A 113,433-nucleotide genomic window follows, 5' to 3' on the forward strand; every position below is an offset into this window, starting at 1 on the left:
GCCTGCTGATGCTCGACGAGCCGGCCGCGGGCCTGAATCCCCAGGAAAAGCGCGACCTGCAGGCGCTGATCGACCAGTTGCGGCGCGAATTCGGCGTAGCCGTGCTGCTGATCGAGCACGATATGAGTCTGGTGATGGGCGTGTCCGACCGCATCCTGGTCATGGAACACGGCAAGCCTATCACCACCGGCCTGCCCGACGAAGTCCGCGCGGATCCCCGCGTCATCAAAGCCTATCTGGGGGAGTGACCGTGCTCAAGCTCGAAAACGTCAGCACGTTCTACGGGGCCATCCAGGCCCTGAACGAAGTGTCCGTGGAAGTCAACCAGGGTGAAATCGTCACATTGATCGGCGCCAACGGCGCCGGCAAGACCACATTGCTCATGTCGGTCTGCGGCAATCCGCGCGCCCGTTCGGGCAGGATCACCTTCCTGGACCAGGACATCACCCAGGAACCCACGCACGTCATCATGCAGCGCGGGATCGCCATCTCGCCGGAAGGCCGGCGCGTGTTCCCTGATCTGACGGTGGCGGAAAACCTGAACATGGGGGCGTTCTTCCTGAACCGCGCCCAGACCGAAGAAGGCATGGAGCACGTCTTCGACTTGTTCCCGCGCCTGCGTGAACGCGCCAACCAGCGCGCCGGCACCATGTCCGGAGGCGAGCAGCAGATGCTCGCCATCGGCCGGGCGCTGATGACGCGGCCCAAGCTGCTGCTGCTCGACGAGCCGACCCTGGGGCTGGCGCCGCTGATCATCGCGCAGATCTTCGACATCATCCGCACCATCCGCGAGGAGGGCGTGACGGTGTTCCTGGTCGAGCAGAACGCCAACAAGGCCCTGCAGGTGGCGGACCGGGGATACGTCCTGGAAACCGGCAAGGTCGTGCTGGCCGACACAGGCGCCAACCTGCTCAGCAACGACGAGGTCCGCAAGGCGTATCTCGGAGCCTGATCGTCGTTCGGGTCGGTCCCTGTCGAATCAAAAATTGCCCGGCCAAAGCCGGGCAATTTTTGGGGCGGGGGGACTGTGACTGTTGGGAGATCCCCCCAAACTCGCGGCTCGTATGCCGCTCGGATGGGCCTGTACCCAGGGCGGCCCGCAGGGGATGTTCCGGGTCAGGCCAATCCTTCCGCTTTCAGCGCGGCCTGCACGCCGGCGTCGGCACGCATGCGGGCCTGGAATTCGCGCAACTCGTCCAGGCCCGTCAGAGGGATCTTCTTCGCGTCCGCCCACATCAGCAGCACGAACAGATAGGCATCGGCCGCCGAACGTCCGCCGGTCAGCCAGTCGCGGCCGCGCAGATGGGCGTTGACGATAGCGAACAGACTTTTCAGTTTCTCGGCCGCCTTGCCGGCCACGATCTTGTCCAGGCTCTCGTCGCCGCCGGTGTAATAGGTTGGGGCGAAGACCAGGGAAAAGGTCTTGTGCAGGTCGGAATTGCACAGACCCAGCCAACGGCGGGTCTCCGCCCGTTCACGGGGAGTGTCGCCCAGCAGGCCGGCCTCGGGATTGAGTTCAGCCAGGTAATCCAGGATGGCCGTGCTCTGGGTCAGGACGAAGTCGCCGTCCACCAGGGTGGGGACGGCTCCCGTCGGATTGAGCGCCAGGTAGTCGGCTTCCTTGGTCTGCTCGCGGGTCAGGCGGACGGTTTCATAGGGCTTGCCGATCCATTCGAGGGCAATGTGGGTGGCCAGGGGGCAGGCGCCGGGGAAATAGTAGAGTTTCATGAGTTCAAAATCTTACGTTGAGACTGGCCTTGATGGCATGATCGGCGACGCCGGAGCCGAATTGCCCGCCATAGGAGAGGCTCAGCGTGGTATTGGACTTCGCGACATAGTCCAGGCCGGCCTCGATCAGCGCCGCGTTGCGCGCGATGGGTGTGCCGCCGATCAGGAAGGCATCGCCGCCGCCGGCGAATCGCTGCGTCGAATGCGGTTCGACATCGCCGAAGGCGTGACGCCAGCCGAGCAGGCCCTTGACGGTGAGCTCGGCGCCGCCGAGCGTGATGCCCGTGGCGGCGCGCACGCCGAGCGTGGCGAAGGAGACATTCGATTTTTTCTGGCCGATGATCAATGCCGCCGCGTCTCCTTGTTCGGTGTAGCGGTCGGAGCGCAGGCGCGTGTGGGCCAGGTTGATGAAGGGCTCGATGCGCGAGCCGCCCACCGCCATGTCGTAGCCCAGTTCGCCGAACGCCTGCCAGGCTTCGGCCTGGTAGGCGCCCGAGAGGTGGTCGGTCAAGCCGGGAAAGGACGCGTCGCGTCGGGTTTTCACGTAGTGCCGGGTGTAGGCCGCGCCCGTGCGCAGGGCGAGCCCGCCCCAGGCGGCGCCGCCGTAGACGCCCAGGTGGTAGTTGTGGCTCGAGCCCGACGAGGCGCGCTCCGCGGCCTTCGCATTCGAGTCGCTGTAGCCGGCCATCACGCCCACGCGTCCGCGGCCGAGCGGCCAGTCGACGCCGGCGATCAGGCCGTCGCTGTCGCGCTCCAGGCGCGCGGCGTTGCCGTTGCCGTGTGTCGCCCCCCATGAGCCAAAGCCTTGCGTCCAGAAGGCCGGGCCGGCGGGGTTGGCGGCCACGGGCGGCAGGAGGCCCGGGACGTCGCCCTGGGCGGCCAGCAGCACGCCGCCGGAGGCCGAGCCGGGCGCCGCTTGCGCGGCGCGCAGGCGATGATTGGCCGCATCGCGGATGAAGTGGCTGTCCTCGAGCAGCGCCGTGCGCATCGACGCATGGATTTCACCCGACAGCCGATCGAAGGCGGCGCGCGCCTGATCGGCCGACAGATTCAGTACCGCGTCGAATATCGGGCCCGTTCCGAGGCTTTCCACGCCCCCGCCGGTGGCGATCTGGTTCCGGGTGAGGCCGACGCTGGCGAAGGAGGCGTCGTTGCGGGTCATCGTCAGCAGGACCTGATTGGCGCCGTAGCCGAGCGAGGGGTCGAGGAAGGCGAGGTTGGAGGTTGCGCCGGAGAACGTTCCGTTGAGCCCGCCTGCGGCGCTCAGGATGGTGTATTGAGTGTGTGCCGCATAGTGGCCCGCGCCGGCCAGGACGCGCACCGAGGCGCCGTGGTCGATGGTGGCCGTGCCGGTGGCGATGATCCGGTCGCTGTTTCCGGCGGCATCCACTTCCACTTCGTAGACCGAGCCTGGCTCGAAGGCGAAGTCGCCGGCCACGTGCAGCGTGCCGATCGAATTGCCGGGCGCGACGGTGCCGTGGACGATGGTGTCGCCCACGGTGCCGCTGCCCTGCAGGCGGCCCGCCGCCTGGACGAGCAGCGTGCCGCCGAGCTGGCTGTTGACCGTCAGGATGCCGTGCCCGACTTCGGTGATGCCGGTGTAGGCGGTGTTGTTGCCCGTCAGGGACAGGGTGCCCGTGCCATTCTGGACGATTATGCCGGCGCCCGAGATGTCGCCGCCGAAGATCACGGCGTCGCTGCGGTTGAAGGCGAGGGTGCCGTTGTTCGTCACATTGCCGGTGATCTTGCCGGCCGTGCCGCCATTGCCGATTTGCAGCGTGCCGTCGCTGATCGTCGTGCCGCCGGTGTAGGTGTTGGCGCCAGTCAGGGTCAGGGTGCCCGCGCCGTATTTGATGACATCGCCGGAGCCGGCGATGTCGCCGTTGAAGACCACGGCATCGCTGCGGTCGAAAGCGAGGGTGCCGTTGTTCGTCACGTTGCCAGCGATCGAGCCGGCGGTGCCGCCGTTGCCGATTTGCAGCGTGCCGTCGCTGATCGTCGTGCCGCCGGTGTAGGTGTTGGCGCCGGTCAGGGTCAGGGTGTCCGCGCCGTATTTGATGACATCGCCGGAGCCGGCGATGTCGCCGTTGAAGACCGCGGCATCGCCGCGGTCGAAAGCGAGGGTGCCGTTGTTCGTCACGTTGCCAGCGATCGAGCCGGAGGAGCCGCCATTGCCGATTTGCAGCGTGCCGTCGCTGATCGTCGTGCCACCGGCGTAGGTGTTGGTACCGGTCAGGGTCAGGGTGCCCGTGCCGTTCTGGGCGACGGTGCCGGAGCCCGAGATTACGCCACCAAAGCTCGTGGCGTCGCCGCGGTTGAAGGCAAGGATGCTGTCGTTCGTCACGTTGCCGGTGATCGAGCCGGAGGAGCCGCCATTGCCGATTTGCAGCGTGCCGTCGTTGATCGTCGTGCCGCCGGCGTAGGTGTTGGTACCGGTCAGGGTCAGAACGCCCGTGCCCGCCTTGGTGAGCGAGCCTTCGCCGACGATCTCGCCGCCGAATGTGGTCGTGTTGCTGTGGTTGAAGGCGAGGGCGCCGCTTGCGTCGGCGAAGGTGATTTTGCTGGTGTCGAGGCTGGCTGCGCCGCCGTTGCCGATTTGCAGTGTGCCGGCGTTGATCGTCGTCTCGCCGGTGTAGGTGTTGGCGCCGGTCAGGGTCAGGGTGTCCGCGCCGTATTTGATGACATCGCCGGAGCCGGCGATGTCGCCGTTGAAGACCGCGGCATCGCCGCGGTCGAAAGCGAGGGTGCCGTTGTTCGTCACGTTGCCAGCGATCGAGCCGGCGGTGCCGCCGTTGCCGATTTGCAGCGTGCCGTCGCTGATCGTCGTGCCGCCGGTGTAGGTGTTGGCGCCGGTCAGGGTCAGGGTGTCCGCGCCGTATTTGATGACATCGCCGGAGCCGGCGATGTCGCCGTTGAAGACCGCGGCATCGCTGCGGTTGAAGGCAAGGATGCTGTCGTTCGTCACGTTGCCGGTGATCGAGCCGGAGGCGCCGCCATTGCCGATTTGCAGCGTGCCGTCGTTGATCGTCGTGCCGCCGGCGTAGGTGTTGGTGCCGGTCAGGGTCAGAGTGCCCGTGCCGTTCTGGGCGACGGTGCCGATGCCGGAGATCACATTGCCGAAGGTCACAGCGTCGCTGCGGTTGAAGGCGAGGGTGCTGTTGTTCGTCACGTCGCCGGTGATCGAGCCGGCGGTGCCGCCGTTGCCGATTTGCAGCGTGCCGTCGCTGATCGTCGTGCCGCCGGTGTAGGTGTTGGTGCCGGTCAGAGTCAGGGTGCCTGTGCCCTGCTTGGTGACAGCGCCGTTGCCGATGGTCTGATTGGTGACAGTGAAATCGGTTGGCTGATCGAAAATCAGGCTGCTATTCGTGATGGCGATATTGCCGATGAGTGTAGCATCGTCCTGCAGGGTGAGTGTGTTCGTGCCGCCGAGGAAAAACAGCGCGTTGCCATTCCCCTCGATCATGCCATGACCCGTGACGGTGATGGTGAGATCGCTGCCCGAGATGCCCGCGCCGTTGTTCGCGCCATCGCCTCCTGATATGGAGCCGCTGTTGATGATAATCAGATTGTCGCCTGTGATGCCGTCGCCGCCATTGCCGCGGTAGAGGCCATCGCCGCCGTCGCCGCCTGATACGGTGCCGCTATTGACGATCGTGCTCGCGAGATTGTTGCCCGTGATGCCGTTGCCACCGTTGCCGCCGTTGCCGCTATTGTTACCTGTAATGCTGCCGCCACCTTCACCGCCATTGCCACCTTGAATCTTGCCATAATTGGTGATGTCGCCGACACCGCCGCTGATGCCGTTACCGCCGTTACCGCCGTTACCGCCGTTACCGCCGTTACCGCCGTTACCGCCGTTACCGCCGCTTACGATATCGTTCTCGTCAACGGAAACCCCGTCTCCGTTGACGACCGTGCCACCGCCGCCACCGCCGCCACCGCCGCCACCGCCGCCAGATAATGCTATGCCGCCGTTGCCGCCGTTGCCGCCGCCGCCAGAGCCGCCGGTGCCGCCGATGCCGTCGCGAGGGTCGGCTATGCCGTCGCTACGGCCGTAGCCGTCGCTGCCAGGGCCGCCTCCGCCGCCTCCGCCGCCAAAGCCGTGGTAGGGGATATCATTGGGTTCAGGCGGCAGAGGGTTGTCGGGATCGGGAATGTAGACGGAGCCGCCGCCGGCGCCGGCGGCGGCTCCATTGCTCCCGGTGCCGCTGATGCCATTGCCCCCGCCGCCTCCGCCGCCCCCGCCCCCGGCTCCGTAGAAATTGAGTTGGCCTGCGCCGCCGTTTCCCCCGCTACCGCCGCTCACTGTATTGGCTGAGACGGAAATGGATGCTGCGAGGAGCGTCGTGACGGCTATTGTTGAAGCTACGTTCGAACCCTTGATCCGGCCCGCGGTTCTTGTTCCATGATTCCGAATACGAGAAAACGCGTTGCTAAAATCGACGCCGAGTTTCATGGGGTTCACCTTCTGGGACTCATGCCGGTTTCAAAATGTCTACGGCTGACACTTTCTTGAAGTAACCCGGCGTGATCAGAAGTTCCATTCTTGAGCAGGTTCGGAGAGGGACATCGCACTCGCCGCCCAGCCATGCAGTAGACTAACCGGTTGACGCTGTCTTTCAACGAGGCCTGTGCCATGAATCCTTTGCGCATTGTTTTTCTGGACCGGGATTCCCTGCCGGCGACGGAGGATTTCACCGGTCCGCAGGCGCCCCACGAATTAGTCACGTATCCGCGCACGGCGCCCGGCCAGGTCGTCGAGCGCATCCGCGACGCCGACATCGTGATCGTGAACAAGGTCGTGCTGGCCGCCGACGCGATCGCCCAGGCGCCGCGCCTGCGCATGATCGCGGTCGCCGCGACGGGCACCGACAACATCGACCTGGACGCCTGCGACCGGCGCGGCATCATTGTCTCCAACGTGCGCGATTACGCCGTGCATGCCGTCCCGGAGCACACCTTCGCCCTGATGCTGGCTCTGCGACGCAACCTGCTGGCCTATCGCCAGTCGGTGCGCGACGGCCGTTGGCAGGCCAGCGGCCAGTTCTGCTATTTCGATTTTCCCGTGCGTGACCTGGCCGGATCGACCCTGGGCATCATCGGCCGGGGCGCCCTGGGCGAAGCCGTGGCCGAGATCGCCCGCGCCTTCGGCATGAAGGTCCAGTTCGCCGCGCGGCGGAACGCGGGCGAACCGACCAACGACTACACCGATTTCAACCATGTCCTGCGCACCAGCGACGTGATCAGCCTGCATTGTCCGCTCAACGCTCAGACCCGGGGCATGATCGGAGCCCCGGAATTCGCCCTGATGGAGCGCAAGCCACTGCTCGTGAACACCGCGCGCGGCGGGCTGGTGGACGAATACGCGCTGGAGCATGCGCTGCGCGCCGGACAGATCAGCGGCGCGGGTTTCGATGTCTCGTCCCAGGAACCGCCCGCTCAGGACCACCCCCTGATGCGCCTGCTGGATCATCCGAATTTCATCCTGACCCCGCACGTGGCCTGGACCAGCGACGCCGCCATCCGGACGATGATCCGTCAGGTACGTGACAACATCGATGCGTTCCTGCGGGATGACCCGCGCAACGTCATCGCCGGCTACCGCGCCGCGCGCTGAGCCTCGAAACCTTCCCATGCCCGCCGACCGCCCCGAACCCGCTGTGTCCCGTCCCCTGCGCATCGCCATCAACGGCTATGGCCGGATCGGACGCTGCGTGCTGCGTGCCTTGGCCGAATCCCCGCATCGCCGCGACCTGCGCATCGTGGCGATCAACGAGCCGGCGGATCTGGAGTCCATGGCCTACCTGACCCGCTTCGACTCGACCCACGGGATCTTTCCCGGCGAGATCCGGGTGCTCGACGGCGGCCTGGCCGTCGACGGGCAGGTGATTCCCGTGTTCCACGCGCGGGATCCCGCCGACGGTCCCTGGGGCGGGCTGGACTTCGACCTGTTGCTGGAATGCTCCGGCGCCTTTTCCACGCGCGAGCGCCTGCAGTCCTTCCTGGACGCGGGCTGCCCGCGGGTGCTGGTCTCGCAACCGGGCAAGAGCGCGGCGGACGTGGATTGCACCATCGTCCACGGCATCAACGACGACGAGCTGCGGGCCGGCCAGCGCATCGTATCGGCGGCCTCGTGCACGACCAACGCCGCCGTCCCGATCCTGGACCTGCTGGAGCGCCGCCTGGGTGTGGAAGGCGCCTTCCTGACCACGCTGCATTCGGTGATGAACGATCAGCCCATGATCGACGGCTATCATCACGCCGACCTGCGCCGCACCCGTTCCGCCATGCAGTCCATCGTGCCGGTGGCCACGGGCCTGGCCCAGGGCATCGAGCGCATGCTGCCCGGCCTCGCCGGCCGCATTCAGGCCAAGGCCGTGCGGGTGCCCATCCTCAATGTCTCGGCCATCGACCTGGCCGTGAACCTGCGTCGGGACACGTCCCCGGAAGCTCTGAACACGCTGTTCTCCGAGGCCGCCCGGACCCGTCCCGACCTGATCGCCTGCACCGGCCAGCCCCATGCCTCGGTGGACTTCAACCATGATCCGCATTCGGCCGTCATCGACCTGGGCCAGACCCGCGTCAACCAGGGTCGCTTCGCCAACCTGCTGATCTGGTTCGACAACGAATGGGGCTTCGCCAACCGGATGCTCGACGTGGCGTGGACCTGGGCGGACCGCTTTTTGCCGCCGGGCCGCCCCGAGGCGAAAAACGCCCCCTTTTTTTCCTCATCTCCCGGAGTTTGACATCATGGCCGATATTCGGACCGAAACCGATTCCATGGGCGCCATCGAGGTGCCTGCCGCCCATTACTGGGGCGCGCAGACGCAGCGTTCCATCCAGAACTTCCCGATCGGCGTGGACCGGTTCCGCTGGCAGCCTCCGGTGATCCGCGCCCTGGGCGTGCTGAAGAAGGCCGCCGCCCAAGCCAACGCCGAACTCGGCGAGCTGCCCGCGGACATCGGCAATCTGATCGTGCGCGCCGCCGATGAAGTGATCGAGGGCAAGCTCGACGGCGAATTCCCGCTGGTGGTGTTCCAGACCGGTTCGGGCACCCAGTCGAACATGAACGCCAATGAAGTCATCTCCAATCGGGCCATTGCGCTGGCCGGCGGGCAGGTGGGCTCCAAGACCCCGGTGCATCCGAACGACCATGTCAATCGCGGCCAGTCGTCCAACGACACCTTCCCCACGGCCATGCATATCGCGGTGGCGGAGGAACTGTCGCGCCGTTTCTTCCCGTCCGTCGGGCGCTTGCGCGCCACGCTGGACGCCAAGGCCAAGTCCTTCCAGGACGTCGTCAAGACCGGACGGACCCACCTGCAGGACGCCACGCCGATCACGCTGGGCCAGGAAATCAGCGCCTGGGTGGCGCAGATCGACTTCGCCCTGGACGCCGTGCAGGCGGCGCTGCCGGGCATCTACGACCTGGCGATCGGCGGCACGGCCGTGGGCACGGGCCTGAACGCCCACCCGCGCTTCGGCGAACTGGCCGCCGCCCGCATTGCAGACATCACCGGCCTGCCGTTCCGCAGTGCGGAAAACAAGTTCTTCGCCCTGTCGGCCCACGATGCGCTGGTGAACCTGTCGGCGGCGCTGCGCACCCTGGCCGGCGCGCTGATGAAGATCGCCAACGACGTACGCTGGCTGGCCAGCGGCCCGCGCTGTGGTATCGGCGAACTGTTGATCCCGGAAAACGAGCCGGGCTCGTCCATCATGCCGGGCAAGGTCAACCCGACCCAATGCGAGGCCATGACCATGGTCTGCGCCCAGGTCTATGGCAATGATGCCACCGTGGCTTTCGCCGGGTCCCAGGGCAACTTCCAGTTGAATGTCTACAAACCCGTCATGGTGCACAATGTCCTGGAGAGCATCGGCCTGCTGGCCGACGCCTGCCTGTCCTTCGACGAGCACTGCGCCGCGGGCATCGAACCCAACCGGCCGAAGATCGCGGAAAACCTGGAAAAGAACCTGATGCTGGTCACCGCGCTGAATCGCCACATCGGCTACGACAAGGCCGCCGCAATCGCCAAGAAGGCTCACAAGGAGCACAGCACTTTGCGGGAAGCCGCCCTGGCGCTGGGCTTTCTGACCGATGCGCAGTACGATGAGTGGATCGTCCCCCTGGATATGACGCGTCCATCATGACATGAAATCGGCTGTACAGATCAAGCGCGTATACGCAGAGCCCGAGGACACCGACGGCCTGCGCGTGTTCATCGACCGGCTTTGGCCGCGCGGCCTGTCCAAGGCCGCGCTTCAGTACGACCTCTGGTGCAAGGACCTGGCGCCCAGTCCGGCGCTGCGCACCTGGTTTTGCCACAAGCTCGAACACTGGGACGGCTTTCGCCGCGAATATGCCGCCGAATTGCGGGACGAACAGGCGCAGGCCCGCATGGGTGAGGTCTTTGCGGCGGCCGGCGGCCGGCGCATCACCCTGGTGTTCGGCGCCAAGGATCCGGAACATAATCACGCCCTGATCCTGGCGGACGCGATGAACGATTACGCCAGACGCCATCGCCTCGCCTGAACGAATCCCCGGCGCCGCCGCGCCGGCCCGCGATTCCGCAATCTCCTCGGGGAAGGAAATGCTGCTGGTCTATTTCGGTTCGCAGTCGGTCTGGGCACTGTCGCTGCTCGGGCTGATCCTGCTGCTGGCCGCGATCATCGCCATCCAGGCGCATCGCCTGCGAGCCCGGGGCGGCAACGAAGAGCTGCCCGGCATGGTCGGCGAAGTCACCCAGGCTTCCGACATGCGGGGCCGCGCCCGCGCCCTGGTGCGCGGAGAGATCTGGCAGGTGCATGCGGAAACGCCCCTGCGGCCCGGCCAGGCGGTGCGGGTCCGGGCCGAGAGCGGCCTGATGCTGGAAGTCGAACCCGTCCCCGAAGGGGATGTCTCATTGGGAGAACCCTCATGATGTTCCTGGAACTGGATTCGGGCCTCGGCCTGCTGGTGCTCGTCTTCCTGGTGTTCCTGTTGTTCAAGCTGTTCCGCATCCTGCGCGAATACGAGCGCGCCGTGATCTTCACGCTGGGCCGCTATACCAGCACCAAGGGGCCGGGGCTGATCATCGTGATTCCCTTCCTGCAGCAGGCGGTGCGTGTGGACATGCGCGTGGTGACGCTGGACATCCCGCCCCAGGACGTGATTTCCCGCGACAACGTGTCGGTGCAGGTGAACGCGGTGCTGTATTTCCGGGTGGTGGATCCGGGAAGGGCCATCATCCAGGTCGAGCGTTACCTGGAAGCCACCAGCCAGCTGGCGCAGACGACGTTGCGGGCGGTGCTGGGCAAGCACGAACTGGACGAGATGCTGGCCGAGCGCGAAAAGCTGAACCTGGACATCCAGACCATCCTGGACGCCCAGACCGATGGCTGGGGCATCAAGGTCACCAACGTCGAGATCAAGGACATCGGCCTGAACGAGACCATGGTGCGGGCCATGGCGCGCCAGGCCGAGGCCGAGCGCGACCGCCGCGCCAAGGTCATCCACGCCGAGGGCGAGCGCCAGGCGGCCCAGGCGCTGGCCGATGCGGCCAATACCCTGGCCCAGGAGCCGTCGGCGATGCAGTTGCGCTACCTGGAGACCCTGTCCCAGGTGGCGGGCGACAAGTCGTCCACCCTGGTGTTCCCGATTCCGATCGACCTCCTGGCCGGGTTCATGGGGCCGTCGCATCCGCCTCGGCCAGGAGCTGACCGATGACGGCGCCCGCCCGCAGGTCGTCCAGCCGGCCGAAATGATGCAGGCGGACGCCGCCCCGGGCGTCCAGGATCACCAGGGATGGCGTGCCTTGCAATCCCCAGGCCTGCATGGTCAGGGGAATCGGGTTGCCGGACGGGGCGGGGCGGTCGATACCCACGGGGAATCGGATCCGGTATTCGTGCAGGAATGCCCGCAGCGCGATTTCGCCCATGGCGGCATGATGCTCGAAGACCGTGTGCAGGCCGATCACCTGGACGCGTCCCGGCGGAAAGGATTCGTGGATCGCCTTGGCCTGAGGCAGGCCGTGGGACACGCAGCCCGGGCACAGCATCTGGAAGGCGTGCACGACCACGACGGAGCCGCGCAGCGACTCCAGCGTGGGCGGGGTGTCGCGGACGTTCAGCCAGGTCTCGATCTCCCAGGGTGGAGGCAGCGCACCGTTGATCATGATCAGGCTCCGCGGTGAGGTCGGTCGATTTCATGATAGGACGGACGTACAATCCAGGGAAGGCACCGACGTCGGAAAACCTACAATTGATAATGGTAATCTTACGCGTACTCGCCGACCATGGTGTAATGATCGCCTTCGCCGCACGACATATTGTGGCGGAACGATTTCGGGCGCTCGTGGGGCGCCCTTCTGAAACTTCCCTATCTGACGGAGATTCACACATGAAATTGTCCTCTCTCGCCCTGAGCCTCTCCCTGCTGGCCATAGGCCAGGCCGCCCACGCCGCGCCGGATTTCGCCCAGGTCAAGGACATCCTGACCAAGAACGCCTGTCTGGCTTGCCACGCGGTCGACAAGAAGGTCGTCGGACCCGCTTACCAGGAAGTCGCAGCCAAGCACAAGGGCCAGGCGGACGCCGCCACGGTCCTGGCCCAGCATATCAAGGGCGGCAGTTCCGGCGTCTACGGTCCGATCCCGATGCCGCCCAACGTCGGCATTTCCGACGCCGACATCAAGACGGTGGTCGAGTGGCTGGTAGCCGGCGCTCCGCAATGATCTCCCGATGCCCGGGGACGTCCCGGACTGGCGGCCAGTAGCCAGGCGGACCGCCCCAGAGCGTTTCTGGAGACCCTGCGCGTGGCCCGGTCGGCCGCCGCAGGGTTTTTTTACCATCAGGCCGTCCCGGGGCGCGGCGTGGGGCATTCCCAATTTCGGGGTCCGGATGGCGGACCCGTCTTCATCATCACAGGAGCCGACATGAACCGAGTCGACGTTTTCTCGGGCCTGGAGACCCAGTCCATTTCCGTTGAAGTCCTGCGGGAGAAATATGCCAAGGGCGCGGAAACCTCGATCGTCGAAATCCAGCGGCGCGTGGCGCGTGCGCTGGCCTCGGTCGAGAAGCCCAGGCAGCGCGCACGCTACCGGGCCCTGTTCCTGGATGCCCAGCAGCGTGGGTTCATTCCCGCTGGCCGCATCAATTCGGCCGCGGGCACGGATCTGGCCGCCACGCTCATCAACTGCTTCGTCCAGCCGGTCGGGGATTCCGTGTCCGATCCCGTGGATGGCCGACCGGGCATCTACGACGCTCTGCAGAAAGCCGCCGAGACGATGCGGCGCGGCGGCGGAGTGGGGTACAACTTCAGCCATATCCGTCCCGCGGGCGCCATCGTCAAGGGTACGGCCTCGAAGGCGTCCGGGCCCGTGTCCTACATGCGCGTGTTCGATCGCTCCTGCGAAACCGTGGAATCGGCCGGCTCGCGGCGCGGCGCGCAGATGGGGGTGCTCGACGTCGGCCATCCCGACATCGAGACCTTCATCGAGGCCAAGCAGACGGCCGGCGAACTGACTAATTTCAATGTATCGGTCAGTGTCACCGACGAATTCATGCGCGCCGTCGAGAACGACACCTCGTTCCCCCTGACCCACACGGCGGAGCCTTCGGACGATCTGAAGGCCGCCGGAGCCCATCGCCGCGAGGACGGCCTGTGGGTCTATCGCGAGGTCCGGGCACGTGACCTATGGGACCGGATCATGCGGTCCACGTATGATTATGCCGAGCCCGGCGTGCTGTTCCACGACCGGATCAACGGCGAGAACAACCTGCACTACCTGGAAACGCTGGACGCCACCAACCCCTGCGGCGAACAGCCCCTGCCGGGCTACGGCTGCTGCTGCCTGGGCTCCATCGACCTGACGCGCTTCGTGCGCAATCCATTCGGCCTGCAGGGCAACCCCTCCGTGGACTGGGACGGACTGGCCGAGGTTGTGGCCGTGGCCGTGCGCATGCTGGACAATGTGCTGGACGCCACCGTCTGGCCGCTGCCCGAGCAGGCGGCGGAAGCCGCTCGCAAGCGTCGCGTCGGCCTGGGCGTCACCGGCCTGGGCGATGCCCTGATCATGCTGAAACTGGCCTATGACAGCGAGCCCGCGCGCGCGATGGCCGCCCGTTTCGCCCGCGAGGTGGCCCATGCCGCCTATCGCGCTTCGGTGGAACTGGCCCGCGAACGCGGCCCATTCCCGGGCTTCCAGGCCAAGCCCTACCTGGCCAGCGGCTTCGCCCGGCGCCTGCCGGAGGACATCCGCGCCTCCATCGCGGAACACGGCATCCGCAACAGCCACCTCACCTCGATCGCCCCGACGGGGACGATTTCCCTGGCCTTCGCCGACAACGCCTCCAACGGCATCGAACCGCCGTTTTCCTGGACCTATACGCGCACCAAGCGCATGGCGGACGGCGGCAAGCAGGACTACGTGGTCGAGGACCACGCCTACCGCCTCTATCGCCTGATGGGAGGCGACGTGTCCGGCGCGCTGCCGCCGTATTTCCGCACCGCGCTGGAGATCTCAGCCCGTGACCACGCACTGATGGTCGCCGCCGTCAAGGACCACGTCGACGCCGCGATCTCCAAGACCGTGAATGTGGCCGCGGACTACCCTTACGAGGACTTCAAGGACCTGTACATGCAGGCCTGGAAGCTCGGTCTGAAGGGCATCACCACCTACCGCCCCAGCGGCAAGCGCGGTGCCGTGCTGTCGGTCGCGCCCGCGGCCGACGCGCCCGCCCAGCCCGAGGCCATCTCCTTGTCCGAGGCCGACCGCCGCCTAGTGCTCAAGCGCGTCATCGAGCCGGTGCTCAACAGCTTGCGCTGGCCCAATCGCCCGCGACTGCCGCGCGGGGCGTCCTGCTGGGCGTCGGACGCCATCGAATCCCCGGAAGGCAGTTTCGTGGTCTTCGTGTCCGACCTGCAGAGCCGGCCCTTCGAAGTCTGGGTCAACGGCGCCCGTCCGCCGCGCGGCCTGGGTTCCGTGGCCAAGATGCTCAGCCTGGACATGTACACGGACGACTTTCCCTGGCTCAACCGCAAGCTGGAGGTCTTGGCCGGCACCAATGGGGGCGCTCCTTTCCAGATCCAGGACCCGGAGGCCGGCGAACCGATCTGGGTGCCTTCGACGGTGGCCGCCCTGGCGCGCCTGGTGGCGTTTCGCCACCGCACCCTGGGCATCGACGCCGCGGCCCATTCCAAGTCCGCCATGATGGAGGCCCTGATCGCGCCGCGAGAACCCAAGACCGGCCCGGACGGGACGATGGGCTGGATCTGCGATGTCCTCAACCCGGTCACAGGCGACGATTTCGTGCTGATGGTCAAGGAACTGCGCATGCCCGATGGCTCCACCCGGCCGTACTCCGTATGGGGCGCCGGGAAGTTCCCCCGCGCGTTCGAGGGCCTGTTCAAGCTCCTGAGCCTGGACATGCGTATCGTCGATCCGGCATGGATCGCCATGAAATTGCGCAAGCTGATGAACTATGCCGAGCCTCAGGGGGATTTCCTGGCCCGGGTGCCCGGCGCCGACAAGTCCAGTTCCTTCCCTTCGACGGAGGCCTACATCGCCCGCCTGCTGATCCACCGCTACGCGATGCTCGGTATCCTGGACGAGCAGGGCGAGCCTGTCGAGCAGATGGGTGTGGTGCAGGCCGAGTCCGCCGCGGCGCCCGCCCATCCGGCGGCTCGTCCAGCGCCTGTCGTCAACGGGACCGAATGCCCCGAATGCCACTTGCATAGCGTCATCCGGAAGGACGGCTGCCAGTTCTGCACCCACTGCGGATATACGGGCGCTTGTGGATGAGACCGGACGCAGGACAGTCCCTTGCGGACTGTCCTGCGCCTGTCGAATCGGAGCGCCTTGCAAGGCGCGACGTGGAGGGATACCACTCTTTGAGAGAGTCCCGCCTGTCGAATCGGAGCGCCTTGCAAGGCGCGACGTGGAGGGATACCACTCTTTGAGAGAGTCCCGCCTGTCGAATCGGAGCGCCTTGCAAGGCGCGACGTGGAAGAAACGGATATAGAATGATTCCCCCGGACCGGGAAGCCCGGCGACACGCAACCAGTCAACCAAGAAGTGTCATGAATCATCAATACGACGTCCTGATCATCGGCAGCGGCCTGTCCGGCCTGACGGTGGCACTGCACCTGGCGGCCGACAAGAAGGTCGCCGTGCTGTCGAAGAAAGCCCTGCTGGACGGAGCCAGCAACTGGGCCCAGGGCGGCATTGCCGCCGTCCTGGATTCCCAGGACAGCCACGATGAGCACATCGCCGACACACTGGTGGCGGGCGCCGGGCTGTGCGATCCAGACGCCACGCGCCGCATCATCGAGCAGGGCCGTTCAGCCATCGACTGGCTGATCGAGCTGGGCGTACCCTTCACACCGGATCAGGGCGCCGAACTGGGCTTCCACCTCACCCGCGAGGGCGGCCACAGCCAGCGGCGCATCATCCATGCCGCCGACGCCACCGGCCATCTGGTTCAGCTCACCCTGGAACAGCAGGTCCGGGCCCATCGCAACATCACCTTGCTGGAATATCATTCCGGAGTCGAACTCATCACCAGCCGCATCCTGGCCGACGGGGCACCGATCCCGGCCGACCAGCCGGCCCGCTGCCTGGGGGCCTACGTCTACGACGAACGCGCCGACCGCGTGCACACCATCCTCGCGTCCCGCGTCGTGCTGGCTACGGGCGGCGCGGGCAAGGTCTATCTGCACACCAGCAATCCCGACACCTCCACCGGCGACGGCATCGCCATGGCCTGGCGGGCGGGCTGCCGCGTGGCCAATATGGAATTCATGCAGTTCCACCCGACCTGCATGTACCACCCGCAGGCCAAATCCTTCCTGATCTCCGAGGCCGTGCGGGGGGAGGGCGGGGTGCTGCGCCTGCCGGCCTCGGCCGGTGCCCGGGCGGGCGAGCGCTTCATGCAGTGGCATGACGAACGGCTGGAGCTGGCCCCGCGCGACGTGGTGGCCCGCGCCATCGACTTCGAAATCAAGAAGCGCGGCTTGACCCACGTGGACCTGGACATCAGCCACCGTTCGGCCGAATTCATCCGCGAACATTTCCCGACCATCCACGCCCGCTGTCTGGAGTTCGGCATCGACATGACCCGCGAGCCGATCCCGGTGGTGCCAGCGATGCACTTCACCTGCGGCGGAGTGGTGGTCGACATGAACGGCCGCACCGATATTCCGGGCCTCTACGCGGTGGGCGAAACCGCCTATACCGGCCTGCACGGCGCCAACCGCCTGGCCAGCAATTCGCTGCTGGAATGCCTGGTGATCGGCCGCAATGCGGCGCACGACATCGACGCCCAGCCCGATCCGGATCCACTGCCGGACCGGGTGCCAGACTGGGACGACAGCCGGGCGCGAGACAGTTCCGAGGCCGTGCTGGTCACGCACGCCTGGGACGAGGTCCGCCGCCTGATGTCCAATTACGTCGGCATCGTGCGCACGCAGAAGCGCCTGGGCCGCGCGCGCCAGCGCATCAGCCTGCTGGACCAGGAAATCGAATCGTATTACCAGGAACACCGGGTCACCAGCGATCTGCTGGAATGCCGCAACCTGATCCAGGTCGCGGCCCTGGTGGTGGCCGCCGCGCAGTCGCGCAAGGAAAGCCGCGGCCTGCATTATTGCCAGGATTTCCCCTGGACGCTGCCTCGGGCCCTGCCCACGGTGATGACGCCGGAAGACGGTTTCCGCTGAGGCGGCCGGGAACACGGGCACGGCGAAGCCGGCGCGCGCCCGGCCAGCCGCCCTAGTGTCCTGTCTGGTTAATTCCGATCCTTGCCTTCGGCGCCTGGGCTGGCCATGCTGCGTTGCTTGTCCACCTCACCGCTTGCAAGCGGTTCGGATTCGTCAGGCACGGAGCAGTCCGCAGGGACTGCTCCGTGTCCAGACTCATCCTCGCGATAGCACCGGCTATCGCTGCGGTTTGCGCCTTGCCTGACAAGCCCATGCATCCGAATTCAAGTGACCAAACTCGCCAGACAGGACACTAGACGACCCGCAGAGAATAATCGACGGCGCGGACGTCCTTGGTCAGGCTGCCGATCGAGATCCGGTCCACGCCCGTCTGGGCGATCGCGCGCACAGTGTCGTGACGGATGCCGCCGGAGGCTTCGAGCAGGGCCCTGCCGGCATTCAGCGCGACCGCGGCAACCAGGTCGTCCAGGCCGAAGTTGTCCAGCAGCACGGATTCGGCCCCCGCGTCCAGCGCCTGTCGCAATTCGTCCAGCGATTCGACCTCGATCTGGATCGGAACGCCGCCCGAGACATCCCGCGCGGCCCGCAGGGCGGCGGCGATGCCGCCCGCCGCCAGGATGTGGTTTTCCTTGATCAGGATGCCATCGTACAAGGCCAGGCGCTGATTCTTGCCGCCACCCACGCGCACGGCGTATTTTTCGGCCAGGCGCAGGCCGGGCAGTGTCTTGCGGGTGTCCAGAATGGCGGCGCGCGTGCCGGCCGTCAGGTCCACGTAGCGGCGGGTGGCCGTAGCCACGCCGGAGAGTAGCTGTAGGAAGTTCAGGGCGGTGCGCTCGGCGGTCAGCAGGGCGCGCGCCGGACCATGCAGGCGGCAGACCACGGAATCCGCTTCCATCAGGTCGCCTTCGGCGTAGGCCCAGTCGAGCAGGATGCGTTCGTCCACCCGGTGCATGACGGCCTCGAACCAGGGCGCGCCACACAGGACGGCGGGTTCGCGCACGATGACACGGGCGGACTCGACCTGTTCTTCCGGGATCAGCAGGCCAGTGACGTCGCCCGCGCCGACGTCCTCGAGCAGGGCGCGCTCGATGTCGGCCTCGAAGGACGACCGCAGGGCGGGCGGGAAGGGGGCGTGCGGATTGCGCAGCGTCGAGGAAGTCAGGCTCATGCCGGGCCGACTCCGGAAAACAGGGCCTGTTCCTGCGCCAGGTCGGGGCCGGGACGGGTGTTGCGGCGGCGCGCGGCGGCGAAGTCCAGCATGCGGTCGATGCAGACCTTGGCCTGGCGGCCCAGCGCCGGATCCAAATGGATCTCGTTGGTGCCGAATTCCAGCGCGTCGGCCACGCCTTTGAGGGAATTCATGGCCATCCAGGGGCAGTGGGCACAGCTCTTGCAGGTGGCCGATTCGCCGGCCGTCGGCGCGGCGATGAAGGTCTTGCCGGGCGCGGCCAGGCGCATCTTGTGCAGCAGGCCCTGGTCGGTGGCGACGATGAAAGTCGTGGCCGGGGATTCGGTCACGGCCGCCAGCAGACGCGAAGTCGAACCCACGACATCGGCCTGGGCCACGACGGCGGCGGGTGACTCCGGGTGCACCAGCACCAGGGCATCCGGGTGTTCCTTGCGCATCAGGTCCAGCTCGATACCCTTGAATTCGTCATGCACGGTGCAAGACCCCTGCCACAGCACCATGTCCGCGCCGGTTTCGCGCTGGATGTAGGAGCCCAGGTGGCGGTCGGGCGCCCAGAGGATCTTCTTGCCCTGGCGGTGCAGTTCGGAGACGATGTCCAGGCCGATGGAGGAAGTCACCATCCAGTCGGCCTGGGCCTTCACGGCGGCGCTGGTGTTGGCGTACACCACCACCGTGCGGTCGGGATGCAGCGCCCGGAACGTGGCGAAGGCCACCGGATCGCAGCCCAGGTCGAGGGAACAGGTGGCGTCCAGATCGGGCATCAGGATGCGTTTTTCGGGGGACAGGATCTTGGCCGTCTCGCCCATGAAGCGCACGCCCGAGACCACGAGCGTGTCGGCCGCGTGATCGCGCCCGAAGCGCGCCATTTCCAGGGAATCGGAGACGCAGCCGCCGGTTTCCTCGGCCAGGTCCTGGATGTCGGCGTCCACGTAGTAGTGCGCGACCAGAACGGCGTTGCGGGACTTCAGCAGGCGCCGGACGCGGCCCTTCTGGAGTTCGCGTTCCTGGGGGGACAGCGGCGGATTCACCCGGGCCCAGGCTTCGGCCACGGTGCGGGTGCCGACAGCCATGTCCGGGCGGTCGAATTCGACGATTCGGGTACCTGAGGGCATGATGATACGGAGAGGGGAGAAATGGGTAGAAGACCATCATACGACAAAGCCGTCCGCATCGCCCGGCGCGCCCTTGCGCGCGTAGCGGGAATGACACCGAAACAGACCGGAGCCCGCGCCGCGGTCGGCGCTCCCTTGCTCGCGACGGGGCAACCGGCGCCGCGCTGATCGGGACGGCCGGCCCGCGGAGAAGAAAATCCCCGTTATAATTCGCGCCACCCGTCATCGGGGAGTAGCCGGCTCGCGCGCAGGCCCGTCCGTCCAGGACGGCGCGCCGCGCGCGGTGCGCGCGTCAACACACTTGGCCATCCGGCCATGGCGCGCGCGGCTCGCGGTATTTCATACCCGGGCCTGGCAAGACCGCTGACTGCGTTTCTCGTCGCAAGGGGCCGGCGGGAGCGTAGTCGCGTCAGCCCCGGATGTTCCCCTCATGGATGCTTTCCTCGTTTCCACCGGTGTGGTCGCCCTGGGTGAAATCGGCGACAAGACCCAGTTGCTGGCCATGGTGCTGGCGGCTCGCTACCACCGGCCAGGCCTGATCTGTCTGGGGGTGCTGATCGCCACCCTGGCCAATCACGTTCTGGCGGGCCTGGCCGGCCAGATGGCCGCCCGGCTGCTCGATCCCGTCGTCCTGCAATGGCTGCTGGGGATTTCCTTTCTGTTCATGGCCGGCTGGCTGCTGATCCCCGACAAGCTCGATGAGGTGCCCAAGCCGATGCGTGGTCTGGGCGTGCTGACTGCCACTATCTCGCTGTTCTTTCTGGCGGAAATGGGAGACAAGACCCAGATCGCCACCGTGGCTCTGGCTGCGCGCTACGACAGTCTCGCCGCGGTCGTCGGCGGCAGTACCCTGGGCATGATGCTGGCCAACGTCCCTGCCGTATATTTCGGCGATCGCGCCGCCGGCCGTCTGCCCGCCCGCCTGGTTCATGGCATCGCCGCCGTGCTATTCGCGAGCCTGGGCGGCCTGACGCTGCTGCACGCGGCCGGCGGACTGGGGGCCTGATGCTCGCCCTGGCCCTGTTCGTCCTGACGCTGGCGCTGGTCATCTGGCAGCCGCGTGGCCTGGGCATCGGCTGGAGCGCCGGCCTGGGAGCCGGACTGGCGCTGCTGACCGGCGTCATCCGGCCGGAGGACATTCCGGTCGTCTGGGGCATCGTCTGGAACGCCACGGGCACCTTCGTCGCGATCGTGATCATCAGCCTGCTGCTGGAAGCCGCGGGTTTCTTCGAGTGGGCCGCCCTGCACGTGGCGCGCTGGGGCGGCGGCCGGGGCGGGCGCCTGTTCGTCCTGATGATCCTGTTGGGCGCCGGCGTCAGCGCGCTGTTCAACAATGACGGCGCGGCGCTGATCCTGACTCCGATCGTCGTCGCCATGCTGGCGGCGCTGCGGTTCTCCCCCCGGGCGACACTGGCCTTCGTCATGGCGGCGGGCTTCATCGCCGATACCGCCAGCCTGCCGCTGGTGGTGTCCAACCTCGTCAATATCGTCACGGCGGATTACTTCGGTGTCGGCTTCGCCCGCTACGCGGCCGTCATGATGCCCGTCGATCTCGCCGCCATCCTCGCCTCGTTGGCGGTCCTGGGCCTGGTGTTCCGCCGCGCCATCCCGCCGCGCTACGACGCGCAAAGGCTGCCCGTGCCGGCGACCGTCGTCCACGACCGGCCGACGTTCCTGGCGGGGTGGGGGGTACTGGCCTGGCTGCTGCTGGGCTTCTTCGTGCTGGAGCCCCTGGGCATTCCCGTCAGCGCGACGGCGGCGGCCGGCGCTCTGGCCCTGGCCGGCGTCGCCGCCCGGGGCGGGCGCATCCCGGTCCTGCGCCGGGTGCGCGGCGCTCCCTGGCAGATCATCATGTTCGCCCTGGGGATGTATCTGGTGGTCTACGGATTGCGCCACGCGGGCCTGACGGGGTTCCTGACTCAGGCGCTGGACTGGCTGGCGGGGCAGGGGATCTGGACAGCCACCCTGGGCACGGGTCTGTTGAGCGCGATTCTGTCGTCCCTGATGAACAACCTGCCCACGGTCCTGATCGGCGCACTGTCGATCGAGGCGTCCCAGGCGCAGGGCGTCGTGCGCGAAGCCATGATCTACGCGCACGTGATCGGCTGCGACCTGGGCCCCAAGTTGACGCCCATCGGCAGCCTGGCCACGCTGCTGTGGCTGCACGTGCTGCGCGGCCGGGACATCCGCATCGGCTGGGGACAGTACTGCCGGATCGGACTGGTGCTGACGTTGCCGGTGCTGACCGCGGCGCTGGTTACACTGGCGTGGCGGCTCGGTTGAGCGAAGTTATCCCAGCACCAGCCGGTCATCGACGCTGGCCACCCCCGGCGCCGCCCATGCCGCGCGTTCGATGGCCTTCCGTTCTCCCCAGCTGCGGACTTTGCCTTCAAGGGTCACCTTGCTATTGCTGACGGACACGGTGACACCGCTGGCCTCGACCTCGGCGCTTCGTTTGAGCGCGTCTTCAATACGACGCTTCACGTCGTCCGCCACGATCGCCGGCGCAACGACTATCTGATTGATGACACCGAGCACGCCGGAGAGTTTTCGAACGGCGTGTTCGGCGGCCGATCGTTGAAAATACCAATCAACCTTGCCAGAGAGCGTTATCCAGCCCTTTTGGACTTTCACCTGGATCTTGTCGCTCGGAACAGTCACGTTCCAGGCAATGATCTTGAGCGCGCGGCTGGCGATCTCGTCATCCGCCATATGCTTGCCGTAGCCATCGCGCACCTCGATTTCCTGCGCGATGCCACGGACTCCGCCGACGCCCTGAACCACCCGTTCCGCCACGAGCTTCTGCGCATAGGTCGCCACATGTCCCGTCAGCGTCACCACGCCATTATTCACGGCAATGCCGATATTGGCCGCGTCGATGCTCGGCTCATAATCCAGCGCCCTTTCCACAGCATCTCGTAATTCCGTATCTTTCATGATGATCTCCGAAGTTCATTCAATTCATGCCGTTCCATCAGCCATCATGCCGACAAATCATTGTGCGGCACCGGTCCCAGGGAATATTGACGACCGTCAACAATGTGTTCCGACTGTCGGCAGGGTCGGATGCCATGGCGATGCGGCGACGGGTCCGGGAGGTCGCGCCGTCACTGACTGGCGCCCAGTCTGCCCAGGGCTTCCGGATCGCGTATGCTGAGGTGCCGTCTGTTTACATCCAGAATATGCGCCAGTTGAAGGCGGGTGAACGCGCGGCTGACCGTCTCGAGCTTCATGCCCAGATGAAGGGCAATATCTTCGCGGGTCATCTTCAGGACGAACTCGCGCGGAGAGTAGCCGCTGGCGGCCATCCGCTCCGAAATGTCCAAGAGAAAATTGGCGATGCGTTCCTCACTATTCATGCTTGCCAGAACTATCAGCAGGCGCCTGTAGTGATTCGTTTCTTGCGCGATCGCCCTGTTCAACTGCAGTACCGCCATCGCATCGGTTCTGGAATAAGCCACCAGATCGGAAAAGGGCAGGACGCATACCAGGGAGTCTTCCAGGGCAATCGCAGTGCACATGTATTTTCCGGTTTCTATGCCGTCCAGACCCAGCAATGCGCCGGCCATGGGAAATGATGCGATCTGCTCCATGCCGACGCAGTTTGTGATGCGCAATTTCATCGACCCGGCATACAGTTGGTAAAGATTGACACAGGTATCGCCAGCGCGATAAAGAGACTGGCCCCGATGTATGGCGCGGCGGTCGATGCTGCTGATCGGAAACGACCGGTGGCCGCCATTCTTGAAGTTGCGGCATAGATCGGGAACCGGGCATGCTCCTGTAGCGGCCATTCTGCAAGGGGAGCGTGGGATGAGCGGCTGGGGGCGGGGGGCCGGGTCTCGCAGGCTGCCGCTCCCGACTGGTACTGGTATATGGGCGGTGTTCATTGCATGCCTCGTGTGGCTTGACGAGCCACGGTTCGAGTGGGTAATGGTGAGGCTAGTGTCCTGTCTGGTGAGTTTGGTCACTTGAATTCGGATGCATGGGCTTGTCAGGCAAGGCGCAAACCGCAGCGATGGCCGGTGCTATCGCGAGGATGAGTCTGGACACGGAGCAGTCCCTGCGGACTGCTCCGTGCCTGACGAATCCGAACCGCTTGCAAGCGGTGAGGTGGACAAGCAACGCAGCATGGCCAGCCCGGGCGCCGAAGGCAAGGATCGGAATTAGCGTGAAAGACAGGCATTTCTGACCGAGCGCCCCCCCAGCCATCGAAGGCTGTAAGGGCTAGGGCGGTGCGGCTCAGGCGCTGGCAGGTTGGATAAATCCGAACTTGGTCAGAGCCTTGATCCAGCGTGGAGCGTTGCGTTGAACGGATAGGGCCTCATAGTCGGTGGCGCTGTCCCGGTAGTGTTCGCCACGCTGGAGTATGAAGAAGATCGTTCGCAGTATTTTGTGGCCGATGGCGATGATGGCCCGTTTATAGCCACGGCGCACCATCAAGGCCTGGAATTTCGATTTGAAGACGGATTGAGTACGGCTAGCGGCGTGAGCGAACTCGCACAACAGGCGCCGGACATACAGATTGCCCTTGCGAACACGACCGGATTTACGCTTGCCGGCTGATTCGTTGTTGCCGGGGCAGATGCCGACCCAGGAGGCAAGACGATCGGCACTACCAAAGACATCCATGTCGGAGCCGATTTCGACCAACAGCATGGCAGCCCCGATCTGATCGACGCCGGGAATGGTTTGCAGCAGGGCCAAGGCGTTGTGTTCGGATTTCAGTTCGGCGAGCAGCCGGGTATCGAAGCGAACGATACGGGCCTCGATTTCCTCGACATGCTGCATCAGTTCATCCAGGACGAAGTGATGGCTGGCCGTCAGGTCGCCTTGCAGGGCGTCGAAGATTTCCTCGCGGCTGGCCTTCAGGCGGCGACTGGCAAGCTTGAGCACCTCCTGCGGCGCTTGTCCGGCGATGATCGCCTTGACCATGGCGCGTGCCGACTGGCCGTGCAGATCACTGACCACCACCCCCAGGCGCACGCCGCTATCGGTGAGCACCTTGTGCAGACGGTTCTTCTCGCTGGCCAGTTGCCCGACAAGTTTCTGTCGTTGGCGGGCGATCAGGCGCAGTTCCCGCAGCTTGGCCGGCGGTACAAACGAGCCGCGCAGTAATCCCGCTCGCGCCAGCGTCGCTAACCAGTGGGCATCACCCACATCGGTCTTGCGGCCCGGCACGTTCTTCACATGTCGCGCATTGACCACCTTGGCGCAGATGCCACGCGCTTCCAGTGCCGCATACGGGCTCTTCCAGTAAATGCCGGTGCTCTCCATCACGACTTCGTCGGGGCGTAGTGACGCCACCCAGTCGGCCAGTTCCCGACGGTCTCGCTTGAACGCGCCGAATTGACGTTGCTCGATGCGTGCGCAGCCGTCTGCTTCCTCGATCAGCGCACAGGCCGTGATCTGCGCCTGATGAATGTCCAGACCGATCACCCGTTTGTATAACGCTCCCAGTTCCATACCACCTCCTGTCGATTAGACTTAAGGGTGGAAGGTGGCGGGTGCCGGGACTGAACGTGCCTGAAGGCGACATGTCGCCAACGGCCTGTTTAGCGTGCGCTCTCTAGGGAAGCAATCCGGGGTGCGAGTCAGTCCGGCCGGTCACGTTAGCCGCGGGGTCGAGCCGCCAAAAACTTTTACGACCTTCACCCAACACCTTCCACCCCAAAGTCTCTTTCATCTTCAGGGGTGGTGCCTACCACCATGATCGTTAGCCAGACAGGACACTGATATGGTCGCTTTCTGTCAATAGAAATAAAAATGATTTTATCTGTTGATGCTCAGTGGTACGGGGCGATGCGGCACCAGTCTGCTGCTGCGACGATGGATCAGACTGATATCCGTGGGTTGGTTACCACCGTGCATCGATCCGTCGTGGAAGCTGCCTCGCTCTAGTGACGCAGGTTGCCCCGTGGGGTTCTGTTGATTGTGTTCTCGAGGATTCTTCCTATCGTGATTCGTACCGCATCGCCTCGTACCACTGCTCTCCGGTTACTGCTGACGGATTGCGCCCTGGCGGGCGATCGCCCAAATAAAACCAGCCAATTCACGGGCCACGGCCACGCAAACCTTGTTCGGCTGCATGCCTCGGTGCGCGAGCTGGGAGAAGCGCGCACACAGGCGCAGCTGCGCCTTCCAGGCATGGTTGCGAATCTCGGGGGCAAGATCCCGACTGCGCATGCGCAAGACATTGCTCATGCGTGAATCACCCCGGGTTTTGAGGAGGCTCCAAGCTTTGAGAGAATGGAGCCATGGTCAACAATCAAACCAAATTTTCACCTGAGCCGTGAACGGGCCGTGCGCCTGCTCCTGGAACACCGCGACGAGTACGCGTCGCAGTGGGCTGCCGTCACATCGATTGCACCCAAGATTGGCTGCTCGCCGCATTCGCTGCTCAAATGGGTTCGGGCCCAGGAGGTGGAGACGGGTGTACGTGCCGGTATCCCGCAGGCCGAGCAGGAACGCATCAAGGCGCTGGAGCGCGAGGTCAAGGAGCTGCGCCGAGCCAACGAGATTCTAAAGACGGCCAGCGCTTTTTTCGCCCAGGCGGAGCTCGACCGCGTCCTGAAGAAATAAACGCCTACATCGATCAGCACCGAGACTTGTACGGGGTCGAGCCGATCTGCAAGGTATTGCAGGTCGCCCCGTCAGCCTACAGGCGCCATGCCGCCCGGTGTCGCAATCCAGATCTACGCAGCCACCGGGCCAAACGGGACGAGCAGCGCATGGTCGACATCTACCGCGTCTGGGATCAGAACTTCCAAGTCTACGGCGCGCGCAAGATCTGGCGCCAGATGCATCGGGAGAACATGCCCATTGCCCGCTGTACGGTCGAGCGACTCATGGGCCGCCTGGGGATCGAGGGAGTGCGCCGGGGCAAGCGGATACGCACGACGGTTCCCGATGCCTCCAAACCCTGCCCGCGCGATCTGGTGCGTCGGGCCTTCCATGCTGATCGACCCAATCGCCTGTGGGTGGCTGACTTCACCTACGTATCCACTTGGCAGGGATGGATGTACGTGGCCTTCGTCATCGATGCGTATGCCAAGCGCATCGTGGGCTGGCGCACGAGCTCGCGGATGACCACAGACTTCGTGCTCGATGCCCTGGAGCAGGCGCTCTACGACCGGCACCCCGATCCGGCCGCAGGCCTTGTCCATCATTCGGATCGCGGTTCGCAGTACGTGTCGATCCGTTATTCCGAACGGCTGGGCGAGGCGGGTATCAGCCCTTCGGTGGGGGCCACGGGCGACGCCTATGACAACGCCCTGGCCGAGACCATCAACGGCCTGTACAAGGCAGAACTGATTCATCAGCGTGGCCCCTGGAAGACCAAGGCTGCCGTGGAATTAGCCACCTTGGAATGGGTGGCCTGGTTCAATCATCAGCGGCTGCTGGAATCGATTGGCGACATCCCCCCCGCCGAGGCCGAACAACGGTACTATCAAGTGCTTGCAACACCCGCTGCTGAGGCGGTTTTACTTTAACCAAACAGCCTCCGCGATTCCCGGGGTGATTCATGCGCGCCGGGAAACGGTAATTCCACGCCGCCTCGGTGAGCAGCCGCCGGGCGTGGGCGTTGCCCGTCTTGGTAATCGAGCCACGCCTGACCGTGCCGCCGCTGGAATGCTTCGAGGGCACCAGCCCCAGGTAGCCCATAAGTTGACGCGCCGTGGCAAAGCGGTTGATGTCACCGATCTCGCACACCAGCCCGATGGCGCTGACCGTATCGATGCCGCGTAGCGCCCGCAAGGCTGCCACGGTAGGCGCAAACTGCCAGTCGGCGGCACTTTGCTCCAGCGCGTTGGTCAGCCGCCGCACCCGCTCATCGGCCGCCTGCACAGCCAGCTGATACTCAGTCAGCGCAATCTGGTCGGCGGGTTCATCAAATCGTTGGTCCGCAATCCAGCGTTCGTGCATCTTTGTCCAGGCCGTCTTGCCCTCGTACAGACGCCCGGCACGCAGCAGGAACGCCTTCAGTTGCTGGCGCGCCTTCACACGGGCATCGACCGCATCTTCTCGAGCCCGCCACAGGTTGCGGATTGCTTCATGAGCCGCATCGGGTACCCAGATGGCTTTGAGTTCACCGGCGCGAGACAGTTCGGCCAAACGGGCACAATCGCGCCGGTCGGTCTTGACGCGTTCACCCGCCCGCCGGGGAATGAGCGATGGCGCGATGATCTCGCATCGGTAGCCACGCGCTGCGAGCGCCCGCTGCAGTCCGTAGCCCGTCGGGCCCGCTTCGTAGACCACGCTTACCTGCGCCGCGTTGCCATACCGATGCAGCACCTTGAGCACCTGCTGCAGATCAGGCCCGACGGAACCCACGAAGCGGCTCGCCTCACGCCCTGGCTCGCACACAGCAACCGCCGTACTGTCCTTATGCACGTCCAGGCCGACATAGAATCTGATATCGTTGTCCATGGCTCGTCTCCATACGGTTTGCGGCTGGTCCGCCACGCCGCATGTGGCTCGGCACCCTCGTGAGAGCGCGCAATCCACGATACAGGAGACGGGCCGCTTCCGCTTAACGAGCGACCATTATGTCTAGTCCGATGAAACAGAAGAATTGCACCGGATGCGGTGAGACGGATCTGCGTACTTCCACTTCAGTGGCTTGGCATTCTTGTTGTACTAGCGCATGAGCTTCTTGTGCAAGTCGGTGGTGCTGGTGAAGATGCCGCGAGCGATGACATCGCGCTGGATGCGGCCGAACCAGTTCTCTACCTGGTTCAACCAGGAACTGTAGGTGGGCGTGAAATGCATCGAGACGTTGGGATGATCGACAAGGAAGGCATCGACCACCGCGGTCTTGTGGCTGCTGACGTTGTCGCAGATGACGTGAATCTCGCGCCCTTTGGGCTGGCTGGCGACCACGTCGATGAGGAAGGCGACGAATTGCGCGCTGGTGTGACCCACCACCTCGCCGGTGGTGGTATTCAATGCGGCAAACAGGCTGAGCGTGCCATTGCGCTTGTATTCAAAGCCATGGCTCTCGGCACGTCCGGGCGACAGCGGCAGCATCCGATCCTTGCGGTCGAGCGCCTGAATCGCCGTCTTCTCATCCACGCAGAACACGGCGGCATGGGTCGGCGGGTTCAGATACAGACCAATCACATCGGCGGCTTTGGCCTCGAAATCCGGATCGTTGGAGACCATGTGCCGATCCACGCGATGGGGCTTCAGGTCATGACGGCGCCAAATACGCTGCACGTCCATGAACGAAATGCCCAACTCGGCCGCCAACTTGCGGCTGCTCCAGTGAGTCGAACCGTCCTTCGGCTTGCGCTTGAGCGTGTAGTCGAGCACGCGGGCCTCCAAGCGCGGCAAGTTGCGGCGCGGCGCACGTCCCGAGTGCCGACCGTACAAACCCGCCAGCCGCTCTTCGCTAAAGCGCGCTTTCCACGTCGCAATGAAGCGCGAATCGCAGCCCAGCGTATTCATGATCGCGTCCCGCGACATCCCGTCATCGAGCAGAAGAATCAGCTTCGCGCGTCGCACCTGCGCCACTGGCGCCGCGCGCTTGCGCTGCAAGCTGGTCAGTTCATCCCGTTCGGCCTTGCTCAGGTTCATTTTTCCCATGCATCCCATATGGGGTGCGATCTCATTGTTTCAATGGACTAGTAGCTCATCCTGTCCAGGCCGACCTCATCCAGTATTTTGGTCGAGATTTCCTCGATCGAGCGGGTGGTTGTGGACAGCCAGGGAATGTTTTCCATGCGCATCAGCCGCTCGGCGTCGGCGACTTCCTGGCGGCACTGCCTCAGCGAGGCGTAGGTGCTGTTGGGACGGCGCTCGTTGCGGACCTCGGCCAGTCGCTCGGGCTGGATCGACAGGCCGAACAGCTTGCGCCGGTAGGGCAGCAGCGTCGCGGGCAGGGCGCCTCGGTCGAAGTCTTCCGGAATCAGCGGATAGTTGGCGGCCTTGACCGCGTATTGCATCGCCAGATAGAGGCTGGTGGGCGTCTTGCCGCAACGCGAGACGCCCACCAGGATCACGTCGGCCTGTTCCAGGCCCTGGACGTACTGGCCATCGTCATGGGCGAGGCTGAAGTTGATGGCTTCGATGCGGTTGTTGTACTGCTTGCTGCGGCCGTTGGTGTGCGAGCGGCCCACCGAGCGGCTGGCGCTCATGCCCAGGACACCCTCGAGATGATGGACGAAGGAGCCGAACAGGTCCAGGAAGACACAGGGCGCGGCGCGGATGCAGTCGGCGATTTCCGGATCCACCAGGGTGCTGAACACCAGCGGCGGCCCGCCCCGGTCGGCCTGTTGGGTGATGCGCCGCGCGGCGGCTTCGGCCTTCTCAACCGAATCGATGAAGGGAAGGCGCACCGACTGGAAGGCGATTTCCTCGAATTGCGAGAGTACCGCGTGGCTGAAGGTTTCGGCGGTGATCCCGGTGCTGTCCGAGACGATGAACACCGGGCGTTCGATAGGGGAGTCGGTCATGGATTGTTGAACCACCAAGCGTCAGAAACGGTACAATCCGCGAAGGTTACCAGTCACCCGAATCGGGAGCAAGGCTGGTTTGCCGGGCGCACGCGATCATGCCGCGCACGCGAGGGCTCGTTCCTCGCGCCGCGTGCGCCGGGCAAACACGCTTTTTCTATCTCAAAGGTGACACCATGTCGTATGTTGTATCGTTCGAGCAGCTCCGCATGACGGATGTGGACTCGGTAGGAGGCAAGAACGCTTCTCTAGGGGAAATGATCAGCCAGCTGGCCGGCGCGGGCGTTCGCGTGCCGGGCGGCTTCGCGACCACGGCCGAGGCCTTTCGCGATTTTCTCAAGTCCACGGGCCTGGACGCGCGCATCAACGCGCGCCTGGACACGCTGAACGCCGATGACGTGCGCGAGCTGGCCGCCGCCGGCGCGGAAATCCGCCAGTGGGTGATCGACACCCCGTTCCCGGCCGATTTCGAGCAGGCCATCCGCGCCGCCTTCGCCGCGCTGGACGCCGACGGCAAGGGTTCCTTCGCCGTGCGCTCGTCGGCCACCGCCGAGGACCTGCCCGACGCCTCATTCGCCGGCCAACAGGAAACCTACCTGAACGTGGTCGGCATCGACGACGTGCTGGAAAAGATCCGCCACGTATTCGCCTCGCTGTATAACGACCGCGCGATCTCCTATCGCGTGCACAAGGGTTACGCGCACGCCGAGGTCGCCCTGTCGGCCGGCATCCAGCGCATGGTGCGCTCGGACAAGGGCAGCGCGGGCGTGATGTTCACGCTGGACACCGAGTCCGGCTTCAAGGACGTGGTGTTCATCACCTCGTCCTACGGCCTGGGCGAGACCGTCGTCCAGGGCGCCGTCAACCCCGACGAGTTCTACGTCTTCAAGCCCACGCTGGCCGCCGGCCACTATCCCGTCATCAGCCGGCGCATCGGCTCCAAACTGATCAAGATGGAATTCGACGAACAGCGCGTCTCCGGCCATGCCGTGCGCACGGTCGAGGTCCCCGCGTCCGAACGCAACCGCTATTCCCTGAGCGACGACGAGATCATCGAACTGGCGCGATACGCGACCATCATCGAAAAGCACTACCAGCGCCCGATGGACATCGAGTGGGGCCGCGACGGAGTGGACGGCAAGCTCTACATTCTCCAGGCCCGGCCCGAAACCGTGAAGTCGCAGCAGAGCCATCACGACGTCCAGGAACGCTACCGCCTGAAGGCGACCGGCGAGGTCTTGGTCACCGGCCGCGCCATCGGCCAGAAGATCGGCTCGGGCACGGTGCGCGTCGTGGCCGACGCTTCCGAAATGGACAAGGTGCGCTCCGGCGACATCCTGGTCACCGACATGACCGACCCCAACTGGGAACCCGTCATGAAGCTGGCCTCGGCCATCGTCACCAACCGGGGCGGACGCACCTGCCACGCGGCCATCATCGCACGTGAACTGGGCATTCCGGCCGTGGTGGGCTGCGCTGACGCCACCGACGTGCTGGCCAATGGCCGCGAGGTCACCGTGTCCTGCGCCGAGGGCGACGAGGGCCGCATCTATGACGGCCTGATCGAGACCGAGATCGAGGAAGTCCGCTGGGGCGAGATGCCCGACATCGGCCTGAAGGTCATGATGAACGTCGGCAACCCGCAGCTGGCCTTCGATTTTTCCCAGATCCCCAACGGCGGCGTCGGTCTGGCGCGCCTGGAGTTCATCATCAACAACAACATCAACGTCCACCCAAAGGCGATCCTGGACTACCCGAACGTCGACAGCGACCTGAAGAAGGCCGTCGAATCCGCCGCCCGGGGCTACGCCAGCCCGCGCGCCTTCTTCGTCGAAAAGCTGGCCGAAGGCATCGCCACCATCGGCGCGGCCTTCTATCCCAAGCCCGTCATCGTGCGCCTGTCGGACTTCAAGTCCAATGAATACCGCAAGCTGGTGGGCGGCTCGCGCTACGAGCCCGAGGAAGAAAATCCGATGCTGGGCTTCCGCGGGGCGTCGCGCTACATCTCCGAGGATTTCGCCGAGTGCTTCCGCATGGAATGCGAGGCCCTGAAGAAGGTCCGCGACGAGATGGGTCTGACCAACGTCGAGATCATGGTGCCTTTCGTGCGCACGCTCGGCCAGGCCGGGCGCGTGGTGGACCTGCTCGCCGCGCACGGCCTGAAACGCGGCGAGAACGGCCTGCGCCTGATCATGATGTGCGAAGTCCCGACCAATGCCATCCTGGCCGACGAGTTCCTGCAGTATTTCGACGGCTTCTCGATCGGCTCGAACGACATGACCCAGCTCACCCTGGGGCTGGACCGGGATTCTGGCATGGAGCTGCTCGCCGCCGACTTCGACGAGCGCGACCCCGCCGTGCTGTTCATGCTGCGTCGCGCCATCCAGGCCTGCCTGAAGGCAGGCAAATACGTCGGCATCTGCGGCCAGGGCCCCAGCGATCACCCCGATCTGGCCCAGTGGCTGCGAGATGAGGGCATCCTGTCCATATCGCTCAATCCGGACACGGTGGTCGACACCTGGCAGCGTCTGGCTGAAACGAAGATCGCCGCCTGATCGGTTCGCGATGCCGTTCCATGCCCTGATCCCGTCTCCCCTGGGGCCGATTCTTCTGGCGGCGGACGAAACCGGCCTGATCGGCCTGTATTTCACCGACCAGCGGGATCTGCCCCGGGTGCCGGGCGTGGAGGAGGCCGTGGCGGTGGTGTCCGATCCCACGGCGGGCGTCCGGGACGGCCGGGCGATCCGCACGTTCAAAGTGACGCGGGGCGTGCGGCCGGCGAGCGAAAGCGGCGAACTGTTCTCGGGGCACATCGCCTCCGCGGCGACTCTCACCCGACAGCGGGACGAGGGCGGGGACGGGTCCGGCGCGGCGGCGTCCATGCGCCTGCTGCGGGAAGACAGTCCGGCCGAGGTCCTTGGGGTGCTGGAACAGACGCGGCGCGAGCTCGACGAATATTGGCGTGGCGAGCGCAAGGTCTTCGAGATGCCGCTGGCTCCCCGGGGCACGGCCTTCCAGCGGAAAGTCTGGCGGGCGCTCCTGGAAGTCCCCTGCGGCGAAACCCTGTCCTACGGCGAACTGGCCGGACGGGCGGGCCTGGGCGCCGGCCACGGCCGCGCGGTCGGCACGGCCGTGGGCAGCAATCCCATCAGCATCATCATCCCCTGTCACCGCATCCTGGCCCGCAACGGCACCCTGAACGGCTACGGCGGCGGCCTGGGCCGCAAGGTCCGGCTGCTGGAAATCGAGGGTTTCACGATCCACGCCTGAGGCGTGGATCGGGCCTTTCGCTCTCGTGCAGGCGGGCACCGCAGGAGCGTCAGTCTTGCCCCGTCAGCCTTGCCCCGTCAGCCTCGAACCGGACCGCCGTCGGCGGCCAGCGCCCGCTGGCCCGACAGGAAGACGTTGTCCTTTTCCAGCGCGCGGTCCGCGCGAATGCTCTCGATCCATTCGGCGGTCGTGGCGACCGTGGCGAAGTTCGAGTGGAACACGGTGCAGAACACGCGGTGGATTTCTTCCGCGCTCGCCCGGCCCGCCGCGTTCCGGTAGGCCGGCGACCCGCTGGCGTCGGACAGGAATTCAGCGTCGAGCCCCCGGTGCAGGGCGTCGAAGATCGTCGCCGCGTCGCAGTTGTGTGTCATGTAGCCGGCGACCGTCACGGTATCGATGCCCCGCGCGTCCAGCCAGCCGCCGAGATCCGTTCCCATGAAGGCGCTGGCCCGGGTCTTGTGAACGGTGTGGTCAGCCGGCTGGTCGGCCAGGGCCGGGTGCGGCCTCCATCCGTCCGAATCCATGGCGAACAGGGGGGCGTCCGCGGGACTGTCGTGCAGGACGAGCACGATCGGAATGCCTGTGCCGCGGGCGGCTTCCATGGCCAGGACGATATTGCGCAGCGATTCTTCCACGGGAGGGTAGGCGATGGGCAGGCGGCCTGTGAAGTATTCATTCTGCACGTCGATGACCAGCAGGGCGCGGCGAGGAGAGGAAGGCATGCGGGACTCCGGGAATGGCGTTTGGATGGAACGGCCCGTTTCCAGGGCCGGTGCGCCATTGTGGCGCCGGGTGCGCCATCCTGGTATTGGCCTGAAAACCATGATTCGATAGAATCAGGCCATCATGAACGATCCTCAGATCCAGGTTTCCGTCACTTGCGCTCCCGGCACGGCCGCGCTCCGGATCGCCGTCGTGGCTTTCGACGGAATCACCCCGTTTCACCTGTCAGTCCCCTCGCTGGTCTTCGGCGCCAGGCCGGACGGCGCCGCCACGTGCTTCGACGTGCGCGTGTGCGCCGCCGATCCCTCGCCGCTACGGACGACGGCGGGCTTCACGATCATGCCCGGGCATGGCCTGTCGGAACTGGAGCGGGCCGACTGGGTAATCGTGCCCTCCTGGTACGAGGACTGTCGTCGGGCCCCGGAAGGCCTGATCCGGGCCTTGCGCCGCGTCGGTGATCGCGGCACGGGCCTGGTGGGCCTGTGTCTGGGCGCGTTTCCGCTCGCCCAGGCGGGACTGCTCGACGGCCTGCGCGCAACGACCCATTGGGCCTATGCCAGCCGCCTGGCCGAGCGCCATCCGGGTATCCGGGTCGAGCGCGAGGCACTCTACGTGGACGAAGGCAGGGTGCTGACTTCCGCCGGCGTTGCGGCCGGGCTGGACTGCTGCTTGCACCTGCTGGGCAGGCTGGGGGGCGTCGGCGCCGCCAGCCATGCCGCCCGGGCGCTGGTCGTCGCGCCGCATCGGGACGGAGGGCAGGCCCAGTTCATCGAGCGCCCGATGCCGGTCTCCCCCGGCGAAGGCCGGCTGGCCCGCGTCCTGGGTTGGGCCGCCGCTCGCGTGGAACAGCCGCATACCGTCGATACGCTGGCGGCCCGGGCCGCGATGAGCCGACGCAGTTTCACGCGCCATTTCCGGCTGGCCACGGGGACTTCGCTGAAGCAATGGCTGCTGGCCAGGCGCCTGGAGCGGGCGCGCGAACTGCTGGAAGGCGGCCGCTTGCCCATCGATGCGGTCGCCCAGGCGGCCGGTTTCGGCTCCGCACTGTCGCTGCGGCAGCACTTCCGCGTCCGCCTGCGGACCACGCCCACAGCCTACCGGCGGGCCTTCCGCCGTGGACGGCCCTGAATGTGCGACGCGAGCCGGTTCGCCGCCGGGCCGCGTGCCCGGCGGGCGTTCAATCCCCCTTGCGGTTGCGGGTGTCGTGCTTCATCAGCCGTTCTTTCTCGCGCGCCCAATCCTTGTCGCGCTGGGTGTCGCGCTTGTCGTGCAGTTTTTTGCCCCGTCCCAGGCCGAAATCCAGTTTGATGCGCCCGCCCTTGTAGTGCAGGTTCAGGGGGACCAGGGCATAGCCGCGCTGCTCGACCTTGCCGATCAGCTTGCTGATTTCCTGGGCGTGCAGCAGCAGCTTGCGCGTGCGGGTGGCGTTGGGGTGGATGTGCGTCGACGCGGTGGGCAGCGGGCTGATGTGCATGCCCAGGATCCACAGGGCGCCGTCACGCACGATGACGTAGGCCTCTTTCAGCTGGACATGGCCGGCGCGGATGGCCTTGACTTCCCAGCCTTCCAGCACCAGCCCGGCTTCGAAGCGTTCCTCGATGAAATAATCGTGGGTGGCTTTGCGGTTCTCGACAATACTCATGGGGGCTTGGACCAGGCTGGAACTGAAAATGTAAAATCCCTTCATTCTAGCTTAACCGACCGCCTTGCCGATGCCTTCGATCCAGCGCTCCGTTCTTGTTCCGTTCAGTTGCGAACAGATGTTCGATCTGGTGGCCGACGTGGGACGCTATCCCGAATTCATGCCCTGGTGCGGCGGAGCCCAGGTGCAGTGGCGCAACGAGCAGGGCATGCAGGCCACGGTGCAGATCCATTTCGCCGGCATCCGCCAAAGCTTCACCACGCGCAACGACCACGAATATCCGCACAGGATCGTCTTTCACCTGGTGGATGGGCCGTTTTCCAGCCTGACCGGGCACTGGACTTTCCAGCCTTTGGGTGAGGATGGTTGCAAGGTGCTCTACACCATGGAATATACCTTTTCCAGCCGTGCGCTTTCGGCGGTGGTCGGGCCGGTCTTCAACCGGATCGCCACCAGCTTCATCGATTCCTTCACCCAGCGCGCTCACGCGGTCTACGGGGCTAGGTGATGAGTGTGAACAGGCCCTGATATGCGGGTACACATCGCTTTCGCCGCGCCCACGCGCCTGTGGCGGCGGACCCTGGACGTGCCGGAGGGCGCGACCGTGGGCCAGGCGCTGGCCCTGAGCGGTTTCGCCGGCGAGTTCCCGGAGTTCACGGATCATCCTCCCGCGATGGGCGTGTACGGCGAACGCTGCGATGCGCGCCGCGTGCTGCGCGAGGACGACCGCGTCGAACTGTACCGACCGCTGGTCTTCGATCCTCTGGAATCCCGTCGCCGGCGCGCGGCCCATCGGCGGGGGGCTGGACGTCGGCCCGCGAAAGCAGGCGCGCCACGGGCCTAGTGTCCTGTCTGGCTGGTTCGCGCACGCATATCCGAATTGGCCGAACGGCATGCCGGGGCTCCCGGCCCCCTCCGGCCGCTCACCGATTGTCGCGTGCGCGACAGCTGCGCCGCGACAGCTGCGCTAAGGTGGGCGGGCCGCAAGGAAGCAAGCCGCCGAAGTGCTACATTAAGCCTGCGGCGCATCGGCCGGCCCTTATCCGGGCCTGGCCGCGTCGGGCGGCGCCACGAGCATGCCGCGACAGCCCCATACAAAATCCGGAGACACGCACCATGGATTTTCGCCTCACCGAGGAGCAACAGGCCTTCGCACAGGCCGCCCGCGAATTCGCCCAAGGGGAACTGGCCCCCTACGCGGCGCAGTGGGACGAGGAGCATATTTTCCCCCGCGAGGCCTTCGCCAAGGCCGGCGCTCTCGGATTCTGCGCCATGTACGCACCCGAATCCATCGGCGGGCTGGGTCTGCCGCGCCTGGACGCCACGCTGGTGTTCGAGGAAATGGCCGCGGTCGACCCCTCCACCACCGCCTTCATCACCATCCACAACATGGCCACCTGGATGATCGGTTCCTGGGCGCGGCCCGAGGTGCGCGATCAGTGGGGGCCGCTGCTGGCCAGCGGCGAAAAGCTCGCCTCCTACTGCCTCACCGAACCCGGTGCGGGCTCGGATGCCGCATCACTCACGACCAGTGCCCGCCGCGAGGGTGACCGCTACGTCCTGAACGGCGCCAAGGCCTTCATCTCCGGCGCGGGCGACACCGACGTCCTGGTGGTCATGGCCCGCACGGGCGGCGAGGGCGCGCGCGGCATCTCGGCTCTGGTGGTGCCCGCCGACAGCGCAGGCATCGCCTACGGCCGCAAGGAAAACAAGATGGGCTGGAACAGCCAGTCCACGCGCCCGATCACTTTCGAGAACGTCCTGGTGCCGGTGGAAAACCGCCTGGGCGAGGAAGGCGAGGGCTTCCGCTTCGCCATGAAGGGCCTGGACGGCGGGCGCATCAACATTGCCACCTGCTCGGTCGGGGCCGCCCAGGGCGCCTACGAGGCAGCGCGCCGCTACATGGGCGAACGGCGCCAGTTCGGCCGCGCTCTGGCGGACTTCCAGGCATTGCAGTTCAAGCTGGCCGACTTGCTGGCCAACATCGTCGCCTCGCGCCAGATGGTGCGGCTGGCGGCCTGCAAGCTCGACGAGGGCGACCCCCAGGCCACCGCCTATTGCGCAATGGCCAAGCGCCTGGCCACGGACCTGTGCTTCCAGTCCTGCCTGGACGCGCAGCAGATCCACGGCGGCTACGGCTACCTGAAGGACTACCCGCTGGAACGGCTGGTGCGCGATACCCGTGTACACCAGATCCTGGAAGGCACCAACGAAATCATGCGCCTGATCGTGGCGCGCCACATTCTCACCCAGGAGTCCGATCTGCGATGAGCGCGTCCGCCATTCCCGAATCCATCGGCCAGGAACCGGTGCTGTTCCAGGAAATCCCGGCCCGCGGCGGCCGGCTCATCGGCGTAGCCACCCTGAACAGTCCCCGGACCCTCAACGGACTGTCCCTGTCCATGTGCCGGTTGCTGGACGCCCGCCTGCGGGCCTGGGCGGCCGACGACCGGCTCGCCGCCGTCGTCCTGAAGGGTGCGGGCGGCAAGGCCTTCTGCGCCGGAGGCGACCTGCACGCCCTGTACCGCGCCATGCTCGACAGCCCAGCGGGCGATCCCTGGGCCAACGTCCCGGCCCGCGAATTCTTCGAGACCGAATACCGGCTGGACCATCTCATCCACCGCTATCCCAAGCCCGTGCTGTGCTGGGCCGACGGTATCGTGATGGGCGGCGGAGTGGGGCTGATGCTGGGTGCCAGCCACCGCGTCGTCACCGGCTCTACGCGCTTCGCCATGCCGGAAGTCACCATCGGTCTGTATCCGGACGTGGCCGGCACCTGGATGCTCAGCCGCCTGCCTCGCGGCATCGGTGCTTTCCTGGCCTTCACCGGCGCGCAGCTGGGCGCCGGCGACTGCCTGCACTATGGCCTGGCCGACAGGATCTGCGACACCGGCGAACCGGAGGCCCTGCTGGCCGCGCTGTCGGCCACGGACTGGGCGGCCGATCCGACCCGCCATGCCGCCCAGGTGGACGCCGCGCTGGACGCCTGTCAGACGCCGGCGCCCGAGCCCGGCCCGCTGCAGCACCACGCCGACACCATCCGCCAGGCCTGCGGCCGCGCTGATTTCCTGGAAATCGCCGCCGCCATCGCCGCCTGGAAAGACGACCCCGATCCCTGGCTGGCGCGGGCGGCGGCCACCTTCCTGGCGGGATCTCCGGGCTCGGCCCGTCTCAGCCACACGCTGCTGATGCGCGCCCGGCACCAGTCCCTGGCGGAATCCTTCCGGATGGAGTTCACGGCTTCTCTTCATTGCTGCGCCGAGCCGGACTTCCGCGAAGGCATCCGCGCACTGCTGATCGACAAGGACAAGTCCCCGCGCTGGAACCCGGCCACGCACGAGCAGGCCACGGCGGACTGGGCACGGCGCTTCCTGGTCCCTCCGGGGCCCGAAGGCCAGCCCCATCCCCTGGCGGACCTGGGGACCTGATCGCGGCCGTCCGCGCATCCGGGCAGCCGGACACGCATCGCCACAAGCATTCCACGCGTCACCACAGGAGACACACATGAGCAGCACCATCGGATTCATCGGATTGGGCCACATGGGCGGCCCGATGGCACAGAACCTGGTCAAGGCGGGCCACAGGCTTCAGGTCTTCGACCTGGTCCCGCAGGCCGTCCAGGCCCTGGTTCAGGCGGGCGCCACGGCGGCGGCCTCGGCGGCCGAGGCCGTGGCGGGGACGGATCTGGTCGTCAGCATGCTGCCGGCCAGCCGCCACGTCGAAAGCCTGTATCTGGGCGACGACGGCCTGCTCGTCTCGATCGCCAGGGGCACGCTGGTCCTGGAATGCAGCACCATCGCGCCCGAATCGGCCCGCAAGGTCTCGGACGCCGCCGCGCGGCGCGGCATCCGCATGATCGACGCGCCGGTGTCCGGTGGCACGGGCGGTGCCGTGGCGGGCACGCTGACCTTCATCGTCGGCGGCGCGGCCGCGGACCTGGAATCGGCCCGGCCCTATCTGGAAAAAATGGGCAAGAACATCTTCCATGCGGGGGACGCCGGCGCGGGCCAGGTTGCCAAGATCTGCAACAACATGCTCCTGGGCATCCTGATGGCCGGCACGGCCGAGGCGCTGGCCCTGGGCGTGGCCAACGGCCTGGATCCCAAGACCCTGTCGGATATCATCGCCAAGAGTTCCGGGCGCAACTGGGCGACGGAACTGTACAACCCCTGGCCGGGCGTGATGGAGAACGTCCCGGCCTCCAAGGACTATGCCGGCGGCTTCGGCGTGGATCTGATGCTCAAGGATCTGGGACTGGCGGCGGAAGCGTCCATGCAGGCCCGCGCGACCACGCCGCTGGGTGAACTGGCACGCAATCTGTATGCACTGCACAGCGCCCAGGGGCACGGCAAGCTGGACTTCTCCAGCATCCTGAATCTGTATCACCAGCCGCGCTGAAGCGCGCGCGGCGGGGCGCTTGCGTGCCCGCCGGTTTGAGCTCCCGGCGGGAAAGCCGGTCAGGTCCGCCGGGGATCAGTCCACGCCCCGGGGGGCCTTCAGGTCCAGCACGGCACCGTCGGGAGAGCCCACCGCATAGCGCATCACCGGCCAATCCGACAGGGTGATCTCGGCCGCCACGTACAGCAGATCCTGGTGGACCGCCGCTTCGATCACGCGGCCCACGGGTCGGACCGCCGCGTCGCCGGCGGCATACAGGTCGGATCCCGGAGGCAGGGCGGGGGCGTCCGGCGCCCAGGGTGCGGTGCCGCAGACCATACGGCGCTTGACCGTGCCCCGGTAATGACTGCGGGCGATGACTTCCTGGCCGGGATAGCAGCCCTTGGCAAAATCGATGGTGCCGTTCAGGTCCATGTCCAGGGACGCCGGCAGGAACAGGTCCTGGGACGCCGCCCGGATCCAGGGCCAGCCACCGGCCAGCCGCGCGGCGGTCCAGGGATCGCCGCCCGCCGTCACGTCGAAGGCCGGCGCGGTCGGCGCAATGCGCCACGCGGCGGGACGAGCCGCCTGCGACATGGGGGCTATGATCCAGTCGGCGCTGCCGAGCGAGGCGCGGGTCCAGGCCGCCGCCTGATGCAGTTCGGCCGGTACGGCTCCGGCCCCCAGAGCGCCCCAGACCCGCAGGGACTCGTCCATACCGATCGTGACTCGGGCGCGCAGCACGAACATGCGCAGGCGCTTGATCAGGCCCTCCGCCAAGTCTCGCGACATCATCCAGACGAACTCGTCGTCCTCCGTCCGCCACAGCGTGCCGTTGGCCAGCAGGCGGCCCTGGGCCGTGCAGTACGCGGCCGGGACCGCCAGGCCGCAGCCCAGGCCCGTGACGCCGTGCGTCAGCTGTCCGTGCAGGAATGACGCGGCGTCGGATCCCTGGACGCGTACCAGTGCGCATTCATGCAAGGGTTGAAATCCGGCGGTGACAAGACCTTCCATGGTGAATCCCAAAAAGTGGCCCCCCGCGCTGCGCGGACTGCGCTCGCTGGCTGCCCTTCCAAAGGGGCGCTTTTTGCCTGGGGCGGCCCGGAGGCAAAAAGGTTCCGAACGATCGATGAGCGTCCATGATAGCGCGGGCGTGGACGGAACCGGCGCGCGGCCGGGTTCCGTACAGGGATATATCATTCAAAACCATATCATTCAATATTTTTTATGTGATGACTAAAATGATTTGAATTTATTTATTTATAACCTCTACTTAGAATGGCTGCCGTGTCCACGACGAGTCAGGTTCAGACGATGCCTCCCATTTCCGCCATTCCGCAACCCCTTCCATCCGCCACCCATCCCGGTGTCGTCCGATCGCATGCGGATGGTGGCTCGCGCACCCCATCACTATGGCATGGCTTGCTGCTCGCCGGAGGGCTGGGCCTGGCGGCTTGGTGGCTGGGCGCCCGGTTCCCGCTGATCGGCGGCCCCGTGTTCGGCATTCTGCTGGGCATGGTCTGGCGCAACGTGCTGGGCCTGTCCCCGATCTTCATCCCGGGGGTGGTCTTCAGCAGCCGCCAGGTGCTGAAATGGTCCATCATCGGCCTGGGCTTCGGCCTGAGCCTCGGCCAGGTCATGAAAACCGGAGCCTCGTCCCTGGCCGTCACCCTGGTCACGCTGTGTGTGGCGTTCCTGGCCGCCTGGTGGCTGGGACGCTGGCTGAAGCTGGGCGGGCACTTGAGTACCCTGATCGGCGTTGGCACCGCGATTTGCGGCGGCTCGGCCATCGCTGCGGTGGCGCCCATCATCAAGCCCGACGATCACGAGACGGCCCTGTCGATTTCGACGATCTTTCTGTTCAATGTCGTGGCGGTGCTGCTGTTCCCGCCCCTGGGTCACTGGATGGGGCTGAGCGACTCCGGCTTCGGCCTGTGGGCAGGGACCGCCATCAACGACACGTCCTCCGTGGTGGCGGCGGGCTACAGCTACAGCGCGGCGGCGGGAGATATCGCCACTATCGTCAAACTCACCCGCGCGACGCTGATCATCCCGATCTGCGTCGCCATCGCCTTCTGGACGGCCTGGCGCAACCAGCATCCGGAAACCCGGGTGTCCCTGGCCACGATCTTCCCCTGGTTCATCCTCTGGTTCCTGGCGGCCTCGGCGACGCGCAGCCTGGACCTGATTCCCGGGGCACTGCTCGAACCACTGCACCTGCTCTCGCAATTCCTCATCATCATGGCGCTGACCGCCATCGGACTGTCCTCCGACCTGCGCCGCATGGCCCTGGCCGGCGCCCGTCCGCTGCTGCTCGGCCTGGGCGTATGGGTGGCCGTGTCGCTCAGCAGCCTGAGCATGCAGTTGTTGATGGGCAGCCTTTGAACCGCCGCCCGTACGGAAAAGTCACAAGCCCTCCAGGCCGCCGCCCGATGTTCCAGTTAAACTGGCGAGCATGGAAAATTACCCCCACGCTGCGCCCTGCGGGCTTGCTGTCCATCGCGTGGCCCGCATGCCGCTTGGGTTCGCCAGGCAGGGGACAGTCCGCAGGGACTGTCCCCTGCCTGGGCTCATCCCCCAAGAGGGCGCTTTTCATCCTGGGATGGCCGGGAGATGAAAAAAACCCTGCGCGGATTCCTCTGGTTGCTGATCCTCGGCCTGACGGCCATGGCGGTCGCCATCGCGGCGGCGGCCTGGTGGGGCTGGAAGCGCCCCGTGCCCATGCGAGCGCCCGTGGTGGACTATCTCATCGACGCCGGCAGCACGCCGCGCCAGATCGCTCTGGCCATGCGGGACGCGGGCATCGAGATCCGGCCCGAAGCCTTCGTCTGGCTGGCCCGCCTGAGCGGCCGTGACAAATGGCTCAAGGCCGGCGCCTACGAGGCCCGCCAGGGCGACACTCCATGGTTGCTGCTGGAGCGCATGGCCAATGGGGACATGACCCAGACACGCCTGACCTTCCCCGAAGGCTGGACCTTCGCCCAGATCCGGGCGGCGCTGGACGCCGATCCCCAGGTCCGCCACGACACGCTCGGCATGGACGATCAGGCCCTGCTGCGGCGCCTGGGGCTGGAAGCCGACGCGCCCGAAGGCCTGTTCCACCCCGACACCTACGTGTTCGCGCCCGGCAGTTCCGACCTGGACATTCTGCGACGCGCCGCTCAGGCAGGCCGCCAGACGCTGGAGCGTGCCTGGGACGGACGCGATCGCGACCTGCCGCTGGAAACTCCGTACCAGGCCCTGGTCCTGGCGTCGATCGTGGAAAAGGAGACCGGGCACGGCGCCGACCGGGCGCGCATCGCCGGCGTGTTCATCAACCGCCTGCGCGCCGGCATGCCACTGCAGACCGACCCCACCGTCATCTACGGCCTTGGGGCCGACTACCAGGGCCGCCTGCGCAAGAAGGACCTGGAACGCGACACCCCCTGGAACACCTACACCCGCGCGGGCCTGCCGCCCACGCCCATCGCCAGTCCGGGCAAGGCCGCGCTGGAGGCGGTCCTGCATCCGGAACGGCACAAATACCTGTATTTCGTATCGCGGGGCGACGGCACCAGCGAATTTTCCACCGACCTGGCGGCGCACAACCGCGCCGTCGGCAAATATATCCTCAAGCGATAGCCCAATGACCCGGAGCGCCTGCTTCATCACGCTCGAAGGCCTGGACGGGGCCGGCAAGAGCACACATATTCCCTGGATCGAGGATCGGCTGCGCCGGGCCGGCGTGGATCTGCTGTCCACCCGTGAACCCGGCGGCACGCCCCTGGGAGAGGTTCTGCGCGAACTGCTGCTGCACCGCCCGATGGACCTGCGCACTGAAACCCTGCTGATGTTCGCCGCCCGCAACGAGCACTGGCGCACGCGCATCCTGCCGGCGCTGGAGCGCGGCCAGTGGGTGCTGTGCGACCGCTATACCGATGCCTCCTTCGCCTACCAGGGTGGCGGCCGCGCCCTGGGCGCGGAACCGGTCCGCATCCTGGAGGACTGGGTGCAGCAGGGCAGGGGGCCTGATTGCACCCTGCTGTTCGACGTGCCCCTGGAAACTGCCCGCGAACGTCTGTCACGGGGCCGCGAGCACACCGACCGCTTCGAGCGTGAAGACGCGGCATTCTTCGAGCGCACCCGCCAGGCCTATCAGGCCCGGGCGGCGGCCGATCCGGGCCGCTTCCGGGTGATCGACGCCCGCAGGGGGGTCGCGGACATCCGCGCCGAACTGGACGGGATACTGGACGGGCTGTTGCGCGCGCGTGGCTACGCGCCCATGCGCCCGGACCCGGCATGACGGACTTCCTGCCCTGGCAGCAGGCGCCGGCGCACCGCTGGCTGGCCTCGCGGGAACGCTTCGCCCACGCCTGGCTGATCCATGGCCAGCCAGGCTGCGGCCAAATGGAGTTCGCCCTGGCGGGCGCCGCCAGCCTGCTGTGCGAATCGCCCCGGGACGGCCTGGCCTGCGGCGGATGCCAGGCCTGCCGATGGGTGCGGGCCGGCAACCACCCGGACCTGCGTCGCATCCGGCCCGACGCCCAGGCTGTGCGCGAAGGCGCGATGGACGTCGCCGAAGACGCCAAGAAACAGCCCTCGCGCGAGATCCGCATCGAGCAGATCCGCAGCCTGCTGCCTTGGTTCAACACGGCCACCCACAGGGGAGGCTGGCGCGTCGCCCTGTTGTATCCGGCCGAATCCCTGAACACCATCGCGGCCAGCGCCCTGCTGAAGATCCTGGAGGAACCGCCCGAGCACACCGTGTTCCTGCTGTCGGCCCAGGCGCCCGACCGTCTGCTGCCGACGCTGGTGTCGCGCTGCCGGCGCCTGCCTCTGGCAGCGCCGCCCGCCGCCGAGTCTCTGGCTTGGCTGGGGGAGCAAGGCGTGGAGGACGCCTCCGCCCGGCTGGCCGCCGCCGGCGGCGCGCCGTTGCTGGCGCTGGAGCAGGCGCGGGAAGGGCGGCCAGTGACGCCCGGTTGGCTGGAGTTGTTCCTGGACCAGGCGAGAGGCGAGGGTGACGGCGCCGCGTTGGCCGATGCGCTGCTGGCCGGCGAGCCGGCCGACTGGGTGGATGGTTTCCAGCGCCTGTGGCTGGACCTGAGCCTGGCCGCGCACGGCCTGCCGCCGCGCTATCATCCCGGACAGGCGACGCGGATCGCCGACATCGCCCGGAGTCTGGACCCGGCGGTCCTGGCCCGCGCGGCCGACTGGCTTCGGGCACAGCGACGCCTGGCGCACCATCCCCTGAATCCCAAATTGCTGGCCGATCACGCCGCCCGCTACCTGCTGCAGTCGGTGCGGCCCCGATAGATTCCTTCGACATGTACATCGATTCCCATTGCCACCTGAATTTCCCCGATCTGCGAGCCCGGCTGCCGGACGTGCTGGAGCGCATGCGGACGGCCGGCGTGGGCCACGCCCTGGTGGTCAGCGTCAATCTGCGCGACTGGCCCGGCCTGATGGGGCTGGTGGAACAATATCCCTTCCTGCGGGCCTCGGTGGGCGTGCACCCCGACAACGATCCCGAGGACGACGACGGCATCGAGCCGACCCTGGACGATTTGGTCAGCCGCGCCGCCCATCCCCGAGTCGTCGCCATCGGAGAGACCGGGCTCGACTACTACCGCCAGGGCGAGCCGCTGGAATGGCAGCGCGAACGTTTCCGCACCCACATCCACGCGGCGCACGAGACCGGGCTGCCGCTGATCATCCATACCCGCGCCGCCGCCGAGGACACCCTGCGCCTGATGCGCGAGGAACGCGCTCCGGGCGGGGTCATGCACTGCTTCACCGAATCCTGGGAAGTCGCGCAGGGCGCCCTGGACCTGGGGTTCTATATTTCCCTGTCCGGCATCGTGACCTTCAAGAACGCCGCCCAGATCCAGGATGTCGCCCGCAAGGTGCCTCTGGACCGGCTGCTGATCGAGACCGATTCCCCCTATCTGGCGCCGGTGCCGTACCGGGGAAAGATGAACGATCCGTCCCGGGTGATCCACGTCGCCGAAAAAATCGCCGAACTGCGCGGCGTGCCCGTCGCCGAGATCGAGCGGGCAAGCACCGATAACTACTGGCGGCTGTTCGACAAGGCCGCCGTGTCCGCCTGAGCCCCGGCCCGCCATCCGGGCCGACTGTCTTCATTCCCGCCGACGGAGGTCTTCCGCCATGTCCCTGCCCACTTTCATTCGACCCGGCGCCCGGCGCGGCCGGCTGGCCGGCCTGGCGCTGATCCTGGCCCTGGGCGCGGGCGCGCCGACCGCGGTCCTCGCCCAGCAGGCGCCGACGGCCGACTGGTGGTCGGCCATCCGCCGCGACGACGTGTCCGCCGTGCAGGGCATGCTGCTGCGCTACACCGACCCGAACGCGCCCAACACCCTGGGGAATCCCGCGCTGACCCAGGCGGCGCGGGACCAGTCCTGGAAAGTGTTCGACACCCTGCGCACGGCGCCCGACGTGCGGATCGACGAGCCCAACGCCCGGGACGAGACGGCGCTGATGTATCTGTGCATCCTCGGCCAGACCGACCGGGCTCGGGCGCTGATCGCCGCGGGCGCCCAGGTCAACCGCCTGGGGTGGACGCCGTTGCACTATGCCGCGTCCAAGGCCCAGGCGGACACGGCCCGCATGCTGATCGAGCAGGGCGCCATCGTCAACGCGCCCGGCCCGGACGGCACCACGCCGCTGATGATGGCGGCCCTGTCCGGCAAGCCGGACATCGTCCGTCTGCTGCTGTCGAAGGGTGCCGACCCGACCATGTTCAACGCCGCCCACGAGACGGCGGCGGACTGGGCGCGCAAGCGCAATCACCAGTCCCTGGCCGCCGGCCTGGACGAGGCCGCCGCCCGCAGGGCGCGGGGCCGCCAGGGCGGCCCCGCAAGCGCGCCCCCGGCAGCCGCGCCGGCCCAGGCGCCGCAGGCGACCGCGCCGGCGGCCAAATCAGGCGAGGAAGACGGATCCTCGTTCTCGCGTTATTTCGACCTTGGCCGCTTCGAGGACACGCCGCAGGGAAAATAGCCTAGTGTCCTGTTCACACTAGTTCAGGAACACCCGCGCCTGGCGGGGCCGGGCGATGAAGCGCCGGTGGCCCTGCGCCCGGATCCGGTCGAACTCCAGGCTGGGCATGACCACCTCAATGATTTCCCGGGTGTCCTCGCGCCGCAGCTCCAGTTGCGCCAGCGGCCCGAAGGCGTGCGCCCGCTGCAGGTTCACCAGCAGGCCCTGGTCGGCGGATGCCTGTCCCGCCGCCGGCAGCGGCTCGATCTGGATGTCGTGCGGCCGGACGTAGGCGGTCCCCGGCGCGTCGGCCGTCCCTTCAAGGCCCGGCATGTCCAGCGCCGCGCCGCCAGTGTGCAGCCGCCCGTCGCGCACCCGGCCGTGGAACAGGTTCACGTGCCCCAGGAAGCCGTACACGAAGGCCGTCTCCGGCTTGTCGTACACCGCCTGCGGCGCGCCTTGCTGCTCGACCCGGCCCTTGTTCATGATGACGACCTCGTCGGCGACTTCCAGGGCTTCCTCCTGATCGTGCGTGACGAACAGGCTGGTCATGTGCAGTTCGTCGTGCAGGCGGCGCAGCCAGCGCCGCAATTCCTTGCGGACCTTGGCGTCCAGCGCGCCGAAAGGCTCGTCGAGCAGCAGCACGCGCGGCTCCACCGCCAGGGCGCGGGCCAGAGCGATGCGCTGGCGCTGTCCGCCGGACAGGGCCGCTGGCCGGCGGTCGGCCAGCCAGTCCAGTTGCACCAGTTCCAGCAGCCCCATGACCTTTTCGCGGATCCGGCGCTCGTCAGGCCGCTGCGCGCGCGGCTTGACGCGCAGGCCGAAGGCGACGTTCTCGAACACCGTCATGTGCTTGAAGAGCGCATAGTGCTGGAACACGAAGCCGACCTGCCGCTGGCGCACGTGCGTATGAGATGCGTCCCGGCCTTCCAGCAGGACCTGGCCTCCGTCGGGATGCTCCAGACCGGCGATGACGCGCAACAGCGTGGTCTTGCCGCAACCCGACGGCCCCAGCAGCGCGGTCAGCCGGCCAGCCGGAAAGGCCAGGGATACGTTGTCCAGCGCCGTGAACGCGCCGAACTGCTTGTGAATGTGGCGGACTTCGATGCTCATGGGGATTGCTCCGATGCGATTCGGGCGGCCTGGACGCGCAGGCGCCATTCCGCCAGGGATTTCAGGGCCAGCGTCAGCAAGGCCAGCAGCGCCAGCAGCGACGCCACCGAAAAGGCGGCCGCGAAGTTGTATTCGTTGTAGAGGATTTCCACGTGCAGGGGCAGGGTGTTGGTCAGACCGCGGATGTGGCCCGACACCACCGATACCGCGCCGAACTCTCCCATGGCGCGCGCGTTGCACAGGATCACGCCGTAGAACAGTCCCCAGCGGATATTGGGCAGCGTGACGTGCCAGAAGACGCGCCAGCCCGAGGCGCCCAGCACGATGGCGGCTTCCTCCTCCTCGCAGCCCTGGGACTGCATCAGCGGGATCAGCTCGCGCGCGACGAAGGGGACGGTGACGAAGACCGTGGCCAGCACGATGCCCGGCACGGCGAACAGGATCTGGATATCGTGCGCCTGCAGCCAGGGGCCGAACCAGCCCTGGGCGCCGAACATCAGCACGTAGATCAGGCCCGCGATCACGGGGGATACGGAAAAGGGCAGGTCGATCAGGGTGATGAGCAGGTTCTTGCCCCGGAACTGGAAGCGGGTGACGGCCCAGGCGGCGCAGACCCCGAACACCAGGTTCAGCGGCACGGCGATCCCGGCCGCGATCAGCGTCAGGCGGATGGCCGCCCGCGCGTCGGGCTCGGTGATCGCGGCCAAGCAGGCTTCCCAGCCCTTGCCCAGGGCCTCGTGGAAGACCGCCGCCAGGGGAATGAAGAGGAACAGGAACAGGAAGGCGAACGCCGTCCCCATCAGCGCCCACTGGACGAGCCGGCCTTCGGCGGCCGGCCGCGCTGTGGCGGGCAGGGGCGGGGAGTCGAGAACGATGGAGGTCATGGGTTCGGAAAACTCGTGTCAGGTCTGGCCGGTCGAACGCCGCCGGACCCAGGCCTGCAGCAGGTTGATGGCCAGCAGCAGCAGAAAGGAAATCCCCAGCATCACCACGGCGATCGCCGTGGCGCCCGCGTAGTCGTATTGCTCCAGCTTGGTGACGATCAGCAGGGGCGCGATTTCCGAGACCATCGGCATGTTGCCGGCGATGAAAATCACCGAGCCGTATTCGCCCGCCGCGCGGGCGAAGGCCAGGGCGAAGCCGGTCAGCAGGGCGGGCAGGATGGCGGGAAAGACCACGCGGATGAAGACCTGCGCGCGCGAAGCGCCCAGGCAGCTGGCGGCTTCCTCGTATTCGGGGGCCATGTCTTCCAGCACCGGCTGGACGGTGCGCACCACGAAGGGCAGGCCGATGAAGACCAGCGCCACCACCACACCCAGCGGCTTGAAGGCCACCTGAATGCCCAGCGGCGCGAGCAGTCCGCCCAACCAGCCGTTGGGTGCGTACAGCGCGGTCAGGGTGATCCCGGCCACGGCCGTCGGCAGGGCGAAGGGCAGGTCCACCAGGGCGTCGATCAGCCGCTTGCCGGGAAAATCGTAGCGCGCCAGGACCCAGGCCACGATGCCGCCGAACACCGCGTTCACGGCCGCCGCCAGCAGCGCCGCGCCAAAGCTCAGGCGGTACGAGGCCAGCACCCGGGGCGCGGTGACCGTCTTCCAGAAGGCATCCCAGCTCAGGGACGAGGCCGTCAGAAAGGCGGCCGACAGGGGCAGCAGGACCACCAGGCACAGATAGGTCAGCGTCAGGCCCAGCGTCAGGTTGCGGCCCGGCAGGACCCAGTGCGCGGCGGGAGCGCGCGCTGCGAACGTCGTCGACATGGCCTTATTGCGCGTTCGGCTGGTAGATCTGGTCGAACACGCCGCCGTCCGCGAAGTGCGTCTTCTGTGCCTCGGTCCAGCCCGGCGCCACGTCGGTGATGGTGAACAGCGACAGATGGGGGAACTGTTTCGCGTGCCGGTCGGCGACCGCCTTCAGGGCGGGGCGGTAATGGTTCTTCGCCGCGATCTCCTGGCCGGCCTCGGAATACAGATAATCCAGGTAAGCCCGGGCCACGGCGCGGGTGCCGCGCGCGTCGACGACCTTGTCCACCACCGCCACCGGCGGTTCGGCCAGGATGCTGACCGAGGGGACGACGATGTCCACCTTGTCGGGTCCCAGTTCCTCGATGGCCAGAAAGGCCTCGTTTTCCCAGGCGAGCAGCACGTCGCCGATGCCGCGTTCGACGAAGGTCGTGGTCGAACCGCGTGCGCCCGAGTCCAGCACCGGCACCTGGCGGTAGAGCTTGCCGACGAATTCGCGCGCCTTGGCTTCGTTGCCACCTGGCTGGCGCAGCGCATAGCCCCAGGCCGCCAGATAGTTCCAGCGGGCGCCGCCGGAAGTCTTGGGATTGGGAGTGATGACCTGCACGCCCGGCTTGATCAGGTCGTTCCAGTCATGAATGCTCTTGGGGTTGCCCTTGCGCACCAGGAAGACGATGGTGGACGTGTAGGGCGAGCTGTTCAGCGGCAACTGCCGCTGCCAGTCCTTGCGGATCGAGCCGCGTTCGGCGATGGCGTCGATGTCCGGCGCCAGCGCCAGGGTGGCCACGTCGGCCTGCAGGCCATCGATCACCGAGCGTGCCTGCTTGCCCGAGCCGCCGTGCGACTGGCGGATCGTGACGTGGTCGCCGGTCTTGTCCTGCCAGTACTTGGCGAAGGCCGCGTTATAGGCTTGGTACAGTTCCCGCGTGGGGTCGTAGGACGCGTTCAGCAGCGTGACGTCGGCGGCGTGCGCGGCGGCGGCCAGGATGGCGGCGGCCAGGGGCAGCAGGAAACGGAATCGCATGGAAAGGAGCCTCGTGATGCGGGAGATCGAGGCATCAGGTTAAAGAGTTCCCTTCCCGGACAGAACGAATCGTTTTGTCCAACGATATGAACGCCGCGCATTATGCGGCCCTGCTATATGCGTATGCGGCCCTGGCGGCAGGGTATCCACGCCGCCAGGGCCTTGTCCCTGCCGCGCCTCAAGGCCGCGGCGGCAGGAATTGCGGGCGCAGGATGCCTCGCAGCCGGTCATAGGGGATCAGCAATTCAGGCTGTCCCCAGGCATAGGGCGCGATCTCGTAGGGCTGGTACTTGACCAGCACGCCCAGGTCGGTCAGCCCCGCGTTGTCGCTGGGAGTGAAGGGCCACATGCGATCGAAATTATCCCGATTGTCGATGGCGTCGGCGTGCTGGTCCAGCCAGCGGGCGTGCTCGGCGCGCAGCGCCGCGTCGAAGGCCGGACGCTCGCCCGGCGCCAGCAGATTGTCGATCGTCAGAGCCTTTTCCGACGCATTGTCCCAATTCAGCAGTTGTGACCCGGTCATGCCGTGGGCCATGCCAGTCCGGTACTGGCCCGCGTCCAGCTCGACCACGGTCAGGCGCTCGTTGCGATAGCGTGTCCGCGCCGTCAGCCGGACCTCGTCGCGGACTCCGGCGGTCTTCCAGTAATAGGCCTCGAAGCCGTCCAGGGTATCGTAGGGCGCGGCGCTCTGCGTATCGACCCAGGTCATGGCCGCCAAGGCGTGGTCGACCAGTTCCGTCAGGCGAGGATGCCCCGGAAAGGCCAGGGACTCGACCGTCAGCGTCGGGCATTCACCCTGGCAGCCCGGCCGCTTGTGCGACCATTTCACCGGCTGCGTGAACAGGCCGTCCTGGCTGGTCTGCTGGTCGAGTTGGGCGGGAACCAGACTGAGATTGTCCCTGGGACCGCTGGCGCAGCCGGCCAGCGCCAGAATCAGGGCCATCGTCACGGCCGGCAGGGCGGTGCGCAGGGGGAACGACGGGCGGGGTTCGGACGGCGAGGGTATCGGCATGGGCATCATGGGCTGGGTAATGCACGGTGTTCGGGGCCGCAGGCGGGAAGAGGGATTCCGGATGGCCGGGATCGTGGATAATGAGGGCTTTCCACCCGGGAGGCCGCATGATCAGAATCTACCACAACCCGCGCTGCAGCACGTCGCGCAAGGCACTGGAAGCGCTCCAGGCCACGGGGGATCCCGTCGAGGTGGTCGAATATCTGCGTGCCCTGCCTCCGCGCGACGAACTGCGCGAGCTGATCCGGTCGGCGGGCCTGACGGTGCGCGACGCCCTGCGCGCCAAGGAACCGGCCTACGAGTCCCTGGGCCTGACGGACCCCGCGCTGACGGACGAACAGCTGCTCGACGCCATCGAGCGGCACCCTGTCCTGCTGAACCGGCCCTTCGTCGTCACGGACAAGGGGACGCGCCTGTGCCGGCCTTTCGAAACGATCCAGGAAATCCTCTGACCCATTCCTGGCGTCCGCTCATGACTCCGGCGGACCGATGCCCGCCGACACCCAGCGAGGGCTTCGCCGTGTTCGACTTCATGTATGACCTGCCCGAATGGGCCATGTTCGCTGTCTGCGTGCTGTTGGTGGGCTTCCTCTCGACCGCCGCCCTGATCTTGATGAGCGCCCTGCGCCGCCTGTGGTCGCCCGGCGCGCACGGCCCCAACATGGTCAACACCATGCTCTCGGGCATCCTGCTGCCCACGGGCATCGTGATCGCCTTCGTGGCATCCGACATCTGGCAGCAGGATGCCAAGGGCCGGACCGCCGTGGAACAAGAGGCCATCGCCGTGGCCGATACGCTGCGCGTCGCCAAATTCCTGCCTGCCGACTTGCGCGAGCAGGTCACGGGCGTGCTCGACGACTACATTCGCGAGGTCATCGAGGTCGAATGGCCCCTGATGGGCGATGGCCGGTCGAGCCAGATCGCCGAGGACCAGCTGGAAACCCTGATGGTCACCTCGGTGCGGATCGAGGCCGGGACCGACCGGCTCGGACTGCAGCGCGCCGCCGAGGCGCTGCGACGCTACACGACGGACATAGAGAGCGCCCGCAACCAGCGCCTGCTGGTCTCGCACAGCCGGGTGATGCCGACGAAGTGGGCCGCGGTGCTGGTGCTGCTGTTCGTCGCCGCCTGCGTGCTGAGTGAACTGCACATGAGCCATCGCCGGCTGCTGGCCCTGTCCCTGGCGCTGTTTTCGCTGGGCTTCGGCGCCACCCTTTATCTGATCGCCTCGTTCGACCGGCCCTTCACGGGCACCACCATCATCGAGCCGACCTCCCTGTCCGTTCTGCTGGTCCGAGGGTAGGATGGGTGTCCGGCCCGCGAATGGATGGAGCCCCGGAACGCCGCATGCGGCGTTCCGGGGCTCGTCGCGGGAATGCGTCAGGGCTGGACCGAGGGCACGCCGGCCGGGAAGCTGCGCATGCGGTGCGTCACCGGCAAGCCGCGCCCCTTGAGCAGGACGTTCCAGTAGAACCAGGGCATGAAGCTGCGTTTGAGCCACCAGTAGAAGCGGCGCGGAACACGCGGATCGAACGGGAAGCTTGGCGTGATCGTGCCGCCGTAGGTGAATTCGGCCAGCAGCACCTTGCCGCGCGACGTCGTCAACGGGCAGGCGGCGTAGCCGTCGTAGCTTTCGATGTTGCCGGCGCCGCGCAGGGCGCTCAGCAGATTGAGCGTCAGCACGGGGGCCTGACTCTTGATGGCGGCGGCCGTCTTGCTGTTGGGCGTCGAAGTGCAGTCGCCCAGGCCGAACACGCTGGGATAGCGTGTGTGGCGCAATGTGTTCTTGTCCACTTCCAGCCAGCCGTTTGCGTCGGCCAACGGGCTGTTGCGGATGAAATCGGGAGCGCCCTGCGGCGGCACGACGTGCAGCAGGTCGTAGGCGACCTCCTCGCGCACCTTTTCACCATCCACCACCGATTCGAAGACGGCAATCCTTTCCTCGCCACGCACCTGGACCAGATTCTGGCCAAAGCGCGGCTGGGCACCGTAGGACGCCATGACCTTGTCCAGCGCCTGGGCGTAGAAGGGCACGCCGAAGACCGACGCGCCAGCCGTGCGGAACTGCAGACTGTCGGCCTTGACGCCCCGGCGGCGGAAATGGTCGGCTGCCAGGTACAGGGCCTTCTGCGGGGCGCCCGGGCATTTCACCGCGCCGGCGGGCTGGGTAAAGATCGCGGTGCCGCCCTGGAACTGGCGCACCAGCTCCCAGGTGTAGGGTGCGAGGTCGTAACGATAGTTGCTGGTCACGCCGTTCTTCCCCAGGGCGTCGGCCAGGCCGTCGATGGCGTTCCAGTCGATCTGGATACCGGCGGCCACCACCAGGTAGTCGTAGGCCATGCGGCTGCCGTCACCCAGTTCCACCTGGCGCTCATCGGGCAGCAGGGAGGTCACGCGTTGCGCGATATGGCGCACGCCGTCGGGCAGGCAGTCGTGCAGGGGACGGCGGGTATCCTCGGCCTTGTAGGCGCCGCCGCCCACCAGGGTCCAGGCGGGCTGATAATCATGATGACCGGACGGGTCGATGACGGCGATGTCCAGACCGGGCTCGTGGCGCCGGAGCTGGGCGGCGACGGTGGTCCCGCCGGTGCCGGCGCCGACGATCACCACGGTGTGTTTGCGGACGGATGCGTTGCTCATGGGGGCCTCGAATGGGTCGGATGGAGCCTGGGGCGAAGGGCCCGGCGGCAAAAATGGCCCCCACGCCGCGCCTTCGGCTTGCTGCCCCCCGAGGGGGCGCTTTTTGCCTTGAGGCGGCCCGGCGGCACGATGCGATCATTCTAGGAGCCGGACTCCCGAGGGAGAACGACCGATGGGCTATGTCTTTATGACCGTTCCAATGGGAAAGCTCCCGGACCGCGCCTTCGACTTGCCGCGCCCCGAAGCGGCGCTTTTTTTCCTGAGGCGGCCGGGCGGCAAAAAAACCGGATGCCTCGAAGAGGCTTCCGGCCGGAGGCGGGATCCGGCGGGCGGAACGGGGGCCTCTCCCGCCGGACCTTCAGGCGCGCGGGGCGGACAGGGCGGCCAGGCCGGACTCGGGGCCGTCATCCAGTTTGAAGCCGGCCACCGCCTGCGCCAGGATCCGCGCCTGGTCGCGCAGGCTGTCGGCGGCGGCGGCCGATTCCTGGACCAGCGCGGCGTTCTGCTGTGTCATGCCGTCGAGCTGCTGCACGGCGATCTCGATCTGGCTGATGCCCAGGCTCTGTTCGCTGGTGGCGACCTTGATCTCGCTGATGATGTCCGTCACGCGCTGGACCTCGGACACGATCTTGTCCATGGCGGTACCCGCCTGGCGGACCTGCTCGCCGCCATGCGCCACCTGTGACACATTGGTGTCGATCAAGGCCTTGATCTCGCGGGCCGACTGAGCGCTGCGCTGGGCGAGCGAGCGGACCTCGGAGGCTACCACGGCGAATCCGGCGCCGTGCTCTCCGGCGCGGGCGGCCTCGACCGCGGCGTTCAGGGCCAGGATGTTGGTCTGGAAGGCGATGCTGTCGATCACACCAATGATATCGGTGATGCGGGCCGCGTTTTCGTTCATACCCTGCATGGTCTCGACCACGCGGTGCATCAGTTCGCCGCCTTCCCGGGCGGCGGCGCGGGCGCTGTCGGCCAGCTGCACCGCGGCATTGCCGGAATCGGCAGTCTGCTTGACGGTGCTGGACAGTTCTTCCATGGAGCTGGAGGTTTCCTGCAGGCTGGCGGCCGCGCCTTCGGTGCGGCGGGCCAGGTCGGTGTTGCCGGCGGCGATCTCGTCCGATGCCAGGTGCACGGAATCCGTGGTCTGGCGGATGCTGCGCAGGGTGCCGGCGATCTTGTCGACGAACTGGTTGAACGAGGCCCCGACCTGGGCCAGTTCGTCGTGACCCGTCTGATCAAGCCGCTGGGTCAGGTCGCCTTCCCCTGAGGCGATGTTCTGCAGCGCATCCTTCAGCTTGCCCAGACGACGCAGCAGGGCGCGGGTCAGGAGGGCCAGGGCCAAAGCCGCCAGTGCGATCATGACGATGCCGGTCAGGATGGCCTGCAAGCGCATCTGGCGCACCCCCGCGAGGATGTCGCCCTGGTCCAGGGCGATTGCCAGCGTCCAGTCTGTACCCTGGATGCGGTGCGCGGTAAGCCAGTACCGGCCGTCGGCGCTTTCGGCGTCCGCCAGCTCTCCGGGCTGATCCGCCAGGCGCCGCAGCCGGGGAATGTCATAGCCGGCGAAGACCTGGGTGGCCGGTTTCAGGGACAAGTGCGCGTCCGGGTGGGCGATGATCTTGCCGTCGCCTGCGACCAGATAGGCGAAGCTGTGCTCGGTGGGGCGCAGTGCGCGTGTGCTGGCGACGATGTCGTCCAGGCCGATATCGGCCGCGATGACCGCCCGGGTCTTGCCATTTTCCAGCACGGGGACCGAGACGCTGAGCACCAGACCGTTGGAGGCCGCGTCCAGGTAGGGTTCGGTCAGGACGGGCTGGCCGGCCTGCGCCGCCAGGATATACCAGGGCCGGGCCGTCGGGTCGTAGTCGTCCGGCAGCGTGAGCGCCTCGCCGAACTTCATCTTCTTGTCGGCGGAACCGATGTAGGTGGCCTTGAAGCGTCCCGAGCGCTGTGCTTGCAGCAGGAACGGCTCGGGCGCGTCCGTCAGCGCCACCGGCCGGACCGAGGTCAGGATCGAGACTTTGTCCCGCGCCCAGCTTTCGATTTCCCGTGCATTGCTGTTGATCAGGGTTTCCGTTTGCGCCGAGACGAGATCCCTGACGGCGTTTTGGGCGGAATACAGGTTGGCGGCGGCGAGCAGGCCCATGGCCACGGCGACGGTAACCGCGGAGGCCAGGACCAGCTTGGCCCGGATGGATAAGGAACGAATGCCCATGTGATCGAAGTCCAGGTGAGGGACCGGCGCCGGGGTACGGCGGGCCGGGCGGATGGATGCGAAAGGCCGGGAGTCCTTTCCGGAAACACCCTTCCGGGACCTGTTTACGGTCCGTTTCGGTTACAGTTTAATGATCAAGCAATCCCTTGCGCCTTCGCTGACCCCCCGATTGCTTTCCCGCTCACGATCGTATGAAATCCCTGCCTGAACACCACGACCTCGAAACCTTGTCCGTCCTCGTCGAGGGCCGCGTGCAAGGTGTAGGCTTTCGCGCCGCCACCGTCCGCCAGGCGCACCAGCTCAGGCTCGGCGGCTGGGTGCGCAATCTGCCCGACGGCCGGGTGGAAGCCCTGATCCAGGGCGAACGCGCCGCCGTCGACCGCATGCTGTCCTGGCTGCTCCAGGGGCCGCCCGCCGCCCGGGTGACCGGCGTATCGCACACGGAAGCCCCGACGGAGCGCCATTACGAGCGGTTCGAACAGATCTGATCCCGCATGATTGGACAAAAGACTGAACCAAATAGGCTTTTCGCGCTCCAATCCATGGCCCGTCGGCTCCGGCTGGCCCGACCCATCTTCTTGAGGTACGCATGACACGATTCTCCACCCTCGGCCTGCTGGCCATCGCCCTGGGAGCGTCCCTGTCCGCCCACGCCCGGGCGGGTGAGGCCATCACCGTCTACCAGGACCCGAACTGCGGCTGCTGCCATGGCTGGGCCGAGCACATGCGCGCCGAAGGTTTCGACGTGCGCGAGGCGCCCTCGTCCGACATGGCGGCCGTCAAGGCCCGGCTGGGCGTGCCGATGGAGCTGGCGTCCTGCCACACGGCGCGGCTGGAATCGAGCGGCCAGGTCGTCGAGGGCCACGTGCCGGCCTCGGCCGTGCGCAAGCTGCTGGCCTCGAAGAATACGCGCGGCGCGGCGGCGCCCGGCATGCCCCTGAATGCCCCTGGCATGGGACCGATGGACGGCAATCTGGTCACGCTCGACTTCAACGGCAAGCCGTTCTCGCGCGACTGAGGACACCAGGGCGCGCGGGCATTACCCGGCGGGCCTGGCTTCGACCTGGTCCAGGTCCCCGTGCGGTTTTTCCACTACCAGTTCGACCCGGCGGTTGCGCGCGCGGCCGTCCGGAGAGCGGTTGTCGGCGATCGGCCGGGCATCGGCGTAGCCCACCGCCTTCAGGTGTCCCTTGGCAATGCCGTTGGCCTGCAGGTAGCGCACCACGCTGCCGGCCCGGGCGCCGGACAGTTCCCAATTGGACGGATAACGGGCATTGCTGCGCACCGGCACGGAATCCGTATGGCCCTCGACCGTGATGTCGTAACCGGCGTCGGACAGCACCTTGGCCATGCGCCGCAGCACTGACAGGCCTTCCCGGCTGAGATCCGCCTGGCCCGTACCGAACAGGATCTCGCTGTTGATACGGAAACTGATGGAGCGCCGGTTGACGATCACTTCGACATCGTGGCCCAGCTCGCCCAGCGGCAGGGACGCCGCCAGGACGGCTCCTTCGGACGGCTCGTCCGTGGCGGAAGCCGGCGCGGCGGCGGAGGCCGCCCGATCATCGTTCGCAGGAGCGGGCACGGGGGAGGGCGGGGCATCCCCGGTTTCGGACCTGGGCTCGGCCGTCGCGGCGGGAGCCGGCACCGGCGATGCCATGGACACCGGTTCGGTGGCAATAGCCGATTCCGCGGCGGACGGCGAGGCCGGGCCTGCCTCCTGCGGGGACGGTGCCGGAGCCACGGCCGGGGAGGCGACGGATTCCGCCAGCGGCGCGGCTGCTTCGTCCCACATGGGCGCCGCGACGGCCGTCACCGGGACCGGAGGCGTTTCGGGCTCGAAGTCGGGGAAGGTTCCGAACAACGGCGAGTGCTCGGGCTCGGCCGGGGGCGAAGCGTTGAACGCGCGCGCGGCATCCTCCGCGGAATAGGGGAATGCCTCGTCCGGCGCCGGAATCGGCGCCAGCGCCACGGCCGGCGGCGCATCCGGCCGGGTGGTGGAATCCGGCACGGCCATCCGCTTGCCGATGGACCCCGAAAACGCCAGCATCACGATCATGGCGACCAGCAGCAGGGTCATCATGTCCAGGTAGGTGATGAACCAGCCTTCTTCATGGAGGGATTCCGTCGTCGCCTGTTCCAGGCCCCAGCGATCGGACAGGCTCGAACGTTTGCGGTCGCGCCGCAGGGCCTGCCGGGCCTGATGCAGGTCGGCTTCCATCGTCCGCATGCGCTGGGCGATGGCCTGGGCCGGATTCAGTTCGGCGGGTCCGCGCCTCATGAGGGCTCCGGCTCCTTGTCCCTGGACACGGCGGCCGGCTCCAGATCGCGGATTTCATCGCGGATTTCCGCGATGAAGGCCTTCAGTGTTTCCCGCATCAGGGCCGGACTGCGCTTCTGGCTCATCATGGCGATGCCCTGCATCAGAGTGTGCATCAGGATCAGGCGCTGTTCGGTGCGGCGCTCCAGTTTGACCGCCACGGGCTTGAACACCAGATTGGCCAGCAGCACGCCATAGAAGGTCGTCATCAGGGCCAGGGCCATCTGCCGTCCGATGGCGGTGATGTCGCCATCGCCCAGCAGGAACAGCAGATTGACCAGGCCCACCAGGGTGCCCACCATGCCGAAGGCTGGCGCGAATCCCGCCATGACGCGGAACAGCTGGGCCTCGGCGTGTTCCTTGGCCTTCATGCGGGCGACGCGCCATTGCAGCAGATCCAGGATGTCCTGTTCGGGTACGTTGTCGATCACGAACTGCACACCATTGCGCAGAAAGGGGCTGGACACCCGTTCCAGGGCCTGCTCGACGGCATGGATGTCGCTCTGCATCCAGATGCGGGCAATCTCGACCAGGTCTTCCAGATCCTTGTCGACGTCCAGGCGCTCGTGATGCACGACGCTGCGGATCAGGCCGAAGATGCGCATGACCTCGCGCAGGGGATAGGCGATGAAGGTTGCCGCCGCCGTCCCGATCAGCACGATGCCCAGGCCCGGCCAGTCGACGAACAGTCCCGGATCCTCGGCCGACAGAAACAGGACGATGGCCAGCATCAGGATGCTGGCGACGATGCCGATCAGGGTGGACGGATTCATGCGCGGGGCCGTTGGACGAAAAACAGTGGCATCTTACCGTGATCCCTGGCCTTCAACCACACGGGCGCGTCCGGAACGCGGCGATACGTTGTCGACGGGCATAAACTGGAGTCGCCGGCCGTTTGACTCGTTCCGGGGCGTGGCTCCGGCCCCGGATTTCCGAAGCCCATGGCAGGCCGTTAATTCGCATAATGTATATTATGTAAAGTTAAATAAGGAGTGACGGCATGTCGTTCATCCTGAGCTGGGTCATCGTCGGAACCGTGGTCATGCTGGCCTACATCCTCTTCTTCGTCGATATCGACCATCGATGGGCCGACGGATTTATCGGCTATCCCCTGGTCTATCTGCTCACGATTTTCCTGTGGCCGATCACGGTGCTTTGCCTGCTCGGGTCACGGCTTGCCACGACCCGTCATGCATGGCGCCGGTAATTCGCCGGCGACGTCCGTTGAACTGGACGTCTCAGGCCATCTCGATCCGCGTGACGATCAGCCGGGCGTCCTCTGTCTTCGGCGTCATCCTCAGGACCGGACAGTCGCCCGCGGGCACGGAAAGATGCAGCGTGTCGCCGGCCTCCAGCGCACCGCGGCTCAGCCGGCCAGGCAAATCCATCTCGTAGGCTCCGTGCCAGCCGTGCCACAGCCAATGTCCGGGTGCGAGCCGCCGGGCGACCGCCCCCCTGAATGTCGTCACATGACCCTGCGCCTTCGTCCGCCTCAGCATCAGGTTGAAATCGCGCACGGGGCCGGCGGGCAGCTCGCAGCGGTAAGACTCCTCGCCGGCGAAACGGAAGCCCTGCCCGGCCGGCAGGACGACGGCTCGTCCCGTGTCCTCCTGGATCAGACGGATCGGGCCACCCCGGGTGACGAGCAGCACGCGATCGACGCCTTCCCAGCGCGAGAACGGCCCGGGCGCGGCGACATCGGCGGCGCTGACGCGCCACAGGAAATCGTCCAGGCCCGCCCCGGCGGGATGAACCGTGATTTCCCGCGTAATGCCACCGCCGTTTTTCCAGGGACTCTCGCGCAGTTCGGCGGCACGGATGAAATGCAGCCGGGTCGCCGCGGCCGATCCATCACGAGAGAATGACATGGCGGACGTGCTCCCCGTAATCTGTTACGGCCTGAGCAGATGCCAGGCCAGCCGGGCGGCGGTGCGGGCCGTGTGCTGATCGATGTCGTGGTCCGGGTTCATCTCCGCGATGTCGGCCAGGCGCAATTTGCCGCTGCGCTTGACCGCCAGCACGCAGGCCTCCACGACGCCCAGGGGCACGCCCAGGGCGGCGGGCGCCGATACGCCCGGCGCCACGCCGGCGGGCAGCACGTCCAGGTCGATCGTCAGGTACGCCAGGTCGGCCTCGGCCAGCAGGTCGTCGATCTGCCGCAGGCGCTCAGGCAGGTGGCGTTCCTGCATGTCCATGTCCTCGACGTGAAAGACGCCCAGCGCCCGGGCATGATCGTACAGCCCCCTCGTATTGCCCACGGGCGACACGCCAAGACACGCATAGCGGATCGGCAGGCCATGATCGCGGCCATATTCCAGGATCTGGTCGAAAGGGGTCCCCGATGAGCCGGGCCGGCTGGTGCGCAGGTCGAAATGCGCATCCAGATTGACGATCAGGATGCGCGGCGGCGCCCCACCCTCTTCTTCCAGATGGGCGGCCAGGCCCTGGAAGCTGGCCCAGGCGACCTCGTGCCCGCCGCCGAGCGTCACGGGCCGCGCGCCGGCGTCCAGCGCGGCGGCGACCTTGCGCGCCAGGGCCCGCTGAGCCTCCTCCAGCGCGTCGCCTTCGCAGGCCACGTCGCCCGCGTCCCAGAAGCGCTCCAGGTCGTGCGCGGGCAGATTCGCCAGCATGCGGCGGATCGCCCCGGGCCCCTTCGCGGCGCCCGGACGGCCATGATTGCGCCGCACGCCCGCGTCGCTGGCAAAGCCCAGCAGAACGGCGTCCCCCACCCCGTAGCCGGCCGTCTCGGCACGCACGATCTGGTGCAGCCTGCGGGTGTCCCCTCTTTCGGACGCGTCGTCGCGTCCCTTCCAGAGTGTGTCGCTCATGATGCGCTCGCCTCCATGGGACCCTTGCTGAGTACCGCCTGGAGGAACGAGCGGGTGCGCTCGTGCCTGGGCTGTTGAAAGATGACTTCCGGCCGGTCGGCCTCGATGATCCGGCCATAGTCCATGACGACCACGGTGTCCGCCATTTCCCGGGCGAAGCCCATTTCGTGGGTGACGACCATCATCGTCATGCCCTCCTTCGCCAGCAGCTTCATCACCTGCAGGACCTCGCCGACCAGTTCCGGATCCAGCGCCGACGTGGGCTCGTCGAACAGCATCACTTCCGGCTCCATGGCCAGCGCCCGGGCGATCGCCACCCGCTGCTTCTGTCCGCCCGACAGGCTGTTGGGCATGGCCCGCGCCTTGGATTCGAGCCCGACCTTGGTCAGCAGCGCCAGCCCTTTCTCATCGGCCTGGGCGACCGAGGCGCCGCGCAGGGTGCGCGGACCGATGGTGACGTTTTCCAGCACGGTCAGGTGCGGGAACAGATTGAAGGACTGAAACACCATGCCCACTCGGGTGCGCAAGTGGTTCAGCGCCTTTTCGGGCATCAGCGCGCCCGCGTCGAGCAGGCGCTCGCCGCAGATGTCGATGGTGCCCCGCTGGGCGATCTCCAGACCGTTGCAGCAGCGCAGCAAGGTACTCTTGCCCGAACCGCTGGGGCCGATGACGACCACGACCTGGGATCGATCGACCTCCAGGTCGACTCCTTTCAGGACCGCATTGTCACCATACGATTTGTGGAGATCGCTGATCCTGATCATGACGTCGGACGTACTCATTGCACCATGCCTCCAGCCTGCAGGCGCAGCTCGACGCGGCGCAGAATTTTCGATGTGGCGCTGGTGAGGATCCAGTAGATCAACGCGATCACGAGATAGACCTCCAGCGAGCGATAGGACACGCTGATGATCTTCTGGCCTTCGTGCATGACGTCGTGGATCGTGACCAGGGAAACCAGCGCCGAATTCTTGATCAGGGCAATGAATTCATTGCCCAGCGGCGGGATCATGCGCACGATCGCCTGCGGCAGGATGATCTTGAGCATGGCCTGGGTCGAGGACATCCCCAGGGACCGGGCCGCCTCCATCTGCCCCCTGTCCACGGACTGGATCGCGCCGCGCACGACCTCCGAGACGTAGGAGGCCGAATACATGCCCATGCCCAGCACCCCGCAGACGAAGGCTGGCAGCAGGATGCCGAACCGGGGCAGCCCGAAGAACCAGATGAAGAGCTGCACCAGCAGGGGCGTGCCGCGAAAGCAGGACAGATAGGCGCTGCATACCTTGTAGGCAACCCTGCGCTGCGGGTTCAAACGGCCGATGCCGATCAGCAGGCCCAGGCAGCAGGACAGCAGGAGCGCGCACACGGTGACCTCCACCGTCACCCAGGTGCCGCGCAGCAGGTCTTCCCAGCCGACGATCGCGGGCGTGAAGTCGAGATTCATTTCTTGCCCTCGAACCACTTGTCGACCAGGCGCTGGTACACGCCGTTGGCCTGGATGGTCTTGAGCGCCTGATTCAGCTCCTGGGTCAGCTCAGGCTCGTTCTTGCTCACGGCGATGCCGTATTCCTCCGTCGTGATCTGCTCGTCCAGCACCGTGAAGCCGGGATTCTGCTGCGCGAACAGCTTCGCGGCAGGCTTGCCAGTCACGGCGGCATCCGCTCGGCCGATGTCCACCAGGTTGAACATTTCCTGGTTTTTCTCCACCTCGACCCGCTGCACCTTGGGGTAATGCTGTTGCATGTAGTTCACGGACTTGGTGCCAACCTGAACCGTGACGCGCTTGCCATCCAGATCTTTCAGCGTCTTGATCGGACCATCGCTCTTGGTCAGCACCACGAGCCCGCCAGCATAGTACGAATCGGTGAAATCCACGGCCTGCTTGCGCGCGTCCGTGATGTAGATCGCCGACATGGCGGCGTCCGCCCGGCCGGACAGCACCGCGGGAATGAGACCCTTGAAGTCGATGTCGGTCCAGGCGATCTTCTTGCCCATCGCCTGGACCAGGGCCTCGGTCAGTTCGATGTCGAAGCCCGTCCGTTTGCCGTCCACGGTCATTTCCATGGGCGGGAACGTGGGGTCGGTGACCACGCGGATGGTGTCGGAAGCCGCCTGGCCGGCGACCGGTGCGCTGCCCAGTGCCAGGGCCAGCAGAGTGATTCGAAGGGTTTGGGGAAATTTCACGGGAGTCTCCTGGGTATGGGCGTGTTTCGGGTCAAAGGCTCTGCAGCCGCGATGAAATATGCGTCGCCCCGCGCACGGTCATCTCGATGAATCGTTCTTCCTGCCCCTGCGCCCTGAGCGAGGGCGCCATCATGGTGATGACGGCCACGGCGGCGTGGCTGTCATGCTGGAACAGAGGCGCGCTCGCCCCCCAGACGCCGGCATCGACCTCACCGTCGGACACGGCGTACCCCTGGATGCGGATCCACTCCAGTTGGCATTCCAGATCGGCCCGGGCCGCATCGTCCAGCAACTGGTCCCGCCGTAATTGATCCAGCACGGAACGCCGCTGCTCGACATGCATGAACGCCAGCAGCGCCTTGGCCGATGCGCCTTTGCACAGCGGCAGCATCCGCCCCTTGACGAAGGAGCAGCGCAGCGGATGCCGGCTTTCCACCATGTCGAGGCAGACGATCTGGTGCTTGACGGCCACGAGCAGCCCGACCGATTCTCCGCTGAGGCTCGACAGGGCTTCCATTTTGTCGTGCGATTCGAGCGTGAGGAACGACGACTGGTCGAATCCCCAGGCCAGGGGTACGCACATCGGTCCGGGCGAGAATTCATTGTCCCGCCCGATCACGAAGCCCCAGCGTCGAAGCAGGGACAACTGGCGGTAAAGGGTGCTTTGCGCCAGGCCCGTCAGACTCATCAATTCGGCGATCGTAGCGCCGCGCCCGAGCCGAGCCAGCGTCGCCAGGACGTGCAGGACCCGCTCGGCGCTGCCTCTGGCGACGGCGTGATCTTCTTGCATGCGGATGGGCCCTCGCGGTGGGAACGGCGGTTCAATGGGGCTCATCATAAATATTTTTTGATAATTTTCTGTTCTTTATTCTTATCCAATGGGAATCTAGGGGAAATCACTGAAATCTGGTCAAGCCTGGCCCGGATGAATCCGGCTGGTTCATCTGCAGGCCGCCGACAGCCTGACCCGCTCATGACCAATCGGGTCAGTGCATCGTCCCATGAGACCGAGGGAAACGATCCCTGGACCCGCACAATCGACCTATGAGGTCGGATTCGCAGGGGCAGCCTCTCCAGAGCGCGCTGCCCAGCAAGGCCCCGAGCATAGTATCCGCGCCTGAAACGTGGTCCGCGCTCATGGTCCGCTTCGCGAGCAACGCCGCCACTGTTGCGCCGCCATAACTGATGGCCTCCAGCACGACGCGTGTCCATGAAGAGCCGATTCCTTCATGGACCGCGCGCTCTCCTACCCTGGCCTGGCGTGCCCTGTCGCTGTGCGTCCTCGTGGCCATGATGGCATTATCAAATTCACGAAGAAACCGTATGCGCCGGGCATCGAGCGCGGGGCTGGTCTCCAGTCCGCATGCGTATCCCGCCAGGAAACCCAGCCAGGATGAAGACAGGTCCTGACCTGCCGAGACAAGCGGCAAAGCGGCAACCATTGCCCCGAAAATATTGATCTCACGCGTGCTTGAGACCAGCATGGGCAGGCGCATCTCCGCCTGGCATCGCAAGGCCTCCGTCCCGGCGGGCCCTGGCTCGGTATCGCTGTCCTTCAGCAGCAATGATGTCAGCCCGCCTGGTTGACAATTGGTCTCGAGCCGCGCCACCACGGTCTGCCACGCCGACAGCACGTCTGCTTCACGCAGATCCAGCACCCATCGCGGCGGATGCGCATCATATTGATGAGTTGCGATGGCTTTCATTTTTTACGTCCTGTCCGGATGAAACTCGAGCGATAAAAACGTGCTTTCACCCATTGCGCCAATGCCAGATACATCATCACCAGGAGGCTCAAGACCAGGAAATAAGGCCAAGGCAGGGCGACGAAGCCAAAGATTCCGGCCAGGGGTGAAAGCAGAATGGCCATGGCAAAGAACAGAACGCCGGCCGCCGCCATCCACAGCGCCGGATGCGGGCGGCTGGAAAATGGATTTCCACGCGTGGGGATGATGAAAATGACAAGAATCTGGGTGGCCAGGGATTCGATGAACCAGCTCGTCTGAAAGAGCGTTTCATCCGCCTTCAGAACCGTCAGCATCAGATAAAATGTGAGGAAGTCGAATAATGAACTGACTGGCCCGAGAGTCAGCATGAAATTGCGCAGCAACTCGATGTCCCAATGCTGAGGCAGGGCGATATCCGCCTCGTCCACTTCATCCAGCGGCAATGCCGTCTCGGATAGATCGTACAGAATGTTGTTCAGGAGCACCTGGGTCGGGAGCATGGGCAAAAATGGCAAAAACAGGGTGGCCCCGGCCATGCTGAGCATATTGCCAAAATTCGAACTCATCCCCATCATGATGTATTTGCGGATGTTCGCGAAAGTCCGGCGTCCTTCGCACACACCATCTTCCAGCATGTTCAGGTCGTGCTTCAGCATGATCAGATCCGCTGAGTCCTTGGCGACGTCGACCGCCATATCCACTGAAATGCCCACATCCGCGCTATGCAGCGCGGGGGCGTCATTGATCCCATCCCCCATGAACCCGACTATGTGTCCCCGGCTGCGCAAAGCCAGGACCAGGCGGTTCTTCTGGATGGGGTTGACACGGCAGAACAGATTGGCGGATTCGGCCTGCAAGGACAAGGCATGATCATCCAGCGTGGCTATCTGGTGCCCCATCAGCACGCCCATCACGGGAATATCCAGGGCATTGCACAGATGCTGCGCGACAAGTTCGCTGTCGCCCGTCAGAATCTTCACCGCAATGCCTTTTCCTGCCAGGCAGGAAATTACCTCGCCCGCATCCTTTTTGGGAGGATCCAGGAAAGCGGCATAGCCCGCGAAGATCAGGCCATTTTCATCTTCGAGCGTCGCATGAGTGACGTCGATCGGCGTTTGTTTCCAGGCGACCCCCAGGACCCGATAGCCGTTCGCACAGAGATTGTCCAATGTTCCCCGGGCCAGCGCGCGGGACTGCTGCGTCCATGGCACTGCTTGCGCGTTCCGGTCTTCATGACGATCGCAATGCTTCAAGACATCTTCGGGGGCGCCTTTGACTATCAGGAAGCTTTCATCCCGGCGGCGCAGCAATACAGACAGGCGTCGCCGCTCAAAATCAAACGGAACTTCATCGATCTTGACCCAGTCATGGACGTCCACGTGCCCGTCGGCGAGAATGGCGTCCTCCAGGGGAGTATGAACGCCGGTTTCGAAGCTGCTGTTGAGGTAAGCCAGTTCCAGCACATGATCGTTGTTCCGGCCGGCAATGTCCACATGGCTGGACAGATCGATCTTTGCCTCGGTGAGCGTGCCGGTCTTGTCTGTGCATAATATGTCCATCCCGCCAAGGTCCTGCACGGAGGACAAACGCTTGACGATGACACCTTGCCTGGAAAGCCGCAGCGCGCCACGCGACAATGTGACGGTCACTATCATCGGGAGCAATTCCGGGGTCAACCCCACGGCCAGCGCCAAAGAAAAAAGAAACGATTCCAGCCACGGACGGTTCATCAATCCATTGGCCAGGAGAACGAACGACACCAGCAGGAAAGTCGCACGCAGAATCAGATAGCCAAACCGGCGGATCCCGTCATCGAGGAATGCGGGAGGACGATCCCGGGAAATGGCCCCGCCCACCATGCCGAGCTGGGTGTGCTTTCCCGTCTTGACGATGAGCATGGACGCCGTCCCCGAGACGACGCTCGATCCCATGAACATGGCATTCACGGCACAATCCAGAGCGTCATCGGTGGGTACGATATCCGCATGCTTTTCGACCGGGAATGATTCGCCCGTCAATGCCGCTTGCTGGACGAACAGATCAGTGGCCTCGAGCACCAGGCCATCGGCGGGCACCAGACTGCCCGCCGACAGGCTGACTCTGTCGCCAGGCACCAGATCCTCGACGGCTATCTCCCGATAAACGCCATCACGCCGCACGGTTGCTTTCAAAGCAACCGATTTCCTCAATTTTTCAGCCGCCCGTTCGGCCCTGTGCTCCTGCAGGTAGTCGAATATCACACTGAGCACGACCATGAGGGCGATGATGCCCGCGCTCATGATCTCCCCCACCGCCGCGGACACGGCACCGGCGATCAGCAGCAGCAAGACCAGTGGATTGCGCAAGCGATCGAGAATTTCGAGAAAGGGGCGCTTATGGCCGGACGTCTCGAATCTGTTGGGTCCATATGTCCGCAGACGTTGCCGAGCCTCCGCGCTGGTCAAACCGGCCGAGGCCGCGCGCGGATCGGGTGCCGTGACTGCCGATGTCCACCAGCAAGCGGCCGAACACCCGGATCCGGACATATCTGATTGAGCGTTTTCACTAAACATGCATGCCCGCCAATGGCGAGGATGTGAGGGCAAGATGGATATCGATAACCCCATCATGGGGCGCCGATAGCGAAAAGCCGAACTTTCTGGCCAGGCCGAGCATTCGAACGTTCTGCGCCAGAACGGTGCCCGCCATGCCGGCTGTTCCGCGCTCCCGGCAATAGCGTATGGCTTTGGACAGCAATTTCGAACCCAGGCCTCCGGACTGCAAGGCGGTGCTGACGGAAATTCCCATCTCCGCGCGCTGATTATCCGGATCGGCGATCAGTCGTATTTCGCCCAGAATTTCCTCATTTCCGGCTTCGTTCCGGCGGACGATGATCAGCGTCATCTCACGGTCATAGTCGATCTGCGTGACTCTTGCCAGTTCGGACAGGGGCAACTGGTGCACGGAACAAAAGAAGCGGCTCCGGATGTCGTCAGGGCCGAGGGTATGCAGGAAAGACTGATAAGCCTGGGCATCGGATGGAAGAACGGGACGCAACAGGATGGCCCCTCCGCCGACCCTCCCCGGATCAAGAACCTCTTCAAGCTCCTTGGGATAAGGCCGAATGGCCAGGCGGCTGGATCCCGGCAATCCGGCAGGCGCGATCCTCATCCGCGCATCGAGAGCCATTGCGCCATGCCCGTCCAGCAACAAGGGATTGATGTCCAGCTCGACGATTTCAGGGAAATCAATGATCAATTGGGACAGCTTGACCAGTGTCAGATACAGGCCGGGCAGATCGGCCGCGGGGCGATCCCGATAGCCCCGCAGCAGTCTGAATACGCGCGTGCCGGCCACCAGGTTTTCAGCAAGCGCCATGTTCAGGGGGGGCTGGCTCACGGCACGGTCATCGATGACTTGCGTGGCGACGCCGCCATGGCCGAACAGCAGGACCGGGCCGAAGGCGGCGTCCTCGGCCATGCCCAGAATCAGTTCGTGGGCGCCGGGCCGACGGACCATGCTCTGGACGGTAAAGCCAAGGAGCCGGGCGTCCGGATGGGCCTTGCCGATCCGGGCGGCCATATTTCGCGCCGCTATCCTGACATGTTCCTCGGATTCCAGATCGAGCACCACGCCGCCCACGTCGGATTTGTGCACGATGTCCGGGGAGAGGATTTTCAGCACTATGGGAAATCCGATTTTTTGCGCGAACGCCGCCGCCTCGTCCACGGTCGATGCGACGTGGGTTGCCACCACAGGGATGCCATAGGCCGACAAGACTGATTTGGCTTGAAATTCATCGAGAAGGCCGCATCGGCGGTCGAGAGAGCCCTTCACGATGCTTTTGACCTGCTCGGCATCGACGGAAAAGTCCTGGGGCAATGAAGGAGGAGTCTGCAGCAGCAATGCTTGATTTCTTCGATAGGCGAGCAAATGCAAAAAAGCCTGAACGGCCTCCTCGGGCGTCTGGTAGGTGGGTATTCCCGCCCGATTGAAAACGTGCTTGGCGGCCGACACCCCTTGATCGCCCAGCCAGCAGCCAAACAAGTTGCGAGGCGAAGCCATCGCCACTGGAGCGCACTGACGCGCAATTGCCTCGCTTTTTACGATTGAGGCAGGGGCATGTATGAAAAGCACCGGATCGGCTGTGCCACCGTCGAGTACGACCGACAGCGTCTTGCTGTAGCGCTCGGCGGATGCGTCTCCCATGATGTCGACGGGATTGGCCTTGGACCAGGAGGGGGGCAGTATGGCATCGAGTCTGGTTCTGGTTTCGTCGGACAGGGTGGCCAGGCTTTCTCCGGCACGGCTCACGGCATCCGCGGCCATGATCCCGGGCCCCCCGCCATTGCTCAGGATGACCAGCTTCTCGCCACGCAAGGGCTTGGCGCGCGACAAGGTTTCAATGGCGCTGAACAGATCCTGGGTTGTATCGACCCGCAGCATGCCCGCCCGCCGGATCGCCGCGTCGAACACGGCGTCTGAACCGGCCATTGTCCCCGTATGCGATGCCGCGGCCACGGCTCCGGCGGTCGACCGCCCTGCTTTGACGACGATGACGGGTTTGTTGCGGGCAGCCGCACGGGCGGCCGACATGAACTTGCGGGCAAATTTGATCGATTCGATATAGAGCAGGATGCCGCGCGTTTCCTGATCGCTGGCCAAATAATCCAGCATGTCTCCGACATCGATGTCGGCGCTGTCGCCGATCGAAATGAATTTCGAGAAGCCTATGCCATTCCCCGCGGCCCAATCCAGAATGGCTGCCGACAGAGCGTCCGACTGTGATACGAAGGCGATCTTTCCGGGCAGCGCCGCGGCTTCCGCAAAGCTGGCGTTCAGGCCGAGGCCGGGAATGATCAATCCTATGCAGTCGGGACCCAGAATCCTGAGCAAATGAGGTTTTGCCTCCTCCAGCATGGCCTGCCGCAGGCCGAGGCTCCGCCCGATGGCCGGGGCTTCGAGACCCGCTGTCAAGACGATTGCCGCTTTGGTGCCCAGACGGCCGAGTTGTCCGATCAGGCCCGGGACGGCCGAAGGCGGCGTGCAGACGACGGCCAGATCGGGGATCGCCGGCAATGCCGATAAGTCGTGAAAGGCCGGAAGGCCCGCGACGCGATCATGTTTGGGGTTGACGGGCATGATCGGTCCCCCGAAGCCTCCTCGCATCAAATTGAGCATGACCGTCGCCCCCACGCTCTGGGGGCGGTCCGTGGCGCCTATCACAGCGACGGAACGGGGGTGGAACATATGATCCAGGTTGCGTATGCTCATACAGGATTTCCGCTGAAAACTCGTTTATCTCCGATGGGTCGAGCGTCTGCCCGGAATGCGGGCTCTGTCAGGCATGCGGGACTGTGTTTTCAGCGTACTGGGCGGGGCCGGAGTCATTTTGAGAAAAGTCAACAACGGTGCGGAGCCCAGTCGGGCCCGCTCCGGCCATTCCATCGAAATATTGCGTCAAGTCAACCTTCAAAGATCGCCGCAGGCATAGATTGGGCCTCGATATCCGATTGCTTAGCCAACAGGAGGCTGCCATGCTCGGACGCATCGCACTTGACCTGACCAAGGACGCCAACCAGGCGCGCCGCGTGCAACTGGCCATTCAACTGGCGGCACGGCACAAGGCTGAGTTGATCGGTATTTGCACCGACCCGCCCATACCTCGATACATGTATGACGAAACAGGGATCTCTCAGCAGATTCTGAACAAATTGCAGGAACAATTCACGCAAGAAAAAATAGAGATAAAAACACAGTTTTTGAAACAGGCCGTGCTGGCGGGAATCAGGGCCCAATGCCGGATGCCCAGAGTTCCGGTCGAAGAAGCCCTGGCGGTGCATGCCCGTTCTTGCGATCTGCTGATCATGAGCCAGACGGATACGGCCCAGTCGAACTGGGCCATACCTCCCAGTGTGATCGACTCCGTGATCACGGCGGCCGGCCGCCCCGTCCTGGTGGTGCCATACATCGGAGAGACGCATCGGTCCATCGGGCAGCATGTGCTTTTTTGCTGGGATTATGGCCGCCGGGCCGCGCGGGCATTGGCGGATGCCGCTCCTTTGCTCCGCACGGCATCCCAGCTCACCGTCCTGACGGTCGATCCGCAACCCGACATGCTGTATTCGCTGGATATACATCCGGAAGACTTGCCGGCCTACTGCGCCGCGCACGGCTACCCGGTGCCCAAAGCCGTGCATACGATCAGCGAAGGCGTCGGAGTCGGCAATGCCATATTGAATGCGGCCACCGATCACGATTGCGACATGATCGTCATGGGCCTCTACAACCGCAGCCGCGTGCGGGAATGGATACTGGGCGGCACGTCGAAGACCTTGCTTCAGTCGATGACCGTCCCGATTCTGTTTTCGCACTAGGGAACCCCTGAACAAGTCGAGCGGCAAGCAGAGGCATGCGGCGCGAAGACTTGTTCAGAGTTTCCCTGGCACCGCATGCGCCGCGCCACGCAGGCGCGCCGGCCGCCGTCCCGCGTTTTCCGGGCGCCGGCCGACATGGGCGTGGCGCGACGGACCTGTCATGCCGATTGCATCAGTTCGGTTCTCAGGGAATCGACAGAAATCGCAATGAGCACGATGCCCACGATCACCGAATTCCAGGTGAAGACAGATAGTGAGGAAAATCCGAGCAGCCATGGCGCAATGATTGTCCATATGCCCAGCAAGACTTCCAGCCATACCGTCCATAGCCCAAAAGACATCATGGCAAAGGCTGCCACGATGACGATGGCCATGCCTGCGAAATAGTGGCCCCACGCCGGCTCCAGCGCCAGTTTCGCATCTGTCAAAAAATAGGGAATGAGCCAGGGCGAAGCGATGATATATACACCCAGTATCAGGGCTAGGATCGGCTGCCATCGTTCTTTGTACATGATCGACCTCTCAATGGATGAAAATCGCGGCGCGTCATTTCGCATGGAAACGATCTGCGAGAATCAAATCCACGGAAACCGCCCATTCAGGATAAAAAGGTCGAAAACCGACAATATTGACTTCAGTCAACAATCGGCGCGAGCTCTTTTTGTTATCTCGATTGTCATTCCAGCGGCCATGAAACCGGTGTCTATCCAGCCGGACGGCGATTGGCGGCGCTTGCGAAAAGGCAGTCAGGGAACGAGGACGGCTGCGCCGTCGATCCGCCCTTGCCGCAGATCATCCAGCGCGCGGTTGGCTTCCCGCAAGGCATCCTGAGTTCGACAGTTTGACCCCTGCTTTTTGATCGAAACGCAGTAACGACGCGGCTTTCACAGAATTACAACGATAATTTTGTAATGGCACGTTATCATAATTGCGCATTGACTATACTGTGTATATGTGATTATAGTAATGGCATGTTTATCAAAGTCACCAAGTCAGGCCCCCGCCGCTATGTGCAGCTCGTGGAGGCCTACCGCGACGACGCTGGGTGCCCCAAGCAGCGCACTGTGGCGACACTTGGCCGTTTGGACCAGATGGGTGATTCCATCAAGTCCCTGCACGAAGGCCTGGCGCGCATCCTGGGCATAGAGCCTTCACCAGCGCTTGATGATGGCACCGCCCGCTTCGATTCTTCACGAGCCATCGGGGACCTTTGGGCACTGACTCAGATCTGGAAGCAGCTGGGCCTGGATCGCCTGCGTCAGGTGCTGCGCCAGCGCACCCGCCACAAAATCGACCTGGAGGCGCTACTGCGCGTCATGGTCTTTAATCGCCTGAGCGATGCCGATTCAAAGCTTGGGACCCTGCGCTGGCTACAGACCGTCAGCTTTCCCGATACCGATCTGGCATCGGTTGAGCACCAGCAATTGCTGCGCACCATGGACGCGATGGTGGAGCACCAGGCCGTCATCGATCAGGCGCTGGTCGCAGCCGTCAAACCCTTGGTAAGTGAAGAATTGTCGGTGGTCTTCTACGACATGACCACGATTCGTGCCGAAGGGCTCTCTGAGCAAACGGATGACATTCGCCAGTTTGGCAAGTCCAAGGAAGGCATCATTGCCCGTCAGTTCATGCTGGGGCTGGTGCAAACCGCTGAAGGCATCCCGCTCTATCACGAGATCTTTGAAGGCAATACGGCCGAAGTGGGGACGCTGAAGGCCTCGCTGCAAAAGGTCATGGATCGCTTCCCGGTGCGCCGGGTAATCGCCGTCGCCGATCGAGGGCTGCTGTCGATTGACAACCTCGCAGACTTGCAAGCCATGCGCCTGCCCAATGGCCAGCCGTTGGAATTCATTCTGGCGGTCCCCGGCCGACGGTACAACGAGTTTGCCGAGCTGCTCGAACCGATCAACCAAGCGGCTATCGAGAGCGACAGCCCCGAGATCGTGGGCGAACAGGCGTGGCAAGGGCTGCGGTTGGTTGTTGCCCATGATCGGTACCGGGCTGCCGAACAAACGGCCCAGCGCGATCAGAAAATTGCAGCGCTCGAAGCCCAGGCCGCCCAGTGGGTCGGCAAACTGGACGCCCAGGATGCTGGGGTACGCGGCAAAGGCCGCAAGCTCTCCGATGGTGGCGCGCGCGCCCGGTTCTATCACGCGGTCTGCGAAGCGCATCTCGCACGCATCATCCGGGTAGACCTTAAAAGTGAGCTCTTCACCTACCAGGTCAATGAAAAGGCGCTGGCCCTGGCACGCGCCATGGATGGCAAGCTGCTACTGATCACCAACGTCTGCGATCTGGCGCCAGCCGATGTGATTAGCCGCTACAAATCCCTGGCCGACATCGAGCGGGGCTTCAAGGTGCTCAAGTCCGAAATTGAGATCGGACCCGTCTACCACCGACGCCCCGATCGCATCCGGGCACACGCCATGATCTGCTTTATTGCCTTGGTGTTGCAACGGGTCATACGCATGCGGCTGCGCGAACAGCCCGTGGCCGACGTGGTCTCGCCCGAGCGCGCCTTGTCGATTCTGCGTCGCATCCAGACCCACCGGGTCGTGCTGCCGGGCGGCAAATCCATCACGGGCATCTCGACGATCGATGCCGAACAGGCGGCCATCCTGAAGAGCCTGCAGGTTGGAAAGCTCACAGCAACTGAGGCCTTCGTTAATCTGTAATGGAGCGTTTTTAAGGCGCTTCTTTATAAATCAATGAGTTGCGGTTCTAACTGTCGAACTCGGGAGGCATAGATGGTTGTTTTCGGCTCCATGCCGATCCTGCCGGCCAGCCGCAGGAATTCCTGGCCGTCGCGCCGCGTGAGATTCGCCACGGAGACAAGTTCCCTTTCCCCCCAGAGCAGACGATATGGCATCGATGGAATATCCGTCATATGGATGCCGCCGCACACCACCCGGCCGCCTTTGCGAACGGCACCCAGCGCCGCCGGCACGAGCGATCCGACGGGCGCGAAAATGATGGCGCCATCCAGTCGCGTCGGAGGCATGACATCCGAGCCGCCGGCCCAGGTCGCGCCCAATGACCGCGCCAACGCCTGGCTTTGCTCGTCTCCGGGCCGTGTAAAAGCGTGAAACGCCCTCCCCTCCCAGCGGAGCACCTGCGCGACAAGGTGCGCGGCCGCACCGAAGCCATACAGGCCGACATCCTGCGCCGCTCCCAGCGCGCGCAGGCAACGCCAGCCGATCATGCCGGCGCACATCAAGGGGGCCAGCTTGACGGGATCGGCATTCCTTGGAAGAGGAAACACATATGCATCCTCCGCGATCACATGGCTCGCGAATCCACCGTCCCGCGTATGGCCCGTGAAGGCGGCCGAATCGCATAGATTCTCGCAGCCCTTTCGGCAATATATGCAGGTGCCGCAAGTGCTCGCCAGCCATGCGACCCCGACCCGCGCGCCCGGATCGATGCCGACGACACCTTCTCCGGCCGCCTCGACGATTCCGACGATTTCGTGCCCCGGCACGATAGGCAGTTGCTGATCCGGCAGATCCCCATCCACGACATGCAGATCCGTGCGGCACACGGCGCATGCTTCGACGCGCACACGCACTTGTCCGGGGCCGGGCGACGGAAGGTCCCTTTCTTCGTGGCGCAGGGCCTGCCCGGATTGATGAAGGACCATCGCCTGCATTCGGCGCGGCTCCGCCATCATGGCCGTCCCCGCCGGATCTGGCCATCGTCGGCATGGCGCTGTTCGTAAGCCTGCTGGCACGCGGTGCAACGCAGCGCGGCGGGCAAGGCAAGCAAACGCGCCCGCGAAATTGCATGGCCGCAATCCTCGCATAGACCGTAGCGTCCGTCCGCGATCCGCTGCAACGCCGCATCCGCTGCATGCGCCAGCCGATGGTCGATGGTCGTTTCGACCTTGTCGATTTCCTCTTCGCGCCAGGATTCCGCGCGCTCGGCCCGGTCCGGAACTTCTCCCCCCTTCGTCGCGAGTGGCGACAGACCGCGGATTTCGGCAAGCCGTGCCTCGTCCAAGGCATTGTCGCGCAGGCGGATCAACCTGTCTTTCAGGACCTCCAGCACGGACTCAGGCAAATGCCCCATCTTCGTTCTCTCGACCCGGATTCCGGATTTCGGCGCGGGGATCGCCCCCCGCTCGATCCCATCCTAGCCGCGATGCCGCATGCCTTATTGATACGCGTCAATCTTGGTCAAGATTCTTCGGCCGGGCCCAACAGCCCAGTCACTGATGAAAATCAAAAAACCGTCATGCATGAAATGCATACTGATAGCGTGATACGTGGTCAGGCAAGGAGATCGCCATGGGACAGAATGACACATCGACGTCGCTCTACAAGGCCGGGGCAACCATCATGCTCGACGCCTGGAGGACCTACTTTACCCACATGGAGCGCTTGCGAGACGTGCAGCGCCGTACCGATGCCGAATTCGCGGATGCCGCCGCACGATGCGCAGGCAACCTGAAGAATGCCGGCGACTTGGCGCAGTGCGCTTCCTGGCAGCAGCAAGCATACGCCGAACAGATCGGCCGCTGGAACCAGTACATGCTGGAACTGATCCAGGCTGTCCTGAATGGACAGGCCACCACTCAGGCCGCGACGCGGGATGGCCTGGAGCAGATCCGGCAGGCCTACATGGCTCTGGCGATGCACATTCCCCACGATTCCTTTGCGGGAACCGGTTCCGCTTCGTCCGCCAACCGCAAATCCGGTTCACAGCGGGCAAGCGTTCATTGACTGATGCATATCATGGCCGCGATTCCCTGCATCCTGCTCAGCAAGCGCCAGCCGCATCCCGGCCGGCCTCCTGGCCCCGATCCCCGGCTGTCGCCCCGAGAACCGACACCCGCCCCCTCGAAATCAAGGAGTGAACAAAATGACTGGCCAACGCCCGATGAAACCGGGGCCGTGCGAAAGCTGCTGCGCGACACCGCGCGCTACTTCGGCCTCATTCCATAAACCCTTCGTCCTGAGACCCACCACGCGATACGGCAAGCAATTGCTGCTTTGCAATGCAAGGAGATTTCCATGCGTAACTTGATGCCCTATTCTCTCTCTTCCTCGCCGGACGTTTTTCCCGACATGTTTCATGCCTTTCTCAGGCCCATTCACCAGAGAGTGGAAAATGAAGGCGCGGGAATGGGTATCGACATCATTGAATTCGATGATGAATTCGTCCTGAAGGCCGAGGTTCCCGGAATCTCGAAAGAAGCCATCTCCGTGAAAGTCGAAGACGATACAGTCACGATCCGGGCAAACAAGGAACAAGGCAAGGAGGCCAGGGACGACGGCCGCGTCATTCGGCAGGAGCGGTTCTGGGGCCAGATCGAGCGAACGGTTTCGCTGCCGGGGTCGATCGACGAAACGAAAGCCAGGGCGACATATCAAGATGGCCTGCTGACACTGGTATTGCCGAAAAAGGCGGATCGTGAACACAGGAATATCCTGATCGAATGACCCCAGGGTCTTTGTGCTCCGGGAATTCCGATGATCGGGAGTTTCGGCGTTTCGGAGAAAATCCCATGCTTGCGCGCGCAGTAATGACCGCCTCTCCGCTGAGCGTCGGCACCGGAACCCCCATATCGGAGATCATTCACATCATGCTGTGCAGAGACATCAGCGCGGTCATCGTGACTGCGAACGACGGTTCGCTGGCCGGCGTGGTCAGCGAAGGCGATCTCATCAGGCGAAAGGGTAGCGGCTACCAGCAAAAACTGAATCATTGGTTCGACCTCCTGGCCGAAGGCGGACCGATGAATCTCGAATTCCTGCACAGCCTGCAACTCGGCGAGATGACGGCGGCAAGCATCATGACGAGTCCGGTCATCACGAGGGACGAACAGACGAGCCTCGCGGAGATTGCGGATGTGATGTTGAAATACTGCATCAAACGGGTTCCCATCACCCGGGCGGGAAAGATCGTCGGCATCATCAGCCGCCGCGATATTCTGCGCACGCTCGTGGAACAGGAAGTCCGATCGGATTGAACGGCCGGCCCGCGGGAGATGCCGGCGGCATCTTCCGTTTCCTGTTGAAATCCCTTGAAACCCGCATGGGCTCTGCATCCGCCGCCTGTCGGAAGCCGGCTTGTTGGCGTAAAATTTCAGCTTGCCCTTCCTGCGGCTCAAGATGACGAGTCCGCCTGTCTGGTCCTTCCGGATCCAGAGGCTCGTCGGGAATGATGCAATGATTGATTCGTTCAGGCTCCCCCCGCTTGTCGACATTGTTCGATCCACCGGTGAATCGATCATCGCGGTCGATGCGGAGCATCGCATCGTCATATTCAACCCCGCGGCGGAAAAGGTGTTTCTCTATGACGCGGAACAGGTGATAGGCCGGAACCTGGGCATCCTCGTTCCCGCCCGCTTCCGCAAGGCTCATGCGGAACACATCGCACGTTTTCAAGATACGGGTATTTCCAAACACGGCATGGGGCTGGGCATGCCGCTGTGGGGCCTGAAAGCCAATGGCGAGGAATTCCCCATGGAGGCGTCGATCTCCCGAATCGAAACGCCGACGGGCGTCTACCTGACGGTCTTTCTCCGCGATATCACGGAGCGGCTGCAGGCCGAGCAGGCATTGCGGGCCTCGCGCGACGAACTCACACGGCTATCCAACGCATTGCTGCGCGAGCGCGAGCAAGAAAAAAGACATATCGCACGAGAGTTGCACGACGATATCGGCCAGAGTCTGACGGCCCTTTCGATGGAATTATCCCAGCTCGAAGCGGCCTTGCCCCCATCTCCCGCGGCCGGGGCCAGCCACATAGGCGCAATGCGGCATCTGATCAAGAGCGCATTCACTTCCCTGCGCCGCATCGCGTCCGATCTGCGGCCCATCATGCTGGACGATCTTGGCCTGCCCGCCGCGGTGGAATGGCTGACTTCGGACTTTGTTTCCCGCTACGGCGTCGATGTGAAAACCCGCATCGACATCGGTCAGCAGGAATTCTCGACCGTGATGAGCACGGTGCTGTTTCGCGTGGCACAGGAAGCACTCACGAACATCGCGAAGCACGCGCATGCGACGGACGTCCTGCTGGAGCTTTATTGCGCCGGGACGCAATGCGCCTTGATCGTGCAGGACAATGGGATAGGCACGACACCCGAGCATCTTGCCAGAGCATTGCCGAAGCGCCTGGGCCTGCTGGGCATGCGGGAACGCGTGCGTCTATTGAATGGCACCGTATCGATCCATACCCGCCCCAGGGAGGGGCTCCGGCTGGAAGTGCTCGTGCCTGTGGAACAGCCAGACGCTCCCTCGTAGGAAGAAGCTCATGATTTCGTTACTGCTCGCGGACGATCACACGCTGCTGCGTGAAGGCTTGAAGCGCCTGCTCCATCAAACCAGCGATATCGTCGTGGAAGGCGAGGCAGGAAACGGCCAGGAGGCTCTGGCCCTCCTGGCTCGGCGGCACTGGAATGTGCTGGTGCTCGACATGTCGATGCCCGGGCGCGACGGCATCGACCTGATACGCCAGATCCGGGCGGAATACCCCAAGGTTCCCATCCTGGTGCTGACCATGCACGGAGAACAACAATACGCGGCCCGGGCAATCAAGGCCGGCGCGGCGGGCTACCTGACCAAAGACGGCGCGGCGGAAGAACTGGTCCAGGCGGTGCGCAAAGTGGCGATGGGCGGGCGTTTCCTCAGCCAGGCGCTGGCGGAAAGCATTGCGTTCGAGCGGCATGGCAGCCATGACGATACCCCCCATCTCCTGCTGTCGGACCGCGAATTCACCGTTTTTCAGCTGCTCGCGGAAGGCCAGACCAATTCCGAGATCGCCCGGCGCTTGTTCATCAGCGTCAAGACCGTCAGCACTTACAAGACCCGACTGTTCATCAAGATGCACATGCGCAATCAGACAGACCTGGTTCGCTATGCCATCAAACATCGTCTTGTCGATGAGCTGGAAATCATGGACCTGCATCCGGAGAATCCGGAATAGGCTCCGGATTCTCCGAAACGCCATGGCCATGCCCGGCGGCACGCTGGCGGAGCGTGTAGAAATATTCCTACATCCGTAGTCCGTTTCAGCGGGAACTATCCGAATTCGCCGATAGTGCGACGGGCCCGTCCCGCCAATACTAGACATAATGGTCGCTCGTTAAGCGGAAGCGGCCCGTCTCCTGTATCGTGGATTGCGCGCTCTCACGAGGGTGCCGAGCCACATGCGGCGTGGCGGACCAGCCGCAAACCGTATGGAGACGAGCCATGGACAACGATATCAGATTCTATGTCGGCCTGGACGTGCATAAGGACAGTACGGCGGTTGCTGTGTGCGAGCCAGGGCGTGAGGCGAGCCGCTTCGTGGGTTCCGTCGGGCCTGATCTGCAGCAGGTGCTCAAGGTGCTGCATCGGTATGGCAACGCGGCGCAGGTAAGCGTGGTCTACGAAGCGGGCCCGACGGGCTACGGACTGCAGCGGGCGCTCGCAGCGCGTGGCTACCGATGCGAGATCATCGCGCCATCGCTCATTCCCCGGCGGGCGGGTGAACGCGTCAAGACCGACCGGCGCGATTGTGCCCGTTTGGCCGAACTGTCTCGCGCCGGTGAACTCAAAGCCATCTGGGTACCCGATGCGGCTCATGAAGCAATCCGCAACCTGTGGCGGGCTCGAGAAGATGCGGTCGATGCCCGTGTGAAGGCGCGCCAGCAACTGAAGGCGTTCCTGCTGCGTGCCGGGCGTCTGTACGAGGGCAAGACGGCCTGGACAAAGATGCACGAACGCTGGATTGCGGACCAACGATTTGATGAACCCGCCGACCAGATTGCGCTGACTGAGTATCAGCTGGCTGTGCAGGCGGCCGATGAGCGGGTGCGGCGGCTGACCAACGCGCTGGAGCAAAGTGCCGCCGACTGGCAGTTTGCGCCTACCGTGGCAGCCTTGCGGGCGCTACGCGGCATCGATACGGTCAGCGCCATCGGGCTGGTGTGCGAGATCGGTGACATCAACCGCTTTGCCACGGCGCGTCAACTTATGGGCTACCTGGGGCTGGTGCCCTCGAAGCATTCCAGCGGCGGCACGGTCAGGCGTGGCTCGATTACCAAGACGGGCAACGCCCACGCCCGGCGGCTGCTCACCGAGGCGGCGTGGAATTACCGTTTCCCGGCGCGCATGAGCAATGTCTTGCGCATGCGCAGTCGGGATCTTGCCCCCGAGATTCGCAACCATGCCTGGAAGGCGCAGCTGCGCCTGTGTGCGCGCTTCTCCCAGCTCGCGCACCGAGGCATGCAGCCGAACAAGGTTTGCGTGGCCGTGGCCCGTGAATTGGCTGGTTTTATTTGGGCGATCGCCCGCCAGGGCGCAATCCGTCAGCAGTAACCGGAGAGCAGTGGTACGAGGCGATGCGGTACGAATCACGATAGGAAGAATCCTCGAGAACACAATCAACAGAACCCCACGGGGCAACCTGCGTCACTAGAGCGAGGCAGCTTCCACGACGGATCGATGCACGGTGGTAACCAACCCACGGATATCAGTCTGATCCATCGTCGCAGCAGCAGACTGGTGCCGCATCGCCCCGTACCACTGAGCATCAACAGATAAAATCATTTTTATTTCTATTGACAGAAAGCGACCATATCAGTGTTCTGTTCGATTAGTCAGGACACTCGAATTCGGATGTATGGGTTCGGCATATACTGCCGGTCCCCTTCGTCGCCAGGCGGCCCGGATTCGTCAGACACGGGGAATCCGCGGGACCGCCCTGTGTCCGGACTCATTCCAGGCATCCTGATTCCGATCAGCCTTACCCCCGCTGCGCCGTGCGGGCCTTGACGGCGGCCACCAGTTGCTGCCGCCGCTGCTCGAACAGGCAGACGGCCGCGGCGGCGGCGACGTTCAGGGATTCGACCGCCGCGGACTGCGGGATGTGGACCCGCCAGTCGGCCCGGGCCAGCAGTTCGTCCGCCACGCCCTGCCCTTCGTTGCCGAACAACCAGACGCATGGCTGCCGCAGATCCTTGAGGTACAGCAGTTCGGCCTTTTCGAGCGTCGTGGCAGCCAGCGGGACGCCCAGCCGCCGCGTCAGCGCCACCAGATCCGCATGTTCATGGATGTCCAGGGCGAAATGCGCCCCCTGGCCGCTGCGCAGGACCTTGGGCGACCAGGCCGAGGCGCAGCCATCGGACAGGTAGGCCTGCCGCAGCCCCGCCGCCGCGGCCGTGCGCAGCAATGTTCCCAGGTTGCCCGGATCCTGGACCCGATCCAGCCACAGGCACCCAGCCGCGATGCGTTCGGGCGGCTTCGGTGCGGGCGCCTCGACGATGAAGAACACGGGAGGACCGTGCTCGACCTGGGACAGGACAGCGGCGAGGTTGTCCTGCAGCACGATGCGGCGCCCCCGCGCGCAGGCCTGCCAGATCGGCCCGACCCAGTCCAGGGACAGGGCGGATTCGCCGACCACCAGAACCGGCGGCGGCCCCTTGTGCTCCAGCCAGGCGCGGCACAGGTGCTCGCCTTCGAGGATGACGCGGGCATCGTGGCGGCCCGGCCGGCCCTGGGCCAGGCGCAGCCAGGCGCGATAATCCGGGTTGTCGCGCGACGCGATGTGGCGCACGGGAACGGGTGCGGTCATGAGAAGCCCCCACGCTGCGCCTTCGGCTCGCTGCCCCCCAAGGGGGCGCTTTTCACCTTGGGACGGCCCTGCGGTGAAAAGGAGCCCCCACGCTGCGCCTTCGGCTCGCTGCCCCCCAAAGGGGCGCTTTTCACCTTGGAGTGGTCTGGCGGTGAAAGGGCCGCTGGATCACCCGCATCCAGCAGACGGCGAACAGGCGCGAAGCCGCGCCGATGCTCGGGGCACGGGCCGAACTCGGCCAGCCGGGCCAGGTGCAGCGCGGTGCCGTAGCCCTTGTGGCGGTCGAAGGCGTACTGTGGATAGCGCGCGTGGAGTTCCAGGCAGCAGGCGTCGCGCGCGGTCTTGGCCAGGATGGAGGCGGCGGAAATCGCCGGTTCCAGGGCGTCGCCCCCAACGACGGCCCGGGCGCGACACGGCAGTCCCTTGGGCAGGCGGTTGCCGTCCACCAGGACCAGCGCCGGCGCGAGGGACAGTTCCAGGCAGGCGCGCCGCATGGCCAGCATCGTCGCCTGCAGGATGTTCAGGCGCTCGATTTCCTCGACGCTGGCGCTGGCGACGGCCCAGGCCAGCGCCCGCTCACGGATCCGATCGGCGAGGAATTCACGGCGCCCGGCGCTGAGCTTCTTGGAGTCGTCCAGGCCCGCGATGGGACGGTCCGGATCCAGAATGACGGCGGCCGCGTACACAGGGCCGGCCAGAGGCCCCCGACCCGCCTCGTCCACGCCGGCGGCCAGCATTCGGCCGGCGGGCATGAGCTCCGCGCCGTCGGCCTTCGGCGTGTCGAACAGTTCAGGCTGCGTCGCCACGGCTGACATCCAGTATGGCCTGCGCCGCCAGGCCCGGCGTGTCGCGATCCAGGGTCTCGTGCAGCGTCGTGAAGCGCCGCGAAATGCGCTCGGCCAGCCCCGCGTCGGTCAGGGCCGTCCAGGTGTGCTCGGCCAGGGCCTGTGGCGTGGCTGCTTCCTGCAGCAGTTCGGGCACGACGAATTCGCGCTCCAGAATGTTCGGCAGACCGATCCAGGGCAGGTTCGGGGCGTCCTGGCCGGATTTCCAGGCCATGATGCGCCGCATCCAGGGCGTAATGACGTAGGAGATCACCAGGGGCCGCTTGAAGAGCGCGGCCTCCAGAGTGGCGGTGCCGCTGGCCACCAGCACCGCGTCGGCGGCCTCCATGGCGTGCCAGGCGACCGGCCATTCGGCCGTGTCCAGGCCGTCGGCGCGCGCGTCCGCGCCCTGCCCCGCTTCGGGCGGCGCCGACAGGACCTGGCAGCCGGGAACGGGATATTGCGCCAGGACAGCCTCGAACTGGGCGCGGCGATGCGGGTTGACCATCGGCACAACGACCCGAAGATCGGGATCCTGGCTCACCAGGATCTGCGCGGCCTGCAGGAAGCGGGGCGCGAGCAGGCGGATCTCCGATTCCCGGCTGCCAGGCATCAGGGCCAGCACCCGGCGGCCGGGTTCCAGGCCCAGGCGCGTGCGCGCGGCCTCGCGATCCGGCCGCGCGGGGATGAGCTCGGCCAGGGGATGGCCCACATAAGTCACGGGCACGCCCTGCTCGCGGTACAGCTCGACCTCGAAGGGAAACAGCACCAGCATGTGGGACACCGCGCGGCGGATCTGGTGGATGCGTTCGAAGCGCCAGGCCCAGATCGACGGACCGACGAAATGCACGGTGGGAATGCCCGCGGCGCGCAGTTTTTCTTCCAGGCGCAAGTTGAAGTCCGGCGCGTCGACCCCTACGAACACGTCCGGACGCCAGTCCAGCGTGCGGCGGCGGGTGTCGCGCCAGGTGCGGATCAGGCGTGGTGCCCGGCGCAGTGCATCGACATAGCCGAACACGGACAGCACATCCATGGGATGCCAGGCCTCGAAACCCGCCCGGGCCATCGCCGGACCGCCGATGCCCATGGCTCTGATCCGTGGGTCGCGCGCCCGCAAGCCGCGAAGCATGCGCGCCGCCAGCAGGTCGCCGGAAGGTTCCCCGGCCACGATGGCGGCGGAGAAGGTCATGGCCGGGCGATACCCCGGCTGGACGCGCGCAGGAAATCGAGCAATGTCTGGACGGCGGGCGCCTCGGCAGGATGTTCCGCCTGCAGGACCGCCAGGGCCTCGATGGCCTGCTCCACGTTCAGCTGGCGCCGGTAGAGGATCTTGTAGGCGTCCTTGAGCGCCTGGATGTCGGCCGGCGTGAAGCCGCGGCGGCCCAGGCCCTCGGCGTTGATGCCGACCGGCCGGAACGAATCGCCCGCGCCGATCATGTACGGGGGCACGTCCTGGCGCACGGAACTGGTGCCGCCGATCATGGCGTGCGCGCCGATGCGCACGAACTGATGCACCGCCGACAGGCCACCCAGGATGGCCCAGTCGCCGATATGGATGTGACCCGCCAGCTGGACACTGTTGGCGATCACGATGTGGCTGCCCAACTGACAATCATGGGCGATGTGGACGTAGGCCATGATCCAGTTGTCGTCGCCCAGCCGCGTGGTGCCCACATCCTGCACGGTACCGGTGTTCACGGTCACGAATTCGCGGAAGGTGTTGCCCGCGCCGATTTCCAGCGCCGTGGGTTCACCCGCATACTTCTTGTCCTGAGGAATGCCGCCGATGGAGCAATAGCGGTAGAAATGGTTGTCCGGGCCGATGACGGTATGCCCGTCGATGACGCAGTGCGGGCCGATGCGCGTGCGCGCCCCGATGCCGACGTGTTCGCCGACGATGCTGTAGGGGCCGACGACGACGTCCTCGCCCAACACCGCGCCCGGCGCGACGAGGGCCGTGGGGTGGATCTGCGCCGCGCCCATCATTCCCCCAGGATACGCACCGCGCACATGATCTTGGCCTCGGCGGCGATCTGGTCGTCGACCTTGGCCACGGCGGTGTACTTGCAGATGGAGCGGCTGAGCTTGTCGGCTGAGACTTCCATACGCAACTGGTCGCCGGGCACCACCGGGCGGCGGAAGCGCGCGCCGTCCACGCCGACCAGATAATAGGCGATCCTGGTGCTGGCCAGGTTCGGCGCGCCGGCGTCGGCGAAAGAGAACAGCGCGGCCGCCTGGGCCAGGGCTTCGATGATGAGGACGCCGGGCATCACGGGGTGATGGGCGAAGTGCCCCTGGAAGAAGGGCTCGTTGTAGGTGACATTCTTGATGGCGACGATGCTCTTGCCCGGGTCCATTTCCAGGACGCGGTCCACGAGCAGCATCGGTTGCCGGTGCGGCAGCCGTTCCATGATGTCTTTGATATCGAGTTCCATTATTGTGTGTCCTGCTTGTGGTTCGTCGGCTGGCCGGTCATTCCGGCGGCGCCTTGTCGTTCCGCGGCGCGCAGCCGCTTGCGCAATTGCGCGAGCTGGCCGATCACGGCTGCATTATGTTGCCAGACGCCATGCTCGGCCACGGGGAATACTCCGGTGTAGCGCCCCGGCTTGAGGATGTCCGTGGTGACCGCGGTGCCGCCCGAAATGTGCACGTCGTCACCCAGCGTCAGATGGCCGCCGAACATCGCCGCTCCTCCGATCACGCAGCGCTGTCCCATGGTGGTGGATCCGGCCACGCCCACGCAGGCGGCCATCGCGGTGTGATCCCCGATCCGGCAGTTGTGGCCGATCATGATCTGGTTGTCGAGCTTCACGCCATTGCCCAGCACCGTGTCCTCGACCGCGCCGCGGTCGACCGTGGTGTTGGCACCGATTTCCACATCGTCGCCGATGCGCACGCCGCCCAGCTGGGCGATCTTGGCCCAGGCGCCGGACGTGCGTGGATCGGGCGCGAAACCGAAGCCGTCGGCCCCCAGCACCACGCCCGAGTGCAGGATGGCCCGCGCACCGACATGCACGCCATGATAGAGCGTGACACGGGCGTGCAGCAGGCTGTCGGGACCGATGGAACTGCCCGCGCCGATGACGCTGCCCGCGCCGATGCGCACGCCCGCGGCTACGCGGGCGCCCGATTCGACGACGGCCAGCGGACCGACATGCACGCCATCGGCCAGCACGGCGTCATCGGCGATCACGGCGCTGGGATGGATGCCCCGGGGCAGGCCGGCCTGGCGATGGCGGTCGAACCATTGAGCCAGCAGCGCGTACATCAGATAGGGTTGCGGGCACAACACTGCCGCCCAGGCCGGAGGGCCATCGTGACGGGATCGGTAGGCATCCCAATCCTGCTGGCGCAGGATGACGGCAGCCGCGCCGCAGTCATCCAGCTGGGACTGCAGACGAGGATTGGACAGAAAGCTGATTTCGAACCGGCCCGCCGAGCCCAGAGAGCCGATCCCCGCGATCTTCAGTGCGCCCGCATCTGGCTCGCCCACGATGCCGCACCCAAGTCCGACCGTATCGGCTGCCCGCAGAAGTTCGGACAATGCGGGTGCCCGATCGGGCGCGAGCAGCACAGGCATCGGAAATCAGCCGCCCAGGGCGCTGATGACCTGATCGGTGATGTCCACACGCGGGCTGACCGTGACGGCGTCCTGGATGATCAGGTCGTAGTTCTGCTGTTCGGCGATCTTCTTGATCGCGGCATCGGCCTTTTCCACGATGGCGGAAAATTCCTCGTTGCGGCGGCGGTTGAAGTCTTCCTGGAATTCGCGGCGCTTGCGCTGCAGGTCGGAATCCATGTCCTGGAGCTTGCGCTGACGCTTGACGCGTTCGGCCTCGGCCAGCACCGGGGCGTCCTTGTCGAGCTTCTGGGCCTCGGAGCGCAGACTGTCGGCCAGGCGTTGCAGTTCCTGGTCGCGCTTCTTGAATTCGGCTTCGATCTTGGCCTGAGCCGCCTTGGCGGGCTTGGAATCGCGCAGGATGCGTTCCGTGCTGACGAAACCGATCTTCGTGCCCTGGGCATAGGACGGCGCGACGAACAGCGCCCCCAGGCCCACGGCCGCCGCCAGGGCCAGCGCCCGGTGGCTACGCACGGCGCGTTGCGCCAATGTTGAAACATTCAGACCTGAAACAAACATGATGATGAATCCACCTAGGATCAAAGCAGCTACAAAAGGGGTTATTGTGCCATCAAACACGGGGAATCAGAAACCCGTGCCGATCTGGAACTGGAAGACCTGCTTCTGGTCGCCTTCCTTGGCGTTCAGCGCACGTCCGAAGGACAGCTGCAGCGGTCCCAGCGGAGATTCCCAGGACAGGCCCAGGCCCGCGGAGTATTTCCAGCCGCAAGGATCGGCCACCTGTCCGTACTGGCCGTTGGCGCAGGTCGAGCCGTCGGTCGTGGAGATCTGGCCGATGTCCGTGAACATGAACCAGCGCAGGGTGCGGTCGCGCGAAGCACCCGGGAACGGCAAATACAGTTGCACGTTGCCGACGATGCGGCGGGAACCGCCCAGGTAGGTGTCGGTCAGGGTGTCGCGCGGCCCCAGCGAAGCGCCCTCGTAGCCGCGCACCGAGCCGATGCCGCCCGCGTACATGTTCTTGATTACCGGGAAGGGCTTGCCGCTGCTGCCATAGGTCTTGGCCCAGTCCACCTGACCGTTCAGGGCCAGGGTGAAGGAGCGGCCCAGCGGCAGGTAGTACTGCTGCTGGCCGCTGAGCTTGTAATAGCGCAGATCCAGGGTGGACATGTCGGCGGACACGCGGGTGTAGCTGCCGCGGTGGGGCGCCAGGGCGCTGTCGCGGGTGTCCTTGGCCCAGCCCAGGCTGAAGATGGCGGCATTGGTGGTGTCGCCGTATTCATCGACGAAGTTCTGGTAGGCCAGGGGCGCTGGATTGGTGCCGGTGCGGCGGATGTCCTTCAGGGCGTTGCGCTCGAAGGTCACGCCGGCGAAGATGCGGTCCACTTCCGAAATCGGCACGCCGAAGTTCAGGCCCAGACCCATGGACTCGACCGTGTACCAGCCGGTGGAGCCGCTGTCGGACACGTCGTAGGGCGTGGTGCGCCGATAATACAGGGACGTGGTCTTGCTGATCCCGTCCTGGGTCCAGTAGGGATTGGTGTGCGAGATCACCGCCGCGCGGTTGGTCTTGCTGGTGTTGACGTTCAAGGACAGGGAATTGCCGCTGCCGAAGACGTTGTCCTGGCTGATGCCGGCCGACAGCATCAGCTTGTCGGTGGTGCCGTAGCCCACGCCCAGGCTGATCATGCCGGTGGGCTTTTCCTTGACGTCGACGTTGACGTCCACCTGGTCGGGCGAGCCCGGCACCGGATCGGTCTTGACGTCCACCTCGGTGAAATAACCCAGGCGGTCGACGCGTTCCTTGGAGGTCTTGATGCTGGAGGAGTCATACCAGGCGGCTTCCTGCTGGCGCATCTCGCGGCGCACGACCTCGTCGCGGGTACGGGTGTTGCCGCCCACGTTGATGCGGCGCACGTAGACGCGGCGGCCCGGATCGACGTAGAAAGTCAGCTTGGCGACGTGGTTGTCGCGGTCCAGCACCGGGCTGGGATTGACGTTGGCGAAGGCGTAGCCCAGCGAGCCCAGGTAATCGGTGATGGACTTCGCCACGGCGTTGGTTTTTTCCGCCGAGAAAGTCTCGCCTTCCTTGACGGTGACCAGCGGCTGGAGATTGGCGTCCAGGCCGAGCAGGTCGCCGGCCAGACCGACCTCGCCCAGCTTGTAGGGCTCGCCCTCGTGCAGGGTCATGGTGATGTAGATGGCCTTGCGGTCGGGCGAAATCGACACCTGGGGCGGTTCCATGGAAAATTCCAGGTAGCCGCGGTCCAGGTAGTACGAGCGGATGCGCTCCACGTCGCCCTCGAGCTTTTCGCGCGAGTATTTATTAGTGCCCGTGTACCAGGTCATGAAACCGCCGGTGGTCAGTTCCATCTGGTCTTCGAGGGTGCCGGCGGTGAAGGCCTCGTTGCCGATGAACTCGATTTTGTCGATGGTGGCGACGTCGCCCTCGAAGATGTCGAAGCTGACCCCGACCCGGTTGCGCTCCAGCGGAGTGATCACGGGATTGATCTGGACGCCGTACTTGCCCTTGGACAGGTACTGCTGCTTCAGTTCGAAGACCGCGCGGTCGAGCATGGCCTGGTCGAAGATCCGGCCTTGGCCGAAGCCGACCTGCGCCAGGGATTTCGTCAGGGCCTTGGCGTCGAATTCGCGCATGCCATTGAAGTTGATCGAGGCGATCGTGGGCCGTTCCTCGACGGTGACCACCAGCACATTGCCCTGCGCGTCGATCTTGACGTCGTTGAAGAAGCCGGTGCCGTAGAGTTTCTGGATGGCGGCCGAGGCCTCCTCCTGGGTGAAGGTCTGGCCGACTTTGACGGGCAGGTAGGTGAAGATCGTGCCCGGATCGACGCGTTCGATCCCTTTGACCTGGATGTCCCGGACCACGAAGGGCGTGAAGGCCGTCGCGATGGCGGGTGCCAGCAGGGTCGCCAGCACCAGGGGAATGGCGCGCTTGATCAGACGAAAATTCCGGGGAGACGACATCCTGGCAATCCTATTTGGCCGTGGAGGAACATGCTTGAGCGATGCGCGATTGTAAGTCACAACCTCATCAACTGAAAAGCCGCGAAAAATCGTTGAACAGGGCCAGAACCATGAGGCCCAGCACGATCCCCAGACCCAGCCGCTGACCCAGGTCGCGCGCCCGTTCGGACAACGGCCGGCCGCCGCGCAACGCCTCGATCAGGTAGAACAGCAGATGGCCTCCGTCCAGCATCGGAATGGGCAGCAGGTTGAGCACGCCGATGCTGATGCTGATCAGCGCCAGGAAGCCCAGGTAGGACTCCAGGCCGATGCGGGCGGATTTGCCGGCATACTCGGCGATCGTGACGGGACCGGTGACATTTTTCCAGGACACGTCGCCCACGACCATGCGGCCCATCATGCGCAGCGTGAACAGGCTCATGTCGGCCGTGCGCCGGACACCCTGCCACAAGCTGTCCAGAGGAGCAAGGCGCACCAGTACCTCGGGCTGTTCCGCCTGGATCAGCGCGCCGATGCGGCCCACCGCGCGACCGCCCTCTCCGGCCTCGGACCGGGGCGTCACGGACAGCGAGACTCGGGCGCCCAGGCGCAGCACCACGAGGGTCAGCGGCTGGCCGGCATGCGCCTGGACGGTCCGCACAAAGGCCTCGACGGAGGGCCCGTCCAGGTCGCCCGCCGTCAGGATCCGGTCGCCGGCGCGCAGTCCGGCCTGTTCGGCAGCCCCGCCCGGGATGAGTTCGCCCACGACCGGATACGGCGCTTGCAGCGCCAGCCCGGCGGCCTGGAGCGGATCGGGGCCATCCGGAGTCACGGCCCGGGGGGCGAGCTTCAGGGTTTCCTCGCGGATCGCGCCATCGACGGATTCCAGTGTCAGCGGCACGTCGCCGCCCAGGGACAGGGGCTCGGCCAACTGCCACCGGGCCTGGATCCAGGACGCGACCGGATTTCCGGCCACGGCGCGCAGCACGTCGCCGTCCCGCACCCCGGCCAGGGCGGCCGGCGTGCCGGCCTGCGGCGCCGCCAGCACGGCGGCCGGCTCCTGCGTGCCCCACAGGCCCAGGAAGGCGTAGATCAGGGCGGCCAGCACCAGATTGGCGGCGGGGCCTGCGGCCACCACCGCCACGCGCCGGACCAGCGGCTGAGCATTGAACGCGGCGCGGCGCGTGGCCTCGTCCGCATCCGGCGGCGCCTCATCGAGCATCTTCACATAGCCACCCAGGGGGATGGCCGACAGCGCCCATTCGGTTCCGCGCCGGTCGCGGCGACGCAGCAGCACGGGGCCGAAGCCCACCGAGAAACGCACGATGGGCACGTCCGCTCGCCGCGCCACCCAGTAATGGCCCAGCTCGTGGAAAGTGACGAGCAGGCCCAGGGCGAGAATGAAGGCGGACAGGGTCAGCAGCATGGTGAAGGCGGCGGAGAATCAGCGGACCTGACAGAAGCCGGCCGCGACGCGGCGCGTGCGCGCGTCCAGGTCGAGGATTTCCGCCAGGGAGGACGGGGTCCGCGTCCCGTGCGCCACGGAATCGTCCAGGCAATGCTCGATGATGGACGGAATCTGGGTGTAGCGGATGCGCCCGCGCAGGAAGCCGTCGACCGCGACCTCGTTGGCCGCGTTCAGCGCGATGCAGGCGCCCTGCCCCTGGCCCAGCGCGTCGAAGGACAGCCGCAGGCAGGGGAAGCGCGCCAGGTCCGGCGTCTCGAAATCCAGCCGCCCCAGGCGGGCGAGTTCCAGCAGGCCGACGCCGCCGTCGATGCGTTCCGGATAGCCCAGGCCGTAGGCGATGGGGGTGCGCATGTCGGGTTGGCCCAGCTGGGCCAGGATGGAGCCGTCCAGGTATTCGACCATGGAATGCACCACGCTCTGGGGATGGATCACGACCTGGATGCGCTCCAGCGGCATCGAAAACAGCCAGTGGGCCTCGATGACCTCCAGGCCCTTGTTCAGCATGGTGGCCGAATCCACGGAGATCTTGCGGCCCATGCGCCAGTTGGGATGCGCGCAGGCCTGGTCCGGGGTGACGGCGTCCAGCTGGTCCAGCGCGGTGCTGCGGAACGGCCCGCCGGAAGCCGTGAGCAACAGCCGGCGCACGCCCTCGGCCGGGCTGGCCGGCGCCCGCGCCCGGTCGGCCGATTGGGGCAGGCATTGGAAGATGGCGTTGTGTTCGCTGTCGATGGGCAGCAGCTCGGCGCCGGATTCGCGCACCGCCCGCATGAACAGGCTGCCCGCCGCCACCAGCGCTTCCTTGTTGGCCAGCAGGACCCGCTTGCCGGCGCGCGCGGCCGCCAGCGCTCCGGGCAGACCCGCGGCGCCGACGATGGCGGCCATGACGGCGGTGACCTCGGGATCGGCCGCGGTGTCGGCCAGCGCCTGGGCGCCCTGGCGGATTTCCGGCAAGGGCCGGCCGGCCGGCCAGGCGGCCGTGAAGCGCGCCCGGGCGGCGTCATCGGGCACGATCACCACCCGCGCCGCATGCCGCGCCGCCTGTTCGGCCAGCGATTCGATCCGGCTGTGCGCGCTCAGGGCATGGACGGAAAACCGGTCCGGATGGTTCGCCACCACGTCCAGCGTGCTCACGCCGATGGAACCGGTCGAGCCGAGGATGCAGAGGCGTTGCTGGACGGACATGGATCGAAACCTGTGATTGGGGAGGATGGAAAAGCGCCGGACAGGCGCGGCCGGGCACTAGAGCCCGGCCATCAGCAGCAGCGCGGCGGCCGGCGCCACCGGCAGCACCGCATCGATGCGATCGTACACGCCGCCATGACCCGGCAGCAGCTGGCTGGAATCCTTGACTCCCGCGCGGCGCTTGAGCAGCGATTCGAACAAGTCGCCGACGATGGACCAGGCCGCCAGCGCCACGCCGGCCAGGACCAGGCCCGCCCAGCCGATGCGTGCCAGCAGCAGCGCGCCGAAGCTGCCCGGCCACCAGAGGGCCGTGGCGACCAGCCAGACGGTGGCCGCCAGGATGCCGCCGGCCGCGCCCTCGATCGTCTTGCCGGGGCTGACGCGCGGCGCGAGCTTGTGGCGCCCCAGGCCGCGGCCGGTGAAATAGGCGGCGATGTCGGCGGCCCAGATCAGCGCCCACAGGCTGACGAGCGCCGCCGCGCCATGACGCAGGAACACCCAGGCCAGCGCGTACCAGGTCGCGGCCATGACCAGGACCCCGGCCAGGGCCAGCACGCCCGGCCGACAGAGGTCCGGCACCCGGGCGCGCACCACCGCGGTGGGAGCGAAGGTCAGCCAGAACAGCACCGCCAGCGGCAGCAGGAAGGACCCGAAGGCGGTTTCCAGCGCCTGCTGGCCGTCGACCAGCAGGCGCGACAACGGCACCAGCGCCAGGACGACCAGCGCCGCACCGCCCCAGCGCGCGGCGGCGCCGTCCTGCACCAGCCTCAGCCATTCCCACAATGCGCAGCCGGTCATCAGGCCGAGCAGGGCCAGCATCGGCCAGGGCGTGGACGCAGTGACCGCGGCCGCCACGATCAGCAGCAGGACGATGGCGGTGAGGATGCGCTGGCGCAGCATGGAGGATTCCTTAGTGCAAACAGGCCCTAGACGGCGCCGCGCAACTGGGCGCTGGTGCGACCGAAGCGCCGTTCGCGACTCCGGTACCACTCGAAGGCCTGGTCGAGCTGTCCGGCGTCGAAATCCGGCCACCAGCAGTCGGTGAAATACAGTTCAGTATAGGCCAGCTGCCAGATCATGAAATTGGAAATGCGCTGCTCGCCGCCAGTGCGGATGAACAGGTCCGGTTCCGGCGCATAGGCCAGGGCCAGCCAGGGCGACAAAGCGGCCTCGTCCAGGGCCTCGGGGTGTTCCGCGAGTTCGGGCCGGGCGGCCAGCAAGGCCCGGGTGGCCTGCAGGATGTCCCAGCGACCGCCGTAGTTGGCGGCGATGGTCAGCGTCAGGGCCGTCTGGCCCGCGGTGCGCCGTTCGGCGGCTTCGATCAGGCCGCGCAGGTGCGGATCGAAAGCCGACAGGTCGCCCACCACGCGCAGGCGCACGCCCTGGGCTTCCAGACGATCGACTTCCTTTTCCAGGGTGCGCACGAACAGGCGCATCAGCAAGGAAACTTCCTGGGCCGGGCGGCGCCAGTTCTCGGAACTGAAAGCGAACAGCGTCAGGTAGCGCACGCCCCGGTGGCCGCAGGCCTCGACGATGCGGCGCACGGCCTGCACGCCGCGCACGTGCCCCGCCGTGCGGGGCAGCATCCGCCGGGTCGCCCAGCGGCCGTTGCCATCCATGATGATGGCGACATGCCGGGGCACGTCCCCGGTCTCGGGAATGACAAGCGTGGAAGAAAGGGTTTCGATCATACGCCGTGGCGTCGCGCGGCTAGACCGTCATGATCTCGGCTTCCTTCTGGGCGACGAGCTTGTCGATTTCGGCCACGTAGCGGTCGGTGAGCTTCTGCACCTCGTCCTGGCCGCGGCGGTCCTCGTCCTCGGAGATTTCCTTGTCCTTGAGCAGTTTCTTCAGGGTCTCGTTGGCCTCGCGGCGCAGGTTGCGCACGGCGACCTTGGCGTCCTCGCCCTCGCCGCGCACGACCTTGGTCAGGTCACGGCGGCGTTCCTCGGTGAGGGCCGGCATCGGCACGCGGATATTGTCGCCCATGGCGATGGGGTTCAGTCCCAGGTCGGATTCGCGGATGGCCTTTTCGACCGGACCCGCCATCGTCTTTTCCCAGACCTGCACGCTCAGAGTGCGGGCGTCGATCACGGTCACGTTGGCGACCTGGCCCACCGGCACGGGAGAGCCGTAGTATTCGACGTGCACGTGGTCCAGGATCCCGGCATGGGCACGTCCCGTGCGGATCTTGGCCAGGCCGGCCTTCAGGGCTTCGATGGATTTACCCATGCGCTCGTCGGCCGAGCGGCGGATGTCGGAAAGGCTCATGAGGATTCCTATACCTGAACCAGTGTGCCCTCGTCCTCGCCGCAGACGACGCGCCGGAGGGCTCCTGGTTTGTTGATCGAAAAGACCTTGATCGGCAGTTTCTGGTCGCGGCACAGCGCGAAGGCCGTGGCGTCCATGACTTCCAGGCGACGCACGATCGCCTCGTCGAAACTGATGCGCGAGTAGCGCGTGGCGTTCGGGTCCTTGTTGGGATCGGCGCTGTAGATGCCGTCGACCTTGGTGGCCTTGAGCACGATCTCGGCGCCGACCTCGGCCCCGCGCAGCGCGGCGGCCGTGTCGGTGGTGAAGAAAGGATTGCCGGTGCCGGCCGCGAAGACGACGACCTTGCCTTCTTCCAGGTAGCGCAGGGCCTTGGGACGGATGTAGCGCTCGACCACCTGGTCGATGTTCAGGGCCGACTGCACCCGGGCGTCGACGCCGTGGTTCTTCAACGCGTCCTGCAGCGCCAGGCCGTTCATGACGGTGGCCAGCATGCCCATATAGTCGGCCGTGGCCCGGTCCATGCCCTGGGCGCCCGGCGCCACGCCGCGAAAGATGTTGCCCCCGCCGATCACCACGGCCAGCTGCACCCCGAGGGACACGACGCCGTGGATTTCCTCGGTCATGCGAAGTATGGTCGCGCGGTTGATGCCGAAGGCATCGCCGCCCATCAGAGCCTCACCCGAGAGTTTCAGGAGAACGCGCTTGTAGGCAGGAGTTGACATGCAGGGTTCCTGGAAGGATAAATATTCAAAGCATAGAGCGGCATGAAGCCGGGAGCGCAGCCCCCGGCTTTGGGTACGCGCTGGCTCGGGCCCGTCAGGCAAGGCGCGATCCGCAGCGATAGCCTAGCTATCGCGAGGACTCGCAACGCCTCAGGCGGGCTCGGGCGCGATGCCATCGTACCCGAAATCAGCCGGGATCAGGAACCGCTGGCAGCCGCGGCGACTTCCGCGGCGAAGTCCTCGGACTTCTTCTCGATGCCCTCGCCCACCACGAACAATGCATAGCGATTGATGCGGGCGCCCTTTTCCTTGAGCATCTGCTCGACGGTCTGCTTGTCGTTCTTGACGAAAGGCTGCGACAACAGCGTGACTTCCTTCAGGAACTTCTGCACGGAGCCCTCGACCATCTTGGCGACGATCTCGGCCGGCTTGCCGGATTCGGCGGCCTTCTGTTCGGCCACGGAGCGCTCGGCGGCGATCAGCGCGGGGTCCACACCGTCGGCGTTCAGGGCGCGGGGCTTGGTCGCGGCGATGTGCATGGCCAGGTCCTTGCCGACTTCCTCGGCACCGGCGAAGTCGACCAGCACGCCGATGCGGCCGCCATGCACGTAGCTGTTCAGGCCGTCCACGGTATCGAAGCGCTGGAAGCGGCGCACCGACATGTTCTCGCCGATCTTGCCCACCAGGCCGGCGCGCACGGACTCGACGGTGCCGTCACCCAGGGCGCAGGCGTTCAGCGCGGTCAGGTCGGCCGGGTTGCGCTCGGCGACGATGCGGGCCAGGTCATTGACGAAGGCGATGAAATCGTCGTTCTTGGCGACGAAGTCGGTTTCGCAATTGACCTCGACCAGCGCGCCGCTCTTGCCGTCGGCGGCGATGTGCAGGCCAATCAGGCCTTCGGCCGTGATGCGGCCGGCGGCCTTGGAAGCCTTGCTGCCCAGTTTGACGCGCAGCAGTTCCTCGGCGCGGGCCAGGTCGCCCTCGGCCTCGGTCAGGGCCTTCTTGCATTCCATCATGGGCGCGTCGGTCTTCTCGCGCAGTTCCTTGACCATGGCGGCGGTGATTTGAGCCATTGTGTTCTCTCCTGTTCAATCAATGCGCGCGCCGACGGGGGCGCGCGACGAGTCCGCCGCCCATCGGCGGCGGGCCGGGACGGCGGAAGGCAGGAAATTATTCCTGATCCTGATCCTGCTCGACCTCGATGAATTCCTCGCCTTCGGCCAGTTCCTCGACCAGGCCGTTGAGGCTCTGCTCGCGCCCGGCCAGCACGGCGTCGGCCATGCCGCGGGCATACAGGGCAATGGCCTTGGAGGAGTCGTCGTTGCCCGGGATGACGTGATCGATGCCTTCGGGCGAGTGGTTGGTGTCGACCACGCCGACCACCGGGATGCCCAGGGTGCGGGCTTCGGCCACGGCGATCTTGTGGTAGCCCACGTCGATCACGAACAGCGCGTCGGGCAGCGTGTTCATGTCCTTGATGCCGCCGATGGACTTGTTGAGCTTGTCCATCTCGCGCGCGAACATCAGCGCTTCCTTCTTGGTCATGTGCTCGGTGGCGCCTTCGGCCTGCTGGGCTTCCATGTCCTTCAGACGCTTGATCGAGGTCTTGACCGTCTTGAAATTGGTCATCATGCCGCCCAGCCAGCGGCTGTCGACGTAGGGCATGCCGCAGCGCTGGGCCTCGGCCGCGACCAGTTCGCGAGCGGAGCGCTTGGTGCCGACGAACAGCACGTTGCCGCCGCGCGCGGCCACCTGGCGCACGAACTGGCTGGCTTCCAGGTATTTTTCAACCGTGCGTTCCAGGTTGACGATGTGGATCTTGTTGCGCTGGCCGAAGATGTATTCGGCCATCTTCGGGTTCCAGTAACGGGTCTGGTGGCCAAAGTGCACACCGGCTTCCAGCATTTCGCGCATGAGCGACATGAAAATTCTCCAAGAGGGTTTGGTCTTGTACCTGGCCAGTATCCGGGACTAACATGAGCGAAGCCATCGATCCATGAAGGAATCTCTTGACGCCTGAATCTTGACGCCTGAATTACCCGGGCCAGGGCCTTTCTCGACAGGCCCCAGGCTGGTTTCAGGCTCGGCTTCACCCGCGCAGACCGCGGACACCCTGTGCGGCCAGGCACGCTATTTACAGCTAAGCCTATAATTCTACTATTCATCTCGTCCACACAGCAAGCATCCCATGAGCCCAGTCATCACCGATCCCCACGAACTCGACCAGATGCGCGCCGCCTGCCAGGCCGCCGCCAGCATCCTGGACTACCTCGAACCCCACGTGCGCGCCGGGGTCACGACGGGGGAACTCGAACGCCTGTGCATGGACTACCTCACGAACACGCTGCACGTGAAGTCGGCCACCGTGGGCTACGCGCCCCCGGGCTATCCGCCCTTTCCCGCCTCCATCTGCATCTCGGTCAACCACGTCATCTGCCACGGCATCCCCGGCGACAAGGTCCTGAAGAACGGCGACATCCTGAACATGGACATCACCATCATCAAGGACGGCTGGTTCGGCGACACCAGCCGCATGTACTGCGTGGGCGAACCGTCCATCCTGGCCCGCCGCCTGATCGACACCACTTACGAATGCATGTGGCTGGGCATCGAGCAGGTCCGCCCGGGCGCCGCTCTGGGCGACATCGGCTACGCCATCCAGAAGCACGCCGAGGACGCGGGCTTTTCCGTGGTGCGTGAATACTGCGGCCACGGCGTGGGACGCCGCTTCCACCAGGATCCCCAGGTGCTGCACTACGGCAAGCCCGGCACGGGCATGCGCCTGGAACCGGGTATGATCTTCACGATCGAGCCCATGATCAACGCCGGCCGCCGCGAAATCCGCACCCTGGCCGACCAGTGGACGGTCGTCACGCGCGATCACAGCCTGTCGGCCCAATGGGAGCACAGCATCCTGGTGACCGACGACGGCTACGAGGTGCTGACGGTGTCACCCGGCATGCCGGCGCCCCCCGCCTTCGTCAAGGATGAGGCTGGACGCGAGGTGGGGAGCGCGTAGCGCCAAGGGGGCGCTATGAACCAGGAGAACGCCGACACGCACCGACCCGCCCTGGCTGGACTGCGCGTCCGGATGCAGGCGCGCCGGATCGAGGCCATCCAGTCCTGGCGCACGCACCTGCGGCCCGACACGCTGCTGTCCACCCTGCGGCGCATTGCCGATGATACCCTGCGCGGCCTGCTGAAGATCCACCCGCTGCCGGCCGGCGCCTGCGCGGCCGCTGTCGGAGGCTACGGCCGTGGCGAACTCTATCCCGGCTCGGACCTGGACATCCTGATCCTGCTTGAGCGCCCCCCCGACGCCGCCGCCCGCGAACGTATCGAGGCTCTGGTCGCCGCCCTGTGGGACATCGGGCTGGAGCCGGGCCTGAGCGTGCGTACCCTGGAACAATGCCGGCACGAGGCCGCCGCCGACATCACCGTTCAGACCTCCCTGCTCGAGGCCCGCTGGCTGGCCGGCGGCCGGTCGCTGTTCCAGCGCTTCCGCGAACGGATGCGGCAGGAGCTGGATCCCCGGGATTTCTACCTGGCCAAGCGCACCGAAATGCAGCAGCGGCATGCGCGCCATCAGGACACACCCTATGCGCTGGAGCCCAACTGCAAGGAAGCACCCGGCGGCCTGCGCGACCTGCAGGTGCTGTTGTGGCTGGCGCGCGCGGCCGGCCTGGGCACGACCTGGACCGCGGTGGCGCGTACCGATCTGCTGACCTCGGCCGAATTCCGCTCTCTGCGGCGGGCGGAACTGGCCTTCAAGCGCCTGCGCATCGAACTTCACCTGCTGGCCGGGCGACGCGAGGATCGCGTGCTGTTCGACCTGCAACCGCGCCTGGCCCGGGTCTATGGCTTCGCCGATCAGCCGCACCGGCGCGCCGGCGAACTGCTGATGCAGCGCTACTACTGGGCCGCCCGCGTGGTCTGCCAGGTCAACCGGCTGCTGATGCTGGCGCTGGAGGAACGCCTGTTCCCCCGCCCCCAGGACGAAGCCGTCGCCCTCGACGACGATTTCTGCATCCGCCGCGAGCGGCTGGCCCTGGTCCGCGCGGACGCCTTCGAACGCACGCCCAGCCTGTTGCTGAAGGTGTTCCTGGTCACGCAGCAGCACCCGGAACTACAGGGCATGGCGGCCGGCACCCTGCGGGCCATGTGGCACGCCCGCCACCGCATCGACCGCGCATTCCGCGACGATCCGGCCAACCGCCGCCTGTTCCTGCAGATCCTGCGCCAGCCGCGCGGCATCGTCCACGCCCTGCGCGACATGACGATGTGGAACATCCTGCCGCGCTACCTGCCCGTGTTCCGGCGCATCGTCGGCCAGATGCAGCACGATCTTTTCCACGCTTACACCGTGGACCAGCACATCCTGATGGTGGTTCGCAACCTGCGGCGCTTCACCATGCCGGAGCATGCCCAGGAATACCCTCTGGCCAGCCAGTTGATCGCCGACCTGGATGACCACTGGCTGCTGTACGTGGCGGCCCTGTTCCATGACATCGCCAAGGGACGCGGCGGCGACCATTCGCAGCTGGGCGCCGCCGAGGTCCGCCGCTTCGCCCGCCGCCACGAGCTGCCGCGCGAATCCGTCGAACTGCTGGATTTCCTGGTGCGCGAGCACCTGACCCTGTCCCAGGTGGCTCAGAAGCGCGACCTGAGCGATCCCCGGGTGATCCACGAGTTCGCCGCGCGGGTCGGATCCCGGCGCCGGCTGGCCGCCCTGTATCTGCTGACCGTGGCCGATATCCGCGGCACCAGCCCCAAAGTCTGGAACACCTGGAAGGGCAAGCTGCTGGAGGACCTCTATCACCGCACGCTCGCGGCCCTGGGGGGCGAGCAGCCCGACACCCGGACCATCCTGGCCCTGCGCAAGGACGCCGCCGCGGCCGAAATCCGCCGGATGGGGCTGCGCGACGACAGCCGCGATGCCTTCTGGTCGCAACTGGACGTGGCCTATTTCCTGCGCCACGACGCCAACGAGATCGCCTGGCACACGCGGCACCTGTACCATTGCTTCCAGGGGCCGGACCCGGTCGTGCGCGCCCGCGTCCTGGGCCAGAGCGAGGCCCTGCAGATCCTCGCCTACGCGCCCGACCGGCCGGACCTGTTCATGGACATCTGCACCTATTTCGACCGTCACGGCCTGAGCATCCAGGACGCCCGCATCCATACCACGCGCCAGGGCTGGGCGCTGGACAGCTTCATCGTGCTGCTGCCCGAGCACGACCGCGACTATCGCTCCCACGCCTCCCTGATCGAACATGAGCTGCGCGCCGCGCTGACCGACGGCCCGGCCGCGCGCCGGGACGCCCCGGCACCGCATCCGGGGTCGCGCCGATCCCGGGCCTTTCCGATCATGCCCAGCGTCACGCTGCAGCCCGACGAACAGGGCGGCAACTGGCGACTGTCGGTCACGGCGGCCGACCGCGTCGGCCTGTTGCACGACCTGGCCCGGGTGTTCGCCCGCCACGACGTCGGCCTGAAGATGGCCAAGATCATGACCCTGGGCGACCGGGTGGAGGACATCTTCGTCCTCGACGGCCCCGGCCTGGAGCATCCTCGCGGCCAGATGCAGTTCGAGCGCCAGGTGCTGGAAGCGCTGGGCGCGGCGGCATCCGACATTCCCCCTCCTTTTTCCTCGACGAACCCGACCACGCCTCCACCATGATCCTGACCCGCTCCGACCGTCTCCTGCGCCTCGTCGCCCTGCTGTGCCTGGCCGCCGTGGGCTTCGCCCTGATCTCGCAATATGCGTTCGGCATGAAGCCCTGCGCCTGGTGCGTGCTGCAGCGGCTGATCCTGCTGGCCACCGCCGCCGCCTGCGGGCTGGCGGGCATGGGCTGGGGGCCGGCCATCGTGCGCCGCATCGGTGCGGCAGTGGCAGCCATCCTGGCCGCGGGCGGCGCCGTCGCCGCCTGGTATCAGTACAACGTGGCCTCGCAGATGTTTTCCTGCGCGCAGACCTTCGCCGATCGCTTCATCACGGCATCGGGGCTGGACGCCGCCCTGCCCTGGCTGTTCGGCATCTACGCGAGTTGCATGGACGCCCGTGTCAACCTGCTGGGCGTGGAATACGCGCTATGGGGCCTGATGCTCTTCGTCGTCTGCGCCGTGCTGGCGCTGGCCGCGCTGTGGATGAGCCCGGACGCTGCTCAGTCCCCTGCGGACTGAGCAGCGCCTGGCGAATCGGAGCGCCTTGCAAGGCGCGACGTGGGGAGTGGACTCAACTTTCGTCCTCGGTCGCCGCCATGGCGCCGGAGCGTTGCGGCAGTCCCCGGGTGCGGCTCAAACGTTCCAGATAGGCGTCGTCGATGTCGCCGGTGACGTAGCGGCCGTTGAAGCAGGACGATTCGAAGGACCGCATGACCGGATTCAGGTCGCGCAGGGATTGCTCCAGATCGTCCAGATCCTGGTAGACCAGGCCGTCTGCGCCGATCTCGCGGGCGATCTGCGCCTCGTCCCGTCCGGTAGCGATCAGTTCCGCCTGGGTCGGCATGTCGATGCCATAGACGTTCGGATAGCGAACCGCCGGCGCCGCCGAGGCGAAGAAGACCTTGTTCGCGCCCGCTGCCCGGGCCATGTCGACGATCTCGCGGCTGGTGGTGCCGCGCACGATGGAATCGTCGACCAGCAGGACGTTCTTGCCGCGGAATTCCATGTCGATGGCGCTCAGCTTCTGGCGCACGGATTTCTTGCGCACAGCCTGGCCGGGCATGATGAAGGTGCGGCCGACGTAGCGATTCTTGATGAAGCCCTCGCGGTAGTTCAACCCCAGGCGAGCGGCCAGCTGCATGGCCGACGGCCGCGAGGAATCCGGAATCGGCATGACCACGTCCACGTCGCCCAGGCGCAGCGACTTGGCGACCTTGTCCGCCAGGTATTCCCCCATGTGCAGGCGCGCGTCGTAGATCGAGACCCCGTCCATCACGGAATCCGGCCGGGCGAAATAGACGTATTCGAAGACGCAGGGGGTTTGCTCCAGGCCGGGGTCGGCGCAGGCCTCGGCGCTCAGTTCGCCGTCCTCCGTGATCACGACGGCCTCGCCGGGCGCGATGTCGCGTACCAGAGAAAAACCGCTGCCGGTCAGGGCCACGGACTCGGAGGCCAGCATCCATTCGGGACCGGATTCCGTGTCGTTTCGCCCCAGGCACAGGGGCCGGATGCCGTGCGGGTCGCGGAAGGCCACCAGGCCGAAACTGCTGATGTCGGCGATGACGGCGTAGGCGCCCTTGGCGCGCCGGTGCACCGCGCGCACGGCCTGGAACACCGCGTGCGCGTCCAGGGTGACGCCATTGGACGCCTGCTGCAGTTCGTGGGCGAAGACGTTGAGCAGGACCTCGGAGTCGGAATTGGTGTTGATGTGGCGCCGATCGTGCTTGAACAGGGACTCGCGCAGTTCGCGCCAGTTGGTCAGGTTGCCGTTGTGCACGAAGGTGATGCCGAATGGCGCGTTCACATAGAAAGGCTGGGCCTCGTCCACGCTGGCGCTGGAGCCCGCCGTGGGGTAGCGCACCTGCCCCAGCCCCCTGTTGCCTGGCAGCGCCCGCATGTTCCGCGTGCGGAACACGTCGCGCACCAGGCCGTGGGCCTTGTGCATGCTGAAGAACTGGTCGTGCGCGGTGGCGATACCCGCCGCGTCCTGGCCCCGGTGCTGCAGCAGCAGCAGGCTGTCATAGATCAGCTGATTGACGGGGCCGCGCCCCATCACACCCACGATTCCGCACATAAGAATGAATTCCGGCTAATAGGGAAGCAGTTCCGCCACCTGGGTCGGCAGCAGTGATTTGACGTGTTGGAAGCCTCGGACGGCCGCGGCCGAGGTGCGCGCGTCCCGCCACCAGGGTTCCTGGGGAAGCTGGGTGTAGCCCGCCAGACCCACCAGGGCCAGGACCAGCACCACGCCGCGCACCGCGCCGAATACCGCGCCCAGGCCGTGGTCGGCCGGCGTCAGGCCGGTGCGGTCCACCAGCGCGCCCAGCGCCATGTTCAGCAGGCCGACCAGCAGCAGGGCCAGGATGAAGATCGCCCCATAGGCGGCCAGCGTGCGTAGCAGGCCGTTGTCGATCAGGCCCAGCAGCCAGTCCGACGCCGCCGGCCCCCACCAGATGGCGGCCACGAAGGCGGCGACGTAGGCGACCAGTGACAGGACTTCGCGCAGGAAGCCGCGCAGCAGGCCGATCAGGGCCGAAACGGCCACCACGGCCAGGACGAAGTAGTCGAAGCTGGTCACTTGCCGGAGATCAGGCCGTTCTGGTAGCCCAGGGCCCGCAGCCGGGTCTGGGCCGCCTGGGCGGCCTCGTGGGAGCCGAAGGGCCCCACCCGCAACCGGTAGACGGTGCGGCCGTTGGACTGGCCGCGCTCGACGTAGGCGTCGGTGACGCCGGCCTGGCGCAGGCTGTCGCGCCGCGCCTGGGCGTCCTGCTCGGTCGTATAGGCGGCGACCTGGAGATAATAGCGGCCCCCGGCGGCGGGCCGGGCTTCGGACCGGGCCGCGGGCGGCGTCTTGCCGGCCAGCAGGGCCAGGGCGACGGAGCCGTCGTCGGTGCGGTCGGCCGGGGCACGGCTGGAAGGCTTGTCCGTGCTTGGGCGCTCGGCGGTCCGGGCAGGCTCGGCGGCAGGCTTTTCACGCGGGAGCTCGGGCTGGGCCCTGGATGGCTCGGCGGGCGCGGGTTCGGACGCGGCGGCCGCTGGCGGCTGACCCTGAGGAGCGGATGTCTGAGGTGGTTCGGCAGGTTCGGACGCGGCGGAGGCCGCCGTGTCGGCCGGACGCTCGTTCTGGACCTGGCCGCCCGCCGCGGCGGCATCGGGCTGGGCGACGGAGGGCTCGGCCGCAGATGGCAGGCCGGCGACCGGCGCGGGCACCACGATCGGAGCGTGCGTGTCATCGGGAACAGGTTCGTCGAACAGCCAGGGCACGACGATGAAGGCCGCCAGCACCAGCGCCAGGGCGCCAATCAGGCGGCGGCGGGCTTTCACGCGCAATTCGCGGAGCTGGGCCTCGGTGCCGGCGGATCGCGCCGCCGCGCGTTGTCCCGTTTCGGTTCCCTTGCGAAAAAACATCGTGCAGCCAACCCATCAAAAGTGGCGGATCGGCCTCCCGGCCCGATCAGGCTAGGACATCCCGGCCTTCGCGGCGCAGGACTTCGAGCACCGGGCCGACTGTGGCAAACGATCCGAACACGAGGATTCTATCATTGTCGGTCGCCAGTCTCCTGGCCTCGGCAAAGGCTTGTTCCGGACTGTCAAAAGTCGAAACCTGGACGTCCCGGGCGGCCACAGCGGGCCGGGGCGCGGCCCGCACGCCGGGCTTGTGCTCGCCCGTGGGCCGGACGATCTCGCTGGTCTGGGCGATGAAGGGATCCGCGGGCGCCTGATCGCCGCCGATGCGGCGCACGACGGCGGCCAGATCCTGGGCGGTAGTGCCGCGCGGCCCGCCCAGCGTGGCGCACAGCCAGCGGTCCACGCGCCGTGACAGGCGCGACAGCGTGGCTTCGATGTCCTTGTCGCGCAGCATGCCGACCACCGCGTAGGTGTGCGGATAATGGCCCATGCTGTCCAGGTTCTGGCCCAGCGCCGAGGCCGCATGCGGATTGTGCCCCACGTCCAGAATGGTGGCGGGCAGCCCGGGCAGAATTTGCATGCGTCCCGGCAGGCTGACGTGCAGCAGGCCCTGGCGCACGTCCTGCTGGGTGACCACCAGGCGGTCGCGCAGGGCCTCCAGGGCGGCCAGGGCCGCCGAGGCGTTCAGCAACTGGTTGGCGCCGCGCAGGGCGGGATAGCCCAGCGCGTTGCGGCGCTGCGAGCGGCCGCCGTAGGCCCATTGCTGGCGATCGCCGGAATAATTGAAGTCGATCCCGACGCGCCAGAGATCGGCGCCGATCGCATCGGCGTGGTCGATCACGGTTTGCGGCGGGATGGGATCGGCGCAGATCGCGGGCCTTCCGGGCCGGAAGACATGGGCCTTCTCACGGCCGATCGCCTCGCGGGTATCGCCCAGATACTGCATGTGGTCCAGATCCACGCTGGTCAGGATGGCGCAATCGGCATCGATCAGGTTGACCGCATCCAGCCGGCCGCCCAGGCCGACTTCCAGCACCACGACGTCCAGCCTGGCAGCCTGGAACAGCAGCAAGGCCGCCAGCGTGGTCATTTCAAAATACGTCAGGGTGACGCCCTCCCGGGCGGCCTCGACGCGCTCGAGCTGGGCCACGATGTCCGCGTCGGAGGCTTCCTCGCCGTTCACGCGGATGCGCTCGTTGAAGCGCAACAGATGGGGCGAGGTGTACTTGCCGACCTTGTAGCCCGCGGTGAGCAGCATGGACTCCAGCATGGCGCAGGTGGAACCCTTGCCGTTAGTACCGGCCACGGTGATCTTGACACAGTCCAGGGACAGGGCCAGGCGGCCGGCCACGGCGCGGGTGCGGTCCAGGCCCAGATCGATGGCTTTCGGATGCAGGGTTTCGAGGTAGGCCAGCCAGTCGGCGAGCGCGGCGCCCGGGGCGGGAGCGGAGAGGGACATGAGTGGACTTCGACAATGAAAAACGGCAGGTGCCGATATTAGCACCTGCCGTCTGGAGACTCGCCGGACAGCCCTACCGCCCGCAAGGAAGCCTATCGCCGCCTGGATGAGCCCGGCCATGGGCCAGTCCCTTGCGGACTGGCTCATGGCCTGGTGAATCATGGCCTGGTGAATCCGAGCAGCCCGCGGGCTGCGCGGCGTGGAGGTCCTTTTACTTCTTCCGCGCGGGCGGCACGTCGGTGCAGTGGCCATCGGCGACTTCGGCGGCCATGCCGACCGATTCCCCCAGCGTCGGGTGCGGGTGGATGGTCTTGCCGATATCCACGGAATCCGCGCCCATCTCGATCGCCAGGACGATCTCGCCGATCAGGTCGCCCGCGTGGGTGCCGACGATCCCGCCGCCCAGGATGCGGCCGGTTTCCGCGTCGAACAACAGCTTGGTGAAGCCCTCGTCGCGGCCGTTGGCGATGGCGCGGCCCGAGGCCTGCCAGGGGAACAGGCCCTTCTTGACGGTGATACCGTCCTTCCTGGCGGCTTCCTCGGTCAGCCCGACCCAGGCCACCTCGGGATCCGTATAGGCCACCGAGGGGATCACGCGCGCGTCGAAGAAGGCCTTGTGGCCGGCGATGACCTCGGCGGCCACGTGGGCCTCGTGGACGGCCTTGTGCGCCAGCATGGGCTGGCCCACGATGTCGCCGATGGCATAAATGTGCGGCACGTTGGTGCGCATCTGCTTGTCCACGGCGATGAAGCCCCGGTCGGACACCGCCACGCCGGCGTTCTCCGCGCCGATCTTCTTGCCGTTGGGCGAGCGCCCGACGGCCTGCAGCACCAGATCGTAGCGCTGGGGTTCCTTGGGGGCGGATTCGCCCTCGAAGGTGACCCAGATGCCGTCTTCCTTGGCTTGCGCCCCCACCGTCCTGGTGTTGAGCATGACGTGGTCGAAGCGCTTGGCGTTCATCTTGTCCCAGACCTTGACCAGGTCGCGGTCCGCGCCGGTCATCAGGGTGGGCAGCATTTCCACCACGTCCAGGCGGGCGCCCAGCGCGGAGTAGACCGTGCCCATTTCCAGGCCGATGATGCCGCCGCCGACGATCAGCATGCGCTTGGGCACCGATTTCAGGGCCAGCGCACCGGTGGAGTCGACGATGCGCGGATCGTCCGGCAGGAACGGCAGCTTCACCGACTGGCTGCCGGCCGCGATGATGGCGGAGGCGAACTTGACCGTGGCCTGGCCACCGTCCGCCTTGGCCACCGTCAGGTGGTGCGGATCGGCGAAGGTACCCACACCCTGGATGACCGTGACCTTGCGGGCTTTGGCCATGCCGGCCAGACCGCCGGTGAGCTTGCCCACCACCGAGTCCTTGTAGCCGCGCAGCTTGTCCAGATCGATCGCCGGCTCGCCGAAGGCGATGCCGTGGGCGGCCAGGGTCCTGGCCTCTTCCAGCACGCCAACGGTGTGCAGCAGGGCCTTGGAGGGGATGCAGCCGACGTTCAGGCAGACCCCGCCCAGGGTGGCATAGCGTTCCACCAGGACGACCTTCAAGCCCAGGTCGGCGGCGCGGAAGGCGGCCGAATAGCCGCCGGGACCCGCGCCCAGCACCAGGACGTCGTATTCGCCGTCGGCCGCGCCGGAGAACTGCGCGGGCGCCGGGGCCGGGGCCGCCGGAACGGGCGCGGCGGCGGCCGGAGCCGGAGCCGGAGCCGAGGCGGACGCGGCCGGAGCGGACGTGGCGGCGCCGGCCGCCTCGACGCGGACCACGGCCGTGCCCTGGGAAACCTTGTCGCCCAGCTTGACGAGGATTTCCTTGATCACTCCGCCCTGCTCGGCCGGGATTTCCATGGAGGCCTTGTCGGACTCCACGGTGATCAGGCTCTGCTCGGCCTGGATGGTGTCGCCCACGTTGACCAGGATCTCGATGACTTCGACCGCGTCGAAGTCGCCGATGTCGGGGACGTTCAGATCGATGAGGCTCATGCCGTCCCCCTTACAGGATGATGCGGCGGAAGTCCGCCAGCAGGCCAGCCAGATAGGCGTTGAAGCGCGCGGCGGCGGCCCCGTCGATCACGCGGTGATCGTAGGACAGCGACAGCGGCAGCATCAGGCGCGGCTGGAAGGCCTTGCCGTCCCAGACCGGCTGTATGGCCGAGCGCGACACGCCGAGGATGGCGACTTCGGGCGCGTTGATGATGGGCGTGAAATCCGTGCCGCCGATGCCGCCCAGGGACGAGATCGAGAAGCAGCCGCCCTGCATCTGCGAGGGCGAGAGCTTGCCCTCGCGGGCCAGGGCGGCGAGTTCGGAGGTTTCCGCTGCCAGTTCCATCACGCCCTTCTTGTCGGCGTCCCGGATCACCGGGACCACCAGGCCGTTGGGCGTGTCGGCCGCGAAGCCGATGTGGAAGTAGTGCTTGAGCACCAGGTTGTCGCCGTCCAGCGAGGCGTTGAATTCCGGGAATTTCTTCAGTGCGGCGACCACGGCCTTGATCAGGAAGGCCAGCATGGTGACCTTGGCGCCGGACTTCTTGTTTTCCGCATTCAACTGCTGGCGCAGGGCTTCCAGTTCGGTGATGTCCGCCACGTCATTGTTGGTGACGTGCGGGATCATGACCCAGTTGCGGTGCAGGTTGGCGCCGGAGATCTTCTTGATGCGCGACAGCGGCTTGGTCTGGATTTCGCCGAATTTGGCGAAATCGACCTTGGGCCAGCCCAGCACACTGAAGCCGCCGCCCGCCGGCACGGTCGAGCCCACGGGGCTGGAGCCGCCGGTGGACAGGGCCTGCTTGACGTAGGCGCGCACGTCGTCGGCGGTGATGCGGTTCTTGGGGCCGCTGCCGGTGACCTGGGTCAGGTTCACGCCCAGTTCGCGGGCGAACTGGCGCACCGAGGGCGAGGCGTGCGGCAGGTTGCGCAGGGGCACATCGGCCTCGGCGAAGGACGCCGTCGGCGAGGTGCGCTCCGGCGCGCTGGAGGCCATGGGGGCCGCCGCCTGAACGGGAGCCGGTTCTTGAACCGGAACCGGGGCCGGGGCCGCAGCCGGCGCGGCGACGGCCGGGACCTGGGACGCGCCGCCAGCGGTTTCCACCACCAGGATTTCCCCGCCCTGGGAGACCTTGTCGCCCAGCTTGACCTTCAGTTCCTTGACCACCCCGCCCACCGAGGCCGGGATTTCCATGGAGGCCTTGTCGGACTCCACGGTGATCAGGCTCTGCTCGGGCTGGATGGTGTCGCCCACGGCGACCAGGATCTCGATGACCTCGACCGAGTCGAAATCACCGATGTCGGGCACGACCACGGACTGCGTGCCGCCTCCGGCGGCCGGAGCGAGGGCAGCGGTCTGGGCCGGAGCGGCCGGAGCCGGTACGGCGGCCGGAGCCGATGCGGCGGCCGGGGCCGATGCGGGTGCGGCGGCGCCCGGGGCCTCGACATCCAGGATGACCGAGCCTTCGCTGACCTTGTCGCCCAGCTTGACCTTGACCGCCTTGACCACCCCGCCCTGAGAGGCCGGAATCTCCATGGAGGCCTTGTCCGACTCGACCGTGATCAGGCTCTGTTCGGCCTCGATCGTGTCGCCCGCCGCCACCAGGATCTCGATCACCTCGACCGAGTCGAAGTCGCCGATGTCGGGGACCTTGATTTCCACGATATTGCTCATGTTGTTCGTCCTCCTCAGGCGTGGTGCGGGTTGGCCTTGTCGGAATCGATGCCATACTTGGCGATCGCCTCGGCGCACTTCTTGATGTCGATGGCGCCTTCGTCGGCCAGGCTGCGCAAGGCGGCCAGGACCACGAAATGACGGTCGATCTCGAAATGCTTGCGCAGTTCGGAGCGGAAGTCCGAGCGGCCGAAGCCGTCGGTCCCCAGGACCTTGAGGTGGCGACCGTTCGGCACGAAGGGGCGGATCATGTCGCCGTAGGCCTTGATGTAATCGGTGGAGACGATGATCGGGCCCTGGGTGCCCTTCAGCTGGCGGGTGACGTAGGACTCACCGGCCGGCTCGGCCGGATGCAGCAGGTTGTGGCGCTCGACGTCCAGTCCGTCGCGGCGCAGCTCCGTGAAGCTGGTCACGCTCCAGACGTCCGAGGTCACGCCCCAGTCCTTTTCCAGCAGTTCCCGGGCCGCCAGGACTTCGCGCAGGATCGTGCCCGAACCCATCAGCTGGACGTGGGTCTTGGCGGGCTTGGCGCTGGCCTGGAGCTTGTACATTCCCTTCAGGATGCCTTCCTCGTCCCCGGCCTTCAGGCCCGGCTGGGCGTAGTTCTCGTTCATGACCGTGATGTAGAAGAACACGTCTTCCTGGTCATGCATCATGCGCTGCAGGCCGCTGCGGATGATGACGGCGACCTCATGCGCGAAGGCCGGATCGTAGGCCACGCAGTTCGGGATCAGGGATGCCTGGATGTGGCTGTGCCCGTCTTCGTGCTGCAGGCCCTCGCCGTTCAGCGTGGTGCGGCCGGCCGTGCCGCCCAGCACGAAGCCGCGCGCCAGCATGTCGCCCGCCGCCCAGGCATGGTCGCCGAAGCGCTGGAAGCCGAACATCGAGTAATAGATGAAGAACGGGATCATGATGCAGTTGCTGACGGAATACGACGTCGCCGCCGCGATCCACGAGCTGAAGCCGCCGGCTTCGTTGATGCCTTCCTGCAGCAGCTGGCCGTTCTCGGCCTCGCGGTAGTACATCACCTGGCCCTTGTCCACCGGCACGTACTTCTGGCCTTCGGGGGCGTAGATGCCGATCTGGCGGAACAGGCCTTCCATGCCGAAGGTGCGGGACTCGTCCACCAGGATGGGCACCACGCGCGGGGCGAGGTCCTTGTCGCGCAGAATCTGGTTCAGTACCCGCACGAACGCCTGGGTCGTGGAGATCTCCCGGCCCTCGGCGGTGGGTTCCAGCACGGCCTTGAAGGTGTCCAGGGGCGGCACCGGGAGGGACTGGTCGGCCTTCCGGCGGCGATGCGGCAGGTAGCCGCCCAGCGCCTTGCGGTGCTCGTGCAGATATTTCATCTCGGGAGAATCTTCCGCCGGCTTGAAGAAGGGGATCTCATCGAGCTTGTCGTCTGGAATGGGAATGTTGAAGCGGTCGCGGAATTCGCGCACCGAATCGACATCCAGCTTCTTCTGCTGGTGGGTGGGGTTCTTGGCCTGGCCGACATGGCCCATGCCATAGCCCTTGATGGTCTTGGCCAGGATGACCGAAGGCTGGCCCTTGTGGCCGGCGGCGGCGGCGAAGGCCGCGTAGACCTTGTGCGGGTCGTGCCCGCCCCGGTTCAGGCGCCAGATGTCCTCGTCGCTCATGCGGCTGACCATCTCCAGCAGCTTGGGATGCTTGCCGAAGAACTTTTCACGCACGAACTTGCCGTCGTTGGCCTTGTAGGCCTGGTATTCGCCGTCCACGGTCTCTTCCATGATCCGCCGCAGGATGCCTTCCTTGTCGCGGGCGAACAGGGGATCCCAGTAGCCGCCCCAGATCAGCTTGAGCACGTTCCAGCCATTGCCGCGGAAAGCGCCCTCGAGCTCCTGGATGATCTTACCGTTGCCGCGCACCGGACCGTCCAGGCGCTGCAGGTTGCAGTTGACGACGAAGATCAGGTTGTCGAGCTTCTCGCGCGAGGCCAGGCCGATGGCGGCCAGGGTCTCGGGTTCGTCGATCTCGCCGTCGCCTACGAAAACCCAGACCTTGCGCTGAGCCGTGTCGGCCAGTCCGCGGGCGTGCAGGTATTTCAGGAAACGGGCCTGGTAGATGGCCATCATGGGCCCCAGGCCCATCGACACCGTCGAGAACTGCCAGAAATCGGGCATCAGTTTCGGGTGCGGATAGGAGGACAGCCCCTTGCCCTTGCCGCCGACTTCCTGGCGGAAGTAATTCAGGTTTTCCTCCGTCAGGCGGCCTTCGAGGAAAGCGCGCGAATACATGCCCGGAGACGAGTGGCCCTGGAAATACACCAGGTCTCCGCCGTGGTCGGGTGATTCGGCGTGCCAGAAATGGTTCTGGCCGCATTCGATCATGGTCGCCAGCGAGGCGAAGGAGGCGATGTGGCCGCCCAGGCTGCCGCCGTCGGCGGGCTCGACCTTGTTGGCCTTGACCACCATGGCCATGGCGTTCCAGCGGATGTAGGAACGGATGCGCTCCTCGAGAACCATGTTGCCCGGGTGCGCCGGCTCCAGCCCCGGGGGGATGGTGTTGACGTAAGCCGTGTTCAGCGAATAGGGAATGTGGGCGCCGCTGCGGCGGGCCAGGTCGATCAGGCGCTCGATCAGGTAGTGGGCGCGCTCCGCGCCCTCACGATCGAGGACCGCTTCCAGCGCATCGATCCATTCCTGGGTTTCCTGCTGATCGACGTCCACCGTCGCCGCGTCGTGGACATGTTCGAGAGAGGACATGGTGTGTGTCTCCTGTGGTGTGGTTCGATGACGCGACCACACATCGCGCCAGCCCGATGAAGAGAGGGGGGACATGCGCCGGCGGCACTGCAACGGAAGCCCCGGGCGCGGACGCGCCCCGGGAGCCGGCACTTGCAGCCATTCTAGGAAAGACCCTGCGCCAGCACAAGCAAAATTTCATTAGATGATATGTATTTTTATTATGTGAAAAATTGAATGCGGTTTTCACGTCTAAAATGATGCAATCGCGATACCCTCACGTCCATGGCCTCCCCGAATCGCAAATCCCTGATTCCGACGACGTTCTACGAGCATGCTCGCCACAGCCGCCGTCTGTACTGGCTGACGCCGGCGGTCGTACTCGTGCTCTATCTGTGCGTCATGGGCGCCTTCATCTGGCTGCAGCGTCTGCAAAGCGACAGCGTGATGTTCGTCACCATCGACCAGGAAACCCGCCAGCAGCGCCTGATGATGGTGGTGTTCGCCCTGTCCCTGGTGATCGTCTTCAGCCTGCTGGCGCTGTGGCGCTACACGCGCTTCCGCACCCAGGCCGAGGCCGCCCTGATTGCCGAGACCGGTTTCCGCCGCGCCATGGAGAACTCCATGTCCACGGGCATGCGCGTGT

General features: G+C 65.9%; 100 protein-coding genes, 5 pseudogenes, 1 riboswitch and 1 other annotated feature (2 of these 107 cut by a window edge). Of the genes and pseudogenes, 46 read left to right on the forward strand and 59 right to left on the reverse strand.

Features of this window, described 5'->3' with window-relative positions; translation table 11 throughout:
* Both livG and ACTPOE_RS02865 read left to right on the forward strand, forming a co-directional pair.
* Positions 1-248, forward strand: the end of a protein-coding gene (gene livG, locus ACTPOE_RS02860) for a high-affinity branched-chain amino acid ABC transporter ATP-binding protein LivG (protein ID WP_458870691.1). Its footprint begins 517 nt before the window's first position; the window shows 248 of its 765 coding nt (coding positions 518-765); the start codon falls outside the window, past its left edge; it ends in the stop codon at positions 246-248.
* A gap of 2 nt (positions 249-250) precedes the next feature.
* The gene (locus ACTPOE_RS02865; RefSeq protein WP_458870692.1) at positions 251-952 is read left to right on the forward strand and encodes an ABC transporter ATP-binding protein; all 702 of its coding nucleotides are present in this window, start codon (positions 251-253) and stop codon (positions 950-952) included.
* A 164-nt stretch (positions 953-1,116) separates the two neighbouring features.
* On the opposite strand, the gene ACTPOE_RS02870 is transcribed toward ACTPOE_RS02865, so the two are convergent.
* Both ACTPOE_RS02870 and ACTPOE_RS02875 read right to left on the reverse strand, forming a co-directional pair.
* Positions 1,117-1,728: a glutathione S-transferase family protein gene (locus ACTPOE_RS02870; RefSeq protein WP_458870693.1), complete on the reverse strand. Its 612-nt coding sequence runs from the start codon at positions 1,726-1,728 to the stop codon at positions 1,117-1,119.
* A 4-nt stretch (positions 1,729-1,732) separates the two neighbouring features.
* Positions 1,733-6,184, reverse strand: coding sequence for an autotransporter-associated beta strand repeat-containing protein (locus tag ACTPOE_RS02875; protein WP_458870694.1), 4,452 nt, complete (start codon positions 6,182-6,184; stop codon positions 1,733-1,735).
* Between the two features lie 180 nt (positions 6,185-6,364).
* Between ACTPOE_RS02875 and ACTPOE_RS02880 the strand changes: the two genes are divergently transcribed.
* From ACTPOE_RS02880 to ACTPOE_RS02905, 6 genes are read left to right on the forward strand one after another with little or no spacing between them, the layout of a single operon-like run.
* Positions 6,365-7,345: a D-2-hydroxyacid dehydrogenase gene (locus ACTPOE_RS02880; RefSeq protein WP_458870695.1), complete on the forward strand. Its 981-nt coding sequence runs from the start codon at positions 6,365-6,367 to the stop codon at positions 7,343-7,345.
* Positions 7,346-7,361: 16 nt separating this feature from the next.
* The gene (locus ACTPOE_RS02885) at positions 7,362-8,474 is read left to right on the forward strand and encodes a type I glyceraldehyde-3-phosphate dehydrogenase (protein ID WP_458870697.1); all 1,113 of its coding nucleotides are present in this window, start codon (positions 7,362-7,364) and stop codon (positions 8,472-8,474) included.
* 4 nt (positions 8,475-8,478) lie between these two features.
* Positions 8,479-9,876 (forward strand): class II fumarate hydratase, encoded by a 1,398-nt coding sequence (fumC, locus tag ACTPOE_RS02890; protein WP_458870698.1) that lies wholly within the window; start codon positions 8,479-8,481, stop codon positions 9,874-9,876.
* A gap of 1 nt (position 9,877) precedes the next feature.
* Positions 9,878-10,258, forward strand: coding sequence for a DUF488 domain-containing protein (locus ACTPOE_RS02895; RefSeq protein WP_458870700.1), 381 nt, complete (start codon positions 9,878-9,880; stop codon positions 10,256-10,258).
* Between the two features lie 58 nt (positions 10,259-10,316).
* A complete protein-coding gene (locus ACTPOE_RS02900) occupies positions 10,317-10,646 on the forward strand; it encodes an NfeD family protein (RefSeq protein ID WP_458870701.1) in 330 nt (109 codons plus the stop codon).
* Positions 10,646-11,431, forward strand: a complete 786-nt coding sequence (locus ACTPOE_RS02905; protein WP_458872737.1) for a slipin family protein — start codon at positions 10,646-10,648, stop codon at positions 11,429-11,431. The genes ACTPOE_RS02900 and ACTPOE_RS02905 overlap by 1 nt, the downstream gene beginning before the upstream one ends.
* Here the strand turns inward: ACTPOE_RS02905 and ACTPOE_RS02910 are convergent.
* Positions 11,388-11,879, reverse strand: coding sequence for a thioredoxin domain-containing protein (locus tag ACTPOE_RS02910; RefSeq protein WP_458870703.1), 492 nt, complete (start codon positions 11,877-11,879; stop codon positions 11,388-11,390). The genes ACTPOE_RS02905 and ACTPOE_RS02910 overlap by 44 nt on opposite strands.
* A 230-nt stretch (positions 11,880-12,109) precedes the next feature.
* Here ACTPOE_RS02910 and ACTPOE_RS02915 point away from each other — a divergent pair, with 230 nt between their 5' ends.
* The 3 genes from ACTPOE_RS02915 to nadB all read left to right on the forward strand — a co-directional run bounded on the left by ACTPOE_RS02915 (position 12,110) and on the right by nadB (position 17,418).
* Positions 12,110-12,436: a c-type cytochrome gene (locus tag ACTPOE_RS02915; protein WP_458872738.1), complete on the forward strand. Its 327-nt coding sequence runs from the start codon at positions 12,110-12,112 to the stop codon at positions 12,434-12,436.
* Between the two features lie 201 nt (positions 12,437-12,637).
* Positions 12,638-15,505: an adenosylcobalamin-dependent ribonucleoside-diphosphate reductase gene (locus ACTPOE_RS02920; protein WP_458870705.1), complete on the forward strand. Its 2,868-nt coding sequence runs from the start codon at positions 12,638-12,640 to the stop codon at positions 15,503-15,505.
* Between the two features lie 278 nt (positions 15,506-15,783).
* Entirely contained in the window at positions 15,784-17,418 is a 1,635-nt protein-coding gene (gene nadB / locus ACTPOE_RS02925) for an L-aspartate oxidase (RefSeq protein WP_458870706.1), read from the forward strand.
* A gap of 292 nt (positions 17,419-17,710) precedes the next feature.
* Here nadB and nadC read toward each other — a convergent pair whose 3' ends face one another.
* A complete protein-coding gene (nadC, locus tag ACTPOE_RS02930; protein ID WP_458870707.1) occupies positions 17,711-18,586 on the reverse strand; it encodes a carboxylating nicotinate-nucleotide diphosphorylase in 876 nt (291 codons plus the stop codon).
* On the reverse strand, positions 18,583-19,719 hold the full coding sequence (gene nadA / locus ACTPOE_RS02935; protein ID WP_458870708.1) for a quinolinate synthase NadA: 1,137 nt from the start codon (positions 19,717-19,719) through the stop codon (positions 18,583-18,585). The genes nadC and nadA overlap by 4 nt, the downstream gene beginning before the upstream one ends.
* Positions 19,720-19,934: 215 nt before the next feature.
* Positions 19,935-20,081: riboswitch (yybP-ykoY riboswitch) on the forward strand.
* 68 nt (positions 20,082-20,149) lie between these two features.
* Between nadA and ACTPOE_RS02940 the strand changes: the two genes are divergently transcribed.
* Both ACTPOE_RS02940 and ACTPOE_RS02945 read left to right on the forward strand, forming a co-directional pair.
* Positions 20,150-20,725, forward strand: coding sequence for a TMEM165/GDT1 family protein (locus tag ACTPOE_RS02940; RefSeq protein WP_458870709.1), 576 nt, complete (start codon positions 20,150-20,152; stop codon positions 20,723-20,725).
* Positions 20,725-22,002 (forward strand): arsenic transporter, encoded by a 1,278-nt coding sequence (locus tag ACTPOE_RS02945; protein ID WP_458870710.1) that lies wholly within the window; start codon positions 20,725-20,727, stop codon positions 22,000-22,002. Before ACTPOE_RS02940 ends, ACTPOE_RS02945 begins: the two co-directional genes overlap by 1 nt.
* A 6-nt stretch (positions 22,003-22,008) precedes the next feature.
* On the opposite strand, the gene ACTPOE_RS02950 is transcribed toward ACTPOE_RS02945, so the two are convergent.
* From ACTPOE_RS02950 to ACTPOE_RS02965, 4 genes and pseudogenes are all read right to left on the reverse strand, one after another.
* Positions 22,009-22,656: a BON domain-containing protein gene (locus tag ACTPOE_RS02950; RefSeq protein ID WP_458870711.1), complete on the reverse strand. Its 648-nt coding sequence runs from the start codon at positions 22,654-22,656 to the stop codon at positions 22,009-22,011.
* 170 nt (positions 22,657-22,826) lie between these two features.
* Positions 22,827-23,513 (reverse strand): helix-turn-helix domain-containing protein, encoded by a 687-nt coding sequence (locus ACTPOE_RS02955; RefSeq protein WP_458870712.1) that lies wholly within the window; start codon positions 23,511-23,513, stop codon positions 22,827-22,829.
* A 448-nt stretch (positions 23,514-23,961) separates the two neighbouring features.
* Positions 23,962-25,185: an IS110 family RNA-guided transposase gene (locus ACTPOE_RS02960; protein WP_458870713.1), complete on the reverse strand. Its 1,224-nt coding sequence runs from the start codon at positions 25,183-25,185 to the stop codon at positions 23,962-23,964.
* Between the two features lie 531 nt (positions 25,186-25,716).
* A pseudogene (locus tag ACTPOE_RS02965) lies at positions 25,717-25,929 on the reverse strand (IS110-like element ISCARN28 family transposase); the annotation flags it as partial.
* Positions 25,930-25,976: 47 nt separating this feature from the next.
* On the opposite strand from ACTPOE_RS02965, the pseudogene ACTPOE_RS02970 reads away from it, so the two are divergent.
* Positions 25,977-27,212, forward strand: a pseudogene (locus tag ACTPOE_RS02970) (IS3 family transposase).
* Positions 26,256-26,372 (forward strand) — a sequence feature (AL1L pseudoknot). Its footprint overlaps the pseudogene before it by 117 nt.
* Positions 27,213-27,237: 25 nt before the next feature.
* On the opposite strand, the pseudogene ACTPOE_RS02975 reads toward ACTPOE_RS02970, so the two are convergent.
* The 3 genes and pseudogenes from ACTPOE_RS02975 to ppsR form a co-directional block, all read right to left on the reverse strand.
* Positions 27,238-28,149, reverse strand: a pseudogene (locus ACTPOE_RS02975) (IS110 family RNA-guided transposase); the annotation flags it as partial.
* A gap of 123 nt (positions 28,150-28,272) precedes the next feature.
* Positions 28,273-29,307 (reverse strand): annotated as a pseudogene (locus ACTPOE_RS02980) (IS630 family transposase).
* Between the two features lie 38 nt (positions 29,308-29,345).
* Complete coding sequence (gene ppsR / locus ACTPOE_RS02985) at positions 29,346-30,176, reverse strand: posphoenolpyruvate synthetase regulatory kinase/phosphorylase PpsR (RefSeq protein WP_458870714.1); 831 nt, start codon at positions 30,174-30,176, stop codon at positions 29,346-29,348.
* A gap of 176 nt (positions 30,177-30,352) precedes the next feature.
* Between ppsR and ppsA the strand changes: the two genes are divergently transcribed.
* Positions 30,353-32,731 (forward strand): phosphoenolpyruvate synthase, encoded by a 2,379-nt coding sequence (gene ppsA / locus ACTPOE_RS02990; protein WP_458870715.1) that lies wholly within the window; start codon positions 30,353-30,355, stop codon positions 32,729-32,731.
* 10 nt (positions 32,732-32,741) lie between these two features.
* Positions 32,742-33,446 (forward strand): methylated-DNA--[protein]-cysteine S-methyltransferase, encoded by a 705-nt coding sequence (locus tag ACTPOE_RS02995; protein WP_458870716.1) that lies wholly within the window; start codon positions 32,742-32,744, stop codon positions 33,444-33,446.
* 77 nt (positions 33,447-33,523) lie between these two features.
* Here the strand turns inward: ACTPOE_RS02995 and ACTPOE_RS03000 are convergent, their stop codons facing one another.
* Complete coding sequence (locus ACTPOE_RS03000; RefSeq protein ID WP_458870717.1) at positions 33,524-34,168, reverse strand: cysteine hydrolase family protein; 645 nt, start codon at positions 34,166-34,168, stop codon at positions 33,524-33,526.
* 124 nt (positions 34,169-34,292) lie between these two features.
* Here ACTPOE_RS03000 and ACTPOE_RS03005 point away from each other — a divergent pair, with 124 nt between their 5' ends.
* Positions 34,293-35,297, forward strand: coding sequence for a GlxA family transcriptional regulator (locus tag ACTPOE_RS03005; protein ID WP_458870718.1), 1,005 nt, complete (start codon positions 34,293-34,295; stop codon positions 35,295-35,297).
* A 49-nt stretch (positions 35,298-35,346) separates the two neighbouring features.
* Here ACTPOE_RS03005 and smpB read toward each other — a convergent pair whose 3' ends face one another.
* Positions 35,347-35,811: an SsrA-binding protein SmpB gene (gene smpB, locus ACTPOE_RS03010; protein ID WP_458872739.1), complete on the reverse strand. Its 465-nt coding sequence runs from the start codon at positions 35,809-35,811 to the stop codon at positions 35,347-35,349.
* Positions 35,812-35,881: 70 nt separating this feature from the next.
* On the opposite strand from smpB, the gene ACTPOE_RS03015 reads away from it, so the two are divergent.
* The 5 genes from ACTPOE_RS03015 to mmsB all read left to right on the forward strand — a co-directional run bounded on the left by ACTPOE_RS03015 (position 35,882) and on the right by mmsB (position 40,209).
* The gene (locus tag ACTPOE_RS03015; RefSeq protein ID WP_458870720.1) at positions 35,882-36,319 is read left to right on the forward strand and encodes a type II toxin-antitoxin system RatA family toxin; all 438 of its coding nucleotides are present in this window, start codon (positions 35,882-35,884) and stop codon (positions 36,317-36,319) included.
* 21 nt (positions 36,320-36,340) lie between these two features.
* Positions 36,341-36,655, forward strand: a complete 315-nt coding sequence (locus ACTPOE_RS03020; RefSeq protein ID WP_458870721.1) for an RnfH family protein — start codon at positions 36,341-36,343, stop codon at positions 36,653-36,655.
* Between the two features lie 272 nt (positions 36,656-36,927).
* Complete coding sequence (locus ACTPOE_RS03025; RefSeq protein ID WP_458870722.1) at positions 36,928-38,082, forward strand: acyl-CoA dehydrogenase family protein; 1,155 nt, start codon at positions 36,928-36,930, stop codon at positions 38,080-38,082.
* A complete protein-coding gene (locus ACTPOE_RS03030; RefSeq protein WP_458870723.1) occupies positions 38,079-39,239 on the forward strand; it encodes an enoyl-CoA hydratase/isomerase family protein in 1,161 nt (386 codons plus the stop codon). Before ACTPOE_RS03025 ends, ACTPOE_RS03030 begins: the two co-directional genes overlap by 4 nt.
* Positions 39,240-39,315: 76 nt before the next feature.
* Entirely contained in the window at positions 39,316-40,209 is an 894-nt protein-coding gene (gene mmsB / locus ACTPOE_RS03035) for a 3-hydroxyisobutyrate dehydrogenase (protein WP_458870724.1), read from the forward strand.
* 75 nt (positions 40,210-40,284) lie between these two features.
* Here mmsB and ygfZ read toward each other — a convergent pair whose 3' ends face one another.
* On the reverse strand, positions 40,285-41,202 hold the full coding sequence (gene ygfZ / locus ACTPOE_RS03040) for a CAF17-like 4Fe-4S cluster assembly/insertion protein YgfZ (RefSeq protein WP_458870725.1): 918 nt from the start codon (positions 41,200-41,202) through the stop codon (positions 40,285-40,287).
* A 300-nt stretch (positions 41,203-41,502) separates the two neighbouring features.
* Between ygfZ and ACTPOE_RS03045 the strand changes: the two genes are divergently transcribed.
* From ACTPOE_RS03045 to ACTPOE_RS03070, 6 genes are all read left to right on the forward strand, one after another.
* Positions 41,503-42,573 (forward strand): YeiH family protein, encoded by a 1,071-nt coding sequence (locus ACTPOE_RS03045; RefSeq protein ID WP_458870726.1) that lies wholly within the window; start codon positions 41,503-41,505, stop codon positions 42,571-42,573.
* Between the two features lie 228 nt (positions 42,574-42,801).
* Complete coding sequence (gene mltG / locus ACTPOE_RS03050; protein ID WP_458870728.1) at positions 42,802-43,809, forward strand: endolytic transglycosylase MltG; 1,008 nt, start codon at positions 42,802-42,804, stop codon at positions 43,807-43,809.
* A 4-nt stretch (positions 43,810-43,813) separates the two neighbouring features.
* A complete protein-coding gene (gene tmk / locus ACTPOE_RS03055; protein ID WP_458870729.1) occupies positions 43,814-44,470 on the forward strand; it encodes a dTMP kinase in 657 nt (218 codons plus the stop codon).
* Entirely contained in the window at positions 44,467-45,480 is a 1,014-nt protein-coding gene (holB, locus tag ACTPOE_RS03060; protein ID WP_458870730.1) for a DNA polymerase III subunit delta', read from the forward strand. Before tmk ends, holB begins: the two co-directional genes overlap by 4 nt.
* Before the next feature lie 11 nt (positions 45,481-45,491).
* Positions 45,492-46,274, forward strand: a complete 783-nt coding sequence (locus ACTPOE_RS03065; RefSeq protein WP_458870732.1) for a TatD family hydrolase — start codon at positions 45,492-45,494, stop codon at positions 46,272-46,274.
* Between the two features lie 58 nt (positions 46,275-46,332).
* Complete coding sequence (locus tag ACTPOE_RS03070; RefSeq protein WP_458870733.1) at positions 46,333-47,181, forward strand: ankyrin repeat domain-containing protein; 849 nt, start codon at positions 46,333-46,335, stop codon at positions 47,179-47,181.
* Between the two features lie 18 nt (positions 47,182-47,199).
* On the opposite strand, the gene ACTPOE_RS03075 is transcribed toward ACTPOE_RS03070, so the two are convergent.
* The 5 genes from ACTPOE_RS03075 to ACTPOE_RS03095 all read right to left on the reverse strand — a co-directional run bounded on the left by ACTPOE_RS03075 (position 47,200) and on the right by ACTPOE_RS03095 (position 52,048).
* A complete protein-coding gene (locus ACTPOE_RS03075) occupies positions 47,200-48,273 on the reverse strand; it encodes a sulfate/molybdate ABC transporter ATP-binding protein (RefSeq protein WP_458870734.1) in 1,074 nt (357 codons plus the stop codon).
* The gene (gene cysW / locus ACTPOE_RS03080) at positions 48,270-49,157 is read right to left on the reverse strand and encodes a sulfate ABC transporter permease subunit CysW (protein WP_458870735.1); all 888 of its coding nucleotides are present in this window, start codon (positions 49,155-49,157) and stop codon (positions 48,270-48,272) included. Before cysW ends, ACTPOE_RS03075 begins: the two co-directional genes overlap by 4 nt.
* A gap of 18 nt (positions 49,158-49,175) precedes the next feature.
* On the reverse strand, positions 49,176-50,030 hold the full coding sequence (gene cysT, locus ACTPOE_RS03085) for a sulfate ABC transporter permease subunit CysT (RefSeq protein ID WP_458870736.1): 855 nt from the start codon (positions 50,028-50,030) through the stop codon (positions 49,176-49,178).
* Positions 50,031-50,034: 4 nt separating this feature from the next.
* Positions 50,035-51,036: a sulfate ABC transporter substrate-binding protein gene (locus tag ACTPOE_RS03090; RefSeq protein ID WP_458870737.1), complete on the reverse strand. Its 1,002-nt coding sequence runs from the start codon at positions 51,034-51,036 to the stop codon at positions 50,035-50,037.
* 178 nt (positions 51,037-51,214) lie between these two features.
* A complete protein-coding gene (locus tag ACTPOE_RS03095) occupies positions 51,215-52,048 on the reverse strand; it encodes an RsiV family protein (RefSeq protein ID WP_458870738.1) in 834 nt (277 codons plus the stop codon).
* Between the two features lie 107 nt (positions 52,049-52,155).
* Here ACTPOE_RS03095 and arsC point away from each other — a divergent pair, with 107 nt between their 5' ends.
* Together arsC and ACTPOE_RS03105 are read left to right on the forward strand one after the other, a co-directional pair.
* Positions 52,156-52,500, forward strand: coding sequence for an arsenate reductase (glutaredoxin) (gene arsC, locus ACTPOE_RS03100; RefSeq protein ID WP_458870739.1), 345 nt, complete (start codon positions 52,156-52,158; stop codon positions 52,498-52,500).
* Between the two features lie 20 nt (positions 52,501-52,520).
* Entirely contained in the window at positions 52,521-53,351 is an 831-nt protein-coding gene (locus ACTPOE_RS03105; RefSeq protein WP_458870740.1) for a bestrophin-like domain, read from the forward strand.
* Positions 53,352-53,428: 77 nt separating this feature from the next.
* On the opposite strand, the gene ACTPOE_RS03110 is transcribed toward ACTPOE_RS03105, so the two are convergent.
* On the reverse strand, positions 53,429-54,688 hold the full coding sequence (locus ACTPOE_RS03110; RefSeq protein WP_458870741.1) for an NAD(P)/FAD-dependent oxidoreductase: 1,260 nt from the start codon (positions 54,686-54,688) through the stop codon (positions 53,429-53,431).
* Between the two features lie 358 nt (positions 54,689-55,046).
* Positions 55,047-56,903 carry a methyl-accepting chemotaxis protein gene (locus ACTPOE_RS03115; protein WP_458870742.1) on the reverse strand — a complete coding sequence of 619 codons (1,857 nt, stop codon included), beginning with the start codon at positions 56,901-56,903 and terminating at the stop codon, positions 55,047-55,049.
* 191 nt (positions 56,904-57,094) lie between these two features.
* Here ACTPOE_RS03115 and ACTPOE_RS03120 point away from each other — a divergent pair, with 191 nt between their 5' ends.
* Entirely contained in the window at positions 57,095-57,391 is a 297-nt protein-coding gene (locus ACTPOE_RS03120; protein WP_458870743.1) for an acylphosphatase, read from the forward strand.
* A gap of 101 nt (positions 57,392-57,492) precedes the next feature.
* Positions 57,493-57,921 (forward strand): DUF411 domain-containing protein, encoded by a 429-nt coding sequence (locus tag ACTPOE_RS03125; RefSeq protein WP_458870744.1) that lies wholly within the window; start codon positions 57,493-57,495, stop codon positions 57,919-57,921.
* Between the two features lie 21 nt (positions 57,922-57,942).
* Here ACTPOE_RS03125 and ACTPOE_RS03130 read toward each other — a convergent pair whose 3' ends face one another.
* Together ACTPOE_RS03130 and ACTPOE_RS03135 are read right to left on the reverse strand one after the other, a co-directional pair.
* Positions 57,943-59,184, reverse strand: a complete 1,242-nt coding sequence (locus tag ACTPOE_RS03130) for an OmpA family protein (RefSeq protein ID WP_458870746.1) — start codon at positions 59,182-59,184, stop codon at positions 57,943-57,945.
* Entirely contained in the window at positions 59,181-59,996 is an 816-nt protein-coding gene (locus tag ACTPOE_RS03135) for a motility protein A (protein WP_458870747.1), read from the reverse strand. Before ACTPOE_RS03135 ends, ACTPOE_RS03130 begins: the two co-directional genes overlap by 4 nt.
* Positions 59,997-60,223: 227 nt before the next feature.
* Between ACTPOE_RS03135 and ACTPOE_RS03140 the strand changes: the two genes are divergently transcribed.
* Complete coding sequence (locus tag ACTPOE_RS03140) at positions 60,224-60,430, forward strand: hypothetical protein (RefSeq protein ID WP_458870748.1); 207 nt, start codon at positions 60,224-60,226, stop codon at positions 60,428-60,430.
* Positions 60,431-60,461: 31 nt separating this feature from the next.
* Here ACTPOE_RS03140 and ACTPOE_RS03145 read toward each other — a convergent pair whose 3' ends face one another.
* From ACTPOE_RS03145 to ACTPOE_RS03185, 9 genes are all read right to left on the reverse strand, one after another.
* On the reverse strand, positions 60,462-61,091 hold the full coding sequence (locus tag ACTPOE_RS03145) for a HutD/Ves family protein (protein WP_458870749.1): 630 nt from the start codon (positions 61,089-61,091) through the stop codon (positions 60,462-60,464).
* A gap of 24 nt (positions 61,092-61,115) precedes the next feature.
* Entirely contained in the window at positions 61,116-62,051 is a 936-nt protein-coding gene (hutG, locus tag ACTPOE_RS03150) for a formimidoylglutamase (protein WP_458870750.1), read from the reverse strand.
* Positions 62,048-62,833 (reverse strand): amino acid ABC transporter ATP-binding protein, encoded by a 786-nt coding sequence (locus ACTPOE_RS03155; RefSeq protein ID WP_458870752.1) that lies wholly within the window; start codon positions 62,831-62,833, stop codon positions 62,048-62,050. The genes hutG and ACTPOE_RS03155 overlap by 4 nt, the downstream gene beginning before the upstream one ends.
* The gene (locus tag ACTPOE_RS03160; RefSeq protein ID WP_458870753.1) at positions 62,830-63,498 is read right to left on the reverse strand and encodes an amino acid ABC transporter permease; all 669 of its coding nucleotides are present in this window, start codon (positions 63,496-63,498) and stop codon (positions 62,830-62,832) included. The genes ACTPOE_RS03155 and ACTPOE_RS03160 overlap by 4 nt, the downstream gene beginning before the upstream one ends.
* A complete protein-coding gene (locus ACTPOE_RS03165; protein WP_458870754.1) occupies positions 63,495-64,238 on the reverse strand; it encodes a transporter substrate-binding domain-containing protein in 744 nt (247 codons plus the stop codon). The genes ACTPOE_RS03160 and ACTPOE_RS03165 overlap by 4 nt, the downstream gene beginning before the upstream one ends.
* Before the next feature lie 31 nt (positions 64,239-64,269).
* Positions 64,270-65,028 (reverse strand): IclR family transcriptional regulator, encoded by a 759-nt coding sequence (locus ACTPOE_RS03170; RefSeq protein ID WP_458870755.1) that lies wholly within the window; start codon positions 65,026-65,028, stop codon positions 64,270-64,272.
* Positions 65,029-65,224: 196 nt separating this feature from the next.
* Positions 65,225-65,944 (reverse strand): hypothetical protein, encoded by a 720-nt coding sequence (locus tag ACTPOE_RS03175; RefSeq protein WP_458870756.1) that lies wholly within the window; start codon positions 65,942-65,944, stop codon positions 65,225-65,227.
* A complete protein-coding gene (gene mgtA / locus ACTPOE_RS03180; protein ID WP_458870758.1) occupies positions 65,941-68,517 on the reverse strand; it encodes a magnesium-translocating P-type ATPase in 2,577 nt (858 codons plus the stop codon). Before mgtA ends, ACTPOE_RS03175 begins: the two co-directional genes overlap by 4 nt.
* Positions 68,510-71,218 (reverse strand): bifunctional acetate--CoA ligase family protein/GNAT family N-acetyltransferase, encoded by a 2,709-nt coding sequence (locus ACTPOE_RS03185; RefSeq protein WP_458870759.1) that lies wholly within the window; start codon positions 71,216-71,218, stop codon positions 68,510-68,512. The genes mgtA and ACTPOE_RS03185 overlap by 8 nt, the downstream gene beginning before the upstream one ends.
* A gap of 263 nt (positions 71,219-71,481) precedes the next feature.
* Here ACTPOE_RS03185 and ACTPOE_RS03190 point away from each other — a divergent pair, with 263 nt between their 5' ends.
* Positions 71,482-72,321: a universal stress protein gene (locus ACTPOE_RS03190; protein WP_458870760.1), complete on the forward strand. Its 840-nt coding sequence runs from the start codon at positions 71,482-71,484 to the stop codon at positions 72,319-72,321.
* Positions 72,322-72,479: 158 nt separating this feature from the next.
* Here the strand turns inward: ACTPOE_RS03190 and ACTPOE_RS03195 are convergent, their stop codons facing one another.
* Positions 72,480-72,833 (reverse strand): SPW repeat protein, encoded by a 354-nt coding sequence (locus ACTPOE_RS03195; protein WP_458870761.1) that lies wholly within the window; start codon positions 72,831-72,833, stop codon positions 72,480-72,482.
* On the opposite strand from ACTPOE_RS03195, the gene ACTPOE_RS03200 reads away from it, so the two are divergent.
* Together ACTPOE_RS03200 and ACTPOE_RS03205 are read left to right on the forward strand one after the other, a co-directional pair.
* Positions 72,832-73,152: a hypothetical protein gene (locus tag ACTPOE_RS03200; RefSeq protein ID WP_458870762.1), complete on the forward strand. Its 321-nt coding sequence runs from the start codon at positions 72,832-72,834 to the stop codon at positions 73,150-73,152. The two genes, ACTPOE_RS03195 and ACTPOE_RS03200, sit on opposite strands and share 2 nt — an antisense overlap.
* Before the next feature lie 140 nt (positions 73,153-73,292).
* Positions 73,293-74,996, forward strand: a complete 1,704-nt coding sequence (locus ACTPOE_RS03205) for an IS1634 family transposase (protein ID WP_458870344.1) — start codon at positions 73,293-73,295, stop codon at positions 74,994-74,996.
* Positions 74,997-75,019: 23 nt separating this feature from the next.
* Here ACTPOE_RS03205 and ACTPOE_RS03210 read toward each other — a convergent pair whose 3' ends face one another.
* Both ACTPOE_RS03210 and ACTPOE_RS03215 read right to left on the reverse strand, forming a co-directional pair.
* Positions 75,020-75,970, reverse strand: coding sequence for a zinc-dependent alcohol dehydrogenase family protein (locus ACTPOE_RS03210; protein WP_458870763.1), 951 nt, complete (start codon positions 75,968-75,970; stop codon positions 75,020-75,022).
* Between the two features lie 17 nt (positions 75,971-75,987).
* On the reverse strand, positions 75,988-76,389 hold the full coding sequence (locus tag ACTPOE_RS03215; protein WP_458870765.1) for a TraR/DksA family transcriptional regulator: 402 nt from the start codon (positions 76,387-76,389) through the stop codon (positions 75,988-75,990).
* A gap of 218 nt (positions 76,390-76,607) precedes the next feature.
* Here ACTPOE_RS03215 and ACTPOE_RS03220 point away from each other — a divergent pair, with 218 nt between their 5' ends.
* The 6 genes from ACTPOE_RS03220 (at position 76,608) to ACTPOE_RS03245 (ending at position 81,629) form a co-directional block, all read left to right on the forward strand.
* On the forward strand, positions 76,608-77,042 hold the full coding sequence (locus tag ACTPOE_RS03220; protein ID WP_458870766.1) for a hypothetical protein: 435 nt from the start codon (positions 76,608-76,610) through the stop codon (positions 77,040-77,042).
* Between the two features lie 291 nt (positions 77,043-77,333).
* The gene (locus ACTPOE_RS03225) at positions 77,334-77,762 is read left to right on the forward strand and encodes an Hsp20/alpha crystallin family protein (protein ID WP_458870767.1); all 429 of its coding nucleotides are present in this window, start codon (positions 77,334-77,336) and stop codon (positions 77,760-77,762) included.
* Between the two features lie 65 nt (positions 77,763-77,827).
* Positions 77,828-78,292 (forward strand): CBS domain-containing protein, encoded by a 465-nt coding sequence (locus tag ACTPOE_RS03230; protein ID WP_458870768.1) that lies wholly within the window; start codon positions 77,828-77,830, stop codon positions 78,290-78,292.
* Between the two features lie 199 nt (positions 78,293-78,491).
* Positions 78,492-79,571: a PAS domain-containing sensor histidine kinase gene (locus ACTPOE_RS03235; protein WP_458870769.1), complete on the forward strand. Its 1,080-nt coding sequence runs from the start codon at positions 78,492-78,494 to the stop codon at positions 79,569-79,571.
* A gap of 10 nt (positions 79,572-79,581) precedes the next feature.
* Entirely contained in the window at positions 79,582-80,253 is a 672-nt protein-coding gene (locus ACTPOE_RS03240; RefSeq protein WP_458870770.1) for a response regulator, read from the forward strand.
* A 266-nt stretch (positions 80,254-80,519) separates the two neighbouring features.
* Positions 80,520-81,629 carry an IS110 family RNA-guided transposase gene (locus tag ACTPOE_RS03245; protein ID WP_458870771.1) on the forward strand — a complete coding sequence of 370 codons (1,110 nt, stop codon included), beginning with the start codon at positions 80,520-80,522 and terminating at the stop codon, positions 81,627-81,629.
* A 427-nt stretch (positions 81,630-82,056) separates the two neighbouring features.
* Here ACTPOE_RS03245 and ACTPOE_RS03250 read toward each other — a convergent pair whose 3' ends face one another.
* The 16 genes and pseudogenes from ACTPOE_RS03250 to rpsB all read right to left on the reverse strand — a co-directional run bounded on the left by ACTPOE_RS03250 (position 82,057) and on the right by rpsB (position 97,824).
* On the reverse strand, positions 82,057-82,866 hold the full coding sequence (locus ACTPOE_RS03250) for a TrmH family RNA methyltransferase (protein ID WP_458872740.1): 810 nt from the start codon (positions 82,864-82,866) through the stop codon (positions 82,057-82,059).
* Positions 82,867-83,063: 197 nt separating this feature from the next.
* Positions 83,064-83,699 (reverse strand): annotated as a pseudogene (rnhB, locus tag ACTPOE_RS03255) (ribonuclease HII); the annotation flags it as partial.
* Positions 83,674-84,897: a lipid-A-disaccharide synthase gene (gene lpxB, locus ACTPOE_RS03260; RefSeq protein WP_458870772.1), complete on the reverse strand. Its 1,224-nt coding sequence runs from the start codon at positions 84,895-84,897 to the stop codon at positions 83,674-83,676. The pseudogene rnhB and the gene lpxB, both read right to left, overlap by 26 nt.
* Positions 84,894-85,694, reverse strand: a complete 801-nt coding sequence (lpxA, locus tag ACTPOE_RS03265) for an acyl-ACP--UDP-N-acetylglucosamine O-acyltransferase (RefSeq protein WP_458870773.1) — start codon at positions 85,692-85,694, stop codon at positions 84,894-84,896. The genes lpxB and lpxA overlap by 4 nt, the downstream gene beginning before the upstream one ends.
* Complete coding sequence (fabZ, locus tag ACTPOE_RS03270) at positions 85,691-86,143, reverse strand: 3-hydroxyacyl-ACP dehydratase FabZ (RefSeq protein ID WP_458870774.1); 453 nt, start codon at positions 86,141-86,143, stop codon at positions 85,691-85,693. Before fabZ ends, lpxA begins: the two co-directional genes overlap by 4 nt.
* Complete coding sequence (lpxD, locus tag ACTPOE_RS03275; RefSeq protein ID WP_458870775.1) at positions 86,143-87,288, reverse strand: UDP-3-O-(3-hydroxymyristoyl)glucosamine N-acyltransferase; 1,146 nt, start codon at positions 87,286-87,288, stop codon at positions 86,143-86,145. Before lpxD ends, fabZ begins: the two co-directional genes overlap by 1 nt.
* A gap of 6 nt (positions 87,289-87,294) precedes the next feature.
* Positions 87,295-87,846, reverse strand: coding sequence for an OmpH/Skp family outer membrane protein (locus ACTPOE_RS03280; RefSeq protein ID WP_458870777.1), 552 nt, complete (start codon positions 87,844-87,846; stop codon positions 87,295-87,297).
* 66 nt (positions 87,847-87,912) lie between these two features.
* A complete protein-coding gene (bamA, locus tag ACTPOE_RS03285; RefSeq protein ID WP_458870778.1) occupies positions 87,913-90,276 on the reverse strand; it encodes an outer membrane protein assembly factor BamA in 2,364 nt (787 codons plus the stop codon).
* Between the two features lie 67 nt (positions 90,277-90,343).
* Positions 90,344-91,681, reverse strand: coding sequence for an RIP metalloprotease RseP (gene rseP / locus ACTPOE_RS03290; RefSeq protein WP_458870779.1), 1,338 nt, complete (start codon positions 91,679-91,681; stop codon positions 90,344-90,346).
* Positions 91,682-91,699: 18 nt separating this feature from the next.
* Entirely contained in the window at positions 91,700-92,905 is a 1,206-nt protein-coding gene (locus ACTPOE_RS03295) for a 1-deoxy-D-xylulose-5-phosphate reductoisomerase (protein WP_458870780.1), read from the reverse strand.
* Between the two features lie 57 nt (positions 92,906-92,962).
* Positions 92,963-93,805, reverse strand: a complete 843-nt coding sequence (locus tag ACTPOE_RS03300; RefSeq protein WP_458870782.1) for a phosphatidate cytidylyltransferase — start codon at positions 93,803-93,805, stop codon at positions 92,963-92,965.
* A 26-nt stretch (positions 93,806-93,831) separates the two neighbouring features.
* Entirely contained in the window at positions 93,832-94,596 is a 765-nt protein-coding gene (uppS, locus tag ACTPOE_RS03305) for a polyprenyl diphosphate synthase (protein WP_458870783.1), read from the reverse strand.
* 19 nt (positions 94,597-94,615) lie between these two features.
* A complete protein-coding gene (gene frr / locus ACTPOE_RS03310) occupies positions 94,616-95,176 on the reverse strand; it encodes a ribosome recycling factor (protein WP_458870784.1) in 561 nt (186 codons plus the stop codon).
* A gap of 8 nt (positions 95,177-95,184) precedes the next feature.
* Positions 95,185-95,901 (reverse strand): UMP kinase, encoded by a 717-nt coding sequence (gene pyrH / locus ACTPOE_RS03315; protein WP_458870785.1) that lies wholly within the window; start codon positions 95,899-95,901, stop codon positions 95,185-95,187.
* 197 nt (positions 95,902-96,098) lie between these two features.
* Positions 96,099-96,974 (reverse strand): translation elongation factor Ts, encoded by an 876-nt coding sequence (gene tsf / locus ACTPOE_RS03320; protein WP_458870786.1) that lies wholly within the window; start codon positions 96,972-96,974, stop codon positions 96,099-96,101.
* 97 nt (positions 96,975-97,071) lie between these two features.
* Positions 97,072-97,824, reverse strand: coding sequence for a 30S ribosomal protein S2 (gene rpsB / locus ACTPOE_RS03325; RefSeq protein WP_458870788.1), 753 nt, complete (start codon positions 97,822-97,824; stop codon positions 97,072-97,074).
* Positions 97,825-98,089: 265 nt separating this feature from the next.
* Here rpsB and map point away from each other — a divergent pair, with 265 nt between their 5' ends.
* The 3 genes from map to ACTPOE_RS03340 are packed head-to-tail and all read left to right on the forward strand — an operon-like array spanning position 98,090 to position 102,081.
* A complete protein-coding gene (gene map, locus ACTPOE_RS03330; protein ID WP_458870789.1) occupies positions 98,090-98,920 on the forward strand; it encodes a type I methionyl aminopeptidase in 831 nt (276 codons plus the stop codon).
* Positions 98,921-98,935: 15 nt separating this feature from the next.
* Positions 98,936-101,578: a [protein-PII] uridylyltransferase gene (locus ACTPOE_RS03335; RefSeq protein ID WP_458870790.1), complete on the forward strand. Its 2,643-nt coding sequence runs from the start codon at positions 98,936-98,938 to the stop codon at positions 101,576-101,578.
* 2 nt (positions 101,579-101,580) lie between these two features.
* The gene (locus tag ACTPOE_RS03340; RefSeq protein ID WP_458872741.1) at positions 101,581-102,081 is read left to right on the forward strand and encodes a disulfide bond formation protein B; all 501 of its coding nucleotides are present in this window, start codon (positions 101,581-101,583) and stop codon (positions 102,079-102,081) included.
* A gap of 52 nt (positions 102,082-102,133) precedes the next feature.
* On the opposite strand, the gene purF is transcribed toward ACTPOE_RS03340, so the two are convergent.
* The 7 genes from purF to aceE form a co-directional block, all read right to left on the reverse strand.
* The gene (gene purF / locus ACTPOE_RS03345; protein WP_458870791.1) at positions 102,134-103,636 is read right to left on the reverse strand and encodes an amidophosphoribosyltransferase; all 1,503 of its coding nucleotides are present in this window, start codon (positions 103,634-103,636) and stop codon (positions 102,134-102,136) included.
* Positions 103,637-103,651: 15 nt separating this feature from the next.
* Positions 103,652-104,140 (reverse strand): CvpA family protein, encoded by a 489-nt coding sequence (locus ACTPOE_RS03350; protein ID WP_458870792.1) that lies wholly within the window; start codon positions 104,138-104,140, stop codon positions 103,652-103,654.
* Entirely contained in the window at positions 104,137-104,970 is an 834-nt protein-coding gene (locus tag ACTPOE_RS03355; RefSeq protein ID WP_458870793.1) for an SPOR domain-containing protein, read from the reverse strand. The genes ACTPOE_RS03350 and ACTPOE_RS03355 overlap by 4 nt, the downstream gene beginning before the upstream one ends.
* Positions 104,971-105,016: 46 nt before the next feature.
* Complete coding sequence (gene folC, locus ACTPOE_RS03360; protein WP_458870795.1) at positions 105,017-106,429, reverse strand: bifunctional tetrahydrofolate synthase/dihydrofolate synthase; 1,413 nt, start codon at positions 106,427-106,429, stop codon at positions 105,017-105,019.
* Between the two features lie 211 nt (positions 106,430-106,640).
* Positions 106,641-108,407 (reverse strand): dihydrolipoyl dehydrogenase, encoded by a 1,767-nt coding sequence (gene lpdA, locus ACTPOE_RS03365; RefSeq protein WP_458870796.1) that lies wholly within the window; start codon positions 108,405-108,407, stop codon positions 106,641-106,643.
* A gap of 10 nt (positions 108,408-108,417) precedes the next feature.
* Positions 108,418-110,082, reverse strand: coding sequence for a dihydrolipoyllysine-residue acetyltransferase (gene aceF, locus ACTPOE_RS03370; protein ID WP_458870797.1), 1,665 nt, complete (start codon positions 110,080-110,082; stop codon positions 108,418-108,420).
* A 14-nt stretch (positions 110,083-110,096) separates the two neighbouring features.
* Positions 110,097-112,808, reverse strand: a complete 2,712-nt coding sequence (gene aceE, locus ACTPOE_RS03375) for a pyruvate dehydrogenase (acetyl-transferring), homodimeric type (protein WP_458870798.1) — start codon at positions 112,806-112,808, stop codon at positions 110,097-110,099.
* Positions 112,809-113,072: 264 nt separating this feature from the next.
* Between aceE and ACTPOE_RS03380 the strand changes: the two genes are divergently transcribed.
* Positions 113,073-113,433 carry the 5' end (the start) of a PAS domain-containing sensor histidine kinase gene (locus ACTPOE_RS03380; protein ID WP_458870800.1) on the forward strand. It continues 1,391 nt past the right edge of the window, so only the first 361 of its 1,752 coding nucleotides appear in the window; the start codon lies at positions 113,073-113,075; its stop codon lies beyond the right edge, outside the window.

The sequence above is a fragment of the Castellaniella sp. WN genome, from assembly GCF_054457555.1.

Coding starts and splice junctions, on each gene's coding strand:
- ACTPOE_RS02910 (WP_458870703.1), bottom strand. CDS start 11,879: ATGATCAACGGTGCGCTGCCTCCACCCTGGGAGATCGAGACCTGGCTG.
- ACTPOE_RS03090 (WP_458870737.1), bottom strand. CDS start 51,036: ATGCGATTCCGTTTCCTGCTGCCCCTGGCCGCCGCCATCCTGGCCGCC.
- uppS (WP_458870783.1), bottom strand. CDS start 94,596: ATGATCGAAACCCTTTCTTCCACGCTTGTCATTCCCGAGACCGGGGAC.
- fumC (WP_458870698.1), top strand. CDS start 8,479: ATGGCCGATATTCGGACCGAAACCGATTCCATGGGCGCCATCGAGGTG.
- ACTPOE_RS03235 (WP_458870769.1), top strand. CDS start 78,492: ATGATTGATTCGTTCAGGCTCCCCCCGCTTGTCGACATTGTTCGATCC.
- ACTPOE_RS02945 (WP_458870710.1), top strand. CDS start 20,725: ATGCTCGCCCTGGCCCTGTTCGTCCTGACGCTGGCGCTGGTCATCTGG.
- ygfZ (WP_458870725.1), bottom strand. CDS start 41,202: ATGGAAGGTCTTGTCACCGCCGGATTTCAACCCTTGCATGAATGCGCA.
- ACTPOE_RS03220 (WP_458870766.1), top strand. CDS start 76,608: ATGGGACAGAATGACACATCGACGTCGCTCTACAAGGCCGGGGCAACC.
- ACTPOE_RS03005 (WP_458870718.1), top strand. CDS start 34,293: ATGAACGATCCTCAGATCCAGGTTTCCGTCACTTGCGCTCCCGGCACG.
- frr (WP_458870784.1), bottom strand. CDS start 95,176: ATGAGCCTTTCCGACATCCGCCGCTCGGCCGACGAGCGCATGGGTAAA.
- ACTPOE_RS02880 (WP_458870695.1), top strand. CDS start 6,365: ATGAATCCTTTGCGCATTGTTTTTCTGGACCGGGATTCCCTGCCGGCG.
- ACTPOE_RS03215 (WP_458870765.1), bottom strand. CDS start 76,389: ATGGGGCATTTGCCTGAGTCCGTGCTGGAGGTCCTGAAAGACAGGTTG.
- tmk (WP_458870729.1), top strand. CDS start 43,814: ATGACCCGGAGCGCCTGCTTCATCACGCTCGAAGGCCTGGACGGGGCC.
- tsf (WP_458870786.1), bottom strand. CDS start 96,974: ATGGCTCAAATCACCGCCGCCATGGTCAAGGAACTGCGCGAGAAGACC.
- ACTPOE_RS03190 (WP_458870760.1), top strand. CDS start 71,482: ATGCTCGGACGCATCGCACTTGACCTGACCAAGGACGCCAACCAGGCG.
- ACTPOE_RS03240 (WP_458870770.1), top strand. CDS start 79,582: ATGATTTCGTTACTGCTCGCGGACGATCACACGCTGCTGCGTGAAGGC.
- ACTPOE_RS03140 (WP_458870748.1), top strand. CDS start 60,224: ATGTCGTTCATCCTGAGCTGGGTCATCGTCGGAACCGTGGTCATGCTG.
- rseP (WP_458870779.1), bottom strand. CDS start 91,681: ATGCTGCTGACCCTGTCCGCCTTCATTCTCGCCCTGGGCCTGCTCGTC.
- bamA (WP_458870778.1), bottom strand. CDS start 90,276: ATGTCGTCTCCCCGGAATTTTCGTCTGATCAAGCGCGCCATTCCCCTG.
- ACTPOE_RS03045 (WP_458870726.1), top strand. CDS start 41,503: ATGCCTCCCATTTCCGCCATTCCGCAACCCCTTCCATCCGCCACCCAT.
- ACTPOE_RS03210 (WP_458870763.1), bottom strand. CDS start 75,970: ATGCAGGCGATGGTCCTTCATCAATCCGGGCAGGCCCTGCGCCACGAA.
- cysW (WP_458870735.1), bottom strand. CDS start 49,157: ATGACCTCCATCGTTCTCGACTCCCCGCCCCTGCCCGCCACAGCGCGG.
- hutG (WP_458870750.1), bottom strand. CDS start 62,051: ATGAGCGACACACTCTGGAAGGGACGCGACGACGCGTCCGAAAGAGGG.
- ACTPOE_RS03030 (WP_458870723.1), top strand. CDS start 38,079: ATGAGCGCGTCCGCCATTCCCGAATCCATCGGCCAGGAACCGGTGCTG.
- mltG (WP_458870728.1), top strand. CDS start 42,802: ATGAAAAAAACCCTGCGCGGATTCCTCTGGTTGCTGATCCTCGGCCTG.
- ACTPOE_RS03300 (WP_458870782.1), bottom strand. CDS start 93,805: ATGCTGCGCCAGCGCATCCTCACCGCCATCGTCCTGCTGCTGATCGTG.
- lpdA (WP_458870796.1), bottom strand. CDS start 108,407: ATGAGCCTCATCGATCTGAACGTCCCCGACATCGGCGACTTCGACGCG.
- ACTPOE_RS03355 (WP_458870793.1), bottom strand. CDS start 104,970: ATGTTTTTTCGCAAGGGAACCGAAACGGGACAACGCGCGGCGGCGCGA.
- ppsA (WP_458870715.1), top strand. CDS start 30,353: ATGTCGTATGTTGTATCGTTCGAGCAGCTCCGCATGACGGATGTGGAC.
- ACTPOE_RS03095 (WP_458870738.1), bottom strand. CDS start 52,048: ATGCCGATACCCTCGCCGTCCGAACCCCGCCCGTCGTTCCCCCTGCGC.
- cysT (WP_458870736.1), bottom strand. CDS start 50,030: ATGTCGACGACGTTCGCAGCGCGCGCTCCCGCCGCGCACTGGGTCCTG.
- ACTPOE_RS02950 (WP_458870711.1), bottom strand. CDS start 22,656: ATGAAAGATACGGAATTACGAGATGCTGTGGAAAGGGCGCTGGATTAT.
- ACTPOE_RS02960 (WP_458870713.1), bottom strand. CDS start 25,185: ATGGAACTGGGAGCGTTATACAAACGGGTGATCGGTCTGGACATTCAT.
- lpxD (WP_458870775.1), bottom strand. CDS start 87,288: ATGCCTGTGCTGCTCGCGCCCGATCGGGCACCCGCATTGTCCGAACTT.
- aceE (WP_458870798.1), bottom strand. CDS start 112,808: ATGTCCTCTCTCGAACATGTCCACGACGCGGCGACGGTGGACGTCGAT.
- ACTPOE_RS02870 (WP_458870693.1), bottom strand. CDS start 1,728: ATGAAACTCTACTATTTCCCCGGCGCCTGCCCCCTGGCCACCCACATT.
- lpxA (WP_458870773.1), bottom strand. CDS start 85,694: ATGATGGGCGCGGCGCAGATCCACCCCACGGCCCTCGTCGCGCCGGGC.
- ACTPOE_RS03135 (WP_458870747.1), bottom strand. CDS start 59,996: ATGAATCCGTCCACCCTGATCGGCATCGTCGCCAGCATCCTGATGCTG.
- map (WP_458870789.1), top strand. CDS start 98,090: ATGAGCCCAGTCATCACCGATCCCCACGAACTCGACCAGATGCGCGCC.
- ACTPOE_RS02905 (WP_458872737.1), top strand. CDS start 10,646: ATGTTCCTGGAACTGGATTCGGGCCTCGGCCTGCTGGTGCTCGTCTTC.
- ACTPOE_RS03335 (WP_458870790.1), top strand. CDS start 98,936: ATGAACCAGGAGAACGCCGACACGCACCGACCCGCCCTGGCTGGACTG.
- ACTPOE_RS02900 (WP_458870701.1), top strand. CDS start 10,317: ATGCTGCTGGTCTATTTCGGTTCGCAGTCGGTCTGGGCACTGTCGCTG.
- rpsB (WP_458870788.1), bottom strand. CDS start 97,824: ATGTCGCTCATGCGCGAAATGCTGGAAGCCGGTGTGCACTTTGGCCAC.
- folC (WP_458870795.1), bottom strand. CDS start 106,429: ATGTCCCTCTCCGCTCCCGCCCCGGGCGCCGCGCTCGCCGACTGGCTG.
- ACTPOE_RS03155 (WP_458870752.1), bottom strand. CDS start 62,833: ATGAGTACGTCCGACGTCATGATCAGGATCAGCGATCTCCACAAATCG.
- ACTPOE_RS03295 (WP_458870780.1), bottom strand. CDS start 92,905: ATGTCCGTCCAGCAACGCCTCTGCATCCTCGGCTCGACCGGTTCCATC.
- ACTPOE_RS03130 (WP_458870746.1), bottom strand. CDS start 59,184: ATGAGGCGCGGACCCGCCGAACTGAATCCGGCCCAGGCCATCGCCCAG.
- ACTPOE_RS03160 (WP_458870753.1), bottom strand. CDS start 63,498: ATGAATCTCGACTTCACGCCCGCGATCGTCGGCTGGGAAGACCTGCTG.
- smpB (WP_458872739.1), bottom strand. CDS start 35,811: ATGAGTATTGTCGAGAACCGCAAAGCCACCCACGATTATTTCATCGAG.
- nadA (WP_458870708.1), bottom strand. CDS start 19,719: ATGCCCTCAGGTACCCGAATCGTCGAATTCGACCGCCCGGACATGGCT.
- pyrH (WP_458870785.1), bottom strand. CDS start 95,901: ATGTCAACTCCTGCCTACAAGCGCGTTCTCCTGAAACTCTCGGGTGAG.
- ACTPOE_RS03175 (WP_458870756.1), bottom strand. CDS start 65,944: ATGAAAGCCATCGCAACTCATCAATATGATGCGCATCCGCCGCGATGG.
- nadB (WP_458870706.1), top strand. CDS start 15,784: ATGAATCATCAATACGACGTCCTGATCATCGGCAGCGGCCTGTCCGGC.
- ACTPOE_RS03245 (WP_458870771.1), top strand. CDS start 80,520: ATGGACAACGATATCAGATTCTATGTCGGCCTGGACGTGCATAAGGAC.
- purF (WP_458870791.1), bottom strand. CDS start 103,636: ATGTGCGGAATCGTGGGTGTGATGGGGCGCGGCCCCGTCAATCAGCTG.
- ACTPOE_RS02895 (WP_458870700.1), top strand. CDS start 9,878: ATGAAATCGGCTGTACAGATCAAGCGCGTATACGCAGAGCCCGAGGAC.
- ACTPOE_RS03200 (WP_458870762.1), top strand. CDS start 72,832: ATGATCGACCTCTCAATGGATGAAAATCGCGGCGCGTCATTTCGCATG.
- ACTPOE_RS03065 (WP_458870732.1), top strand. CDS start 45,492: ATGTACATCGATTCCCATTGCCACCTGAATTTCCCCGATCTGCGAGCC.
- ACTPOE_RS03185 (WP_458870759.1), bottom strand. CDS start 71,218: ATGAGCATACGCAACCTGGATCATATGTTCCACCCCCGTTCCGTCGCT.
- ACTPOE_RS03170 (WP_458870755.1), bottom strand. CDS start 65,028: ATGCAAGAAGATCACGCCGTCGCCAGAGGCAGCGCCGAGCGGGTCCTG.
- aceF (WP_458870797.1), bottom strand. CDS start 110,082: ATGAGCAATATCGTGGAAATCAAGGTCCCCGACATCGGCGACTTCGAC.
- ACTPOE_RS03230 (WP_458870768.1), top strand. CDS start 77,828: ATGCTTGCGCGCGCAGTAATGACCGCCTCTCCGCTGAGCGTCGGCACC.
- fabZ (WP_458870774.1), bottom strand. CDS start 86,143: ATGGAACTCGATATCAAAGACATCATGGAACGGCTGCCGCACCGGCAA.
- mgtA (WP_458870758.1), bottom strand. CDS start 68,517: ATGTTTAGTGAAAACGCTCAATCAGATATGTCCGGATCCGGGTGTTCG.
- ACTPOE_RS02920 (WP_458870705.1), top strand. CDS start 12,638: ATGAACCGAGTCGACGTTTTCTCGGGCCTGGAGACCCAGTCCATTTCC.
- ACTPOE_RS02940 (WP_458870709.1), top strand. CDS start 20,150: ATGGATGCTTTCCTCGTTTCCACCGGTGTGGTCGCCCTGGGTGAAATC.
- ACTPOE_RS03225 (WP_458870767.1), top strand. CDS start 77,334: ATGCGTAACTTGATGCCCTATTCTCTCTCTTCCTCGCCGGACGTTTTT.
- ACTPOE_RS03015 (WP_458870720.1), top strand. CDS start 35,882: ATGCCTTCGATCCAGCGCTCCGTTCTTGTTCCGTTCAGTTGCGAACAG.
- ACTPOE_RS03070 (WP_458870733.1), top strand. CDS start 46,333: ATGTCCCTGCCCACTTTCATTCGACCCGGCGCCCGGCGCGGCCGGCTG.
- ACTPOE_RS03020 (WP_458870721.1), top strand. CDS start 36,341: ATGCGGGTACACATCGCTTTCGCCGCGCCCACGCGCCTGTGGCGGCGG.
- ACTPOE_RS03115 (WP_458870742.1), bottom strand. CDS start 56,903: ATGGGCATTCGTTCCTTATCCATCCGGGCCAAGCTGGTCCTGGCCTCC.
- ACTPOE_RS03195 (WP_458870761.1), bottom strand. CDS start 72,833: ATGTACAAAGAACGATGGCAGCCGATCCTAGCCCTGATACTGGGTGTA.
- mmsB (WP_458870724.1), top strand. CDS start 39,316: ATGAGCAGCACCATCGGATTCATCGGATTGGGCCACATGGGCGGCCCG.
- ACTPOE_RS03025 (WP_458870722.1), top strand. CDS start 36,928: ATGGATTTTCGCCTCACCGAGGAGCAACAGGCCTTCGCACAGGCCGCC.
- ACTPOE_RS02995 (WP_458870716.1), top strand. CDS start 32,742: ATGCCGTTCCATGCCCTGATCCCGTCTCCCCTGGGGCCGATTCTTCTG.
- ACTPOE_RS03000 (WP_458870717.1), bottom strand. CDS start 34,168: ATGCCTTCCTCTCCTCGCCGCGCCCTGCTGGTCATCGACGTGCAGAAT.
- ACTPOE_RS03105 (WP_458870740.1), top strand. CDS start 52,521: ATGACTCCGGCGGACCGATGCCCGCCGACACCCAGCGAGGGCTTCGCC.
- ACTPOE_RS02885 (WP_458870697.1), top strand. CDS start 7,362: ATGCCCGCCGACCGCCCCGAACCCGCTGTGTCCCGTCCCCTGCGCATC.
- arsC (WP_458870739.1), top strand. CDS start 52,156: ATGATCAGAATCTACCACAACCCGCGCTGCAGCACGTCGCGCAAGGCA.
- lpxB (WP_458870772.1), bottom strand. CDS start 84,897: ATGACCTTCTCCGCCGCCATCGTGGCCGGGGAACCTTCCGGCGACCTG.
- ACTPOE_RS03145 (WP_458870749.1), bottom strand. CDS start 61,091: ATGTCATTCTCTCGTGATGGATCGGCCGCGGCGACCCGGCTGCATTTC.
- nadC (WP_458870707.1), bottom strand. CDS start 18,586: ATGAGCCTGACTTCCTCGACGCTGCGCAATCCGCACGCCCCCTTCCCG.
- ACTPOE_RS02955 (WP_458870712.1), bottom strand. CDS start 23,513: ATGGCCGCTACAGGAGCATGCCCGGTTCCCGATCTATGCCGCAACTTC.
- holB (WP_458870730.1), top strand. CDS start 44,467: ATGACGGACTTCCTGCCCTGGCAGCAGGCGCCGGCGCACCGCTGGCTG.
- ACTPOE_RS03280 (WP_458870777.1), bottom strand. CDS start 87,846: ATGTTTGTTTCAGGTCTGAATGTTTCAACATTGGCGCAACGCGCCGTG.
- ACTPOE_RS03110 (WP_458870741.1), bottom strand. CDS start 54,688: ATGAGCAACGCATCCGTCCGCAAACACACCGTGGTGATCGTCGGCGCC.
- ppsR (WP_458870714.1), bottom strand. CDS start 30,176: ATGACCGACTCCCCTATCGAACGCCCGGTGTTCATCGTCTCGGACAGC.
- ACTPOE_RS03125 (WP_458870744.1), top strand. CDS start 57,493: ATGACACGATTCTCCACCCTCGGCCTGCTGGCCATCGCCCTGGGAGCG.
- ACTPOE_RS03205 (WP_458870344.1), top strand. CDS start 73,293: ATGTTTATCAAAGTCACCAAGTCAGGCCCCCGCCGCTATGTGCAGCTC.
- ACTPOE_RS02875 (WP_458870694.1), bottom strand. CDS start 6,184: ATGAAACTCGGCGTCGATTTTAGCAACGCGTTTTCTCGTATTCGGAAT.
- ACTPOE_RS03120 (WP_458870743.1), top strand. CDS start 57,095: ATGAAATCCCTGCCTGAACACCACGACCTCGAAACCTTGTCCGTCCTC.
- ACTPOE_RS03075 (WP_458870734.1), bottom strand. CDS start 48,273: ATGAGCATCGAAGTCCGCCACATTCACAAGCAGTTCGGCGCGTTCACG.